Annotated in this window: 108 protein-coding genes and 1 riboswitch (2 of these 109 running past the window's edge); of the genes, 15 read left to right on the top strand and 93 right to left on the bottom strand. The window is 53.1% G+C overall.

What is annotated here, in order from left to right:
* Nucleotides 1–57, bottom strand: partial view of an adenylosuccinate synthase gene (locus KI367_RS06855; protein ID WP_212948562.1) — the 5' end (the start) only. The gene continues 1230 nt to the left of window position 1, outside the view; only the first 57 of its 1287 coding nucleotides appear in the window; it begins with the start codon at nucleotides 55–57; the stop codon falls past the left edge of the window.
* 111 nt (nucleotides 58–168) lie between these two features.
* On the opposite strand from KI367_RS06855, the gene KI367_RS06850 reads away from it, so the two are divergent.
* Nucleotides 169–1047 (top strand): LysR family transcriptional regulator, encoded by an 879-nt coding sequence (locus KI367_RS06850; protein WP_212948561.1) that lies wholly within the window; start codon nucleotides 169–171, stop codon nucleotides 1045–1047.
* Nucleotides 1048–1311: 264 nt separating this feature from the next.
* Here the strand turns inward: KI367_RS06850 and KI367_RS06845 are convergent, their stop codons facing one another.
* The 5 genes from KI367_RS06845 to KI367_RS06825 all read right to left on the bottom strand — a co-directional run bounded on the left by KI367_RS06845 (nucleotide 1312) and on the right by KI367_RS06825 (nucleotide 5201).
* Complete coding sequence (locus tag KI367_RS06845) at nucleotides 1312–2070, bottom strand: amino acid ABC transporter ATP-binding protein (RefSeq protein WP_212948559.1); 759 nt, start codon at nucleotides 2068–2070, stop codon at nucleotides 1312–1314.
* Complete coding sequence (locus tag KI367_RS06840; RefSeq protein WP_212948558.1) at nucleotides 2063–2803, bottom strand: amino acid ABC transporter permease; 741 nt, start codon at nucleotides 2801–2803, stop codon at nucleotides 2063–2065. The genes KI367_RS06845 and KI367_RS06840 overlap by 8 nt, the downstream gene beginning before the upstream one ends.
* A 12-nt stretch (nucleotides 2804–2815) precedes the next feature.
* Nucleotides 2816–3679, bottom strand: coding sequence for a transporter substrate-binding domain-containing protein (locus tag KI367_RS06835; protein ID WP_036714939.1), 864 nt, complete (start codon nucleotides 3677–3679; stop codon nucleotides 2816–2818).
* Entirely contained in the window at nucleotides 3676–4701 is a 1026-nt protein-coding gene (locus KI367_RS06830; RefSeq protein ID WP_036714938.1) for a glutathione S-transferase C-terminal domain-containing protein, read from the bottom strand. Before KI367_RS06830 ends, KI367_RS06835 begins: the two co-directional genes overlap by 4 nt.
* Nucleotides 4702–4778: 77 nt before the next feature.
* Nucleotides 4779–5201 (bottom strand): GNAT family N-acetyltransferase, encoded by a 423-nt coding sequence (locus tag KI367_RS06825; RefSeq protein ID WP_212948556.1) that lies wholly within the window; start codon nucleotides 5199–5201, stop codon nucleotides 4779–4781.
* 332 nt (nucleotides 5202–5533) lie between these two features.
* Between KI367_RS06825 and KI367_RS06820 the strand changes: the two genes are divergently transcribed.
* Entirely contained in the window at nucleotides 5534–6355 is an 822-nt protein-coding gene (locus tag KI367_RS06820; RefSeq protein WP_212948555.1) for a helix-turn-helix domain-containing protein, read from the top strand.
* Between the two features lie 64 nt (nucleotides 6356–6419).
* Here the strand turns inward: KI367_RS06820 and KI367_RS06815 are convergent, their stop codons facing one another.
* The 3 genes from KI367_RS06815 to KI367_RS06805 all read right to left on the bottom strand — a co-directional run bounded on the left by KI367_RS06815 (nucleotide 6420) and on the right by KI367_RS06805 (nucleotide 9069).
* Nucleotides 6420–7310: a Vgb family protein gene (locus tag KI367_RS06815; RefSeq protein WP_212948553.1), complete on the bottom strand. Its 891-nt coding sequence runs from the start codon at nucleotides 7308–7310 to the stop codon at nucleotides 6420–6422.
* A gap of 24 nt (nucleotides 7311–7334) precedes the next feature.
* Nucleotides 7335–7967 (bottom strand): streptogramin A O-acetyltransferase Vat(I), encoded by a 633-nt coding sequence (vat(I), locus tag KI367_RS06810; RefSeq protein ID WP_212948552.1) that lies wholly within the window; start codon nucleotides 7965–7967, stop codon nucleotides 7335–7337.
* A 301-nt stretch (nucleotides 7968–8268) separates the two neighbouring features.
* On the bottom strand, nucleotides 8269–9069 hold the full coding sequence (locus tag KI367_RS06805; RefSeq protein WP_212948550.1) for an alpha/beta fold hydrolase: 801 nt from the start codon (nucleotides 9067–9069) through the stop codon (nucleotides 8269–8271).
* A gap of 304 nt (nucleotides 9070–9373) precedes the next feature.
* Here KI367_RS06805 and KI367_RS06800 point away from each other — a divergent pair, with 304 nt between their 5' ends.
* A complete protein-coding gene (locus KI367_RS06800; protein WP_036714930.1) occupies nucleotides 9374–9916 on the top strand; it encodes a DUF1697 domain-containing protein in 543 nt (180 codons plus the stop codon).
* A gap of 109 nt (nucleotides 9917–10025) precedes the next feature.
* Here KI367_RS06800 and KI367_RS06795 read toward each other — a convergent pair whose 3' ends face one another.
* The 3 genes from KI367_RS06795 to KI367_RS06785 form a co-directional block, all read right to left on the bottom strand.
* Nucleotides 10026–10859 carry a carbohydrate ABC transporter permease gene (locus KI367_RS06795; protein WP_212948548.1) on the bottom strand — a complete coding sequence of 278 codons (834 nt, stop codon included), beginning with the start codon at nucleotides 10857–10859 and terminating at the stop codon, nucleotides 10026–10028.
* 12 nt (nucleotides 10860–10871) lie between these two features.
* The gene (locus KI367_RS06790; protein WP_212948546.1) at nucleotides 10872–11762 is read right to left on the bottom strand and encodes a carbohydrate ABC transporter permease; all 891 of its coding nucleotides are present in this window, start codon (nucleotides 11760–11762) and stop codon (nucleotides 10872–10874) included.
* A 90-nt stretch (nucleotides 11763–11852) separates the two neighbouring features.
* Nucleotides 11853–13214 (bottom strand): ABC transporter substrate-binding protein, encoded by a 1362-nt coding sequence (locus tag KI367_RS06785; RefSeq protein WP_373316212.1) that lies wholly within the window; start codon nucleotides 13212–13214, stop codon nucleotides 11853–11855.
* Between the two features lie 495 nt (nucleotides 13215–13709).
* Here KI367_RS06785 and KI367_RS06780 point away from each other — a divergent pair, with 495 nt between their 5' ends.
* Entirely contained in the window at nucleotides 13710–18527 is a 4818-nt protein-coding gene (locus KI367_RS06780) for a S8 family serine peptidase (protein WP_212948542.1), read from the top strand.
* 57 nt (nucleotides 18528–18584) lie between these two features.
* On the opposite strand, the gene KI367_RS06775 is transcribed toward KI367_RS06780, so the two are convergent.
* The 5 genes from KI367_RS06775 to KI367_RS06755 form a co-directional block, all read right to left on the bottom strand.
* Nucleotides 18585–18935, bottom strand: a complete 351-nt coding sequence (locus KI367_RS06775) for a hypothetical protein (protein WP_212948540.1) — start codon at nucleotides 18933–18935, stop codon at nucleotides 18585–18587.
* Between the two features lie 286 nt (nucleotides 18936–19221).
* Complete coding sequence (locus KI367_RS06770; RefSeq protein ID WP_212948538.1) at nucleotides 19222–20826, bottom strand: amidohydrolase; 1605 nt, start codon at nucleotides 20824–20826, stop codon at nucleotides 19222–19224.
* A 160-nt stretch (nucleotides 20827–20986) separates the two neighbouring features.
* Nucleotides 20987–21877: an aldo/keto reductase gene (locus KI367_RS06765; protein ID WP_212948536.1), complete on the bottom strand. Its 891-nt coding sequence runs from the start codon at nucleotides 21875–21877 to the stop codon at nucleotides 20987–20989.
* A gap of 90 nt (nucleotides 21878–21967) precedes the next feature.
* Complete coding sequence (locus KI367_RS06760) at nucleotides 21968–22741, bottom strand: SDR family NAD(P)-dependent oxidoreductase (RefSeq protein WP_212948535.1); 774 nt, start codon at nucleotides 22739–22741, stop codon at nucleotides 21968–21970.
* 32 nt (nucleotides 22742–22773) lie between these two features.
* Entirely contained in the window at nucleotides 22774–23223 is a 450-nt protein-coding gene (locus tag KI367_RS06755) for a GNAT family N-acetyltransferase (RefSeq protein ID WP_246536730.1), read from the bottom strand.
* Nucleotides 23224–23461: 238 nt separating this feature from the next.
* Between KI367_RS06755 and xerS the strand changes: the two genes are divergently transcribed.
* Nucleotides 23462–24544 (top strand): tyrosine recombinase XerS, encoded by a 1083-nt coding sequence (xerS, locus tag KI367_RS06750; protein ID WP_036712001.1) that lies wholly within the window; start codon nucleotides 23462–23464, stop codon nucleotides 24542–24544.
* Nucleotides 24545–24656: 112 nt separating this feature from the next.
* Here the strand turns inward: xerS and KI367_RS06745 are convergent, their stop codons facing one another.
* The 8 genes from KI367_RS06745 to KI367_RS06710 form a co-directional block, all read right to left on the bottom strand.
* A complete protein-coding gene (locus tag KI367_RS06745) occupies nucleotides 24657–25106 on the bottom strand; it encodes a DUF5946 family protein (RefSeq protein WP_036711999.1) in 450 nt (149 codons plus the stop codon).
* A 119-nt stretch (nucleotides 25107–25225) separates the two neighbouring features.
* Nucleotides 25226–25753, bottom strand: coding sequence for a molybdopterin-guanine dinucleotide biosynthesis protein B (gene mobB, locus KI367_RS06740; RefSeq protein ID WP_036711997.1), 528 nt, complete (start codon nucleotides 25751–25753; stop codon nucleotides 25226–25228).
* Nucleotides 25750–27027, bottom strand: coding sequence for a molybdopterin molybdotransferase MoeA (locus tag KI367_RS06735; protein WP_212948533.1), 1278 nt, complete (start codon nucleotides 27025–27027; stop codon nucleotides 25750–25752). Before KI367_RS06735 ends, mobB begins: the two co-directional genes overlap by 4 nt.
* Nucleotides 27028–27127: 100 nt before the next feature.
* Nucleotides 27128–27892 (bottom strand): DUF4247 domain-containing protein, encoded by a 765-nt coding sequence (locus tag KI367_RS06730; RefSeq protein WP_212948531.1) that lies wholly within the window; start codon nucleotides 27890–27892, stop codon nucleotides 27128–27130.
* A gap of 10 nt (nucleotides 27893–27902) precedes the next feature.
* Nucleotides 27903–28409 (bottom strand): DUF4178 domain-containing protein, encoded by a 507-nt coding sequence (locus KI367_RS06725; protein ID WP_036711992.1) that lies wholly within the window; start codon nucleotides 28407–28409, stop codon nucleotides 27903–27905.
* Nucleotides 28410–28459: 50 nt separating this feature from the next.
* Nucleotides 28460–28864, bottom strand: a complete 405-nt coding sequence (locus KI367_RS06720) for a DUF350 domain-containing protein (protein WP_036711990.1) — start codon at nucleotides 28862–28864, stop codon at nucleotides 28460–28462.
* A 121-nt stretch (nucleotides 28865–28985) separates the two neighbouring features.
* Entirely contained in the window at nucleotides 28986–29654 is a 669-nt protein-coding gene (locus KI367_RS06715; RefSeq protein ID WP_036711989.1) for a PspA/IM30 family protein, read from the bottom strand.
* 104 nt (nucleotides 29655–29758) lie between these two features.
* The gene (locus KI367_RS06710; protein ID WP_212948529.1) at nucleotides 29759–30781 is read right to left on the bottom strand and encodes an NADH:flavin oxidoreductase/NADH oxidase; all 1023 of its coding nucleotides are present in this window, start codon (nucleotides 30779–30781) and stop codon (nucleotides 29759–29761) included.
* A 217-nt stretch (nucleotides 30782–30998) separates the two neighbouring features.
* Between KI367_RS06710 and KI367_RS06705 the strand changes: the two genes are divergently transcribed.
* Nucleotides 30999–31820 (top strand): polysaccharide deacetylase family protein, encoded by an 822-nt coding sequence (locus tag KI367_RS06705; RefSeq protein ID WP_212948528.1) that lies wholly within the window; start codon nucleotides 30999–31001, stop codon nucleotides 31818–31820.
* An 86-nt stretch (nucleotides 31821–31906) separates the two neighbouring features.
* Here KI367_RS06705 and KI367_RS06700 read toward each other — a convergent pair whose 3' ends face one another.
* From KI367_RS06700 to KI367_RS06685, 4 genes are all read right to left on the bottom strand, one after another.
* Entirely contained in the window at nucleotides 31907–32563 is a 657-nt protein-coding gene (locus tag KI367_RS06700) for a 3D domain-containing protein (protein ID WP_212948526.1), read from the bottom strand.
* Between the two features lie 7 nt (nucleotides 32564–32570).
* A riboswitch (cyclic di-AMP (ydaO/yuaA leader) is annotated at nucleotides 32571–32725 on the bottom strand.
* 183 nt (nucleotides 32726–32908) lie between these two features.
* Nucleotides 32909–33631: an amino acid ABC transporter ATP-binding protein gene (locus KI367_RS06695; protein ID WP_212948525.1), complete on the bottom strand. Its 723-nt coding sequence runs from the start codon at nucleotides 33629–33631 to the stop codon at nucleotides 32909–32911.
* On the bottom strand, nucleotides 33618–34277 hold the full coding sequence (locus KI367_RS06690; RefSeq protein WP_036711985.1) for an amino acid ABC transporter permease: 660 nt from the start codon (nucleotides 34275–34277) through the stop codon (nucleotides 33618–33620). The genes KI367_RS06695 and KI367_RS06690 overlap by 14 nt, the downstream gene beginning before the upstream one ends.
* A 160-nt stretch (nucleotides 34278–34437) precedes the next feature.
* Nucleotides 34438–35244: a transporter substrate-binding domain-containing protein gene (locus KI367_RS06685; RefSeq protein WP_212948523.1), complete on the bottom strand. Its 807-nt coding sequence runs from the start codon at nucleotides 35242–35244 to the stop codon at nucleotides 34438–34440.
* A gap of 313 nt (nucleotides 35245–35557) precedes the next feature.
* Here KI367_RS06685 and KI367_RS06680 point away from each other — a divergent pair, with 313 nt between their 5' ends.
* Nucleotides 35558–37309 carry an alpha-glycosidase gene (locus tag KI367_RS06680; RefSeq protein WP_212948522.1) on the top strand — a complete coding sequence of 584 codons (1752 nt, stop codon included), beginning with the start codon at nucleotides 35558–35560 and terminating at the stop codon, nucleotides 37307–37309.
* Nucleotides 37310–37384: 75 nt separating this feature from the next.
* Here the strand turns inward: KI367_RS06680 and glgA are convergent, their stop codons facing one another.
* Both glgA and glgB read right to left on the bottom strand, forming a co-directional pair.
* Nucleotides 37385–38821: a glycogen synthase GlgA gene (gene glgA, locus KI367_RS06675; RefSeq protein ID WP_212948521.1), complete on the bottom strand. Its 1437-nt coding sequence runs from the start codon at nucleotides 38819–38821 to the stop codon at nucleotides 37385–37387.
* A complete protein-coding gene (gene glgB, locus KI367_RS06670) occupies nucleotides 38818–40857 on the bottom strand; it encodes a 1,4-alpha-glucan branching protein GlgB (protein ID WP_212948604.1) in 2040 nt (679 codons plus the stop codon). The genes glgA and glgB overlap by 4 nt, the downstream gene beginning before the upstream one ends.
* A gap of 209 nt (nucleotides 40858–41066) precedes the next feature.
* Between glgB and KI367_RS06665 the strand changes: the two genes are divergently transcribed.
* Nucleotides 41067–42299: a glucose-1-phosphate adenylyltransferase gene (locus tag KI367_RS06665; RefSeq protein ID WP_212948520.1), complete on the top strand. Its 1233-nt coding sequence runs from the start codon at nucleotides 41067–41069 to the stop codon at nucleotides 42297–42299.
* Nucleotides 42300–42408: 109 nt separating this feature from the next.
* On the opposite strand, the gene KI367_RS06660 is transcribed toward KI367_RS06665, so the two are convergent.
* The 5 genes from KI367_RS06660 to KI367_RS06640 are packed head-to-tail and all read right to left on the bottom strand — an operon-like array spanning nucleotide 42409 to nucleotide 47869.
* Nucleotides 42409–43860 carry a HAMP domain-containing sensor histidine kinase gene (locus KI367_RS06660; RefSeq protein WP_212948518.1) on the bottom strand — a complete coding sequence of 484 codons (1452 nt, stop codon included), beginning with the start codon at nucleotides 43858–43860 and terminating at the stop codon, nucleotides 42409–42411.
* Nucleotides 43857–44555, bottom strand: a complete 699-nt coding sequence (locus KI367_RS06655; RefSeq protein WP_036711982.1) for a response regulator transcription factor — start codon at nucleotides 44553–44555, stop codon at nucleotides 43857–43859. Before KI367_RS06655 ends, KI367_RS06660 begins: the two co-directional genes overlap by 4 nt.
* The gene (locus KI367_RS06650) at nucleotides 44548–45894 is read right to left on the bottom strand and encodes an LPS-assembly lipoprotein LptE (protein WP_036711979.1); all 1347 of its coding nucleotides are present in this window, start codon (nucleotides 45892–45894) and stop codon (nucleotides 44548–44550) included. Before KI367_RS06650 ends, KI367_RS06655 begins: the two co-directional genes overlap by 8 nt.
* Nucleotides 45895–45936: 42 nt before the next feature.
* On the bottom strand, nucleotides 45937–46662 hold the full coding sequence (locus KI367_RS06645) for a phosphonate ABC transporter ATP-binding protein (protein WP_036711976.1): 726 nt from the start codon (nucleotides 46660–46662) through the stop codon (nucleotides 45937–45939).
* 55 nt (nucleotides 46663–46717) lie between these two features.
* Nucleotides 46718–47869 (bottom strand): MFS transporter, encoded by a 1152-nt coding sequence (locus KI367_RS06640; RefSeq protein ID WP_212948599.1) that lies wholly within the window; start codon nucleotides 47867–47869, stop codon nucleotides 46718–46720.
* Between the two features lie 168 nt (nucleotides 47870–48037).
* On the opposite strand from KI367_RS06640, the gene KI367_RS06635 reads away from it, so the two are divergent.
* Nucleotides 48038–48955 (top strand): ArsR/SmtB family transcription factor, encoded by a 918-nt coding sequence (locus KI367_RS06635; RefSeq protein ID WP_036711973.1) that lies wholly within the window; start codon nucleotides 48038–48040, stop codon nucleotides 48953–48955.
* Between the two features lie 13 nt (nucleotides 48956–48968).
* Complete coding sequence (locus KI367_RS06630; protein ID WP_036711971.1) at nucleotides 48969–49736, top strand: HAD family hydrolase; 768 nt, start codon at nucleotides 48969–48971, stop codon at nucleotides 49734–49736.
* Nucleotides 49737–49762: 26 nt separating this feature from the next.
* On the opposite strand, the gene KI367_RS06625 is transcribed toward KI367_RS06630, so the two are convergent.
* The 8 genes from KI367_RS06625 to pdhA all read right to left on the bottom strand — a co-directional run bounded on the left by KI367_RS06625 (nucleotide 49763) and on the right by pdhA (nucleotide 60684).
* Nucleotides 49763–52120 (bottom strand): DNA topoisomerase 3, encoded by a 2358-nt coding sequence (locus tag KI367_RS06625; protein ID WP_212948516.1) that lies wholly within the window; start codon nucleotides 52118–52120, stop codon nucleotides 49763–49765.
* A 381-nt stretch (nucleotides 52121–52501) separates the two neighbouring features.
* The gene (locus tag KI367_RS06620; protein WP_212948515.1) at nucleotides 52502–53989 is read right to left on the bottom strand and encodes a glutamate synthase subunit beta; all 1488 of its coding nucleotides are present in this window, start codon (nucleotides 53987–53989) and stop codon (nucleotides 52502–52504) included.
* A 175-nt stretch (nucleotides 53990–54164) separates the two neighbouring features.
* Entirely contained in the window at nucleotides 54165–54650 is a 486-nt protein-coding gene (locus tag KI367_RS06615) for a dihydrofolate reductase (RefSeq protein WP_212948513.1), read from the bottom strand.
* Between the two features lie 42 nt (nucleotides 54651–54692).
* Complete coding sequence (locus tag KI367_RS06610) at nucleotides 54693–55487, bottom strand: thymidylate synthase (protein WP_036712018.1); 795 nt, start codon at nucleotides 55485–55487, stop codon at nucleotides 54693–54695.
* Nucleotides 55488–55804: 317 nt separating this feature from the next.
* Entirely contained in the window at nucleotides 55805–57226 is a 1422-nt protein-coding gene (lpdA, locus tag KI367_RS06605; protein WP_036711967.1) for a dihydrolipoyl dehydrogenase, read from the bottom strand.
* 3 nt (nucleotides 57227–57229) lie between these two features.
* A complete protein-coding gene (locus KI367_RS06600) occupies nucleotides 57230–58543 on the bottom strand; it encodes a dihydrolipoamide acetyltransferase family protein (RefSeq protein ID WP_212948511.1) in 1314 nt (437 codons plus the stop codon).
* 31 nt (nucleotides 58544–58574) lie between these two features.
* On the bottom strand, nucleotides 58575–59555 hold the full coding sequence (locus KI367_RS06595; protein ID WP_212948510.1) for an alpha-ketoacid dehydrogenase subunit beta: 981 nt from the start codon (nucleotides 59553–59555) through the stop codon (nucleotides 58575–58577).
* Between the two features lie 61 nt (nucleotides 59556–59616).
* Nucleotides 59617–60684, bottom strand: coding sequence for a pyruvate dehydrogenase (acetyl-transferring) E1 component subunit alpha (gene pdhA / locus KI367_RS06590; RefSeq protein WP_036711962.1), 1068 nt, complete (start codon nucleotides 60682–60684; stop codon nucleotides 59617–59619).
* Nucleotides 60685–60941: 257 nt separating this feature from the next.
* Here pdhA and KI367_RS06585 point away from each other — a divergent pair, with 257 nt between their 5' ends.
* A complete protein-coding gene (locus tag KI367_RS06585) occupies nucleotides 60942–61673 on the top strand; it encodes an alpha/beta hydrolase (protein ID WP_036711961.1) in 732 nt (243 codons plus the stop codon).
* A gap of 205 nt (nucleotides 61674–61878) precedes the next feature.
* Here the strand turns inward: KI367_RS06585 and KI367_RS06580 are convergent, their stop codons facing one another.
* Together KI367_RS06580 and KI367_RS06575 are read right to left on the bottom strand one after the other, a co-directional pair.
* Complete coding sequence (locus KI367_RS06580; RefSeq protein ID WP_212948508.1) at nucleotides 61879–62343, bottom strand: low molecular weight protein-tyrosine-phosphatase; 465 nt, start codon at nucleotides 62341–62343, stop codon at nucleotides 61879–61881.
* A gap of 21 nt (nucleotides 62344–62364) precedes the next feature.
* Entirely contained in the window at nucleotides 62365–63030 is a 666-nt protein-coding gene (locus tag KI367_RS06575) for a trimeric intracellular cation channel family protein (protein WP_036712015.1), read from the bottom strand.
* Nucleotides 63031–63196: 166 nt separating this feature from the next.
* Here KI367_RS06575 and KI367_RS06570 point away from each other — a divergent pair, with 166 nt between their 5' ends.
* On the top strand, nucleotides 63197–63838 hold the full coding sequence (locus tag KI367_RS06570) for a thiamine diphosphokinase (RefSeq protein ID WP_212948506.1): 642 nt from the start codon (nucleotides 63197–63199) through the stop codon (nucleotides 63836–63838).
* Between the two features lie 302 nt (nucleotides 63839–64140).
* On the top strand, nucleotides 64141–64665 hold the full coding sequence (locus KI367_RS06565) for a C40 family peptidase (RefSeq protein ID WP_212948504.1): 525 nt from the start codon (nucleotides 64141–64143) through the stop codon (nucleotides 64663–64665).
* A 28-nt stretch (nucleotides 64666–64693) separates the two neighbouring features.
* Here KI367_RS06565 and KI367_RS06560 read toward each other — a convergent pair whose 3' ends face one another.
* From KI367_RS06560 to metH, 22 genes are all read right to left on the bottom strand, one after another.
* Nucleotides 64694–65389 carry a response regulator transcription factor gene (locus KI367_RS06560; RefSeq protein WP_212948503.1) on the bottom strand — a complete coding sequence of 232 codons (696 nt, stop codon included), beginning with the start codon at nucleotides 65387–65389 and terminating at the stop codon, nucleotides 64694–64696.
* 117 nt (nucleotides 65390–65506) lie between these two features.
* On the bottom strand, nucleotides 65507–66538 hold the full coding sequence (locus KI367_RS06555; RefSeq protein WP_373316209.1) for a thiazole biosynthesis adenylyltransferase ThiF: 1032 nt from the start codon (nucleotides 66536–66538) through the stop codon (nucleotides 65507–65509).
* 243 nt (nucleotides 66539–66781) lie between these two features.
* On the bottom strand, nucleotides 66782–68335 hold the full coding sequence (locus KI367_RS06550; protein WP_036711951.1) for an ABC-F family ATP-binding cassette domain-containing protein: 1554 nt from the start codon (nucleotides 68333–68335) through the stop codon (nucleotides 66782–66784).
* 122 nt (nucleotides 68336–68457) lie between these two features.
* Nucleotides 68458–69438: a hypothetical protein gene (locus tag KI367_RS06545; RefSeq protein ID WP_212948499.1), complete on the bottom strand. Its 981-nt coding sequence runs from the start codon at nucleotides 69436–69438 to the stop codon at nucleotides 68458–68460.
* Entirely contained in the window at nucleotides 69425–69979 is a 555-nt protein-coding gene (locus KI367_RS06540; protein ID WP_036711945.1) for a hypothetical protein, read from the bottom strand. The genes KI367_RS06545 and KI367_RS06540 overlap by 14 nt, the downstream gene beginning before the upstream one ends.
* On the bottom strand, nucleotides 69976–70383 hold the full coding sequence (locus KI367_RS06535; protein WP_212948498.1) for a hypothetical protein: 408 nt from the start codon (nucleotides 70381–70383) through the stop codon (nucleotides 69976–69978). The genes KI367_RS06540 and KI367_RS06535 overlap by 4 nt, the downstream gene beginning before the upstream one ends.
* A gap of 28 nt (nucleotides 70384–70411) precedes the next feature.
* Complete coding sequence (locus tag KI367_RS06530; RefSeq protein WP_212948496.1) at nucleotides 70412–70891, bottom strand: ABC transporter permease; 480 nt, start codon at nucleotides 70889–70891, stop codon at nucleotides 70412–70414.
* Between the two features lie 14 nt (nucleotides 70892–70905).
* Entirely contained in the window at nucleotides 70906–72981 is a 2076-nt protein-coding gene (locus KI367_RS06525; protein WP_212948494.1) for a hypothetical protein, read from the bottom strand.
* The gene (locus KI367_RS06520) at nucleotides 72971–74881 is read right to left on the bottom strand and encodes a P-loop NTPase family protein (protein ID WP_036711937.1); all 1911 of its coding nucleotides are present in this window, start codon (nucleotides 74879–74881) and stop codon (nucleotides 72971–72973) included. Before KI367_RS06520 ends, KI367_RS06525 begins: the two co-directional genes overlap by 11 nt.
* Nucleotides 74882–75727 carry a hypothetical protein gene (locus KI367_RS06515; RefSeq protein WP_052147102.1) on the bottom strand — a complete coding sequence of 282 codons (846 nt, stop codon included), beginning with the start codon at nucleotides 75725–75727 and terminating at the stop codon, nucleotides 74882–74884.
* A complete protein-coding gene (locus KI367_RS06510) occupies nucleotides 75724–76440 on the bottom strand; it encodes a hypothetical protein (protein WP_036711935.1) in 717 nt (238 codons plus the stop codon). Before KI367_RS06510 ends, KI367_RS06515 begins: the two co-directional genes overlap by 4 nt.
* A gap of 36 nt (nucleotides 76441–76476) precedes the next feature.
* Nucleotides 76477–77622 (bottom strand): SAF domain-containing protein, encoded by a 1146-nt coding sequence (locus KI367_RS06505; protein ID WP_212948492.1) that lies wholly within the window; start codon nucleotides 77620–77622, stop codon nucleotides 76477–76479.
* A 33-nt stretch (nucleotides 77623–77655) separates the two neighbouring features.
* The gene (locus KI367_RS06500; protein ID WP_212948490.1) at nucleotides 77656–79137 is read right to left on the bottom strand and encodes a serine/threonine protein kinase; all 1482 of its coding nucleotides are present in this window, start codon (nucleotides 79135–79137) and stop codon (nucleotides 77656–77658) included.
* Nucleotides 79138–79343: 206 nt separating this feature from the next.
* A complete protein-coding gene (locus KI367_RS06495; RefSeq protein WP_246536703.1) occupies nucleotides 79344–80399 on the bottom strand; it encodes a 23S rRNA (cytidine(2498)-2'-O)-methyltransferase RlmM in 1056 nt (351 codons plus the stop codon).
* A gap of 6 nt (nucleotides 80400–80405) precedes the next feature.
* Nucleotides 80406–81179 (bottom strand): ABC transporter ATP-binding protein, encoded by a 774-nt coding sequence (locus KI367_RS06490; RefSeq protein ID WP_212948488.1) that lies wholly within the window; start codon nucleotides 81177–81179, stop codon nucleotides 80406–80408.
* Complete coding sequence (locus KI367_RS06485; RefSeq protein ID WP_212948487.1) at nucleotides 81176–81496, bottom strand: thioredoxin family protein; 321 nt, start codon at nucleotides 81494–81496, stop codon at nucleotides 81176–81178. Before KI367_RS06485 ends, KI367_RS06490 begins: the two co-directional genes overlap by 4 nt.
* The gene (locus KI367_RS06480; protein WP_212948485.1) at nucleotides 81493–81834 is read right to left on the bottom strand and encodes a cyclic-phosphate processing receiver domain-containing protein; all 342 of its coding nucleotides are present in this window, start codon (nucleotides 81832–81834) and stop codon (nucleotides 81493–81495) included. The genes KI367_RS06485 and KI367_RS06480 overlap by 4 nt, the downstream gene beginning before the upstream one ends.
* A gap of 40 nt (nucleotides 81835–81874) precedes the next feature.
* Complete coding sequence (locus KI367_RS06475) at nucleotides 81875–82735, bottom strand: deoxyribonuclease IV (RefSeq protein ID WP_212948484.1); 861 nt, start codon at nucleotides 82733–82735, stop codon at nucleotides 81875–81877.
* On the bottom strand, nucleotides 82725–83540 hold the full coding sequence (locus KI367_RS06470; RefSeq protein ID WP_036711925.1) for an Fpg/Nei family DNA glycosylase: 816 nt from the start codon (nucleotides 83538–83540) through the stop codon (nucleotides 82725–82727). Before KI367_RS06470 ends, KI367_RS06475 begins: the two co-directional genes overlap by 11 nt.
* Nucleotides 83541–83593: 53 nt before the next feature.
* A complete protein-coding gene (nucF, locus tag KI367_RS06465) occupies nucleotides 83594–84409 on the bottom strand; it encodes a 5' nucleotidase NucF (protein ID WP_036711922.1) in 816 nt (271 codons plus the stop codon).
* A 316-nt stretch (nucleotides 84410–84725) separates the two neighbouring features.
* Nucleotides 84726–85655, bottom strand: coding sequence for a ribonuclease Z (gene rnz / locus KI367_RS06460; protein ID WP_036711921.1), 930 nt, complete (start codon nucleotides 85653–85655; stop codon nucleotides 84726–84728).
* A gap of 161 nt (nucleotides 85656–85816) precedes the next feature.
* Complete coding sequence (metH, locus tag KI367_RS06455) at nucleotides 85817–89260, bottom strand: methionine synthase (RefSeq protein ID WP_212948482.1); 3444 nt, start codon at nucleotides 89258–89260, stop codon at nucleotides 85817–85819.
* A 169-nt stretch (nucleotides 89261–89429) separates the two neighbouring features.
* Between metH and mtnD the strand changes: the two genes are divergently transcribed.
* Nucleotides 89430–89972 carry an acireductone dioxygenase gene (gene mtnD, locus KI367_RS06450; protein WP_036711919.1) on the top strand — a complete coding sequence of 181 codons (543 nt, stop codon included), beginning with the start codon at nucleotides 89430–89432 and terminating at the stop codon, nucleotides 89970–89972.
* A gap of 104 nt (nucleotides 89973–90076) precedes the next feature.
* Here mtnD and KI367_RS06445 read toward each other — a convergent pair whose 3' ends face one another.
* The 5 genes from KI367_RS06445 to yneA all read right to left on the bottom strand — a co-directional run bounded on the left by KI367_RS06445 (nucleotide 90077) and on the right by yneA (nucleotide 92814).
* Nucleotides 90077–90490, bottom strand: a complete 414-nt coding sequence (locus KI367_RS06445; RefSeq protein ID WP_036711916.1) for a FixH family protein — start codon at nucleotides 90488–90490, stop codon at nucleotides 90077–90079.
* Between the two features lie 232 nt (nucleotides 90491–90722).
* Nucleotides 90723–91526, bottom strand: a complete 804-nt coding sequence (locus KI367_RS06440; protein WP_212948480.1) for an HAD family hydrolase — start codon at nucleotides 91524–91526, stop codon at nucleotides 90723–90725.
* Nucleotides 91527–91557: 31 nt separating this feature from the next.
* The gene (locus tag KI367_RS06435; protein WP_036711913.1) at nucleotides 91558–92103 is read right to left on the bottom strand and encodes a hypothetical protein; all 546 of its coding nucleotides are present in this window, start codon (nucleotides 92101–92103) and stop codon (nucleotides 91558–91560) included.
* Between the two features lie 34 nt (nucleotides 92104–92137).
* Nucleotides 92138–92332: a DUF896 domain-containing protein gene (locus KI367_RS06430; protein ID WP_036711911.1), complete on the bottom strand. Its 195-nt coding sequence runs from the start codon at nucleotides 92330–92332 to the stop codon at nucleotides 92138–92140.
* Nucleotides 92333–92433: 101 nt separating this feature from the next.
* Nucleotides 92434–92814, bottom strand: coding sequence for a cell division suppressor protein YneA (yneA, locus tag KI367_RS06425; RefSeq protein WP_036711909.1), 381 nt, complete (start codon nucleotides 92812–92814; stop codon nucleotides 92434–92436).
* Nucleotides 92815–93007: 193 nt separating this feature from the next.
* On the opposite strand from yneA, the gene lexA reads away from it, so the two are divergent.
* Nucleotides 93008–93634, top strand: coding sequence for a transcriptional repressor LexA (lexA, locus tag KI367_RS06420; protein WP_212948478.1), 627 nt, complete (start codon nucleotides 93008–93010; stop codon nucleotides 93632–93634).
* 66 nt (nucleotides 93635–93700) lie between these two features.
* On the opposite strand, the gene KI367_RS06415 is transcribed toward lexA, so the two are convergent.
* The 20 genes from KI367_RS06415 to KI367_RS06320 all read right to left on the bottom strand — a co-directional run.
* Complete coding sequence (locus KI367_RS06415; RefSeq protein WP_246536719.1) at nucleotides 93701–94732, bottom strand: serine hydrolase domain-containing protein; 1032 nt, start codon at nucleotides 94730–94732, stop codon at nucleotides 93701–93703.
* A 208-nt stretch (nucleotides 94733–94940) separates the two neighbouring features.
* Complete coding sequence (locus KI367_RS06410) at nucleotides 94941–96134, bottom strand: response regulator transcription factor (protein WP_212948475.1); 1194 nt, start codon at nucleotides 96132–96134, stop codon at nucleotides 94941–94943.
* Nucleotides 96112–97926, bottom strand: coding sequence for a sensor histidine kinase (locus KI367_RS06405; RefSeq protein WP_246536701.1), 1815 nt, complete (start codon nucleotides 97924–97926; stop codon nucleotides 96112–96114). The genes KI367_RS06410 and KI367_RS06405 overlap by 23 nt, the downstream gene beginning before the upstream one ends.
* Nucleotides 97927–98014: 88 nt before the next feature.
* Nucleotides 98015–98893 carry a carbohydrate ABC transporter permease gene (locus tag KI367_RS06400; RefSeq protein ID WP_212948471.1) on the bottom strand — a complete coding sequence of 293 codons (879 nt, stop codon included), beginning with the start codon at nucleotides 98891–98893 and terminating at the stop codon, nucleotides 98015–98017.
* Between the two features lie 14 nt (nucleotides 98894–98907).
* Nucleotides 98908–99798, bottom strand: a complete 891-nt coding sequence (locus KI367_RS06395) for a carbohydrate ABC transporter permease (protein WP_212948469.1) — start codon at nucleotides 99796–99798, stop codon at nucleotides 98908–98910.
* An 88-nt stretch (nucleotides 99799–99886) separates the two neighbouring features.
* Nucleotides 99887–101230, bottom strand: coding sequence for an extracellular solute-binding protein (locus KI367_RS06390; RefSeq protein WP_212948467.1), 1344 nt, complete (start codon nucleotides 101228–101230; stop codon nucleotides 99887–99889).
* 166 nt (nucleotides 101231–101396) lie between these two features.
* Nucleotides 101397–101570 carry a hypothetical protein gene (locus KI367_RS06385; protein WP_156124535.1) on the bottom strand — a complete coding sequence of 58 codons (174 nt, stop codon included), beginning with the start codon at nucleotides 101568–101570 and terminating at the stop codon, nucleotides 101397–101399.
* A gap of 166 nt (nucleotides 101571–101736) precedes the next feature.
* The gene (locus tag KI367_RS06380; protein ID WP_156124534.1) at nucleotides 101737–101910 is read right to left on the bottom strand and encodes a hypothetical protein; all 174 of its coding nucleotides are present in this window, start codon (nucleotides 101908–101910) and stop codon (nucleotides 101737–101739) included.
* 217 nt (nucleotides 101911–102127) lie between these two features.
* Nucleotides 102128–103513 carry a Na+/H+ antiporter NhaC gene (nhaC, locus tag KI367_RS06375; RefSeq protein WP_212948465.1) on the bottom strand — a complete coding sequence of 462 codons (1386 nt, stop codon included), beginning with the start codon at nucleotides 103511–103513 and terminating at the stop codon, nucleotides 102128–102130.
* A 468-nt stretch (nucleotides 103514–103981) separates the two neighbouring features.
* The gene (locus tag KI367_RS06370; RefSeq protein ID WP_036708264.1) at nucleotides 103982–104098 is read right to left on the bottom strand and encodes a hypothetical protein; all 117 of its coding nucleotides are present in this window, start codon (nucleotides 104096–104098) and stop codon (nucleotides 103982–103984) included.
* A gap of 213 nt (nucleotides 104099–104311) precedes the next feature.
* Nucleotides 104312–106375 (bottom strand): bifunctional diguanylate cyclase/phosphodiesterase, encoded by a 2064-nt coding sequence (locus KI367_RS06365; protein ID WP_306433220.1) that lies wholly within the window; start codon nucleotides 106373–106375, stop codon nucleotides 104312–104314.
* A gap of 265 nt (nucleotides 106376–106640) precedes the next feature.
* Nucleotides 106641–107249, bottom strand: a complete 609-nt coding sequence (locus tag KI367_RS06360) for a DL-endopeptidase inhibitor IseA family protein (RefSeq protein ID WP_212948463.1) — start codon at nucleotides 107247–107249, stop codon at nucleotides 106641–106643.
* Nucleotides 107250–107369: 120 nt separating this feature from the next.
* A complete protein-coding gene (gene glnA / locus KI367_RS06355; RefSeq protein ID WP_212948461.1) occupies nucleotides 107370–108698 on the bottom strand; it encodes a type I glutamate--ammonia ligase in 1329 nt (442 codons plus the stop codon).
* Nucleotides 108699–108728: 30 nt separating this feature from the next.
* Nucleotides 108729–109142, bottom strand: coding sequence for a MerR family transcriptional regulator (locus tag KI367_RS06350; protein ID WP_036708262.1), 414 nt, complete (start codon nucleotides 109140–109142; stop codon nucleotides 108729–108731).
* A gap of 84 nt (nucleotides 109143–109226) precedes the next feature.
* On the bottom strand, nucleotides 109227–110480 hold the full coding sequence (locus KI367_RS06345) for a methionine gamma-lyase family protein (protein WP_212948459.1): 1254 nt from the start codon (nucleotides 110478–110480) through the stop codon (nucleotides 109227–109229).
* A gap of 2 nt (nucleotides 110481–110482) precedes the next feature.
* Nucleotides 110483–111802: a GTPase HflX gene (gene hflX, locus KI367_RS06340; RefSeq protein ID WP_212948457.1), complete on the bottom strand. Its 1320-nt coding sequence runs from the start codon at nucleotides 111800–111802 to the stop codon at nucleotides 110483–110485.
* Between the two features lie 44 nt (nucleotides 111803–111846).
* Nucleotides 111847–112833: an AAA family ATPase gene (locus tag KI367_RS06335; RefSeq protein WP_212948455.1), complete on the bottom strand. Its 987-nt coding sequence runs from the start codon at nucleotides 112831–112833 to the stop codon at nucleotides 111847–111849.
* 79 nt (nucleotides 112834–112912) lie between these two features.
* On the bottom strand, nucleotides 112913–113572 hold the full coding sequence (locus KI367_RS06330) for a YdcF family protein (protein WP_212948454.1): 660 nt from the start codon (nucleotides 113570–113572) through the stop codon (nucleotides 112913–112915).
* Nucleotides 113569–114126: a ribonuclease FAU-1 family protein gene (locus KI367_RS06325; protein ID WP_036708258.1), complete on the bottom strand. Its 558-nt coding sequence runs from the start codon at nucleotides 114124–114126 to the stop codon at nucleotides 113569–113571. The genes KI367_RS06330 and KI367_RS06325 overlap by 4 nt, the downstream gene beginning before the upstream one ends.
* Nucleotides 114127–114356: 230 nt before the next feature.
* On the bottom strand, nucleotides 114357–115343 hold the final stretch of the coding sequence (locus tag KI367_RS06320) for a PBP1A family penicillin-binding protein (protein ID WP_212948452.1). Its footprint extends 1704 nt past the window's final position; 987 of the gene's 2691 nt are visible here — the last part of the coding sequence; the start codon falls outside the window, past its right edge; its stop codon occupies nucleotides 114357–114359.

Genomic DNA, 115343 nt, shown 5'->3' with positions numbered 1-115343 from the left:
CATTTTCCCTTTGCCTTCATCTCCCCAGTTAGCTCCTACAATCGCTGTGACTGGCAATTCCATTTCCTCCCCATCGCTTGTGTTCATGTACATTGATTAGTATAATTTCGATAAATATATAAGTGAAATTGATATTAATAATCCAAGACATAAACAGGAGTAATAGCAATGGACATCAACATGGAGTGGTATCGCGTTTTTTACTGGACGGCCAAGCTGGGGAGCTTCACGAAAGCGGCGGAAGAGCTGCATATTTCGCAGCCCGCGGTCAGCCATACGTTGAAGCAGCTGGAGGGCAGCCTCGGAGGGCCTTTGTTTTTTCGCACGTCCAAAGGAGTCGTTCTCACGGCCGAAGGCGAGGTTTTGTTTCAATACGTTGAACAAGCCATTCACCTGCTTGAAGTCGGCAAGAAAAAAATTGCGGAAATGCAAAATTTATTGCATGGAGAAATCCATATCGGCGCCAGCGATACGTTATGCAAGCATTACCTGCTGCCTTACCTCGAGCAGTTTCATGCGAAGTACCCGGAAATTCGCGTGCATGTTACGAATCGTACGACGCCGGAAACCTTGGCGCTTTTAAAAGAAGGAAAAATCGACTTCGGGATCGTCAATCTCCCCGTGTCGGACCCCAAAGTCGATTTCCGCCAAAGTTTGGTGCTGCAGGATTGTTTGGTGGGCCATCCGCAATACGTTTCCCTAACGCAGGCTCCGTTTCCCCTGGCTTCCATCGGCCAATTTCCATTGCTGCTGCTGGAGCCCGGAGGAAGCACGCGGCATTATCTTGACGAGTACGCAAAATCCAACGGCGTCGAGTTGAGGCCCGAATTTGAATTGGGAAGCCTTGATTTATTGGTCGAGTTTGCTCGAAGCGGCTTCGGTTTGACGTTTATCGCCCGCAATTTCGTTATGAATGAACTGGCAACGGGCAAACTGATCGAAATTCCGCTGGATCCGCCGATCCCGGAACGACGCGTCGGGATTGCAACTTTAAAGGGCGTCCCGCAATCGGCAGCTTCGAAAAGCTTTATTGAGTTTTTACCATAGTTTTCGTGTCCCATGGACCCCTGTCCCCTTGCACATGCTGCCGTTCAAGGGGAGCGCACTCCCTTTGACATCCGCACTGCACATCCGTTTGCTTGTGCTTAATTAAATCCCAAAAAGCATCCCCTTTGGAATGCCTTTCATCAAATTCGCAGGCAGCCGGGAAATTCCCGGCTGCCTTGCTGTGCCCGCTTCGTCCTTGAGTCATCTCTCAACTGGAAGCGGGAAATAGTGTTGTTATGGCGGGCAACGCCCAATCATAAATTTTCATATGGAGAAATCCGGCTCACGGTCCCGGTAATAATTAGCAAGGAACTGCTTGGTCCGGTCGGATTTCGGGTGCGCAAATACTTCTTGGGGCGTACCGTCCTCCACGATGATACCCTTATCAAGAAACAGCACTCTGGTGGCGACCTTGCGGACAAAATCCATTTCATGAGACACCAGCAGCATGGTGTTTCCTTCCACGGCCGTTTGCCTGATTGTATCCAGCACTTCACCGGCCAGTTCGGGATCAAGCGCCGACGTCGGTTCATCAAACAGCAGAAGCTTCGGCTCCATCGCCAGAGCGCGGGCAATAGCCACACGCTGCTGCTGTCCGCCGGACAACTGCTTAGGGTAATGATGGACCCGATCGGATAAGCCCACTCTTGAGAGCTGCCATGCGGCGATTTTTCGCGCTTCATCCTTCGGCATTTTTTTGACGACCACTAAACCCTCCATCACATTCTCCAGAGCTGTCTTTTGCCGAAACAGATTGAACTGCTGAAAAACCATGGCCGTGCTTTTGCGGAGCTCCAGCGTCTCCGATCTGGATCTCTTGGAGATATCGACCATAAGCTCGTCCATGGCAATCGTTCCGGCATCCGCTGGCTCGAGCAGATTGATCGATCGCAGCAAGGTGGATTTGCCGGCGCCCGAAGAGCCGATAACGGCCACCACATCGCCTTGTTGAATCGTTAAGTCGATTCCGTTCAGGACGGTGTGACCCTGGAATGATTTCGTTAAACCGCGAATCTCAATCAAAGATCACATCACCCTTTCTTTTTCTCATACTTCTGAAATCAATGTCCAGCCGCTTCTCCAAATAAGCAATCACACGCTCGATCAGGATGGTCAATCCCCAGTAGATCAAAGCAAGCGAGCAATAGGATTCAAAGAAACGAAGATTGTTCCCGGCCAGGATCCTGGATTGCGCCGTCATCTCCACGACCGAGCACACAAACGCCAGCGATGTGCCCTTCATCAGTCCGATCAATGCGTTGCCTAAGGTCGGCAGCGCCACGACGAACGCTTCCGGAAGAATGATACGTCGTAATACTTGACCGTAGGTCATTCCCAATGACTGCGCCGCTTCGATCTGGCCCTTGTCGACGGATTGCAGGGCGGCCCGGATCACTTCGGAGCTATAAGCCGCTTCGTTCAACGACAAGGCCAGCAGCACGTAGAATATCGAAGGGATGGAGTTCACGTTGTAGCCGGTATCATGGTAGTAGTTATAGTATTTCAGCAGCAGCGGTATTCCGGCGTAAGACATATAAAGCTGAACGAGAATAGGTGTCCCCCGGGTAAAGGAGATGAACACTGTGCTGAGCTGAACCAGCACGGGGATCCTTTTCATCCGGATAATCGCCAGCAGAAGCCCAAGCAGGAGCCCGGCCAGCATGGAAATCGCCGTCAATTCCAAAGTTACGGGTAGATACTTTAACAGTTGGGGAATCAGGGTAAAGACAAGCCCGACATCAAATAGATTAGGCATAAAGAGCGCCCTTTACTGAGTTTCCGGGGCGAAATCGCCCTTCAAATATTTATTGCTTAACTTGGAAATCGTGCCGTCCTCGATTAAAGCCTTGATCCGCTGATTCACGTCTTTGGTCAGCTGTTCACTCTGCTTGCCTTTGCTCAAGATCAGATAGCTGTACGGCACGCCAATCCGGTCGGAATCCTCTTGGGACAGCGGAATGGACTTCAGCTTCAGCCCATATTCATCGATGTACATTTGAAGCATGGCGGAGTCAATCAAGTTGAAATCCGACACACCGCTCTCCACGTTCTGCAAAATGACCGCCATCTCCGCCTCGGAATACTTCAAATTCACTGGAGTTTTTGCCGCCTTTTTGTTGTAATTCTCCAAGGCCACCGTATAGTTGACGCCAGGGCTTACCTCCGTCGTTTTCCCCTCCAGATCGGCGAAGGACTTGATATCGTTCCGGTCCGCCGCCACCGCGATCACAAACTTATTTTTGAAGATCGGATTGGAAAAATTGTATTTTTCCCGTCTCTCCTCATTGCTGGCAAAATTGTTGGCTCCGATTTGATAACGGTCGGAATCCAGTCCCGCAAATATCGAAGAAAATTCCGTTTTCTCGATACTCGCCTCATATTGGGGCAGACCTTCGAAAATTGCCTTCACCACCTGAATATCGTAACCATCGAGTTCATTATTGTCATTGACGTAAGAGAAAGGCTTGGGCGCTCCGCCCGTCGCGATTACGATTTTTGTCTTCCCGCCAGTTGCGGCGCTTCCCTCCGCTACCGCCTCCCCGCTGGAATCACTGTTCCCGCAGGCTGCAAGCCCCACCAGCATCGTCATGGCCGACAAGCTGAGTCCAAGTGTTCTCCATATGCTCTTCAACTAGATATCCCCCTTGCTTTCGTCAAAAATTTTTGAGTCGGGTCCGAGCTCTTTTCTTGCCTGCCATGAGGCTGGGACCATAACTTCTCGAAATCGATCTGATCCCAGAAACGGGTGTTATAATCGAGAAAAATGCCGGTTTTTTTCTTGTCGCTTTTCGCCAGATCCCTTAAATAAGTGTTGTTCTTAAACGCCGGAATCTCATACAGGTCACGAGCATATCCCCAAATATTCTTGAAATCGACAATACGGTTGCGGATCGGACCGAGATTCTTGAAATAGTAAGTGTCAAACCGCGCAAGAGTCACAAACAGCCTGACGTCAGAATCGGTGACATAATCGCCGAACAGAAAACGCTTCGTCTCCAGCCGTTCCTCAATGGCGTCGAACGCGGCGTACAGGTGCTCAAAGGCATCGTTATACGCTTCGATAGACTGGGCAAACATTGCTTTGTAGACACCATTGTTGACGTTATCGAACAGGTAATCGTTATATTTATCGATCTCTTCCCTTAAATGCTCCGGGTACAGCTCCGGCGCTCCTGGTTTATGAAACGCTGCGAATTCATTCTCCAGATAGTTGGTCAGCCATACATAATCGTTATTGACCACTTTTTTGGTCGTCACGTCAACGATAGCCGGCACCGTCGCTCTGCCCGGATAATCCGGATCGGCATTGGCATACAGTTCACTTAGAAATTGCACGCCCAGTACCGGGTCCACATTGTTCTCATCATAGATGAATTCCCATCCCAAATCCTGTTCATGCCTGCCGTGCCCAACCAGATTGATGCTGATCGCCTCTTCCAGTCCCAGCAATTCCCGGACGATCGAAGCACGGTTGGACCAGTGGCAGCCTTTGGCCCAGATCAGGCGGTAGCGGCCCGCCTCGACCGGCAGCTTGCCCTCTCCATCGCCGAAAGGAGTTGCAAAATAATTATTCTGCCGGACAAAAAAGCCTTTCTCATCAATCTCATGCTCGATTTCTTTCGGCCGTACCCGAACATTCGCTTTTGTGGACATGGACCATACCTCCTAAATTTTTAACATATTCCCAATCCAAACTTGTTCACAGCCTCACACGCTTATGAAAAACGGAATTACTCAATGAATCCCATTTCCTGCAGCATGTCTGGGTCCCGGTACAAGGCCATACCGGTCTTCATTCTTCGAAAGCCAAGATGCTTGTAGAACTCCACCTTGTCGGGATGCGTGTATAAAACCACGTTGCAGTGGCTTACATGCTTCAACAGGTCTTCGATAATGAGCCTTCCGAGACCCTGGCCATGGTACTCAGGAGCCACGGCGATATTGTAAATCGCCGCTTGGCCTACTCCGTCGGAGATCGCTCGACCAAACCCGATCAGTATCTCGCCGTCATAGAGGAAAGTAACGGCATAACTGTTCTCGAACGCCCGCTTATGATCCTCCGGCGGAGCACCCGACAATCCGAAGTGGCTCATGATTTGGGCCACTCGCCCCCAATCCCGGCCTTGACAGTTGTTATGAATGCTTAGTTCCATTTGTTATACCCTTCCTTCGCCATGCTCCGGATAAGCGATCAAGAGCTTTATCCAGGCCTTCCCGCCCATAGTTTCTGTCATGTCATCCCCCTCGCCTATATTCCTAGTAATCAAATGTGTTTAGATGTTTTTAAGAATAAGACAATGACAAGGAAAAATATAGTAAAAATCAGAACCCGATAAAATGCTTCATTGCATTGACATCAGGCAAAAAAAGAGATTTAATCGGTTGTATATTAAATTATTAATTGCATTTTTCCTATGTATTTTGTCGGAATAATGACACAAAAAATTGACCATGGCGGCAATTGAAACGAAAGGGGCGAGCCTGCATGAAATCGGCCAGGAAGTTTTCAAATTTATATTGTCCAATCCAGCCCAGCTTCGAGAAAGCTTTGAATACATTTCGGGAATTTAATGCAGAATCTCCCGCCATATTTAACGGAGGAATTAAATTCTCCGAATATAATGTGGGGAACATGAACCGGTTTTGGGTTATTCCCGACGGCTGTCTGCACCTCGTCATTTGTTGTCATAAGGAGCATCCGTCCGCCAACATATGCGGAAGTTTGTTCAAGAGCAGAGAAGGGATTTTTGCGCGTTCGGATTGCGATTATTTCGTTGTTTGCTTTCTTCCCGGTTATGCGGAATTTTTCTTCAAATACCCCATAGACATGTTTAGCGAGTCGGAAGTCCCCGTTCAGGATGTGATGCCCCACGCCGAGGAGCTGCTGAGGAGCATAGCGGAGCAAGCCAGCCTGGAGGATCGGGTCCGCGCGTTCGAGCGTTACTATTTAAATCACTTCAATGAGGCGTTGCAGATTAATCCGCTGATCAACTATTTGACTGAAAAAATCATCTCCTGCCACGGAACACTGAACGTCAATGAATTATCCCGCGAGACAGGCTATTCAACCCGGTACATATTGAAGGCATTCGAAAAGCATGTTGGACTCCCGCCCAAGCTGTTCAGCCGCATCATCCGGTTTCAGCATGTGATTCAATTGCTGGAGAATAACCAGTATGGTCAAACGCTGGATCATATCTATGAATTGGGCTACTTTGACCAAAATCACTTTATAAAAGATTTCAAGAATTTCAGCCTTCTCACACCAAAGAAATATGTCCAGCATATTGCAGACCGTTCATACTAAAGAAATTCAAAGGCAGCCGGGAATGTCCCGGCTGCCTTGCCGTAAGTCCGATGTATTTCCCGGATCATTCGGAAACCATCAGTCGCCCGATCCGGTCGCATTCCTCAGCAAACCAGACGTCCCCGCCGGCGGATACCGCAATGCCATGCGGTTCCGCTTTCGCGGTTGGGATCGCATATTCCGTGATTTTCCCATCGATCGTGATCCTGCCGATTTGATTGCTCGCCCACTCGGTAAACCACAAATCTCCCCGGATTCCCGGCACGATGGCGTGCGGGCGCGCATTCGGCGTCGGGATGTCATATTCCGCGATCGCGCCGCCGGGGGTCATTTTCCCGATTTTATTTCCCATAATCTCCACGAACCAGATCGCTCCGTCGGGTCCGCATGCAATTCCAACCGGTCCGGATTGTGGCGTCGGAATGTCATATTCGGTGATTTCGCCTGCCGTGGTGATCCTGCCGATTTTATTTCCCTGGTTTTCCGAGAACCAAAGCGCTCCGTCCGGCCCTTGGGTGATAAAGGAAGGATATGCTTTGGCATCGGGCAGTTCGTATTCCGTGATCTCCCCCGACGAAGTGATTTTGCCGATTTTGCCTGCATTCATCTCCGTGAACCATACGGCTCCGTCCGGTCCTTCCGCAATTCCGAAAGGCGCCGCGTTGGCGCCTGGAAGCGTGTATTCCTTCAAGGAACCGTTCGCCTGCAATTTCCCGATGCGATTCGCATGATATTCGGTGAACCATATGTCCCCCCGAACATTCGAAATGATCGACATCACGCCCGCTTGCGGGGTCGGGACTTCAAACGATGACATCTCGCCGCCGTCGGTGATTCGCCCGATCCGGTTTCCTTTTTGCTCCGTGAACCATAAGGCACCGTCTTTGCCGCAGGCGATGCCGTACGGGCCCGATTCGGGTTTCGAAACCGCATATTCAACGAAAGTCGTTTTCATAGGTTTACCCTCCTTAAAAGTTCATCATTGCTGCTTCATGGTACGCATCGTCTCTATATCTCCGCTGACGATCGCACCCATGAACTTTTGGATGACGGCGATCTCCAAGTCCCACCATCTCAGGTCAAGCAGCTCTTCTATGATCTCCGGCGAAAAGCGCTTCCGTATTTCCTTAGCCGGATTCCCACCTACGATCGTGTACGGCGCAACATCGTTCGTGACGACGGCTTCCGCGCCGATGACCGCCCCGTCGCCGATCCGCACGCCCGGCATAATCGTTGCCCGCCTGCCGATCCATACATCGTTGCCGACGATCGTATCGCCTTTGATCCGCAGCTGCTCCAACGTCGGCGCGTATTGCTCCCATCCGTGGCCAAAGAGGTTAAACGGATAGGTCGAACCATCCATCCTGTGATTGCCGCCATCCATCATAAACCGCGTTTCCGGGGCAATGGAGCAAAACTTGCCGATGATCAGCTTGGTCCCGATCACTTCGTAATGGTACAGGACTTGGTCCTCAAAGGACTCGCCGTTCGCCGAATCGTAATAAGAATAATCACCTGCGATGATGTTGGGCTTCGTAATCGTATTTTTAATAAACTGCACATTGCGGTATCCGGGAATCGGGTATTTTTCGCTGGGGTTCGGTCCTGTCATTGAACTATCATCCTCCGTCGTAATAGATTAAAACCGCCCGACCCAGGGACAACCAATCATAAAAAAAGCCCCTGTTCCGGACATCCGGACAGGGGCAGGCAGACGCAAGCCGCGGTTCGCTCCCTCGAAGGGAACGTCTCGCTGCACGTCCATATCTATAAAAGCCCGCACTAATCCTATCCGGAAAAATGATCGTCGATCTCGATTTTTCGCTGGAATAGGATTAGTAGATCATTGGCCTTGAGTTCACCCTTTCAATACTGGTTGGATTAACCATATCACACGCTTGAAAAGCAATCAACTACGCTTTGAAAAAATCCGCCAACACGGGGGCAATCGCATCAGGGGATACATCGTGTCCTTGACCTGTCAAAGCCATATATTCGGCATGTTTGACGCGATCCGCAACAGCTTGTGCCGCATCGCGAAACATCGGTTCGCTTTGGTCGCCATGGATCGCCAGCGTGGCAGCGGTTATGGAAGACCATTTACCGGCCGGCAAAGGTTTGCCCGCCATGACTTCCCGGGAGATCATGCCGTCATAGGCCAATGTATGCGCCGTTTCCTCCATCTCCTGCCACATCGGGTCTGCTTTCATCGGAGCCAGGTATTCTTCGGGAATGAGCAGCGCTTGCGTCATAAATACCTCAACGGCTTTTCCCCGGTTCCCCGCGTCGATGGCAGCCTGGATTTGCTCGACATAATCTTCCGGCAGCGGTGGACGGCTGTCATCCAAAATAAGCGGAGGCTCATACAAAGCCAGTTTCCGCACTTTGCCCGCAAGGCGGTCGGCTGCCTCCAACGCCAGGATCGCTCCCGAAGAAATTCCGTAAACGTATGCGGACCCGCCTGCTGAATCAATCAACGCCTCGATATCTTCGATTTCCCGCTGCACCGTATAAGGAAGCGTATCCCCGCTATCTCCGCGCCCCCTCCGATCGTAGTTTATCACGGTAAAATGTTCAGACAGCAGTCCTGCCAGCTGAATCCATTGCGGGTGTGAACGCGTCCCCAGCGCACCTGGGACGATAATCACCGCGTCCCCTCTTCCCGATTGCTCGAATGCGATTTCCGTACCGTCTTTTGAAATGACCTTATTCATCATATCTCTCCTCAGCATGTATTGGAGCTGCTGGCGCCATTCGTTGGAGTTTTGGATGCCGGTTTCTTTAGCTCCTATAACACAAGTATGCCACAAAAGGAATATTCCTGTAAAGGTATATTTTAATTGTCTTCATGATTTCCACCGACATTCCTTCTCCGGGGCAGCGATGCCATGGACGGGATCTCCGCCAAAGCTATTTTTATTGCAACGTTAATAAAGATTCTGTAAAATCCATACATACAGATTGTACCATTCAAACCATTTCATAAACCTATTTTTGACGGGAGATGAATTGCCCAATATGACCATTTATGTCGTTTTGCTCCGGGGCATCAACGTCGGCGGACATAACAAAATCAAGATGGCCGAGCTTCGGGAGGTTCTCGAAAAAGCGGGCTGCCGGCAGGTACGGACTTATATCCAAAGCGGAAACGTCGTGTTGGCCTCCGGTCTGGACGGAACGTCTTTGCGGGAGCTGATCGAAAGGGAAATCAACGCCGCGTTCGGCCTTAACGTTCAAGTGATCATCCGCAGCAAGGAAGAGTTTGAAGCGATGATAAAAAATTGTCCTTATGACGACGCCTCGCTGCAGGAAGGAGAAACGCTCCATGTATCGATGCTTTCAGGCCTTCCCTCGGCTGAAGGCATGGAAAAGCTGGCGGCGGTGGATCGCGGCATCGACGAATATACGATCATCGGCACCGAACTCTACATGTTCGTCCGCAACAAATTCAACGAATCCAAGCTGGCGGACAGTTTGGGCAAGTTGGGCACCCCCGGCACGGTGAGGAATTGGAAGACGATACGAAAGCTGGAGAGCATGGTTCAAGAGCTGCAGCCGTGATAAAAAAAGCGAAGGAATTCAACGGGCGGATCGCCTGGCGTTCCTTCGCTTTTTTTAGGTTTTTCCTGCAGGGCTACCCCGTCAGCCACACCGTTGAAACGAAAACTCCCTATCCCTTCGTTCCCCCCTGCATGCTGAATCCTTTGGACATAAACCGCTGCGAAAGAATGTACAGCACGATGGACGGAATCGCGTAAAGCACCGAAAATGCCGCCAGCCTGCCGTAGTCCACCATCCCGTATTGGCCGAAAAACTGGTATAACTTCAAGGAAGCAGGGAAATTTTCCGGGCTTTGCAGCAAAATGTAAGGGACAAAAAAGTTGCCCCAGCTGCCGGAGAACGTAAAAATCGCCACCGTGCAAATCCCCGGCACCATCAGGGGCGCCACGATTTTCCGGATGCCCGTAAACACCGAAGCGCCGTCCACCCATGCCGCCTCCTCCAAATCTTCGGGAACGGAGTCCATAAAGTTTTTGATCATCCAAATGCCGTAAGGCATGGACGAAGCAACGTAAAAAAGCACGACGCCGACGACGTTGTCGTACAGCTTTAAAGTCAAAAACAACTGATACACGGGGACCATCACCGCGGTGATCGGCAGCGAGGTCATAAACAGAATGGTCAGCATGAACGGTTTTTTGAACTTCAACTGATAGCGGGATAACGGATAGGCCGCCAGCAGCGCCAGAAGAACGACGATCACTGCTTGCCCGAGCGACATCAACAGGCCGATGGCAAACGCCCGCTGGTTTTCGCGGCTCGTCAGCACATCCACGTAGTTCCCCGGGGTTACCTGCTTGGGCATTTTGAGCGATTGCATCGCATTCGGATCGACGGAAGCCACGAGCACCCACAATAGCGGCAGCAGAAAACAAATCCCGATGAGCGACAAGACGACATAAGGAAGGATTCGATAGATAAGTTTGCGCTGTTTGGCGTTCATACGAAATCTCCTTTACTTTTTGAACGAACGGATATAAAACAAGCTGAGCACGATGCCGAGCAGCAGCAGAAGAAGCGAAATGGCCGTGCCGTAACCGAGCTGGTAGTTCACGAAAGCCTGGTTGTACATAAAAATCGGGAGCGTCGTCGTTTTGGTGCCCGGACCGCCGCCCGTCATGGCATAGATGAGACCGAACACGCCCAGCGTTTGCAGCGTGACGAGCATCGCGTTGGTCGTGATCGTTTCCCGGATGTAAGGGATGGTGATGCGCAGCAAGATTTGCAGCTTGGACGCGCCGTCCACGACGGCGGCCTCTTCGATTTCGCTTGGCACGTCATCCAGCGCCGCCTGAAAAACGAGCATGGAAAAAGCGGTACCGTGCCATATGTTCGCAAGGATGACGGTCAGCATCGGAACGGTAAACAGCCAGGTGACCGGAGAGATGCCAAAAAACGAAATGATCGCGTTCAGCGTGCCTTCGTCCCCAAAAAAGCTGTACAAGCATAAGGCGCACACGATCTCGGGCGTGACCCATCCGGCCAATACGACGGTGCCGATGACGCGCCGGAACGTCTTGTTTTTATGCTTCATTAGCAGGGCGATCAGAAAACCGAGCACCTGCTGGCCGATCACGGCCGATCCGATCAAAAAGACAAGCGTGTTCCATATGCTGATCCGGACCGTCGGGTCTTGAAACATCCGGGTATAATTGTCCAAGCCGACAAATTTCAGCTCTTTGGCCGCTTCACCGGTCAATGCCAAATTCGTAAAGGAATAAAAAAACGTCAGCAGGATCGGATAGATAAAAAAAAGCAGCATGATGACGATGGACGGCAGCAGGAAATAGAGCCAAGTCCAATTTCTTCGTTGAAGCTGCGGGGATGATGCCGAAATCCCTCCCATGTTGAAGCCTCTCCTTTCTCGCATGAATGCGAACACCGCATGCCCGCGCTTCGCACCGGATGACGGTTCAGCGCAGGCATGCGGTGCCGGTTATTTTTCTATTGCATGCTCCTGCCCGACGATGCGGGTGACGTCCTGCGCGTACTTGTTGGCGGCATCGGCCGCGGATGTGCCCGTGGCGACCGATTCGACCATCGTTTGGATTTGCGTCGACACTTCGGGATATTTGTCCTGGGCCGGCCGGAATTCGGCGTTTTTCAAATATTCGGTCGCGATTTCGTTAAACGGCATTTGGGTGTACTCCGGATCTTTGGCGACATCGGCGCGCACCGTGATGTTGCCGGACGACATGACAAGCTTTTGCGTGTTTTCCTTATTCAAAGCGAATTTGATAAAATCCCACGCCTCGTCTTTGTTCTTCGCGTTGCTCGGAATGGAGAGCGCCCAGCCGCCCGCCAGCGTGATCGTTCCCGGCGCCTGGCCTTTGCTGGTCGGCATCGGGGCAAAACCGAGCACGTCTTTATACTCGGGCCACGGGGAAGCCCCGCCTTCCAGGTAATTGCCCGTAATCCAGGAACCGTCGAGCGAAATCGCCAGCTTTCCTTTGGGGAGATATTCGCGCGTGGCCGTATTGCCGGCCTGCCCGTTCAACACTTTGGAGAGCGGCGGGCCCAGCTTTTCCTTCGCGATCGTCTCGATAAAAGCAAGCGCATCGTTGATGCCTTGGCTTTTGACGATCCATTTTTTGCTGGCGTCATCGTAGAGGCGTTCGCCCGTTCCGTACAGCAGCATTTCGTAGGTCTGCATCGAGGTGGCTTCCCCCGTTGCCTTGCCAAGGTTCATCCAGATCGGAACGACGTCGCTGCCTGCTTTTTCCTTGATCGTTCTGGCCGCGGCGAGCACCTCATCCCACGATTTCGGCTTCCAGTCTTCGGGAAGGCCTGCCTTCTTGAAAATCTCTTTGTTGTACCAAAGCCCCCTCGAGTCCGTATTGTACGGCACGCCGTATACTTTGCCGTCGCTGGCGGTCACGCCTTTTTTCATGGCTTCGATGAACGAGCCGTTGCTCCAATCCTCCCAACCTTTCAGCCTGTCGTCCAGCGGTTCCAGGAAGCCGGCGCTGGCATCCGAATTCAGCATGAACGTATCTTCGGTCACGATGTCCGGCGCGGTGTCTTTCGATTTGAGCGCCAGCGCGATTTTGGCAAAGTAATCCCCTTCCGAAGCCTGAATCGGCGTCGGCTTGATTTCGACGTTTTTATTCGGATAGGACGCGGACACCTCTTTGATCCATTTGTATAACGTTCCTTTTTCCCCGGTGCCGTCGTCGCGGTAAGTGATCGTAATCGTTTTCTTTTCGGTCGCAGCTTTATCCCCGCCGCCCTGGGATGGCGCGGGATCATTCCCTTGTGCTTGAGGGGCCGAGCTTGAACCCGAGTTTGAGCAGCCCATCGTCACCGCAAGCAGCAAGGCCGACGACATCAGCGCCCATTTTCTTTTTGCGAGCATCTTCATATCCCTCCTTCGTTCGCTTTGAAAGCGATTCCGTAATTCATCTTTATTGCGCTTTGTCCGCAAATATTCAGGCAGGCCGCAAAAGTTCAGAGAAACGATCTCTGGAGAATCCGGCCGATTTTTGCAGGATCGTTTTCGCCCTCCCCCATGTCCTAAAACCTATCCCGAGCGACAAGTAAAGATGAAAAAACGAAACAACGGACGATTCGGAGCTTTCATCCCCGCAGATGAAGTTAGGCAACCGATTTCGACACCTTGAAAACGACGGCGTTCGCCATGCCTGATTCAAAAGGCTGTCCCTCTTCGGTCTCATACCAGAGAAATGTAAAAATTGTAAAATGTAAATGTATTTTACTAGTGTTCAATTATCGCAAGGAGCAAAGGAGGGCCGCATTCGCAGCATTTCATTATCGATTCTAAGGAGGATATGAATTGAGCAGAAAAAAGCCGTCTAAAGTTCGCAGCTATTCCATGCTTGCGCTGAGCACCGTGCTTGCGGTAGGAATCACCTCGCCCAGCGCGGTCTTCGCATCGCCGGATCGGTTAAAGCTTCCGGAACAAACCCGAATCAGTCTCGACTCCCTGCTGAAGCAAGGGCAATCGGCAAAGGACTTGTTAAAGCAGAAAGCGCCGGATCTTCGTGCATTTTCTGCATCGAAGCAGCCTGTTAATTTGGTGGAGGAATCGGACAGCAGCGATCCCATTTCGGTCATCGTTCAGCTGCAGAACGATCCGCTGAAAGTATACGAAGTCAAACCGTCGACCCATGCACGCTCCTCGATCGACAGCTATCAGGCACAACTGAACCAGGAGCACCTGAAGTTCAAATCCGCGGCGCTTGCCAAAACTTCCGCCCAATTCACCAAGGAATATTCGAAAGTATTCAACGGTTACGCCGTCACCCTGCCGGCCAATCAGGTCGACCAGCTGTTGACGCTGCCCGGAGTCAAGGCGGTGTTCCCGAACGAGGAAGTCCATGCGCTCCCGATCGAAGAGAAGCCGGAAATGACTCCTTACATGGACGAAAGCGCGCCGCTCATCGGCGCAAACGAAATGTGGGAGTCAGGATATGACGGCAAGGGGATTAAAGTAGCCGTTATCGATACGGGCATCGATTACAACCATCCCAGCTTGAAGGATGCCTACAAAGGCGGATACGATTTTGTGGACAACGATGCCGATCCGATGGAGACGCTGCCGGATCCCAGCAAACCGGTTAAAAACGGCAAACCTTACGATACCTCCCACGGTACGCACGTATCCGGCACCATTGCCGGCCGCGGAAACCCGGAACATCCCGATACGGGCAGCGGTTGGGTCCGCGGGGTAGCTCCAGCTTCCGACCTGTACGCCTATCGCGTTCTCGGCCCTTACGGCTCGGGCAGCACGGAAAACGTCATCGCGGGGATCGAAAAAGCGGTCAGCGACGGCGTGGACGTCATCAACCTGTCGCTGGGATCCTCCCAGAACAATCCGTATACGCCGGATTCAATCGCCGTGGATAATGCCGCATTAGCCGGCGTCACCGTCGTCGTGGCCAACGGCAACGACGGTCCCGAAGCCGAAACCGTAGGCAGCCCGGCTTCCGCCCAGCTGGCGATTTCGGTCGGCGCTTCGACGCCGCCGCTCAACACGCCTATTTTCATATCGGACAGCTTAGGCACGGTCTTCGCCCAACTGGCGGCCGGTTCGGCCAAACTGGACAATACGGATGAAAAGCTGGAGCTGGTAAACGCGGGACTCGGCAAAGCGGATGATTACAAAAATGTGAATGTCGCCGGAAAAACGGTTCTCGTCTCCCGAGGCGAAATCTCGTTTGCGGAAAAATCCGAAAACGCCGCCAAAAACGGCGCAAAAGCACTCATCATTTATAACAATACGGCCGGGGAAATCAACGCCACGATCGAAGGCGCCAAACAATCCGTGCCAACCTACACCATTTCCCAGGACAGCGGACTGAAGCTGAAAGCGGCCGTCGAAAAGGGAGATAATCAAGTTGCCTTCAATTACAAGAAGGAGCAGGATTTGCTCGCCGACTTAAGCTCAAGAGGCCCTTCCCTGCCGCATTACGGCATCAAACCGGATATCACCGCCCCGGGCGTCGGCATCAAATCTTCCATTCCGGCGTTTGACGGAGACTATGCAAATGCGTATGAGGAATTGCAGGGAACCAGTATGGCAACGCCTCACGTAGCCGGTTCCGCTGCGCTCTTGCTTGAGAAAAGCCGCAAAGACGGCCTCGGCTTGAAGCCGGATCAAATCAAAGCGTGGTTGACGAACAACGCGGTGCTGATGAAAGACCGTCAGGGCAACACCTACGGCGTAAACGAACAAGGCGCCGGCCGCGTCGATTTGAAAAATACCGCCGATGCCCAAGCGATCGTCAAAGTCGAAGAGCCGTTGCCGGTTCCGCTTCAGGACGAAACGCACCACACTTCCTATTCCGGCAGCCTCTCCTTCGGCCTGCTAAAGGCTGGATCGACGGTGACACGGAAGCTAAGCATCGATAATATCGCAGGCAGCAACCAGCATTATGCCGTATACGTCGATTGGGCGAGCAACAGCGGCCTGCAGCTGATCCCCGAGCTGTGCGATATCCATCTGAAGGCCAACGAGTCTTCATATGACCTGCCGGTTACGCTAACCATTCCGGAAGGAACGCCGGAAGGCATCTATCAAGGTCATATCCAGTTCACGCAGATGAAAACCGGACATCAGCTCCATGTGCCTTTCAGCGTATACGTCGGCGAAACCTTCGAACAGCCGGCCATGACGTCCGTAGAAGTGGATCCGATTTATCTCTCTACGGCCGAAGGCGGCAATGGAATGGCTACGGTGTATTACTCGTTGAATGAGAAGGTCGAGGATTACGGCTTCTACGTATTTGGCGCAACCGCGAACGACGATAACTTATCGCTCCTTGGCCTAATTTACAGTGAGGATTTCCCAAATAAACTCGATCCGTTCTACTATTCGTTTGATTGGGATGGGACGATCATCGGTTTGGACGGAAAAGAGACGAAGTTGAACAAGGACGCTAACCCCGACGGGGTTTATGCCTTGGTTCCGGTCGTCATCAAAGCGGGCGAAGAGGAACCGATTCTGTTGGAGGACTCGCTCAAGGCATTCCTTTTGGACAATACGGCGCCTACAGCCGTGCTTCCCGAGAAAGTGACGGTAAATGCCGAGAAACCAAATGAAGGCATATTGCAAGGCAGCATTGAAGACGACTTGTTGCTGCAATATCTCGGTACCGCCCAAGAATACGTCCATGTGAAAGCGGTCGTGGATACGGCCAACAACCAGGAATTTGCGGGCACGATCGATGCTGACGACAACTTTACCGTCAAGTTCCCGTTAACGCAGGGACCGAACAAAATCCAGCTCTTCGTCTACGACGATGCCGGAAACGGTTCGGCCGTGCCGGCCAAAACCTATGAGTACGCATTACAAGACGGCAGTACGGCCGTTGGACTCGCTACGGTCCAAGAAAGCGTGTATACGAACGAACCTTTTGACGTTAACGTTCATTTCGATGGTGCCGAAGACGTTCAACGCATGACCGTCGACGTCACGTACGATGCTAAACTGAAACTGAATCAAGTGACGCCGGGCGCCAAAGACATTCAAGTCGAATCGCAGCAAAACGTCGCCGCAGCCAGCCATCCTGACGGCAAAAAAACCGTGACTTTCGGCTTCGAGCTGGACCAACCGGCGAAAACCGGCACGTTGGCCCATTTCACGTTTACGCCATCCGAACCTGGAATGTTCTCGCTGGATCTCAGCAATGTAAAATTGTGGAGCGCCGAACAGAAAGAAATTGCTGCATCGGCGTTAACCGGGATCCAAGTTAAAGTAACCGACCGGAACGTTGCGGATGATTCTCAGAGTCCTGACCAAAACAATCCGGTGACCGAACCTGACAAGGGATCGGAACAGCCGGGCGGCAACCCGTCCGCTGAACCTTCCATGGACAACCAAACATCCGGCTCCTTGCAGGTCACGAGAGAGAAATTCCAATCGGCTTCATCCGTGGAAACATCCGAAAAACCGGTGCCGAACCGAATGCCTTGCTCAAAACCTAACCCGAATCCAGGCAGCCCGGATCCCGATCCGAATCCAGGCAGCGGGAACGGAGGCGGTGCATGGTCCGGCGGAGGAGCGGCATCACCAACGCCAAGCGCGCCATCCGGCACGAAGCTGGCAGCCGGCGTGTTGACTGAAAAAGGTACCGGCGAGCAAAAAACGGCCGAACTGAACGTCGATGCCTCATATCTGACAGGACAGCTCAACAAATCGGACAGCAAAAACGCGACGGTGGACCTTAGCGACGCGTCGTTCGATTCTTATCATCCGTTCAACCTTAAGATCGGCAGTACGCTAACGGAGCAGCTGCTGAAATCGGGCAAGCCACTCATCATCAAAGGCAAAGGTTTTGAGATCCACGTTCCGGCCGGCACCCTCAAAAGCTTCGTGACGAAAGACGGGCTTGCCGTCTCGTTCAGCTTTAGCGGTACCGCTGCAGGAACGATTCAAGCCCCGGCCGGCGGCAGCGCAGGTTTCGTTTCCGGCGCCCTGACGATCAACGACCCGGCGACGGCGCTGGCTTCCCCGGTGTCCATCACGCTGGCGCTCGATGCCGGGAAGGTGAAAAACCGCGGCAAAGTCGGCATCTTCGCGAAAAACAAGGACGGCGTATGGACCTATGCCGCTTCGGGCAATAACCAAACCGGATTTGTCACGTTCCAAACATCCAAACTTGGCGCGTTCAGCGCGGTCGAAGCCCTCAAAACCTTTAACGACATCGTCCATCATTGGGCCAAAAACGAAATCGAAGTGATCGCTTCCCATTACCTGGCGAACGGCAAGGACGCAACGGATACGTATAAACCGAATGACCCCGTGACGCAAGCGGAATTCCTGTCCCTGCTTGACCGGCTTCTTGGCACAGGCAAAACATGGAGCGATCGCGCGGCCGAGACGGGTTCCAGCCATCCGTTAAGCCGCGAAGAGCTCGCCACATTGCTTGCTCAAGCATTAGGCGCCGGTTCGACCGGGGGAGGCTCTGATCTTGCCTTCAAGGATGGGGACGATATCCGGGATTCCGCCAAAGGAGCCGTTTCCTATGCCGTCGAAAAAGGGTATTTGAAAGGCAATCCGAACGGAACCTTCAATCCGAAAGGCAAATTGACCCGGGCTGAAGCCGGCATCATCTTGTACCGCATTCTTCAAGAGCTGCAATCCAAATAAAACCACGCTAAAAACGGCAGGCAGCGGAGAGGATTCTCTGCAACGCCCGCCGTTTTTTCATTTTACCCGATCCACCTGCAGCAACGTGATCTCTTTGCATTCGTACGTGCCCTGGAGCGCTTCTTCTTTGACGACCCCCAGCTTGACCAGTCCAGCGATTTTGCCGGGATCGGATTTGGAAAGCAGCTTCCACACTTCCAGATCCGGAAGCGCTTCGAACAATTTCTCGTCGTCGTATTCCTTGCGCGTTTGCGAGACCAGTTTGACCCGGTAAGGCCCGGAGATGAAGTCCGCCGTCCCTTGTTCCCTGCAATAGCCGATGATCTCATCGCGAAGCTCTTTAAGCTCCTGCTCGGTTTCTTTTTGCTGCTGTTTCAGCTGAAAATACCTTTTGACGATCTTTTCCATGTCCTGATCACTCTCCCCTTCTACTACATGTGTATGCAGCAAAAGGCACGGATTAGGACGCCTGGCGCGGCTCGCCTATTAAATCTTGCGGTAGATCTGCCCTCCTTTTTAGACCTTTGGGCTGTAGATAGAGACTATGAAAAGCAGGGTGTCATCGAATGGTCAAGGTATGGGCAGATACGATGTTTTTCTATTGTGAATATTTCATATGATGATATTTTACCATATATGGCTAACGGTTGTTGCCACAAGCTAAATCGATCCGGACGAGATTCGGACGTTTCGTTTATTCCGACCCGCCTCGGCCCTCGTACACGACGTTTCCGTTTACTACCGTCATTTGCACGATATCCTGCAGCAGCACATCCGGATCTTCATGAAACGGATCGCGGCGCAAAATCGTGAAATCCGCCGCATATCCTTTTTCGATCATCCCCCGGTCCGATTCATGGCCGCCGGCATACGCGCTCTCACTCGTATACAACGCAATCGCCTCGTACATGTTTAACCGCTCCTTTTCGCCATAAACGGTATCCTGAAACGGTTTGGTGCGGGTGACGGCCGCATGGATGCCTTCGAGCGGAGACACCTTTTCGATGGGCGCGTCGGAACCTCCGGCACATGGGATGCCCTGCTCCAGCAGCGTCCGCCAGGCATACACCAGCCTCTCCCCGGGATCGCCGATCCGTTCCATGACCCAGGGAAAGTCGGACGCGACAAAACTCGGCTGAATGTCCGTGATGACCGGCAGCCGTTTCATCCGCGCCACCAACCCGGGGCGCAATATTTGGCCGTGAATCAGGCGATCCCTTTTCCCGTCCGGGCAAGGGTGCTTCTCCAAATGCGCGAGCACCAATTCCGCCGCCCCATCCCCGATCGCATGCGCGGCAACCGCCATGCCGTGAGCTCTTGCTTTCATGACCAAGCGATCCAGCTCAGGCTCCGCATGAACGGCGACGCCCGAAGTCGACGGGTCATCCGCATACGGCCGGCTGAGCAGCGCGGTTCTGCCGCCCAAAGCCCCGTCGGCAAACAGCTTCATGGCCCCGAACTCGAGCAGCGGCGACCGGATCTGCTCCCCCCTTCCCGCGGCGAGCCATTCGTCCAATGCCAAATGATGAACGAGCAGGTGGGCCCTGAAATGCTTTTGCCGCCCATGAATCACCCTGTCGAATGCGCGCATGGTCCGGCTGCAGCTGCCATAATAACTTAAATCCTCCGTATGGCCGCCCGTCAGCCCCTTGGCCCAGCAATCTTCGATGGCTGCCGCAAGCGCCGCTTCCAAATATTCGTCCGTCGGGCCCGGCACGGCACGGAGGACAAGATCCTGGGCAGACTCCTTCAAAATACCGTTCAGCCGTCCGTGCGCATCCCTTTCCAGCACGCCTCCTGCCGGATCCGGCAGGTCATCGTCGATGCCCGCCGCCTGCAAAGCCGCCGTATTGGCGGCCATCATATGCCTGCACACCCTGCGCAGCAGCACGGGATGCTCGGGAGCCGCGTCGTCCAAAAGTCCCCTCTCCGGCTTTCCGGGGTCATCCCATTCGTTTTCGTTCCAGCCTTCGCCCAGGATCCACATCCCTTTCGGGAGCACCGACGCCTGTTTCTTAACGGCTTCGAGCACTTCGTCTCGGCTGCGGCAGCCTCCCAGCTGGAGTTTAAGGAAGGTCTCGCCGTGACCGATCAAATGCATATGGCTGTCCACGAATCCCGGGAACATCGCCGCGCCTCCCAAATCCCGAACCTCATTGATCTTTCCGCGATATGTTCTTTCCAGCTCGTCCAACCGCCCGGCATCCCGGATCGCTCCGCCTTCGGTGTAGACCGCTTCCACCGTATGGGAATCACGCAACATCGTGTAGATGGTGCCGCCCTTCCACAACGTCCCCATCGTATTCCTCCTTTGCTCTGATCTCTTTTTATTATTGTGAATTTTTCATATGTTGAAATATTAATTAAAGGACCGGACCCCGTGTCCGTATGCCCCGCCTACAAACAAAAAAGCGGCCTGCAAGGGCCGCTTTTTTCGCCTTCGTCAGCCCGCCGGCCGATCAGGTTTTACCCACCCAATCTTCTCCGGCGACCTTCTTCCAGCGGGCACGTATGTGTTCGTATTCCGGGCCGGACAACGTGCTCGTGCGCAGCAGCTCGGCGTTTTCCGCCCATCTTCCCGGCTTTTGCGTGCCGACCACCGCCGTATGCACGCCGGATACGGTCAAAGCGAAACGAAGCGCCGTTGCGACGGCCCGGTCATGATCCGCCAGGAAGTCATATCCGAGCTCTTTCAGCCGTTGCCAGTAGACGTAAGGATATGCTTTTTCGGACAACGTCTCGTAAGTCCAGGCGACATTGGCCACGGGCCTTTTCGCGACCACGCCCATTTGCCTTTCCTCGGCCTCCGGCAGCACCAAATCGATCGCTTCCTGGTCGGCAATGTTGAGCGATATCATCAAGCTGTCGAACAAGCCGGTTTGCACCGCGTAACGGGCATCGGTCCGGTCGCCGCTGTAGCCGATAAACCGCGTTTTCCCCTGCTGCTTCGCCTTTTGCAGCACCTCGATCACCGCGCCTTGGCGCAGTATTTTTTCCGAGCAGCTGTGCAGGTGGATGACGTCCACGTAATCCGTGCGGAGTCGCTTCAGGCTGCGGTCAATGCTTTTTTCCAGCATCGCGGGGTTCCAGTCCTCGTCTTCGAAACCGACCGAATGGCCGCATTTCGTGAACAAATAATAATCGTCCCTGCGGCGGGATAACGCCTTGCCGATCAGTTCCTCGCTGTCGCCGTTGCATTCCGCCGTATCAATGACGTTCAGTCCGGCGTCCAGCGCTTCGTTCAGCAGCTTTTCGACCTTGGCCAAGTCGGTTTCGGACCCGATTTCCGAGCCGCCGAAGCCAAGAATGCTGACTTCCATCCCCGTTTTGCCAAAAATACGCTTTTCCATCTTCCAGCCTCCTTATTCATCATACGTGATGTGAACCAGGTATCCTTCCGGCGAGAGCGTCTTGCTGATCAATCCTGCAGCATCCATTCGTTAAAAACCGTAAATGCTCATGCCTCCATCGACAAGGAGGGTTTGCCCGGTCATGTAGTTGGCCGCGTCCGAAGCCAGGAACACGACGGGTCCGACGACCTCCTCCAACTGCCCCACCCGATTGAGCGGCGTGCGGTCCAGAATGTCCTTCACATATTGTTCGTCGCTTAAAAGCTTTTCGGTCAGCGGCGTCCGGAAATACCATGGGCCGACGGCATTGACCAAAATCCCGTACTTTCCCCATTCCAGCGCCAAAATTTTCGTCATATGGATCAGCGCCGCTTTGGTTGAGCCGTATACCACGCCGGTGCGAAGCGCCGTATGGCCCCCGACGGACGAAATGTTGATGATTTTGCCGCCGCCGTGGTCTTTCATGTAACGTCCCGCCGTCTGCGACGCGATAAACGCGGACTTCAGATTCGTCTGCATGATCGTCTCCCATTCGTCGTCCGTCACTTCCAGCGCCGGCGTGCGGATGTTCATTCCCGCATTGTTCACCAAAATATCGAGTCGTCCGGCTTCGGCGATCAGCTTGTCAAAAGCGCCCTCGATTTCTTCCCGCACCGTAACGTCCGCAGGAATGACATAAGGCTTGGCATTCGTATGTTTGCGGATGAGTTCCGCCGTTTCCTCCAAATCGGCTGCCGTCCGCGACACCAAAGCGACGTCGCATCCCGATTCCGCCAGCCCGACGGCAAGCGCCCTGCCGATGCCGCGTCCCGCGCCCGTCACGAGCGCCGTTTTTCCTTCAAGCTTAAACGATGGCAAATACATGCTGTAAACGCTCCTCTCCATCCTGTCCTGTTTTAATTTATGGCATGAACTTTGTGCGACGTAAAATATTGGCTGACGTTCCCGCTCGACGGATGGATTTTCTCCTCGAATTGCTGACCCGTATATCCGCCGATCACTTTCCGCCAAAATGCCTGGGCGGGCAGGTTTTTTTTCACCTGGGTCACTTTCCACCGTCCCTGGAAGCGGTCGAAGAGCTCGCATGCAGCCCAGCTTCCCAATCCGCAGCGGCGGTATTTTTGCATAACGAAAAATTCGGTCATGTAATAGTCGCCTTCCTCCGGTTCCGTTAAACGGTCCACGAGCGCAAAGCCGGCGGGATGTCCCCCATGCGTCATCAGAAAAGGATATTTCCCCGTCCCCCTTCTCCAATAGTCGTCCAGGCCCGGATAACCGGGAAACACGCCGTCCTGGTTCACTTCCAAATTCGTATATAGGGTGAAATCATATAAATACAGCTGCATCAGGCCGGCAATGACCTGTTTTCGCCGCGCGGGCACGAGATCCAATCTGAAATCCACGAATTCACCTCTTTTTATCATGCAGGTATGTAGATCGTATCATATCCAATATATAACTTTGGCCGCCGCGGAGCAAGGTGAACCATTTTGGCCGATCTTTCAAGCGCCTTGCGAGCCGCCCGAACGGATCCTATGGTAAAATAATCTTGTGAAGACCAACTAGACTCGAGGTGATGCCCGCATGAACGTACAAAAAGAAATCGACCGGATCAAGCTTGACGAAAAAGTACTGGGCATGCCGTGGTTTGTCCAGCAGTTTATCGACTACAAGCTGCCGGATCTGTCCCCCTCCACGCTTCTCGAATATGTGAGGGACTATGAAACGTTTTTTGGCTGGTTGCGTTCCGAAGGGCTTTCGAGCGCATCGGACAACAAAGACGTCACGCTGCAGGAGCTGGAAGTGCTCCGGATGGAGAACGTCACCAGCTACCGGATTTTTCTCGCGACCAAACGGGAAGGGGCCAATTCCCGCATTACCGTGTCCCGGAAGCTTTCCTCCCTCCGATCGTTGTTTCATTATTTAAGCCAAATTGCGGAGGACGAGGAGTTTTATCCCTTGCTGAAACGAAACATCATGGCAAAAATCGAAATCAAACGGATCCACAAACCGAAAGATACCGCCGCCAAGCTGAAAGGCAAAATTCTCGAAGAAGACGAGCTGCTCGAGTTTATCGGCTACATTCTCGAAGGCTATGCCAAGGACGTCGAAAACAATAAACAGGCGCTGTATGCCCATGAGCTGAACAAAGAACGGGATGCCAGCATTACGAGCCTTATTTTGAATTCCGGCCTGCGGGTGTCCGAGGTCGTGAACTTGAACGTGGACGATATCGATTTGAACAACAAAATGCTGTACGTTTACCGCAAGGGCAACAACGACGAAACCTTCAAAACCCCGGTTTATTTCCGGGAGCAAGCCAAAGACGATTTGATGGCCTACCTGAATCTGCGGCAAACCCGCTATAAGGCGCCCAAAAAAGAAAAAGCGCTGTTCCTCGCTCTCGCCAACGGCCAAAACGAAGGCAGACGCATGACGAAACGGGCGATCCAGGCAATGATCATCAAATACGCCAAACGGTTCGGCAAACCTTATTTAACGGTCCATAAGCTCCGCCATTCTTTTGCCACGGACTATTACTTGCAAAACGACATTTACAAAACGAAGGAACAGCTCGGGCACGCTTCGACCGAAACGACCGAAGTATATGCCCATCTGACCGACAAAACGATGTCCGAAGCCATTGAACGGCGCGTGGATGCTTGATCCGTAATCGCTTCTCCAGCAGCAAAAAAAGGGAAGACCTGAGAATAAGGTTTTCCCTTTTTTTCGCAAGGCTAAACACCTCTCGCAAATCGATGTGCCGCGGCCTCTATATCTAGTTTTGGATATCCTTTCTTACCGCGTCCCTCCATTTTAGGATGCCTCGGATTGCATTTTCTTCTCCGCCGCGATAAAGATCCTCGATCGTCATGGACCATGACCTGGAGGTACGCTTTCTTTGCCGGCTAGGCAGGGGATTCGTTATTTTGCCTGCCTTTGAAACCAGTTCCCTGTTTTTCTCGAGAATACGCTCCGTGCTCCAGCGATGATCGTATGCATCCGTGAACAGCTCTGCCAGAAGCTTGTACCCTTCCTCGGTATAGTTAGAGGGATGCTGGATCATATAACATGAAACAAGCCAAAAATGCAAGGCATACATCTCGGGATCACGATGTTCCCAAGCAAGCGGATAATGAAACATCTCAAAGCAGGAAAGTCCGTCGGTTTCCGCCGCCCCGCATTCCATGCACTTGCCGTTTTCCATGACCGTATCGATATCGACCATCTGCCGACCCTCCTCTACAAAAAATCGCTCTATTATAAGCTTACTCTATAACGTTGCGTGAGGGTCAAGAGGCAAGCGACGAACGGAGGCTGATCAAAACAAGCCGACTAACAAAAAGTTTATGGAGATGGCGCTGAATTTGCGATCTGCCGAAGCATCCAGTCCGTGATTCGACGATGATCGTCTTTGCCGAACCGCACAAGATGTTCGCGAGGTTCCCCGGCCGAGAATACCTGCGCCTCCGGCAGCCAACTGACGACGCCCGCTACGTTTTCCAACTCCCAAATCAGCTCCGCATCTTCGGCTCTTCTTACCATGACAAGCTTGGGATAACGCTCCTTCTTGAAGCCTTCCACCAGAATGACCTCATAGCCGCCAAAATCTTCGATGAGCTTCTCCAAAGACGTTTCTTCTTCGCGGATGACCGCCGTTTTCCGCGGGGACACGAGCGCGATCGCCGCTGCCCCGGCGGCCCGGTGGCGGTAGGAATCGGTGCCCGGATGGTCCATTTCGAAATCATGGGCGTCATGTTTGATGACCGCCACGCGGCGGCCCTCCGCCTTCAGCCTTTCGACCAGCGCGCAGACGAGCGTCGTTTTGCCGCTGTTTTTGTAGCCGACGATTTGGCACACAAACGGTTTTTTCACAGCCTGTTTCCTTTCAGCATCAATATGTTCACTTTCGAGCCGGCGGGCGTCGCCTCTTTGGCCGGCGGAACGACGATAAGGCAATCGCTGTCCTTGATCGTCACCATGACGCTCGATTCGTCGACCGCTGCCGGTATGGCGTACAACACGCCGTCCCTGGCTTCAACGCTGCCCCGGACGTAACGCGTAAAAGCGTTCACTTTCGTATAGTCGCGGTCCAGCACCGCCGTCCATTCCGTAAGATAAGGCTGCTCGCTTCCCAGCGCCTGCTGGATGAATGGCCGCACAAACAGCTCGAACCCGACGAAACACGCCCCGGGATTGCCGGATAGGGCAAACAAAAGCTTTCCGTTTTTCACCGCAGCCGTCGTGACGCTTCCGGGACGCATCGCGATTTTGTTATACAGCATGTCCACGCTGCCGCTCCGCACGAAGTCGCCCATGATATCGTAGTCGCCGACGGACACGCCGCCGCTCGTCACGACCGCGTCATATTCCTGCAGCGCCTTTTCCACCTTGGCTTTGGCAAGCGGGAGCTCGTCCATGACGGCTTCCAATATAAACGGCTCGCCGCCGGCCTCGCGCACCTGGGAGGCCAACATATACGTATTGCTGTTGCGGATTTTTCCCGGCTGGAGCGGCTCGTCCACGGTTAAGAGTTCGGAGCCGGTCGAAAAAATGGCGATGCGCGGTTTCCGATAGACGGGCACCCGATGAACGCCAAACGAAGCGAGCACCGAAATTTCGCCGGCCCGGATCCGGCGTCCGGGACGGAGCAGGATCTCCCCTTCCTGCACTTCAAAGCCGATCGGCGTCACGTTTTTCCCGGGTTCGATGCTTCGCTTGAGTCCCATTTGCATCCGTCCCCCATGTTCGCGAAGCTCGGTCATTTCCAGCATCACCACCGCATCCGCGCCTTCCGGCACCTGGGCTCCCGTCATGATGCGGGCGGCGGTGCCTGGCGTGATCGTTTTCCCGGAGACGGAGCCGCAAGGGATCTCGTCGATGACGTCCAGCCAGACCATTCGATCCGAGCCGGCGCTTGCCGTATCCTCCGATCGGACGGCGTACCCGTCCATGCCGGAACGGCGGAAACGCGGAAACGGATGCGGGGCCCGGATTTCCTCCGCCAAATACCGGCCATCGCTTTCTTCCAAAGGAACCGTTTCGATGGGACCGGGTTTCCCGTACGCCGCGAGCAACTGCTGGGCGGCTTTGACTTGCAGCGGTTTGCGGTGGAATTTATCGCGATCGTCTTTCGTTTGCATGTTCATGTCGTAAACACCTTCCTCTTCTCGTTCACCCAATACACTCATGCCTCTATCATGACACAAAAAAACGCACGAATCCATGCTTCGTGCGTTGCTTTTCCCGTCATCTCCGCGACCTTCGCGTTATTTTTCCCGAACCGACCCTCGTTTTAGGCTTGGTGTACGACTTTTTCGGTGAATCAAACAAGCCGCCCGACCCGCTTCCGCGGGATATTTTCCCCCTCGATGGGGTGGTCGAATCCGGTTTGCGGTCAAAGATGCTGCCCCCTGAGCCGACGCTCGAATCCCCTCCGCTCGAACCCCGGCGGAAGATCGAACCCTTTTTCTCCACCGTCAGCGGAGGCGCTACCTTTTTGTCGCTGGAAGTCGGGGCGTGGTACGTCCCTTGTTTCGGCTGGTAAATGTCGCGGCTGGAATACCCCCGGTATCCGCCGCCCCCGCCGAACGAATCGAATAGATGCCCGATGAGCGCTGCCGTCAGATAGCCCTGCAGGAAGCTCGAATCGTAGTTTTTCTGGACGTATTCCTGGGAATCCACTTCGATCAGCGTATCGGTTTCCTTTTTGGGATCCTTTTGCAGATGATAATAATCATGGCCGTAAACGAGAAACATATGCTCGGCGTCCTCTTTGGACATTTGGTCCGGCGTTTTCTCGTCCGATAGTTCCTTTGCCACTTCCGGGACGGTTTTATCCGCTGCGCGGTATACGTACGAGGTCGCATTGCCGCTTCGGTTCACCGATTCCAAAGGATACGTTTCCTTCACGTTCGGAGCGCCGATTCCGCACCCGGTCAAAAGCGACATGACAAGGCTGATGACAAGCAGGATTTTCAAGCTGAGCAGCGACCGCCCGTGTCGTCCTTTCATACGATCACTCCTAATTGGCCCGGATGACCCTTACGTCTCCCGGCAGCACTTTCTCTCCTTCGTAAAGCATGAAACGCCCGTTTTGCCATTCGATCCGCACCAGCCGGTAATCGTCCGATTGGTACTGCCAGACGTGCTGCGCGCCGCTTTGGGTAAACGGCGTTTTGCCGTTGATCATGACATGGCCTTCGTATTCTTCTTCCAGATAAAAAATCTTGTCGTCCAATTCCAGCTCGGTCGGAACCTCGCTCGGATTGTCGAGGCGTCCGTCGAGCGGACTGTACAGCGCATATTGCAGCGTTTCGCGCTCTTCGATGTGCAAATACATGATGGTGTTGCCGTCCTGAAGCGTAAGGACAACGGCGTTGCGTCCGCGGTTATGGACCCTTCCCGTCACTTCGTACGTCACCAGGGACACTTCGCAAATATCCCCCGGCATCAGGGATAGCATGCTTTTTTCCGCTTTCGGCGGCTCGGGTTTGGCAAACAGGTTGCCGATACGTTTAAATACGCTCATAATGTGATAACTCCTTACGTTCCATACTTAGTCTGCGACGAAACTCTAAATTATAGGCAGGCGGTAATAATTAACGCCCCTACCAGGTGGAGCGAGCCCGCAAACAAGCCGTAACCGATCTTTCCCTGCTGCGTGCCGACGTCCAGCTCCAGTTTGGCCCATACCCGGAGAAGCACCCGGACGACGGCCTCCAATACAAGCAAGATCAGGAACGAAATGATGGAAACCATGATGGCATCCAGCAAATTGTTGGATGTGCTAATGGATGCGGACAAAATGTAACCTTGCGCAAGCAGCTTCAGCACAAGTCTTGTCGTCACCGCCATGTTGCCCGCCTTGACTTCCTCAAAGTCCTTGTATCTCGTGAACAGCGAGTCCACAAACATAAGAATAAACAGGAGCAGGGCTCCGGATCCTGTCCAAACGAGGATCGCCATAATCGTGTTAAAATCCATTGACACGTGCCTCCACAGGTCAGCTTTTTTCGTTGTTACAACAGAGCAGCGAAGGGGGACATGGATGGTGCACAATCCCCTTCGCTGCTTTTACAAACTTACGCTTCAATTTCGGACGGTATTACTTGTTTTCGTATTGTTTCATCAGAGCGGCAAGCTCGTCTTCCACGGCTTTGTCTTTGCCGAGCTGTTCGAACTCGTCGTCAAGGGATTTGCCTTTGGAGGACATTTCGTTGCTTGCTTCGGCTTGCGCCTCCATTTGCAGCATTTTTTCTTCCATGCGCTTCATGCCGCTTGTAGCGCTGTCCGTGCTGAAGCCCTGCATTGCTTTGTTGATTTCGGTTTGCGCTTTCGCTGCGTTATAACGGGCTACCAGCGTCTCGCGCTTGTTTTTCATTTCGGTCAGCTGCTTGCGCATTTCGTCCAGCTTGTTTCGAAGGTTGTCGGCAGCGGCTTTGTTTTGGTCGTAGCTTGCTTTGTATTCCGCCATTTTTTGTTCCGCGGCTTTCTTTTCTTCCAGGGCGCGGCGCGCCAGTTCCACGTTTTGAGCTTGTGCGGCCGTATGGGCTTGCTGGGTGCGCTTTTCGACGAGCGCTTGTTGTTCTTCGTAGAGCTGCTTGAATTTTTTCTCGATCGCGATTTGCGCGGCTACCGCTTTCTCCGCATCCTCAAGATCTTCCGTCATATCGCGGATGTATTGGTCGGTCATTTTCACCGGATCTTCCGCTTTATCGATAATAGCGTTAATGTTGGACATCGTCAGGTCGCGTAATCTTTTAAAAATTGCCATCGTGTCGTTTCCTCCTAAAAAGGGTTTAAGTTTGTTCTTTATGATATTCTTTTACGGCGCAAAACCGAAGTCGTTTCAAAAATCGAAAAAAATTTTTTCGCTTCTCAGAAACCGCGAAGGTACTGTTTCGGAATTTTGGCGCTGCCCTCCAGCGCCTGCGAAGCATGCAACGCCCAATAAGGGTCCTTCAGCATGCCGCGGCCGACCGCGACCAAATCCGCCTGCCCGTTCAGCACCACGTTCTGGGCATCCTCGAAACCTTCAAGCCGTCCGACGGCAATGACCGGTACGTTCAGCTTTTCCTTCAGCTGTTCGGCCAGATTCACTTGGTAACCGGGACCGGATTTCGGTCCTCCGTTGGAACCGACCGGACCTTCCCCACCAGACGACACGTGAAAAATATCCACTCCCGCATCCCGGTAACGGCGGCATACTTCGGCAATGTATTCTATGCCGTATCCCCCGTCGACGTACTCCTGCGCAGAAACGCGCATAATGACGGGCATCTCTTCGGGCACCGCCTCCTTGACGGCTTTGACGACCTCTTCGCCAAAAAGGGGCAAATCCTGCCCGTAGGCATCATCGCGCCGGTTCGTCAGCGGCGAATGGAATTGATGGATCAGATACCCGTGCGCGCCGTGGATTTCAACCGTGTCGAAGCCCGCTTCCACGGCCCTTCTCGCAGCTTCCTTATAAGCCTGCACAAGTTCCTTCACTTCTTCGGTGGTCAGCGCCCGCGGGGTGCGGTATTTCTCGTCAAAACGGATCGCGGAAGGCGCTACCGGCGGGCTTGCGTCTTCGGCTTTTCGTCCGGCGTGCCCCAGCTGAATGCCGATCCGCGTGCCGTACGTATGTACTTCGTTTACGATTTTACGGTATGCGGGGATCTGCTCGTCGCTCCAAATTCCCGTATCCCGGTTCGTGATGCGCCCATCCGGATGCACTGCCGTCATCTCGACGATGATCAGTCCTGTTCCGCCGACCGCCCTGGAAACATAATGCACAAAATGCCAGTTGTTAGGAACGCCATCTTCAGCCTGTACCGAATATTGGCACATCGGAGGCATCACGATCCGATTTTTTAATGACAATCCCTTTAATACATAAGGTGTAAATAAATCCGCCATGCTTAAGTCTCCTTTCAGCGAGCTTTAGTCTTGTGGTTATGCCTATATCTTGCTCAACAGGACAAGTTTGCACACATTATTATACACCTTCGGCCCGGAATGTTGGCAATATGCGGCATGGATTTGGCCCATCCATCATAATTCCTTCCAATTCGGGACATAACAGTAGAGACCGTTTCATTTATGAGCACACCGCCGAAAGGAGCCGATGACCGTTATGAGAAACGCCTATCTCGGCAAAGCCTGTTTGGGGCTGCTTCTGATCAGCCTCCTTTGCCCAGACCCCGGCCTTCAAGCGGCAAAGCTGACAGAACCCTCTCCCTCCCATCCCGCCAAGGAAACCGGCGCAACCAGCCGGGCGGAAAAAGGACAGGAGAACCAGACGCTGACCTTGGGTCAGCTGATCAAAAAATATCCGGATACGTTCAAAATCCACGGCCCCCGCGTCAAGCAAATCGCCCTCACGTTCGACGACGTCCCGGATCCCCGGTTTACGCCGCAGGTGCTTCGCATCTTGTCCGAAAACAAAGTGAAAGCGACGTTTTTTGTCGTCGGCAGCCGGGCCAAAAAACACCCCGACCTTGTCGCCCGCATCGTCCGGGAGGGACATGTCATCGGAAATCATTCCTATAACCATCCCCAGTTCCACAAGTTGACCATGTCCGAATACATGGACCAAATCATCCGAACGGAAAACATTTTGTACGGCATGACCGGCTACAAGCCGAAGCTCATCCGGCCGCCTTACGGGGACATTACCGAAAACCAGCTGCGCTGGGCCAAGCGGGAAGGATACAAAATCGTGAACTGGAACGTGGATTCGCTGGATTGGAAAGGCATCGGCAAAAACACCGTCAAAAAAAACATCATGACCGCCGCCGGGCAAGGCTCCATCATTCTGCAGCATGCCGGAGGCGGAAGCACTTCCGATTTGACCGGCACGATCGAAGCCTTGCCGGAAGTCATTCGCGAGCTGAAGCAAAAGGGATACACGTTCGTGACCGTGCCTAAGCTGCTGAAAATCCAGAAAGACAAATGACGCTTCAAACGCAAAACAGCCTCCGCGAATTTATCGCAGAGGCTGTTTTGGCGTTCCGGTATATAGGCAGATGACGGGATGCCATCTTATTTAATGAAATACAGTTCGACGTCCTGGAAACCGAAGTTGCTGACCGACTGAGGGCTTCCCGGCACGAAAATGTCGATGCGGTTGCCTTTGATCGCGCTGCCGGTATCGCTGGCCGTGGCCACGAAAGCTTTTTTCGGAAGGCCCGGGAAGCTGTGCCCCGTTACGAGCACTTTCGTGCCGAGCGGAATGACGGACGGGTCGACCGCGATCGTGCCGAGCTCCAAGGGGTTCCCGAAATAGTCGACGGCTCCCCATTTGCCGTTTTCGCTGGCGGCCGAGGAATATGCCGTCGCTTTCACTTTCAGCGTTTTGTTGTAAGCGAAGGTTTTGCCCCAAGCTTCGACGACTTTTTCGCCGGAATCGACGTTAAGCGATGCGGTAATCGCCACCGGCGCAGGATCGGCATAGGCTTTCATCGTTTCGCCGGTAGGTATGTTCAGCTTCAATCCGGCGTAAATGTTGGTTGCCGGTATGTTCGGATTTGCGTTCATCAATTGGTTCAGGTTCACGCCGTATTGTTTCGATAGCGTATAGTAAGTGTCGCCTTCCTTGGCTACATGGACGGAATCCGCATGGACCGGCACGGCCTGTACCGCCAAGGCGATGCCAAGCGCCGCTGCAAAAATCTTCATTTTCATAAATCTCTTTTTCATAGTTCCTCCTTAAAATCCTTCATGCCTGCGAGGTTAGCTGTCGGGTTCGGATTGAGGAGACAACCCTACGATCGAATACGATTCACCCCAAGTGAACATGGTGATTCACGGTGGAAATGGTCCCCCGCACTTTTCGTTCCAAAGTTTTGGCTCATTCAATATATCACAATTTTGTAACCTGTGCGCATGAAAATGTTACCAAATTGCAACCTTCCACCAAAAAAGTGCCGTTATCAAGGCGTTTTCGCGCTAAAAGACTTCGAAAAAAATGAAGCAAAAGTTACAATCGGCACAAAAAAAGCCCCGGGCAGGAAACGAAGCCCGAAGCTTGAAAATATGGATTTTCTATAGTACCTTGCTCAAAAAGTCTTTGGTTCGCGGATTTTGCGGATTGTTGAACACTTCGGCAGGCGTTCCTTCTTCCATGATTTTACCGCCGTCCATAAAGATTATGCGGTCTCCGACCTCTCTGGCGAAGCCCATCTCGTGCGTCACGATGACCATCGTCATGCCGCCTTCGGCAAGCTTTTTCATGACCTCCAGCACCTCGCCGACCATCTCGGGATCCAGCGCCGACGTCGGTTCGTCGAACAGCATCACGTGAGGCTGCATGGCCAGCGCCCGCGCGATGGCGATCCGCTGCTTCTGGCCTCCGGAAAGCTGGGAAGGATAAGCATCCTTTTTGTCTTCCAGCCCGACGGTTCGCAGCAGGTCCATCGCGATTTTTTCAGCTTCGCCCTGCGGCATCTTTTTCACTTTGATCGGAGCCAGCGTAATGTTCTGCAGCACCGTTTTATGCGGGAAGAGGTTAAACTGCTGGAACACCATGCCCATTTTTTCGCGGGTCAGGTTGATGTTATGCCGTTTTCCGGTGATCGACTCGCCTTCAAACGTGATTTCGCCGCTCGTGGGAGCTTCCAGCAAGTTCAGGCAGCGGAGGAAGGTGCTTTTCCCCGATCCGCTCGGGCCGATGACGACGACGACCTCCCCTTTCGCGATTTCGATGTCGACGCCTTTCAAAATCTCCAGTTTTCCGTACGATTTATGCAGATCTTTAACGGTGATCATCCGTTCTTAACCTCCTTTCGAACAAACCAAGCAGCTTGGAAAGCAAAAACGTCATGATGAAATAAATTACGGCGATGATCAGCAGCGGTTTAAGGTAATCATACGTGATGGTGTTGACGGCCCCGGCTTGATACATCAAATCGCCGACCCCGATAAAGGACACGATCGAAGATTCTTTGATAATGGTAATGAATTCGTTGCCGATCGCCGGCAGCACGCTTTTAACAGCTTGTGGAAGGACGATATGCCTCATCGTCATGGCTTTGCTCATCCCGAGCGAACGGGCGGCTTCGGCCTGCCCTTTGTCGACGCCTTGAATGCCCGCCCGGAAAATTTCCGCCAAATAAGCGGAGCTGTTGATCGTTAACGTAATGGCGCCCGACTCAATGGCTGAAAATTTGATGCCGAACGAGACGAGCCCGTAATGGATGATGAACAGCTGAACGAGCATCGGCGTTCCCCTCAAAAATTCAACCCAGACGGATCCGATGAAGCGAAGAACCCGAATCCGGGACATCCGCAGCAGCGAAACCAGCATGCCGAGTATAAAACCGCAAAAAACGCCGATGACCGCAAGCAGCAACGTGTATTGAACTCCCGTAAAGAAATAGGAGCGATACGTCCAAAAAATATTAAAAATGTCCATGTAACGGTCTGTTCCTCCTTATAATACTGGGACCGGGGCTTATGAAGCAGCACGGAACCCCTCATAGATTCGACATGCCGCCGGCACCCCGGGGCAGAAAAAATAGCGGAAATGGCTTCCGCATATTTTTCCTCCGTGCCTATTTATTATGTCGCCGAATTTATTTTTGCGCGGCGAGGTCGCTTGCCTCGGATACGAATTGATCGATTTTGTTTTCCGATTTCAGGCGGTCCAGCGTTTTGTTGATCTGTTCGAGAAGTTCTTTGTTGCCTTTTTTCACGCCGATGGCATAACCGTCTTCTTCGTATTCCGGCACGGCTTCGGCAATCGTCAGACCTTTGACGTTTTTAATGAAAGCTTCCGCAACCGGCTTTTCCATGATAGATGCGTCGACGCGGCCGGAGTTCAGCTGCATGATGATGTCGTTGATTTTGCCGAGGCCGGTGATTTGGGCTCCAGGAATGGTTTTGGCGATATCTTCCTGGATCGAACCGGTCTGGATGCCAAAGGATACGCCTTTAAGCGAGTCCATCGTTTTGTATTTGTCTTTGTCTGCTTCGCGGACGACGACGGCTTGCTGCGCTTTATAATAGTTGTCGGAGAAATCCACCTGTTTTCTGCGGGTTTCGTCCGGGGTCATCCCGGAAATGACGAAGTCGACGCGGCCCGTGGACAATTCGCCGAGCAGCGCTTTGAAGTCCATGTCCTTCACTTCCAGCGTCGCGCCCATGTCAGAGGCGATTTCTTTGGCGATTTCGATGTCGAAACCGACGATCTGGTCTTTGCCGTCAATCATTTTGTGGAATTCGTAAGGCGGAAAATCGGCGCTTGTTCCAAGAACGATCGTTTTCGCTTCCGTTTTGCCGCCGGTTTGGCCGGCGTCCTGTTCGGACGATTTATTGCCGCAGCCAGCGATCAAACTTCCCGCCAACACCAGGCATACCGTTAAAATACCCCATTTTTTCATGATCTATCTCCCCTTGTTCTTTGTCTTTGTTTGATTGGATTAACGCTAGTATGGACTTGATGGCATGTCGCAATCAGCTTTCAGAAAACATGTTTTATCGTACAACAAACTGCATTTTTATGCAATGTATTTTCACGTAATTTCATCTAATTACAATATATTTCCAGACACTCGGACCTATCCGTTTCATTTCGACTTTAGATTGGTAATTAACCTACATGATACATTGCCTAATCATGCTTCGGAGCATACTACCGTTACGAGCGACCGCATGATTGGCAGCATATAGAGGATTTATTGGAGGTGCAGTGTCATGCTATTGGAGGCTTTATACCACGTGCCCCGCAACAAGTGGGCTTATGCTTACGATCCGCGGACCATTCATTTGAGATTCCGAACGAAGAAAAACGACGTGACTTCGGTCGTCGCAATGACCGGGGACAAATACGACTGGAAGGCCACCTATTTTGAAATTACGATGGACAAGGCGGCCTCCGACGAAATGTTCGATTATTGGGAGGCGGCAGTCAAGCCCAAATACAAACGTTTATCTTACGGGTTCCGCATTTCGGCCGGCTCCGAAACGGTGTACATGGTCGACAGCGGCATTTACCGGAATTGTCCGCCTCCGCCGGGTGGATATTACGAATTCCCGTACATACATGAAATCGATGTGTTCAAAGTGCCGGATTGGGCCAAGGATGCCGTCTTCTATCAAATCATGCCCGAACGGTTCGCGAACGGCGACCCGCGCAACGATCCGCCGGGAACCGAAGCCTGGGGCGGCAATCCGAAAACGGACAACTACTTCGGAGGAGACCTCCAAGGGGTGCTGGACCATCTGGACGATCTGGCGGATCTGGGCATTAACGCCATTTATTTTACGCCGCTGTTCAAGTCGCCGTCCAACCACAAATACGACATCGTCGATTATAAGCAGGTCGACCCGCACTTTGGGGACAATGAGCTGCTCAAGCGGGTGGTCGACGCATGCCACGCCAAAGGCATCCGGGTCATGCTCGACGCCGTGTTCAATCATTGCAGCGAGCAATTCCCGCCGTTCCAGGACGTGATCCGAAACGGGGAAAAATCGAAATATAAGGACTGGTTCCATATCAACAAATTTCCCGTCCGGGTCGAGAACGGAATCGCGACGTACGATACCTTCGGCTTTTTCGGGAACATGCCGAAATTCAACACGGCCAATCCCGAAGTCAAAGCCTATTTGCTCGACGTGGCCGAATATTGGATCAAAGAAATCAACCTGGACGGCTGGCGCCTGGACGTCGCGAACGAAATCGACCATCATTTCTGGCGCGATTTCCGAAACGTGGTCAAAAAAGCGAATCCGGAGGCGTATATCGTCGGAGAAGTATGGAGCGATTCGCTCGCTTGGCTTATGGGCGACCAATTCGATTCGGTGATGAATTACCCGTTTGCCGACAAAGTGCTGGAATTTTTTAACGGCGGCATGGACGGCGCGGCTTTTTCCGATCGCATGAGTTCGCTTCTGATGCGTTATCCCCAGCAGACGAACGAGGTCGTTTTTAACATGCTGTGCAGCCATGACACGCCGCGTTTGTTAACCCGGCTCGGCGGGGACAAACGAAAAATGAAGCTTTCCGTCGTGTTTCTTTTTACGTACATGGGAACGCCCTGCATCTTTTACGGCGATGAAGTCGGCCTTGCCGGCGACGGAGATCCGGACTGCCGCAAATGCATGATTTGGGAAAAGGACAAGCAGGACCGCGACTTATACGATTTCTACAAATTGATGATCGGTCTCCGCAAAACCCATAAGGCGCTGCGCGAAGGCAGATTCCGGTTCCTCAAAGCCGAGCCGGGAAACCCGTGCATCATCTACGAACGCGCCGACGACCAGGATCATTTTACGATCTGGATGAACAATACGGCGCAAAAGCAAACGCTGTCGCATCCGATGGAAGCCACGGATTGGCAGGACGCGTTAAGCGGGGAAAAGGTCTCGCCCGAAAACGGCGTCATGAACGTTGCCCTGGATCCTTACGGGTACCGCATACTATACCGGCGCATCGCCAAAAAGTAATTCGGCGGAACGAAAAAGAAGCGCTCGAAGTCTTGGATCAAGACTTTGAGCGCTCCTTTTTTTTATCCGGCCGGCCTAAGTTCCGATCGTCACGCGATCGTAGATTTCCTGGTAAGCGCGGGCCGATACGTTCCAGCTGTAATCGCCGCTGACGGCGTTTTTGACGATTTGGCTCCAGTGCCGTGGCTGCCGGTAAAACGACACCGCCCGGCGGATCGTGTGCATCATGTCATGGGCGTTGATATGGGCGAAGCTGAAGCCGTTCCCTTCCCCCGTAAATTCGTTGTAGGCCTGCACCGTGTCATTCAGTCCGCCCGTTTCCCGGACGATCGGAATGCTTCCGTACCGCAGCGCGAGCAGTTGGCTGATCCCGCACGGCTCAAAACTCGACGGCATCAGGAACATGTCGCTGGAGGCGTAAAATTTGCGCGACAGCGCCTCGCTGAACGTAATCCGGGCGGACATCTTTTGCGGGTGGCGCCGCTCCGCCTCCTTGAACCAATGCTCATATTTGCCGTCTCCGGTGCCCAGGATCACGAACTGGATGTCATCGAAAGTGAGCATTTCGTCCAGCACCCGGATGACCAGCTCCAGGCCTTTCGGTTCCACCAAACGGGTCACCATGGCGATGAGGGGCGTATCGGCCGAAACGGGCAATTCCAGCTCTTGTTGAAGCCGGATTTTATTTTCTTTTTTCTTGGCGAGGCTTGAACGGTATTGCTTGGCGATATGCGGATCGGTTGCCGGATTATAGCTTTTCGTATCGATCCCGTTCACGATCCCGCTAAGCTTCGGTCCCAATGCGCGCAGAAGCCCATCCAAACCGTAACCGTAATAGGCCGTTTGGATTTCCCGGGCATACGTCGGGCTGACCGTCGTCACATGATCTGAATACACGATGCCGCCTTTCATGTAATTGACTTTTCCGTAATATTCGAGTCCATCCATCGTAAAATACCGGTCATCCAGCTCCAGCAGCTCCCCCAGTACTTCATACGGAAAAATGCCCTGGTAGAGCAGATTGTGGATCGTATAAACCGTCCGGATGCTCTCGTAAAAGGGGTCATGCCTGTAATGGGCATGCAGCAGGACGGGAATAAGCGCCGTATGCCAGTCATGGCAGTGAATGACGTCGGGCCGGAAATCGATCGACTGCAGCAGCTGCAACACCGCCCGGTTCAAAAACGCGAACCTTTCCCCGTCATCCATGTAGCCGTATACGGCGTCGCGGCCGAAGTAATATTCGTTGTCCACGAAATAATAGGCGATGCCGTCGTGATTTAACGTTTCGATGCCGCAATATTGGCTTCGCCAGCCGACCGGAACGTAAATCTCGCCGACATGCTCCATTTGTTCCCTGTATTGTTCCGGGATGCCCCGGTATTTCGGAAGCACGACGCGGACATCCACGCCGTTTGCCGCAAGCGCTTGGGGCAATGCTCCGATCACGTCGGCCAACCCCCCGGTTTTGATGAACGGGACGGCTTCCGCGGCAGCAAATAATACGTTCATGCTTCGTTGTCTCCTTCCTCTGCCATTAAACTTTCGACAAGGATCCGGCTTCCTTTTTGGCCGGTTTGGGGCCGCAGGATCGGCCTAGCGGCCTCAGCGCGGCGGTCTTGCCGCCTTCCCTTGGATGGGATGTTCCTGTTCTTCTTGGCGGCCGGTGCCCGCTTCAGAATGATCAGGCTCAGCGGCGCAAGCGTCAGCTCCAAGCTGTTTGGCTCATCATGCCAAGGGATTCGTTCCGACCGGATCGGGCCGTTGACCGATACGCCCTGCCCCCCGTACGTTTGGTCTTCGCTTTGGAACAACGGAACATAAGTCCCGGGACGAGGCACGCCGATCCGGTAATGCTCGCGCCGTACGGGAAGAAAATTAATGAGGACGATGAGCGTGTCGGCTTGTTTTTTCCCTTTTCTCACAAAGGAAATGACGCTTTGCGAAAAATCGTGCGGACTGATCCACCGATATCCTTCGGGCTCATGATCCAGCTCCCACAGCGCCTTCTCCTGGAGATAGAGCCGGTTCAAGTCGGCCGCGTATTGCTGCAGCTGACGGTGTCTTTCGTACTCCAGCAGCAGCCAATCCAGCTCATGCTGGTCGCGCCATTCGATGAATTGGCCGAATTCGCCGCCCATGAACAGCAGCTTTTTTCCCGGATGCGTCATTTGATACCCGAGCAAAATGCGAAGTCCGGCGAACTGCTGGTCATAACTGCCGGGCATTCGGCCAAGCAGCGATTTTTTGCCGTGCACGACTTCGTCATGGCTCAGCGGTAAAGCGAAATTTTCCGAATAGGCGTAGACAATCGGGAACGTCAGCAGGTTATGCTTCGACGGCCTTTGCTCAAAGGGGGCCTCGACGTAATCAAGCGTATCGTTCATCCAGCCCATATTCCATTTGTAGTTGAACCCGAGCCCGTTTTCGCTGACCGGGGCCGTGACGCCCGGCCAAGCGCTGGACTCTTCGGCCATCATGAGCGTGTGGGGAAAATAGGCGAACACGGTTGCGTTCAGCTGCTGCAAAAAACGGATGGCCTCCAAATTTTCCACGCCGCCGCGTTCGTTTAGCGGAAACTGGCCTTCCTTTTTTTCGAAATCAAGCCGGATCATGCTGGTCACGGCATCCACGCGGAGTCCGTCGATATGGAATACGTCGAGCCAAAACAACGCATTGGAAATCAAAAAAGAACGGACCTCCGGTTTGCCGTAATCGAAGCTGAGCGTCCCCCAGCCGGGTTTTTCGGCCTTTAAAGGATCAGCGTATTCAAACAACGGCGTGCCGTCGAACATGCGCAGCCCGTGGGCATCTTTCGTGAAGTGGGCGGGAACCCAGTCCAAAATGACCCCGATATCGGCCTGATGGCAGGCATCGACGAGATACATAAAATCATGCGGCGAACCAAAGCGGCTCGTCACGGCGTAATACCCCGTGCATTGATATCCCCACGACAAGTCGTAAGGATGTTCGGCCAGCGGCATAAATTCCACGTGCGTATAGTTCATCCGTTTCAAATAAGGGATCAGCAGATCGGCGATTTCCCTGTACGAATACAGCGATCCGTCTTCCTTCCGCCGCCAGGTTCCCAGATGCATTTCGTAAATGTTGACGGGCTTGGCGTACGGCCCTCTTTTTTTCCGCCGCCATGCCGCATCGCCCCATTCATACCCGCCGAGGTCCGTGACGACGGAAGCCGTTGCGGGACGAAGCTCCGCCTGAAAAGCATACGGATCCGCTTTGAGAAAACGTTCGCGATGCGGCCCCTCGATATCGAATTTGTAAAAAGTACCTGTCCCGATCCCCGGAAAAAAACGAGTCCAAATGCCCGAATCGGGTATCTTATGTAATGAATCCTTCGCTCCGTTCCAACCGTTGAAGTCGGAAGCCAGACCGACATGCCGCGCATGCGGAGCCCAGACGGTAAACCGGACGCCTTCCAGACCATCTTCCACAGCAGGATGAGCGCCCAATATTCTGTAACTGTGGTAGGAGGTCCCTTCATGGAATAAGTATATGTCTTTTTCTGTAGGCGCAGCCCCGGGCATCCCATTCGTTTTTGCCAATCAAGATCACCTTCTTTTATTAAAAAGAGTGGACGTGTACCATTACCCCATTGTAGCCAGATTAAACATAAAAATGACTCCTGAAAAATAAATTCGTAATTTTCCAAATTTTTTTCAATACAATTGTTTCAGATGGGCGAGGCCCCGTTTAAGCAGTAATTACCTTGACAAATTTTTGGGAGGGAAACGACATGAAAAAGAAAGAATGCATCGCCATGTTGCTTGCCGGGGGCGAAGGCCGCAGGCTGGCTCCTTTGACATCCAAACAGGCAAAGCCTGCCGTGCCTTTTGGCGGCCGTTACCGTATCATCGACTTTCCTCTCAGCAACTGCGTGAATTCGGGGATTGACACGATCGGTGTTCTCACGCAATATGAGGCGGAATCGCTTCACAACCACATTGGAGAAGGCGAACCTTGGGGCCTGAAACGCAGCGGAGAAGACGGCATCACGCTTCTGCCTGCATGCAGCGCAAGCTCTGCGACATACTCTGCGACATACTTAGGGACGGCAGACGCGGTTTACAAAAACCTGGAATACATTGATCGCCAAAAGCCCGAACATGTCCTCGTCCTTTCGGGTGATCATATTTACCATATGGATTACAAAAAAATGCTCCGGTTCCATAAAGAGCAGCGTTCCGAAGCGACCATATCGGTCATGGAGGTGCCTTGGGAGGAAGCGAGCCGCTTCGGCGTCATGAGCGTGGACGGAAATCACCGCATTTCCGAATTTGCCGAAAAGCCGGCCGTGCCGGAAAGCAATTTGGCTTCGATGGGCATCTATCTCTTTCAATGGGATTACCTCCGCCGCCATTTGATCGAAGATGCCGAGGATGCCCATTCCAGCCATGACTTCGGCAAAGACGTCATCCCGAAAATGCTTGCCGAACAGAACAGATTGTTTGCATACCGTTTTGACGGGTACTGGAAGGATGTCGGAACCGTTCACAGCCTGTGGGAAGCGCACATGGACTTATTGTCGGACGATAACGCATGGAAGCTCCACAACAGCGATTGGCCGATGTACACCCGCCCTTGGGCCGCAAAATCGGCAGGGCATCGCATGCGGGCCGGGGTGACGGCGAACTGCCTCGTGTCCGAAGCTTCCTCCATCGACGGCACGGCCCATCAATCCGTTATTTTTTGCGGCGTCGAAATCGGAAAATATTCGGAAATCAAGGACAGCATCGTGATGCCGAACGTAAGGATCGGACGGAACGTCCACATCGAACGCGCCATTATCGGGGAAGGCGCCGTCATCAAGGACGGCACCATACTCAAAGGCTCTCCGGATCAGGTGCTTGTGGTAGGTCCCCACGAAACGGTGCTGCCCAAACCGACGATTCGTACACAGCCTGCCCGCCTTTTGCAGGAAGTATACGAAAAAACCGGGCGACTGCGTGCGGAAGGCTTATCTTCATAATATTCAAGCAAAGCCCAAAGCTTGTTTATTAATTTTCGCGAAACTGCACACAAGGAGAAAAAGCAAAAAGAGCGAGATCCATGGAATTGGATTTCGCTCTTTGCGGTTTTTATTCGTTCCGGGAACCTTCCGGAAGCTGCATTTGCGTTTCCTGCGCCTGGACCGCAGTCTCCTCCTCAAGCAATCTCGGCAAACGGACGACGATCGTCGTGCCCACGCCCAGCTCGCTTTGGATCAGCAGAATGCCGTGATGCAGCTCGACCAGCTGCTGCGAGATGGCCAGCCCGAGGCCCGTACCGCCATTCAGCGGATCAACCTGGAAAAACCGGTCCTTGACCTTCACCAAATGGTCTTCGCTGATGCCGATCCCCGTATCATGGACTTGAACCACGACGTTGTTGCCTTCGAACGTAACCTGCAAATCGATAAACGAATTTTCGTGCGAAAACTTGATCGCGTTGTCGACCAGGTTCAAAAACACCTGCTTGAGGCGGTTGGCATCCCCTTCAACCAGCGGTTTGTCGACCGAATCGAGCCGGAGCTGGATCGAACGTTTTTCCGCTTTGGTCCACAAATTCAGCATGATCTCCTGCAGCAGCTCCTTCAAATCCACCCGGCCGAACACGACCTTCATTTCGTTTTGCTGCAGCTTGGAGAAATCGAGGATTTCTTCGACAAGGCCGATCAGGCGCTCGGTTTCTTTCGTAATGATTTCCATCCCGATTTTCGTTTCTTCCGGATCGTATCCGCCCGAATTGATCGTTTCGCTCCAGCCTTTGATGCTGGTGAGCGGCGTTCGCAGCTCATGGGAGATCGAGGAGATGAAATCGTCTTTCACCTGGTTGCTGCGCACGATCTCCTGCGCCATGTAGTTCAACGTCGAAGCGAGCTCGCCCAATTCGTATTTATAGTCGCCTTTGATGCGGACGTTGAATTTGCCTTTGGCCATCTGCGCCGAAATCGCGGTAATCGTGTTCAACGGCTTGACGATCGAGTTCGCAAGCCCCAGGCTGAAGGCAAGAACGAGCGCAAGGACCGCGGCGGCCACGCCGGTAGCGAGGAGCGTGACGTTGAGCAGCTTCTCGTTCACTCTTTCCAGCGAAGTGACGTATCGGACGATGTACGCGTCCTGCCCGTTCGTCTGCTCCATCTTCGACACGGCCATGACGTCTTCGCCCGTAATCGGCTGGCGGCCGACCCATCGCCCGATATTGCCCGATTGGGCTTGGGAAATGTCGCTTGTTTTGATCGACACGTCGGGCTGAAACTCCGAGGAGTTGATGAGGACATCTCCTTGTGGATTCAAAATCTGCAGCTCGGTGAATTTCAATTTATAGTTGGAGAGCAGATTGGTCAGATCGGTCCTGCCGTCATCCGACGTCGTGATGAATTTCTGGTATTCCTCCATCAGCGTTATATGCTGCTTAATATGGCTGTATATGCTGTCATAATAATAGCTTCGTATCGCAAGCAAAAAAATGACTTCGGCCAGGAGCAGCGTCGAAAACACCACGATGAAGTAGTGCATCACGATCTGCCGGCGAATGCCTTTTTTGATCATTGTCCCTGACCCTTCCATTTATACCCGTGACCCCAAACGGTCTGGAGGAATTCGGGTTCGGAAGGATTATCCTCGATCTTCTGGCGAAGACGGCGGATGTTGACGTCCACGATTTTAGGATCGCCCATGTAATCCTTGCCCCAAACGTGATCCAACAGCACATCCCGGCTGAGCGGGGTATTTTCTTTTTCCAGGAAAAATTGTACCAATGAAAATTCCGTCGGCGTAAGTTCGATCGTATGTCCGTTTTTCCGAAACTGCTTCGAAATCAAATCCAGCGAAAACGGCCCGGATTGGAAAGTGACCTTCGCGGACGTTTCGCGGTGAATGTTCACCCTGCGCAGCAGCGATTGGATTCTTGCGATCAGTTCCGTCGGGCTGAACGGCTTGCTGACATGGTCGTCCGCCCCTACCGACAGCGCGTACACCTTATCCTGCTCCTGCACTTTGGCCGTCAAGAAAATGATGCCGAGTCGCTGATTGGTTTCGCGGATTCGGCGGCAGACCTCAAACCCGTCGATCCCCGGCACCATGACGTCAAGCAAGGCGATATCGATGTCCGGCGTATTCAGCAAAATATCCAGCGCTTCGTTGCCGTTTGTCGCTTCAAGCACTTCAAATCCGTTGCGTTTCAAGTTGATCACGGTAAACCCGCGGATCGAATCTTCGTCTTCCAAAATTAAAACTTTACTCACTTTGCCTGTCCTTCCTTTCTATTGGCGGTACTTCGTCCTTGGACTTGTTTTTGTTGTTGTTCATGACGTCAAAATCGAAGTTTTTCTTGTATCCGATGACTTTGCCGTTGGTCCGGTACAGGTACTTCCAGTCATCGCTCTGCTTATCCCATTCGCTTTGCGTGAAATATTTGATCTCCGCGATCGTTTTTCCGGTGTCCGTCGCCACGAACCGCAAATATTTGCCCAGCTGCGACTTGGTGTCCACCGTAATTTTGTTATGAAGCTGCGGAGGGAAATATCCGAAATCGAAATCATTTTTGAAATCGTGGAACTTTTCGGCCACGAACTTCAGTCCGCTTTTGCCGTCCCATTGATAATACGCGTAAAAATACGGGACATCATCCTGATTCTTAAAATACGACCAGCCGGCGGGCGGCTCCAGCAGCGGAATTTCGATGATGCCGTCGCCGTTGATGTCCTCGCTGTACACCCGGTACATCCGCAAGGTTTGATCTTCTTTCGGAAGCACCGATTTCAGTTTGCCGTCCTCCATCACGATAATGCTCGTAATCGAGGATTCCCCGACCGGGGAAAGCGAAGCGTCCAGCACGATGCCTTCCACGCTGTTTCCTTCCGAATCGGCATACACCTTGCCTGCGGCAACGTTGTAGTAATTGTAAATGTACGGCTTCATCTCAAGCTTATCCAGTTCGATAAAACTGCCGTCCTTATATTGATATGTCGTTATGAAGTTGCTTTCTCCGCGTTTCAGGTTAACGACCGTCAGGTCGTTCATATGGTCCCGGTTCATGTCGCTGATGACGTAATTGGTGTACGGAAGCTCAAGAATCCGTTCGACGTTTTTGCCGTTGTAGCTGTAAATGATGAGTCCGTTTTGCAGGTCCTCTTCGGTTTCGTTGTCGCTTTTCCCGGAAAAACCGGCGACGATTTCCATGTGGCCGTCATTGGTCATGTCTTTGAAATACAAAGACTCGAGCACTTTGCCTTCGCCGTCGAACGTGGTTTGTTTTGCCCAAGCGTCGCCGGTTTTTTTGAAGATCATGCCGTGAATGCCGATATTTTGCTCCGATGTCTCGTAAAATACGACGGCTTCGTTTACGCCGTCATTATCCAAATCCACGAAATGGATAATATTGGTATCCTCTTCCGCGTTGGCCCGGATCAGAGTGGAGTTTTCCGGACGGTTCGCCTCGATAATCGAGCGCAATGATTCCTTTTCGGCCGAAAGTTCCGGCGTTTTCATCAGCTGCACCGGGTCGGTGATAAACGAGCAGCCGCTAAGCATCATCACCAGCAGCAAAGCTGCGGGAATATAAAGCCAATTGCGTTTTACCAAACATGATCACTCTTTTCTATCCAAAGCCCTGCTTAACAGGCTTTATAGCATATTTCGTTCGCGAACCGTCAGCCGGCGCCCGGAAATATCGAAGGCGATTTCGCCGCCGGATAAAGCGACGATCCGCGTCGCGTAACGTTCGGCGAGTTCGATCGGGATGACGGTGAGCACGGTCGCCCGCTCTTCTTCGCAGAGCTTTTTCAGCGTCTCCATGACGCTCTCCTGCGATTTCGGATCCAGTCCGATGACCGGCTCATCCGCCAGGATCACCTTGGCCCCATGCACCAACGCGCGCGCGATCGCGATGCGCTGGCGTTCGCCGCCGCTCAGCTTTTCGCATTTGTCATGCGCCTTCTCCAGCAGGCCAAGCTGCTCGATGACGTCCATGGCGCCCATGTAATCGTCCGATCTCACCATGCCTGTCGCCATCCGCCACAGCGGCGTTTGGCCGGCCTGCCCGATCAGAACGTTTTTCAAAGCGGTCCGTTTCAGGTTCAATTGCGGATTCTGTTCTAAGTATGCCCATTCCCGCCTGATTTTTCTTTTTCCGGCAAGCGGATCTTTCAAAATGTCGGTGCCGTCGACGACGAAGCTGCCCTGATCCCATTTTTCCTTCAGCGCCAGACAGCGGAGGAGGGTGCTTTTGCCGCTTCCGCTTGCTCCTACGAGCGCAATCATTTCCCCACGCTGAAAATCGAGAGAGACGCCTTTTAAAATGGGAATTTTGTCGACTCCGACGGACTTGGTTAAATGCTGGATTCTGATCATGGACATTTCTCCTCTTGTCTCTCGTTCTCTTTCTTCTATCATAATGCATTCGCATTCAGGAGTACAGCGATACGCCGGATTCGGAATCCGGCCTCTTCCTGAAAGCGAAGCCGAGGAACCCGAAGAGGACAAAACCCAGGCCGAGCGCGAAAAACAGGCCCCCGTTCCAGCCGTACTGCATCAGGGTGCCCCCGATGTTCGGCCCGGCGATGCTGCCGGCGTTGAAATGAAATGACGCGACCACGTTCGCGGCGGGCAGGAGCGCTTTCGGAAGAATGTCGGCCGCATAAGCAAGCCCAAGCGAAAAAAAGGAACCGATCATGCCGCCGGCAAGAAGAAGCAGCGCCAGAATCGCGGCCGTCGACGTTCCCGCAAGCGGCACGAGCATAAACGCCAGGCCGCCAAGGCTGCCGGTGATCATGAGGATCCGTTTACGTCCGAAACGGTCGCTGAGCATGCCCAGCGGGAGCTGAAGGATCAAACCTCCCACCCCGATAAACGGCAGCAAAAAGGCGATCTGCTGCTCGCTTAGCCCGACGCGCAGGCCGTATACCGGAAAGTTGCTGTTGATTCCCGATTCCATGTAACCATAAAGCAAGGCAGGGATCAGCGCGTACCATGCCAAAGCATAGCTGCGGCGGAAACGTTTGACCGGACGGTCCTCCGCATCCAGTTTTTCGGCGCGCAGATCCGGGAGTTTGACAAGCACCAGCACCAGCACCAACAGGACGAGCACGGCAAGCACGATGAACGGCGCGTTGTCGCCGAGCTGAAGCAGCGGAATGCCGAGCGGCCCCAGGCTGAAGCCGAGGCCATAGGACATGCCGTAAATGGAAAGGTTTCTCCCCCGTTTCTCTTCAGGCGTCACCATCAGCACCCAAAGCTGCGCCGTGTAATGGACCGCGCTGTCTCCGATGCCGACCAGCAGCCGGAGAACGAACCAGAATGTGACGTTTGGCACAAGAGGGAACAATAAGACGGAAACCAGCACGAGCATGAGCCCTGCGCTCGCAAGCTTCTTAAAGCCGAGCTTCCCAAGCGTCCGCTCGGCGATGAGCGTCATGGCAAAGGAGCCTACGTACAGGGCTGCCGCATTCAAACCGTTCATGGAGGACGATACCCCCATCCGTTCGAGAAAAATCGCCAAAAGCGGCAAAAGCAGCCCTTGGCTGACCCCTGCCGCAACGATAACGGTAAGCAAAATCATGTAATTTAAAGATGACGAGCTGCGTTTCCTGCTGTTGGATCGTGACACGAATATACTTCCTCCTTCTATACTTCCGGGCAAACTACTTGAACATTATAGTGGACAACCCGCTACTCAACAAGCCATAATGAAGAAGGTGCACTGATTTCATAGGAGGTTGTCAGTTTCATGAACTATGAAGTGAAAGTAGACGTTTCACCCATATATGAGCTGCTGGGCAGTTTCATGGTATATATATCGAAGAAATGGGTCCGCAATCTGGACATCGGGCCGGAATGGATCAGTGAAGTCGCAAGCAAGCTCCCGCCGGACGTGTCGGCCGCCCTGTCGCAAGCGTCGGCTTGGCCTTTCGACGATTACGACGTGCTTTATGCCTGGGCGATCCACCGGAACAACGGCGATTCCGTTCCTTGCTTCCTGGAATGCTTATACGAAACGCCCGACGATGTGCTCCACAAGGCCGCGTCCCCGTACCTTCCGGACCTGACGGTCGAGGAAGCCCGGCGGATCCGCGATCAATATACGCCACTGTTAGAACTATGGTATGAGCATTATTTTAAGAACATCGAACCCGACATTATCCCGCTCATCGAAGAAGATGCCAAAGAGAAACGGATCCTGCTCACCAAAATGGACCCGCTGAGCCTCGTCGAATACGCTTCGGGCGGACTGGTCATCGAAAACGCGCCCGAAGTGCAAACGATTGTGCTCTTCCCGACCGTTCATAATCGGCCGATTAACGCCTATTGCTATTATAAAAAAATGATGCTGATCCAATATCCCGTCGACGTGCCGGAAGAAGACGAGGACGAGCCGCCAACCTGCCTGCTGCGGATGACCCACGCGCTTTCCGATCCGAAACGGCTGCGCTTGCTCCGCTACGTGGCGGAAAAACCGCATTCCCTCAAAGAAATGATCCGGGACCTGGATCAATCCGAGGAACTGCTTAAGCACCATTTGATGATTTTGCGGGTGGCCGGACTTCTCCGGATTCATCTCGGCGTGGAAGAGAAGGAAAAATTCAGCATCCGTCCGGACGGTGCGTCGGAGCTCCAAATGTTCCTGGAATCTTACATGCGTCTATAAGGAGTGAACCGCTTTGAGTCAGACATTCAAACAGCATATTTTGTTCGACCTGGATGACACGCTCATCCATTGCAATAAATATTTCGGCCTTGTGTTGGGCGAATTCTATGAAATGATGCACCACTGGTTCGGAGCCCAGACGCTTACGACCGACGAAATCCGGCAAAAACAAATCGACATCGACGTCGAACAGGTGAACCGCACCGGCTTCAGCAGCGGCAACTTCCCCAAATCCCTGATCGAAACCTACCGGTTTTTCTGCCGCAAATTGGGCCGTCCCATCCGCCTGGATGAAGAACAAGAACTGAACAAGCTCGGGCTAAGCGTGTACGAACGCGAAGTGGAGCCTTATCCCGGCATGGTCGAAACGCTGGAAACGCTGCAGAACGAAGGACATCGGCTTTACCTTTACACCGGAGGGGAGACCGCGATCCAGCAGCGCAAAATCGATCAGATGAAGCTCAGCGACTACTTCGACGACCGGATTTACATCACGCAGCATAAAAACGAAGCGACGCTTGAACATATTTTGCAGGCCGGCGCGTTTGACCGCTCCCGCACCTGGATGATCGGAAATTCGCTGCGAACCGATGTCATGCCTGCGCTTTCCGCCGGACTGAACAGCATTTACATCAAACAGTCCAACGAGTGGGTATACAATATGGTGGAACTGCGTCACAAACCCGACAGTTCCTTTTACACCATCTCCTCGATCGGGGAAGTGCCGGGCATCATCGAGCGCAAACTCGCCGAGGAACGCAAACAACGGGCTCTAAACTAAGAGTCCGTTGTTTTTTTGGGTATGCATTATTCCTCCGCGGAAATTTCGCCCTTTTCCCGATCCAGCAGCACGAAAGCGGCTTGGCGCGGCCCTCCGTCGTCTTCGATCCGAAAACTCCTTGCGGTTTTTCCCTTCAACGCCAACGACGCAATGTCTTCCGGTTCGAGCGAGACGCCGAATTGATCCTTCCAAATGACGAACGTGCAGCCCGTTTTGTAATGGGAGCAGCCATAGCCCCGCCGGCCCATGATTAGCGTGCCTTGGCAGCCGGGTCTTGGGCAAGGGGCGATTCCGGAAACGGTTCTGACCCCCGGCGCAGGTGGTTTCGGTTCCGTATTTTTCGCTGCTTCCGACGCGGATTCGGCTTTTTTGCCTGCCGCTTTTTTGCCTTCAGCTTTTGGGTCTGCGGCTTTTTTCGGAGCCGCTTGGTTTGCGGTTTTGGTTTTGCCGCCGGTTGCGCCGTCCCCGTCATTTCCCGTTGTCTTTTTGCGGCTCCGGGATGGTTTGGTCTCCCCTCCGGGCTTTTCCTCAAAGGATTCTTTCGCGACTCTGGACTGCATTTTCACTTTGCTGATGATCATGGTCGCAAACTTTTTCACGTTGGCCATAAACGCTTCGTCCGAAGCCGAACCCTTGGCGATTTCGTTCAGCCGGCGTTCCCATTGTCCCGTCATTTCCGGCGAAGTCAGCAGGTCCACCCCCGCCCCGCGGATGACCTCGACGGCCATTTTGCCTTTTTGCGTAATGACGATCCGCTTGCCTTTCATCACGATATAACCGACATGCTTCAGCCGTTCGATGATGGCGGCGCGCGTTGCCGGCGTACCGAGCCCCGAGTCCTTCATCGCATCCCGGAGCTCCTCGTCTTCGATCTGTTTGCCTGCGCTTTCCATCGCTTTCAGGAGCGTTCCTTCGGTGTATGGCTTGGGCGGCTGCGTTTCTTTTTCCTTCGCTTTGCTGCGGAGGCAGCGGACGCCTTCTTTGGCATTCAGGTGAAAAGGCGTCGTAACCTCTTCTTCCGCTTGCGATTCGTCCTCGTCATCTTTGTCTTTTTTGGACCGGCTTTTTTTGCCGTCTTTCTTCTGATCGGCATAAATTACCTTCCAGCCCTCTGACAACAGCTGCTTCACCGTCGTCTTAAACGATTCCTTCTCCACTTCCGTCATAACGGTGTGCACCTTGTATTCGGCCGGAGGATAAAAATGGGACAAAAAACGCCGTACGATCAGATCATAAATTTTAGCCTCGTCCGGAGCGAGGTTGCGCGCCGTTTTGTTGGTCGGCAAAATCGCGTGGTGATCCTCCACCTTGGCGGGATTGCACACCGACTTGTTGTTTTTATGTACAATCTTTTTGTCGGCCTGCTCCGCGAATTTCGCATAATCCGTCCCCCGGAGCTGATCCAGGGATTTGTGCATCTGCGGAATGTTTTGCTCGGTTACATAGTTTGAAGTCGTTCTCGGATAACTGATGACCTTATGTTTTTCGTACAGCGCTTGGGCCAGGTCCAGCGTTTTTTTGGCGGAAAAACCGAATTTGGCGTTTGCCTCCCGTTGAAGGAGCGTAAGGTCGTACAGCTTAAACGGATATTCTCTCGTATCTTTCACTTCATAGCTCTGGATGATGCCGTCTTTCCTCTGGACTTTGGCGGCGATCGCTTTTGCTTTTTCTTCGTCCTGAATCCGTTCGCCCTGCCACAAACCTTTGTATTCGGTATCTCCCTGCTTGAATGTCGCCTCCACGTCGTAAAACTTGGCCGAGCTGAACGCGTCGATTTCCTTTTGCCGGTCATAGACCAGCGCAAGCACGGGCGTCTGCACCCTGCCCACCGACAGCAGCACGTTATGTTTCGTCGTAAAGGCGCGCGAGCCGTTCATGCCGATCAGCCAGTCCGCTTCGCTTCTTGCCCGCGCCGCTTTGGACAGGTTGTCGTATTCGCTTCCGTCCTTCAGCTCTTCGAACCCCTTCCGTATCGTTTCGGGCGTAAGGTCCGAAATCCAGAGCCGCTTGACGGGCTGCCGCAGCTTCAAATGCTGCTGGATCAGGCAAAAAATATGCTGCCCTTCCCTTCCTGCATCGCATGCGTTGATCAGCAAATCGCTTCGTTTGGCAAGTTCGGCGATCACCTTGAGCTGGTCCTTCGTTTTCGGATTGGGCTTCAGCTTGAATTGTTCGGGAATGATCGGCAGGTCCTGGATGTTCCATTTTTTATACTTATCATCGTAAGCGTCCGGTTCGGCCAGACCGATCAGATGCCCGATCGCCCAGGTAATGATGTACTTTTCCCCTTCGATGTACGTGCGGGCATTTTTTGCCTTCGGTTCGATTACGGCCGCGATGTTGCGCCCCATGTCGGGTTTTTCTGCAATTACAAGTGTTTTCAAACTACCGTCTCTCCTCATGTGGACGTTCCGTTTCCACGGCAATACCCCCGCAAATGGAAGCACAAGCTTGCGCAAGCAGGCTTCTTTCCGGGGCTCCGGTAACATAGGCTATTATGAATGCAAAAGGCCCAGAAAAGGAAGTTTCCTCGGGCCGCGGATCGTTCATTTCATAGATTCGAATAGTCATAGAATAGCATAAAATCGTCTTTTTTTCAATGAATCCGGCCGGCTCTCCCTTCCAAACGGATGGCTGGGGGCATGTCTTACAGGCCATTCTTTCTATGTCTCTTTAGCTGCTGGTATCATCCGTTTTAACAGAAAAAGACCTCCCTCTTATCAGGGAAGTCTTCTCTGTAATCAAGATATCGATCCGATTTCGATTTATACGAGGACCGTTGCCCCCATCAGGTATTTATCGACCTCACGCGCAGCCTGACGGCCTTCGTTGATCGCCCAAACGACCAAACTTTGACCGCGGCGCATATCGCCTGCGGCGAACACCTTATCGACGTTCGTCTGATATTTGCCATAAGCCGCTTTTACGTTGGATCTTCGGTCCGTTTCCAAACCAAGCTGGTTCACGATCGTTTGCTCCGGTCCGTCGAACCCGATGGCAATCAGCGCCATTTGCGCCGGGAACACTTTTTCCGTGCCGGGAATCGGCTGGTAGATTTTGCGTCCGTTTTCATCCACGATCCGCTCGATTTGCACGGTATGCAGCTCCTTGAGGTTGCCGTTGTCGTCGCCGACGAATTTGGTCGTCATGATGGAAAACTCCCGGGGATCTTTGCCATAAACCGCCTTAGCTTCCTCCTGTGCATAATCGAGCGTATACACGTTCGGGAATTGCGGCCACGGGTTGTTGATCGGATCGCGTTCGAGCGGGGCCATCGGATGCGTACCGAACTGGGTTACGCTGCGGCAGCCATGGCGGAGCGCCGTCGCCACGCAGTCGGAGCCGGTATCGCCGCCGCCGATGACGATGACGTCTTTGCCTTCCGCGGAAATATACTTGCCGTCGGATAACCCGGAATCCAGCAGGCTTTTGATGGTGCCGTTCAAATAGGTCATCGCGTAGTGGACGCCGTTCAGATCGCTGCCTTCGATATTGAATTCACGCGGCTTGGTTGCGCCGCCGCAAAGCACAACGGCATCGTAATCGTCCACCAGCTGCTGCGAAGAAATATCCTTGCCGATTTCGGTATTCGTCACGAAGCGGATGCCTTCGGCAGCCATCAGGTCGACACGGCGCTGCACGACCGCTTTGTCCAGCTTCATGGACGGAATGCCGTACATCAGGAGTCCGCCGATCCGGTCGGCGCGTTCATAGACGGTCACGTGATGGCCGGCCTTGTTCAACTGGGCTGCGGCGGCCAGCCCCGCAGGGCCCGAGCCGACGACGGCCACGCGTTTGCCGGTCCGTTTTTCCGGCGGGGTCGGAACGATCCAGCCTTCTTCGAAACCTTTGTCGATGATCGCCTGCTCGATCGTTTTGATCGTTACCGGCTGGCCGATCAGGCCCACGGTGCAAGAGCCTTCGCACGGAGCCGGGCATATGCGGCCGGTAAATTCCGGAAAGTTGTTGGTTTTCAGCAGACGGTCGAGCGCTTCCTTCCACAATCCGCGGTAAACCAAGTTGTTCCATTCCGGAATCAGGTTGTTTACCGGACATCCCGAAGTGCCTCCGGCCATGTCGATTCCCGTATGGCAGTACGGCGTGCCGCAATCCATGCAGCGCGCGCCTTGCGTACGCAGCTCTTCTTCGGACAAATGCTTGTGGAATTCTTCCCAGTCTTTTATGCGTTCAGCCGGTTCGCGGTCGGCCGGCAGCTGGCGGCTGTATTCCATAAATCCAGTAGGTGTAGACATGACGTGTTTCCCCCATCCGTTCTTTTCCTGTTGATTCTACGCATCTATGAGAACGACGCAATGATATTTCAATTATAGTAGCATCCCATTCTTTGAATATTAAATGGATTATCCGAATAATTATTTGTACTAATTAACATGCTGTTTACATTGCGATGCCAGTTATGCGTCGAGGCTACCGTCGCTCATACGTGCAAAAACGGTAATCATACGGATTTTTTTCGTCACGGATTCCTTGTACTTCCTGAATACATTCCCATTCGTTTTCGTCGAGCTCCGGAAAGAACGTATCCCCTTCGAACGTCTCGTCGATTTCCGTAATGAGCAGGCGGTCGGCGTAGGGCATCAGCAGCTTGTAAATCTCCTCGCCGCCGATGACCATCACTTCTTCCCCTTTGCTCGTTTCGACGGCTTCTTCGACGGTATGGATCACCTGGGCCCCGGGGGCCTCATATCGTGCATCCCGCGTCATCACGATATTGGTCCGACCGGGCAGCGGCTTGGCTCCGAAAGACTCCCACGTTTTCCGCCCCATCAGCACTTTTTTGCCCATCGTTTGCTCTTTGAAAAAGGCCATGTCTCTCGGCAGCCGCCAAGGAAGGGCGTTGTCGCGGCCGATGACCCTGTTTTTTCCCATGGCCAAAATATACGTCATGCTCATGCCATTCACGCTCCTTTTTCCGGGATGATGCCAGTTGATGGCTTATATGGCGACCGGCGCTTTGATGCCCGGATGATGTTTATAATTGACGAATTCGAAATCTTCGAACTTATAATCGAAAATCGACTCCGGCTTGCGTTTGATCACCAGCTGCGGAAGATCGTACGGCTCCCGTTCCAGCTGCGTTTTGACCTGCTCCAAATGGTTCGTATAAATATGCACGTCGCCGCCGGACCAGATGAATTCTCCCGGTTCCAGCCCGCATTGCTGCGCGACCATATGCGTCAGCAATGCATAGCTGGCGATGTTGAACGGCAGGCCGAGGAACGTATCGACGGACCGCATCGTCAGCATGCAGGACAGCTTGCCTCCCGCTACGTAGAACTGGAATACGAAATGGCACGGAGGAAGCTTCATTTGCTCGATTTCCGCTACGTTCCATGCGCTGACGATATGCCGCCGCGAATCCGGATTGTTTTTGATCGAATCGATCACGTTCGCAATCTGGTCGATATGCGTGCCGTCAGGCGACTTCCAGCGGCGCCACTGCGAGCCGTACACCGGCCCCAAATCCCCGTTTTCGTCGGCCCATTCGTCCCAGATCGTTACGCCGTTTTCCTTCAAATAACCGATGTTGGTTTCTCCGCTAAGGAACCACAGCAGTTCGTGCACCACGGACTTAATGTGAATCCGCTTCGTCGTCAATAAAGGAAAACCTTCGGAAAGATCGAATCTCAGCTGTCTGCCGAAAACGGAAATCGTGCCCGTTCCGGTGCGATCTTCCTTCGGCGTGCCGTTTTCCAAAATATCTTTCAACAAGTCCAAGTATTTTTTCATGTTTTTGCTCAACCCTTCCGCTCTGTATGCTGTATGCCTATCCGGATCGGCTTAAGTTTAAGGTGCCCTGAATAGCAACGGGTCCATCTTCTCCAAAGCAAGATCCGCAGTTTGATCAAAATCCTTTTTACTAGTTTACCATCCGCAAAGCCGCACGGAAATAGATAATTTCATCCTCCGATCTCCATAACGTTCGGAAAAACGGTAGAGAAGACGTTCATTTTGGCCGCATCCGGCACAAAATGGCCGCAAAACAAAGAACAAGAGCCTTGCATAAAAGCAGGCTCTTGTTCTTTTAACGCCTTATTAAAAGCGTATTATCTGCGAGGCGCAATGACGTGGATCGGATTGCCAAGCGCAAGCTCAGCCGTTTCCATCACGATTTCGCCCAGCGTTGGGTGAGCGTGGATGGTCAGGGCGATATCTTCAAGCGTAGCACCCATTTCGATGGCGAGACCCAGCTCGGCAATCAGGTTGGAAGCTTCGATGCCGGCGATGTGGCAGCCCAGAACCAACTGCGTTTCTTCGTCGAAAATCAATTTCACGAAGCCGTCGGCATTGTTCAGCGACAACGCGCGTCCGTTGCCCGCAAACGGGAATTTGGCGGCTTTCGCTTTGTAGCCTTTTTCTTTCGCTTCTTTTTCGGTGTAACCTACGCTTGCGCATTCAGGATCAACGAATGCCACCGCAGGAACCACTTTGTAATCGACAACCGAAGGATGTCCGGCGATCGCTTCGGCAGCTACCTTGCCTTCATAAGAAGCCTTATGCGCAAGCGCTGGTCCCGGAACGACGTCGCCGATCGCGAAAATGTTCGGTTTGTTGGTGCGGCCTTGATGGTCGACTTTGATGAGTCCGCGGTCGGTCATTTCGATGCCGATCAGGTCCAGACCCAGATCGCCGTCGGTGTTCGGGCGGCGTCCAACCGTTACGAGCAGGTAATCTGCCGTAACTTCTTTCGTTTCGCCGTTCACGGAATATTTCACCGTCACGTCGTTATCCGTTTGCTCTGCGCTTTCGGCTTTGGCATTCGTGATGATTTCGACGCCGGTTTTGTTCATGCTTTTTACGACCAGCTTCGTCATGTCCGGATCGAATCCGTTCAGGATCGTGTCCATGCCTTCCAGGATCGTAACCTTCGCGCCGAATTTCGAGAACATTTGGCCAAGTTCCGCGCCGATGTAGCCGCCGCCGATGACGACAAGGCTCTTCGGAATTTCAGGCAGGTTGAGCGCTTCTGTCGAAGACAGGATGCGTCCGCCGAACGGGAATGCTTTCAGCTCGATCGGACGGGAACCCGTCGCGATGATGCAATGTTTGAAACGGTAACGAGGAGATTCATGCTCGTTGAAGCAGCGTGCTTCGTTTTCGCTGATGAACATGCACTCGCCATGGAATACTTCGACTTTGTTGCCTTTCAAAAGGCCCGCAACGCCGCCGGTCAGCTTTTTCACGACGCTGTTTTTGAATTCCTGGGTTTTGGAGAAATCCACTTTGACGTTTTCGACGGATACGCCGAACGCGTCCGCATGTTTAGCCGATTCGTATTGGTGAGCCGCAGCGATCAGCGCTTTGGAAGGAATACATCCGCGGTTCAAGCACACGCCGCCCACTTCGGATTTGTCCACGATCAGTACCTTTTGGCCCAGCTGAGCAGCGCGGATGGCGGCTACGTAACCGCCGGGACCCGCACCGATGACTAATGTGTCGATATCGAGAGAAGCGTCTCCTACTACCATGTCTTATACCTCCATTACCAGCAGCTCAGGATTGCTGAGCAGCGATTTGATATAGTTCATAAAGTTTTGAGCCGTTGCGCCGTCGATGATGCGGTGGTCGAAGCTCAAGGACAGAGCCATGACAGGCGCCGCCACGATTTCGCCGTTTTTCACGACAGGTTTTTCGGTAATGCGGCCGGTGCCCAGGATCGCAACTTCAGGGAAGTTGATGATCGGCGTGAAGAACATGCCGCCGGCGGAACCGATGTTGGTGATGGAGATCGTGCTGCCTTTCATTTCGGCCGGAGTCAGTTTGCCTTCACGGCCGCGTGCCGCGAGGTCGCGGATCGCGTCGGCGATCATCCAGATGCTCTTACGGTCGGCATCTTTGATGACCGGTACGATCAGACCGTTGTCCGTATCCGTAGCGATACCGATGTTGTAGTACTTTTTGTACACAATTTCGTTGTTTTCTTCGTCGATCGTCGCGTTCAAGGCAGGGAATTGGCGGGAAGCCGCAACCAGCGCTTTGACGATGAACGGCAGATACGTAATTTTCGTGCCTTTTTTCTCGGCGATCGGCTTCATGCGCGTGCGGAAAGCCACCAGCTCGGTAACATCCACTTCGTCCATGATCGTCACGTGAGGAGCCGTGTAAGCCGATTTGACCATCGCGTTCGCGATCGCTTTGCGGATGCCTTTGAACGGTACGCGTTCTTCTTCGGCGCGAGCATCGACAGCCGGAGCGGCCGCGGACGCTGCAGGTGCGGCTTTTTCTTCTTTGGCCGCAGGAGCTGCTGCTTGGCCTCCGCCGTTTTTGAATGCTTCGACGTCTTCTTTGGTGATTTTCCCGTTGTTGCCCGTGCCGGTCACTTGCGTGATGTCGACGCCTTGTTCGCGCGCATATTTGCGGACGCTTGGCGTAGCCAGCACTTCCTTGTTCGGAGCCGCAGGAGCCGGAGCGTTTTCCCCGCCTTGCTTAGCCGCTTCAGGGCTGTTTTGGGCCGGAGAAGAAGTGGTGTCCGCGCCGCCTTGGGCCGCGTCGGCTTCCATGGAACCATGATCCGCCGCAGGAGCGTCCTGTTCCGGAAGTTCGCCTTCCGCATCGATGATGGCAACGACTTCGCCTACGCGGCACACTTGTCCGTCCTTGGCGAACACTTCCTGCACGGTACCGTTTACCGGGCAAGGAACCTCGACCACCGCTTTGTCGTTTTGCACTTCCATGATGATGTCGTCGTCTGTTACTTTATCGCCGGGCTTGATGTGCATTTTAATAATTTCGCCTTCATGCAAGCCTTCGCCCAATTCCGGGAACCGATATTCAAATTTTGCCACCTTAAGTACCTCCTATCAAAACTTCTTTTTCTTAGAATTCCATGACTTTGTTGACTGCAGCGATAATCCGGGCCGGCGTAGGAAGCCATGTATCTTCGATTTGCGCAAATGGATATACCGTATCCGGAGCCGCTACGCGGAGAACGGGCGCTTCCAGGTGCAAAATGGCTTTTTCGTTGATTTGTGCAATGACTTCTGCGGCCACGCCGGAAGTTTTTTGCGCTTCCTGAACGACGATGGCACGGTTCGTTTTCTTCACCGAAGCAACGATCGTATCGATGTCCAAAGGATTCAGGGTACGCAGGTCGATGATTTCGGCCTTGATGCCTTTCGTTTTTTCAAGCTCTTCGGCAGCTTTCGTTGCCGTATGAACCATCATGCCGTATGCGATGATCGTCACGTCGGAACCTTCGCGAACGACATTCGCCTTGCCGATCTCAACCGTATAGTCCCCTTCAGGAACTTCCGCGCGGAACGCATGGTACAAGTTCAAATGCTCCATGAAAAATACAGGGTCGTTGTCGCGGATGGCCGCGATGAGCAGGCCTTTGGCGTCGTAAGGGTTCGAAGGCACTACCACTTTAATACCCGGAGTTTGCACCGCCAAACCTTCGAGCGAGTCGGTGTGCAGCTCAGCCGCTTTAACGCCGCCGCCGAACGGCGTACGGAACACGATCGGAGCGTTGTAACGGCCGCCGGAACGGTAACGCATGCGCGCAGCCTGCACGAACATTTGGTCCATCGCCTCGAAAATAAAGCCGACGAACTGGATTTCGGCTACCGGACGGAAGCCTTGGATCCCCAAACCGACAGCCAGACCGCCGATCGCGGATTCGGCCAGCGGGGTGTCGAAGATGCGCTCTTCGCCGAATTCTTTTTGCAGTCCTTCCGTTGCCCGGAACACGCCGCCTACATTACCGACGTCTTCACCGAACACAATGACGTTAGGGTCACGTTTCATTTCCACGCGGATTGCGTCGCGGATTGCTTCTTTCATATTCATTTGTGCCATTGCTTCATTTCCTCCTTAACAATACTGTTCACGTTGCTATTCCAGCCTAGCGGATCTTCGATTATTGGAAATCGGCCTTTTGCTCTTCCAAATGTTTCGGCGTCGTTTCGAACATGCTGTCGATGAGGCCGGGAACCGTCATTTTTTCGGTTTGTTCCGCTTTTTTGATTTCTTCGTTCACTTTGGCTTTCGCTTCATCTTTAACGCGAGCCGTATCTTCTTCGGACCACAGTCCTTTTTTCTCCAGGTATTTGCCCAGACGGGTGATTGGATCCTTCGCGTTCCATTCGCCTTCTTCGTCTTTCGTGCGGTATTTGGTCGCATCGTCGGACAAGGAGTGCGGACGGTAACGGTACGTTACGGCTTCGATCAACGTTGCGCCTTCGCCTTTGCGCGCAAGTTCCGCCGCTTCCTGAACAGCGCTGATGACGGCAAATACGTCCATACCGTCGACTTTGACGCCGCGGATGCCTGCCGCCACCGCTTTATGGGCAATGGACAATGCAGCCGTTTGCTTCGAGAAAGGAGTCGTAATGGCATAACCGTTGTTTTGCACAAAGAAAATGACCGGAAGTTTGTAACGTCCAGCGTAGTTGAGGCCTTCGTAGAAGTCGCCTTCGGAAGAACCGCCGTCACCCGTGTAAGTGATGACAACTTGTTTTTGTTTTTTCAGCTTGTAACCCATCGCGATGCCCATCGCGTGCAAAATTTGCGCGCCGATGATGATTTGCGGCATCAATACGTTTACGCCTTCCGGAATCTGACCGCCATGCTGATGTCCGCGGGAGTACAGGAAAGCTTGGTACAGAGGCAATCCATGCCATACGATTTGCGGCATATCGCGGTAACCAGGGCAGATGAAGTCGTCTTTTTCCAGCGCGAATTCGCTGCCGACCATCGTCGCTTCCTGGCCGGATACCGGCGCGTAGAAGCCCAAACGGCCTTGGCGTCCCAGGTTAACGGCGCGGTCGTCCCAAGTGCGGGTAAATACCATGCGGTACATAATTTCTTTAAGTTGATCATCAGTAAGGTTAGGCATTTTATCTTCGTTAATGATTTCACCTTCGGGAGAGAGCACGGAAAGCGCTTCGACTTCCTCGGTATACACTTCATAAGGCACCTTGCTCATTATCTTCACCTCAACAAAAAAATTTGAATATCAGGCTCTGCTGTTATAGAATTATTATACACCTGTTTTACTCGATTCGTCAAAGCAATTGCGGATAAATTTCGAAAATATCGAGTTTTGTATGTATAACAGTGTGCCAATAAAAATATAACAGTTTTCAATCATTTGACAAAAGCGTGGAGATTCCCACATGATGGAAACCGAATGACAACGCTTTTTTCAGGCTGAAAAATCAACCGCGAGAAGGGTGAACACGAATGACGGATTCAAAATATTTGAAAAGAACGATCCATAAGGAAGAAATCGAAAGCCGTTTTTTGAATGAAACACGCCATCTGCGCGTGTACCTCCCGCCCGGCTACAATGAAATTCTGAGCTACCCTGTCGTCTATTGTCAGGACGGCGAAGAATTTTTTAACTTTGGACGCATTGCCACGACAGCCAACCATTTGATTCTGGACGGCCATACGGAGCCGTTCATCATCGTCGGGGTCGATGTGGACACCTCGGTCCGCACCGAAGAGTACGCTCCGTTCGGCAGCCGGTTCGACGCCTATACGCGCTGCTTCGCAGAAGAGATTATTCCCTTCATCGAAGCCAAATATCCCGTGCGGAGGGAGCCTTCGGAACGGGTTCTGGCCGGCGATTCCCTCGGGGGCAGCGTCTCTTTGCACCTGGCGGTCCGGTATCCGGAGCTCTTTCGGCGCATCATCAGCCTGTCGGGCGCTTATTATCCGGCCTCTCAGGATATTTACGAGGCGCAGGACGACTTGTCCTGGCTGGACATCTACATGATCGTCGGATTGCAGGAAACGGCATTCGAAACCGATCACGGCATCCATAACTTCGTGGAGCTGAACCGCCAGACCCGCGAGCTGCTGCTGGATCGTGGTGCAAAAGTGGAGTATGCCGAAAAAGACGGCAAGCATATTTGGGGATTCTGGCAAAAAGAACTGCCGGATGCGCTGACGTACTTTCTTCGCGCGTAACCCTGCACAGTCCTAATAGTAGATCAAAAAGGTGAACCGGGAACATAAGGGCGCCTATGGCTCAATGGTCTTGGTTCACTTTCTTTTTTAACCCTTCCTCTTCTCAATTCCAAAATGATTGCGTTTTCATTGTTTTTCCGAAAAAACGGCAACATGCCGCTTTTTCATAAAACGAAAATTTTTATTCCTGCTCTTCAATCAAAGATTATAGCTTCTCTGCTCGTATCTTTTCCAAAAGCGCCTCGCAACCTGCGTCGATCATTTCGTACACCTGCTCAAAATTCCCCGTGTAATACGGGTCCGGCACTTCCCGAAGCTCGTGGTCCGGCAGCAGATCCATGAACTTGAGCAAAAGCTCCGGTTTGGCTCCCGGAAGCTTTTTTACGTTTTCGAAATTGCTGTCGTCCATGCATACCATGTAATCAAAAGTCTCAAAATCCGGGCTGGCGATGCGGCGGGCTTGGATGCCTTCGTGCCCGATCCCGTGCTGGTCCAGAATACGGCGCGTGTCCTGATGCGGTCTTTTCCCGAGATGCCAGTCCCCCGTCCCGGCGGAATCCACCGTGATCAGGTGTTGAAGCCCGGCCCGCTCGACCTTGTGGCGCATGACCGCTTCGGCCATCGGTGATCGGCAAATGTTGCCCAAACATACGAATAATACGGATACCATGATTGTGAATTGCCTCCTCTGTTATGCCGTCTTCCGGCTGTGTTTGCCCTTGTTTCCCTGTATGGATAGATCGGTCGAAGAAGACATGTGAAGCGAACGCCGCGGCAGCTTCCATTTATAATGTACGGAAAGCATGCGCAGCAGGACGATCACCGCAAACAGAAGCACCGCCTGCCACGTCGAGTGGATCCAGCCCATCCCGATGACCGCGCCGGCGATGGCTGCCCATACGGCGTAGATTTCATCCTTGAGAACAAGCGGCTTCCGCCCGGCCAGCAAATCGCGGATAATGCCGCCGCCGATTCCCGTCATGACGGCCGCAACGATGACGGCTGACAGCGGATGATGCATATTCTGGGCATAAAGCGCCCCTTGAATGGCGAAAGCCGATAAGCCGATGGCATCAAAAAACGCCTCCGTCCGCTTCCAATGCCTGATCCAGCCCAGAGGCAGAAGGAACGCGACGATGACCGACAAAATCGCCAGCTTGATCAGCAGGCCTTGACTCCATAACGTCGTGACGGGAACGCCGATCAGCACGTTCCGGATCACCCCTCCGCCGAAAGCCGTGACAAGCCCCAGCACCAGGATGCCCAAAATGTCGTATTCTTCCTCCATGGCCACAAAAGCCCCCGACATCGCAAAAGCGATCGTGCCGATGATGCTGAATATTTCAAAAGCATGCATGTCCAATTTCTCTCTAACCTCTCCCCTATCCTATGTCTCCATTATTGTAGTCGTGTCCTGCCGAATTGCGCAAGATTGTTTTTCACTTTTTGGATTTTTGCAAAATCCTCATTTATACTGGAAGCACGGTAAGGTAGGAGAAAATCGATTTTAGGGGGAAACGCCGATGAACGACAAACGCGTAGTTATTTTTTCCGGAGGGGATCTGTATCCCCAATACATAGATGAAATTCGACCGTCGGATTATGTCATCGGGGCGGACAAAGGAGCGTTGTTTTTGATACGCCACGGCATCAAACCCGATCTGGCCGTCGGCGACTTCGATTCGATTTCTCCGCAGGAACTGGAGCATGTCCGGGCGGAGTGCGGAAACATCGTCGAATGCGATCCCGTCGATAAAGACTTGACCGATACGGAACTGGCCATTGAAATGGCGGCAAGGGAAGAACCCGGCTTCATCTTGCTGGTCGGCGGAACCGGAACGCGCATGGATCACACGCTGGCGAACGTGCAAATGCTGAACCGGGCGCTTCAGCATCAAATCCAGTGCGCCATCATGGACCGCAACAATTACATTACGTTAACCGGCTCCAAACTCGAGGTAATCGACCGCGGCTACAAATACGTATCGCTGCTTCCGCTGACGCCGGAAGTCACCGGCATTACGCTCGAAGGTTTTCGATATCCGCTCGACAACGCCACGCTCAAGCTGGGAGAATCCCTTGGCATCAGCAACGTCCTTCTCGGAGAGCGCGGACAAATAAGCATTGCCGGCGGTCTTTTGCTCGTCATTCAAAGCAATGACTAGCGGATTGGAAAATCGATGGGTCCGCTGCCATTGAAAGAGTTTAAAATGGTTACAGTCTGCCGGATTTGCAATCAAAAAAAAGACTCGAAAAAACCCTTGCGCATCAAGGGTTTTTCTTATTTTCTGAACCATTTTCACTCTATTTCTTAATTTTTTGTAACTTTTAATCGTTTTTTAATAAAAAAGGAAATTTCTTAGAGTCCCAAGGGTTTGAGACATGGCATCCATAATTTAGGATGTTACAAAACTGTTATACTCGGAATCGAGCCTGAAAGAAAACGAAATTTGGAGGTAAACACAACATGAACCAAAAACATCTATTCCAAAAATTAGTAGCCGTAGGGCTATGTGCATCGATAGGCATTACAGGAATGTTGGCAACGGGAGCATCGGTCACGGAAGCTTCTTCTTCCAAGTCCGTCACGGCTTCTTCTTACTCTTCTTCTAAAGGACAGGCCATCGTTAATTATGGCAAAAAATTCATGGGCACGCCTTATAAATTCGGAGCTTCCACAAGCACAACGCGCGTATTCGACTGCTCCTCGTTCATGAAATATATTTTCGGACATTATGGAATCAAATTGCCGCGTACGTCCGTACAGCAATCCAAAGTCGGCGTTGCGGTTTCCAAATCGAACCTGAAACCTGGCGATCTCGTATTTTTCTCCAGCGGCAGCAGAGCCAACGGCCATAACGTAACGCACGTGGCAGTATATGCAGGCAACGGCAAAATCCTGCACACTTACGGTTCCCCCGGCGTAACGGTCTCCGACCTGAATTCCGGCAACTGGAAAAGAACGTACCTGAAAGCACGTCGGGTATTGTAGCATAAAAGGAAGGCGGTAAGCTGAAAACTTACTCGCCTTCTTTTATTATATAACCGACCCCGCGCACCGACTGAATCATTTTTTTGCGGAACCCTTTGTCCATTTTTGTGCGAAGGTGCCTGATATATACGTCTACCACGTTCGTGCCCATATTAAAATCATAATCCCATACCTCTTTTAAAATATCCTCCCGGGTACATACCTCATTGACATGCCGCGCCAAATAAAGCAACAAATCGAATTCCTTTACGGTAAGCTCGATGTCCTTCTCCGATCTGGAAACCGTCCGGGTGGCGGGGTCGATGATCAAATCCCCGACCGTAACTTTCTTCAGGCTGCGCTCATGTTCGATGCGAAATATTCGCAGCAGATTCCGGATTCGTGCCAGCAGCTCTTCGGCTGAAACCGTCCGGGGCACGACATCGTTCGCTCCCGCCTCCAATCCCGCGATAACCGCTTGCTCGTCGTAAGGATGCTCGAAAACGATGATCGGAAACGGCCGATCCGCCTGCTCCCGGAGCAGGGCTTTCAACAATTTAGGCAGCGAGCTCCCCGCGTATTCGGCCCGGTCCAAAAGCAGCAGGTCGATTTCATGCTCGCCGATCAGGCGCAAAGCCTCATATTCGCCGGAAACGGCCTCGATCTCGAATCCTAGTGACCGGAGCGCCTCAAGGATGCCGCTCTGACCGAAATATTCTCCTACCGCCAACAGCCGCTCATTCATCGTATCACCCGTATTTCCGCTTGTCGTCCGTTTGGAACGCTTTCCATAGGGTTGCCGCGCATCATAAAAACCATTCCCCGCGGAATGGTTTTTATGGATTCCTCCGGTTTGGCGGACCTAGCCAAAATACCGGTGATATATCGTTCTGGCTTCGGCGATGTCTTTCGTGCCGTGAATAAGCGCCCTTCCGTCCGAAAAAACGACGAGACGTTTGTCGCCGGTCGTAAAAGAAACGAGGAACGGGTTGCTTTCCACCTTCCCCTCCCCAAGCGAGGACAAGCGATTTGCCGTTTCCTGCAGGTCAAGGGACTGTTTTTGGCCGGGACGGATTTGTACCGTGTCCCTCCCGCATAACACATCGGTTTTTTCCAGGTTGGACGCGGACAAATATGGATACGTCCGACGGTCGCCGCAGGAAAGGCAGTCCGCCTTCCGCGCATGCTTGACGCCCATGGACATATGTTCATTCCGCCAGAGGTCAAACGTAAGCAGCTTATCGCGAAGCGCTTCCGGATGGCCGCTCAGCAGCTTTAAAGCCTCTGCCGTTTGATGCGCCGTCACCACTTGTACCGCTTGAGGAATGATGCCCGAAGTATCGCAGGTATCTCCTCCGAGCGGCACCGTTCCGAGCAGGCAATTCAAGCAGGGCGTCTGTCCCGGCAATATGGTGTACGTGATGCCGTAGCTCCCGACGCATCCCCCGTATATCCACGGGATCTCATATTTTTGGGAAATATCGTTGATCAACAGCCTGGTGTCGAAGTTGTCGGTTCCATCCATGATCAGATCCACGCCTTGGATAAGCGACTCAAGCTCGTCAAGCTTGACGTCCATGACATGGCTGTCGATCCGAATGGAAGAATTGATCGCCTCCAGCCTTTGTTTGGCGGCTACGGCTTTAGGCAGCCTATGTTCGGCGTCCTGTTCGGAAAATAGCTGCTGCCTTTGCAGATTGCTCCACTCCACGTAATCGCGGTCAGCAATCGTCAAACGCCCGACGCCCGCTCTGGCAAGCGTTTCGGCGATCGACGTGCCAAGCGCGCCCGCACCGATGATCAAAACGTGTCTCTCCCCCAGCTTCCGCTGGCCCTCGGGTCCCAACGGCGCAAAACGCTCTTGTCTGGAATAACGGTCATTACCGGTGCTCACATGTTTCATCTCCTGTACTGGCTCAGTAATAAAATTCGCAAATAAAATTCTCACGCAGGCGTCGTAAAAAAGAGCTTACGCAAGCCTGCTGCTTATTTCTCCAATAAAATGGCAGAACGATCACTCAGGCTTCTTTTTGTCATGGACAGTAAAATGAGTTAGTTGATGCCATCCGTCGCATATATTTTGAAAAAGCCGCGTTCCCTTCGGGAACACGGCAGCTCGTTATCGGAAGAAAGCGAATCAAACCCTTTGATGCGACCATTCTTCCACGTTCCAAATTTTCGTCACCCAATCCTCATAAAAATCCGGCTCGTGGGACACGAGCAAAATCGTGCCTTTATACTCCTGCAGGGCGCGTTTCAGCTCGGCTTTGGCGACGACGTCCAAATGGTTGGTCGGTTCGTCGAACAAAATCCAGTTGGATTCCCGCATCATCAGCTTGCATAACCGGACTTTGGCCTGCTCGCCGCCGCTCAGCATGTTCATCGGGCGGGTAATATGCTCGTTTTTCAGTCCGCAGCGCGCCAAATGCGCACGCACTTCATGCTGGTTCAAGGAAGAAAACTCGTTCCAAACGTCATCGATCGGCGTCAAGTTGCCCGGCCGAACCTCCTGCTCGAAATAAGCGGGTTGGAGAAAATCGCCCAAATACGTTTTGCCGCTGATCGGCGGAATTTTGCCCAGGATCGTTTTGAGCAGCGTCGATTTCCCGACGCCGTTGCAGCCGACGATGGCGATTTTTTCGCCGCGTTCGATCGTCATGCTCATTTTGGGCAGCAGAGGATGGGAATAGCCGATCTCAAAGTCGATGCCTTCAAACACGACCTTGCCGCTGGCGCGGGATTCCTTGAAGTGGAATACCGGCTTTGCCGCTTCCTCGGGTTTGTCGATCCGTTCGATGCGGTTCAGCTGCTTCTCGCGGCTTTTAGCGCGTCCGGAAGTCGAATAACGGGCTTTGTTGCGCTGGATGAAGTCCTCTTGTTTTTTGATGAACTCCTGCTGTTTTTCATACGCATCGATATGCTGGTTCTTCGAGATGTCGGCCATCTCCAGAAACTTCTCGTAGTTGGCCGAATACCTTGTCAGCTTGGCGAATTCCAAATGATAGATTACGTCGACGACCTGGTTCATGAATTCCGTGTCATGGGAAATCAGGATAAAAGCGTACGGATAAGACTTCAAATATTGGGTCAGCCATTCGATATGCTCCACGTCCAAATAGTTCGTCGGTTCGTCCAACAGCAGCACGGTCGGCTTCTCGAGCAAAAGCTTGGCCAATAGAACCTTGGTGCGTTGGCCGCCGCTCAGCGCCGACACGTCCTTGTCCAATCCGATGGCCGACAGTCCGAGACCGTTCGCCATTTCCTCGACTTTGACGTCGATCATGTAGAAATCGCCGATTTCAAGCTGTTCCTGAATTTCTCCCATTTGCTCCAACAGCGTCTCAAGCTCTTCCGGCGTTGCGTCGGCCATTTTATTCGTGATCTCCATCATTTCCTGTTCCAGCTCAAGCAGCGGCAGGAAGGCGTCCTTCAATACGTCGCGGACCGTTTTGCCCGGCGTCAGCTTGGAGTGCTGATCCAGATAGCCGTAACGGACCTTTGGCGTCCATTCCACCTTTCCGCTGTCCTTTAACAGCTGCCCCGTCAAAATATTCATCAGCGTCGATTTGCCGACTCCGTTTGCGCCTACCAGCCCGACGTGCTCGCCTGCCAGGAGGCGAAAGGAAACATTTTTAAACAATGTGCGTTCCCCGAAATTATGGGAAACATTTTCAACGGTCAATAAGCTCATATATACGTTCTGGCTCCTGTCTATGATAAATAGTTCTTGGCTTGCTCATTACCTGACTTACAGGCATTCAAGATACCATTTTATCATAAGAAGGAGTTTTCATGAAAGATGAAAAATGACGGTTACTGCCTGCAGCTTCTTTCAAAATAACCGTTTGCCGCGGCTTCTTTGGCATCCGTGAAGGTTTCTTCGTAGATCAGTCCGCTGCGGCAGCTTCCGCGCTCGAAATATCGAATGCCGGTCGCAGGATCCGTTCCGGCAAACAGATCGGGTCGTTTCACGAGCCTTCCTCCGCCGAGAGCATAATTGTTGATATATCCGCGTCCGACCGGAATGCCCTGGATAAAAGCCATCATGCCGATATCCTGAATCGAATTGTTCCACTCCTCGCCCGTTATCGAAGGCAAAGTGAACAGGTACGATATGCCGTTTTTGGCGGCATATTCGTTATGACGGTTAATGACGTTCGCCAAATCGGTTTGAATCGTTTGGACGATCGCCGCCTTTTTCACCTGCTCAAACGTTTCGGAACGGGCCAGAAGCGGGACGTTGGTCGTCGCCACCATTTCTCTTTGCAGCCCCCTGATCCACTGCCCGGCATCGCGATCATACACTTCCACCTCATTGTCCAAGGTAAATCGAATGAGATTGCCGCTTGCGTCGCCGTAAGCGTAGGGCTTCTTCGGACTCCATGCATGCCTGATCCGCGGCTTGTTATCCTCGCCGATATAGTCTTCGTCCGCATATACGTAATATCCGTCATAGTCGATCACGACCACGGCAGGAATGTAATAGTCCAAGGCGGCTTGTGCCGGCGCATCATCCTCGATCCCCAAATTCGCATACAAGCTTTTATAAAACATCGCCAACGCTTGTTCCTTGTCGGCCCGGAAAAACTTTTCGGATCCGTACCCGGCCTCAAACTCCTGCATTTCGTTTTTGTTCAGCACGCTGGCCCCGTCTTGTACCGCCGTCCGCAGCGCCGCGGCATATTTGGTTTCAAGGAACTGGACGTTCTGCTGATCTTTGACGGAATAACCGCTCATCAGAAATGCCGGAACGAAAATAAGGACAAACACGATTGAAAAATCAGTAATCTTCATTGAGCACCATGCCTCCGTAAGGAAATGCGAGCACTGGAGCGGCCCCGGATACGGATCCGGAAACAAAATCCAACATGATCGTACCTGCCGTACGATTGATGTTTCGGACCGTGACTTTAAAAAAGTCGCCGACGTTCATCCTGTACTTTCTGGCCTCGTGGTCTTTGGGCAGCGTATTGTCCGGATAGATGACAGACAAAATATCCGCCGTATAAAATCCTTCGTATGAAACGTCCACATCGTTCTGGAACGTATCCGGGTTCGCGGCATCGGCATAGACGGGCGTATATTTTTTGTGCAAATGCTCCATTTGGACGTCAAACGCATTGCCCGTAGCTTCGATTTCTTGCAGGAAGTCCTGGTACATGACCGGCGTAAGATAACCTTTGTTCCTGACGGCGTCTACGAACTGCGTGACGGCATTGTAAACGACCAGCCGCGACAAGTCATCCTGCTTCTGATACGCTTCCGCCGCCGGATATACAAACAGGAGCGCAACCGCTAACAATACGGCAACGAATTTCGATACGGCGCTGCTCATAGAACGTCCTCACCGGGCTTTAATTTTGCAAAACGTATTTCCTTCAACAGCCCGTTCCAATCCCTCGCATATTCGGCCCGGTATTTGGCCTCCGGCTGAAAGACGGCCGTTCCGGCCAGTTCGAGCGGATCGCCCGAAGCTACCGGAACGCCATCGACCTTGACGGCGACTCCCGCTCCAACCTGATCCACGGTAACCAAAAATGCCTGCGAACCGCTGAAGATGTCAGGCCGGGCAAGCGTCAACGTAGAATGAACGCTGCGTTTTTGGCCGGAAACGACTGCCGAAACTTCGTCCAAAGCCCCGTCGAATTGCCTGGTCAGTCCCAATGCCAAAAAGCAGGCGCTTAGAAACAGGGCAAGAATGGCGCTTATCCCGATCATATTCTGCACATTATCGTTCACGGTGCCCTTCCCTCCCTTTTGTCACGCATTATTGCTCGAACACAAGCCCGCGGACGACGTTGGATTTGTCTTTGATGATGCTGGCTTTGAACTTCCCGCTCGGATTGACGTATTCGTTGCTGGATTCGTTCATCGTGTTCCGTAAATCCCCTTCCCGGTTGTTAATGTCGATGACCGATCCGTATTTGTCATCCGCCACGTTACCGATGTACAGGCTGTTGCCGTACCATTGGCCGTTTCTGTTTTTCCCTGTTTTGACCAGGATGCCGAATTGATCCTTGTCCCTGAACTTCCGCAAAGCGTTCGTTACCTGCGAGCCGCTGATGCTCGTGCCGTCATAGACCGTAAAGGAAGCCTGCGAAAGCTCGGTCTGGATGTCCGAGAAATTGTTTTGGGCCGTTTTGGTCGCTTCCTGGGCCGAAATGAACAGGATCACGACAATGGTAATAAGTGCAATGGTCAAAAAGATGCCTGCGGCCACCTTCAGCGCGCTGGATGCGTTATTCATTGAATATCATCTCCTTAAATTTTTCGGATTTCTTCATAATAAACATTCATCTGCATAAAGCTCATCGCGATCAACGGTATGACCAGATACATAAAAACAAGGGCATACATCGGCGCAAAACCGAGCATCTTTCCGAGTGCCGCTTTCGTGTCTATGATTTTTTCGTATTCCTGCTTGCGTTGTTCGAAATAGAAGGCCATTTCGTTGTCGAGATCATCGAAGGCCTGTGCGATCGGAATTTTCTCCACGCACAAAAGCAGTTTGTCGACCAATCTTTGGAATTCCGTCAATCGGACCTCCTCCCTCAGCTCGGTCAACGCCATTTCCGCACCGTGATCATAGTGCAGCACGCATCTTTGAATCGGTGTTTTGAAAATGATCGCGAATCGGTTCATCCATTCCAATATTTCCTCAACCGATATCCGTTCCATTTCCCGAAGCATGGAGATGACCGTTTGAAACTGGTACACCTCATGCCGCATGTCCATATAGCGGATCTTTCGCTGAAAATAGAGCAGCCACAGCGGAAATTGGTACCCCGCCCAAGCCGCCAACAGGGACGCAAGCAGCTCCCACCATTTGACATACTCGGCATGATAAGCTTTGATCTTGGCCAAAATCCGGTTCACGTCGGCCACCATCGTATCCTTGCTTCCAATGCCGTTATGCTCTTGCTTGACGCTCCAACGGCTAGCGACGTCGTCGTAGGTGGCGGTAGAAGACATGCCGACCTCCTCCATGATCTCCCGGTCCCGGTCGCTGATCCGCTGCCCTTCCGTTCGCTGTTCGCTCGACAGTTGGCCGAAAAAGGTCGTTCCCTGGACGGGGGCGTACAGGATCTGTTTTTTAGCCGATTGATGCAAAAACAGGATCATGGTCATCGTTACGGCAAAGGTCAGGCAGAAAAAAGCTATTCTGCGAACGTAAAACCATTCATACCGCAGATGGGTGCTGCTCTCCCTAAGCAAACGGACGATCTTGGCATAAGCCGGCGATGCCGGGCGCGGAGCGACAAAAGCGGCGATAGCCCGGACGATGGGAAACGAAGACAGAAACTGCTCCCAGGACTTCTTCCGATCCCCGGTCCGGTATGCGGTTTCGTTGTCCTGCTGCAGGCGCTGCAATAATACAAAGGATAAGATGATCACGGCATAAATGACGATTTTGGTCAGGTACCCCAGCTTGCTCGTATAAAAGGCGTCCATGGCCGGAAAGCTTCCGCGTGCCCAGCGTTCGATCGGTTTGGCAAAAAACACCGGGGCAAGGGCGATGACATTCAACCCCTTCAAAAGATAATCGAGCTTGTCCCGCCGCAGGATCTCCAAATGGATTTCCTTGGTTAATCCCCCGAGGCCTTTTAAATAGATGGAGCCCTGCTCCTTCACCTTGTCTCCAAACTCCATGATCATATAGGAGATGCCTGCAAACGCCTTTAGGAAACGGTTAGGCGCGGATTCGTAATATTTCTCCAGTTCCACCGAAGGTTCTTTGGCATTCAACGCCTCGTAGATCCTCCGAGTGTGGATCGCCGCTTCGTAGCCGGCCGTTTCCGCCGCCTCATACAGCGCTTCGTCGATCATTTCATGCTGCTGGTAACGATGCCGCACCTCCGAAAACAAATCCACCATTTGGACGAGAAGCCGCTTCTCCAAACGGTTCGCGTACATATCGACCAGCAAACTGTTGAGGATCACTGCCGTAAGCAACACCAGCAGCAAAAAACTGACGCTCGGATTCAGCAGCAATAAAATACATGCCGAAAGGCTTAACAAGCCCAAAACCGCCAACGTCACTTGCGCCGTCTCATGCCTTAACCGGAATTCATCGTAAGCATGAATGGCGAGCCGTTTTCTGATCCTTCGGATGTAGGCCGACAGCAACGGAACCCGAACCATCCAAACGTAGGATTGTTGCAGGATGCGGTTCCAATGCCCCCTCCAACCGACGCGTTTGCCTCCCGCTTCCCCATAAAACCCGTCATGCACGTCCTGCCGCTGTCTGCGGCCGATCCATGCCAAAACCGCATACGCTGCGGCAAACAATACGAGAGACGAAAGCAATACGATTAGCAGAATGGATTTAATACTCATAACGTCCGCTCCAATGATGGTTTAGAAAATCAATGAAACTTTCAGCATCGCTTGCGCCCATCTGATCCGCCATTTCCCGCACGTTTCGGTCCGAAACGGGATCGGCCGCAACATACCGGCCATCCCGGTATTCGATGACATTGCGGGAAATATACGACCTCCGATGCTCATTCAGCCGGGCTTCATTTTGGAGCTTGATCAATCGGCTGAGCATTTGTTTGACCGTCGCTGCTTCGCCGTCGTCGTTCCCTGCAGGGTCCGCGGCATCTTCCAGCGGAACGCACTCGGTAATCCGTTCGATATACCTCCGGCCGTCCGCATCCCGTTTCATGTGCACATCAAAGTTAATCACCTGAACCACCTGTTCCTCGGCGATGCGCTCATGATGAAACACCCCGATTTTCAGGAGCGAATTCCGCAGTGAAAACACGAGATCCCGGAATGTCTTGGCATGATGGGTAAACACGGTGAACAAGCTGGCGACTTGGGACATCTGGATCATCCAGGCAGCCACTTCGTCGCTTGCCACTTCGCCCAAAATATTGACCGTGCCGTCGGTTTTTTTCTGCAAGTCCAGACCCTCTTGTCCCGTAATCCGTTCCGTTTCGCGAAAGGAAAGGATGTTTCTCCGGCTGTAAATCTTTCTTAAATGAAGCTCGAATGCCATTTCTTGCACGCGCAACGTATATGTAGGATCGATATGCTCCACCATGGCCATCAGGAGCGTCGTTTTGCCGGAACCCTGCGCTCCGGTAATGGCCGTGATCCGGCTTCCTTTCATGAGGTATGCAAGCAAACCGATCGGCAGCTCGGCATTGTCCCCCGTGATCAATTGCTCCAAGGAAGCGTTCGGAATATCGAATTTGCGCACGAAAAATGCCCACGATTCCGCAAACGGTGGCCGAACGACGACCACCCTGGACCCGTCCTTCATCTCATTCACTTTGTAGCCGTTGGATTCCGAGAGCTGGCCGGGGTGGTTGTACTTATAGATGTTTTGGCAAACCCGTTTAAGTTCAAGCTCGGACCCGAAGGAAAGAAAGGACATGTGCACCGACTTGCCTCTATAAAAAACCCATACGCTTTCCGTGGCAGACATCGGCTTGCGGCATTCGTCCACGTACGGCGGCGGAAAAGGAAAACCCGGCCCGACGTATGCTTCCAGCTGTCCGTCATCCGCCAAAATGCCGCTGACCCCTCCGCTGACTCCGTCGATGCGCTGATCGAGCAAATCGTCCACGACCGAAAATCCTTTGTACTGCTGATAAATCCGCTGCACCACAATGTCCAGTTTTTCTTGGAAAGCAAGGCTCCGATATTCCGCCGTAAATATCCGTTCGATATCTTCCGCCGTGACCGCGAACACCGGTTGTTCCCCATAACCCTCAAGCGTGCGCGGCTCCGCGAGCCCGTAATGTTCGAACAGCGCGGACAACGCCTCGGGACCATACTGCTTTTGATATAAATAAAAAATGATTTCGAATTGGTCCTGCGGCGTCAGCCGTCCGATATCCTCAAATGGAATGGCGTCTTCGATACGGTCTTCGTTAAGTCCGTAGCTTTTGACCAAGAGATCCGCCATAAACTGCTTGACGTATTGTTTTTCGCGGACGTCGCCTGAAATGCAGTCCTTCAGCGCTTTGCGCAGCTCGCTTCGTTTATTGATTCTGCGCCTGTACTCCTCCTCGTGGAGGCCCAGATCGGTCAACTGCCTGTGGGTGAGCTCATGCAGCGTTTCCTTCACGAATTCCGTCATCGCTTCGATCGTGCACTGTTTGCCTTCCGTTTGGCTTGCAGCCGGCGGACGGCGGTAATCGAGCCATTTGACGTAGAGGAGCAGGAGAACGAACAACATGATGAGTGCGATCATCAACATGTTGACGATCATTCCGGAGCCCATTTACGCCCCCCTTTCCACGAGCTTCAATGCCGCGGTCATTTCGAGCTGCGTCAATATGTCTTTGGCCAACGAGCGAATGCTGGCCAGAAACGCGGCGGCCGGCTGTCTGCCGTTCAGGCTGCGGCTCCGCTGAAGGAACGGAAGAACGCCGCGCATATTCCACGCATCCAAAAAGTCCGTCGTGTACGGTATTCCATGGATGCTGCCCTTATAGCCGAATCTGCGCTTGACGTTATTCAATGTGCAGTGGGAGTATTTGTCGTACCTGCCGAGCACCACGATATAGGGTTTCTCGCGAACGATCGGCGGACAGCCGCCGTTCTTGAAAAACGAATCCAACCCTTCGATGCCCTGATTCATGCTGACCACGACCAGGTCCGATGCTTCGAGCAACGCTTGGTCGCCGCTCCCTTCCTTCGGCCATCCGCATCCGGCGTCGACCAATACGAGATCGTAACATTGGTTCGCCACCGAGCATATGGTCTGAAGCAGCTGTTTCCTATACCCCGGCATCGTGCCTTCGGGCTTGGCGTTCCCTTGGACCAGATCCAAACGGTCGGCGAGCAAGGGCAGCGTATAATCCCGCAAATTTTCACGGGTCAGCCTGCGGTTCATGCATAACCTCTCCAAAGCGTCCATCCCGTGGTCCTGAAAAGCAACAAGCGAATGGTCCAAAGCATAGGCGGACATCGGGAAGGCCCCTTCGACCCTCTCCTTGGCCATGCCCCCATGCGCCATCAGCAATTTCAAACGGTAATCCATGGCGATCGTCGCCGCAGCCGCGGCAGCATGCGCCGAATTTCCGCTGCCGCCCTGAAGCGGGCTCCAAAATGCGATCGTACTCATGCTTGACTCCTTTCTGCATTCTTCAATGCGCGCTGTATTTGTTTTCGATCCCAATCCGTGAACGTTTCAAAAATGCCGCACAACCGTTTTTTATAGGTGCGTGTCAGTGCCTTCATATGGATTCGCTTCGCATGTTCGTTTCTGAGTTTCAAGGAATAATCCAGCTCGTTCCAAGGCAGGACGACCGGATCTCCTTTCCAGCGGACCGGCAGACGTTCGAAGTACCCGTCCAAATAGGAAGGGCCGAACCATTCCTCGACGGCCCTGACGATGAGCCTCTTCATTTCCGGCCTCACTCCCGGATCGAAATAACGCAAGACCGCTTCCGACAGCCATTTCCCGCCCTCTTCGAGCGTCCAGACTTCATAATCGGTCACCCAGACGAGTTCGGAAGCGCTCAGCCAATCCTCCTTTGCGCAAAAGTCCGGGAGTTCCAGATCGTAAAGAACATAGTCGTAATGTTCCAAGGCGCCGCCATGGCTTCGGAAGTAGGCTTTCAAACCGGCAGAATCCCCGAATCCGCATGCAACGTCGAAGCCGGCAAATTCCGTGATGCATAACTTCTCGCCCAATCCGCCAATGAAATAGGGATATCTTCTTTTTTCGCTCGCGTCCACCAACAGGACGCTGCTGCCCCCGGACGCAAGCAATTTGCAAATATGCACCAGGGTGTCGCTTTTATCGCATAGGCCGGCAAAAATCCAAGTATTCAAAGATGTCCGTCTCCTTTCTTTCGTCCGCCGGCAGCCTCAAGGTTGATCCGAAGGTGCCGCGCTGCCCTCCCGGCGATCATTCATGCTTTGCTCAAGCAGTTTGTTTTCCTGGACATCCCCCGGCGAAAAACTGTCTTGGTTTGGATCCGGGGCCGTGATCTTGCCGGTTGTTCCCGGAGCGGGATTCCCCGCGTGTTCGTTCGCCGCCGCTGCCGCTGCATCGTTCCATAAGCCGTCGGCGTTCGATGCTCCGGAAACGTCCGATGCTCCGGAAACGTCAGATGCCGTGGAACCGCCTGAAGAGTACATGCCTCCGCTCAAGCCTGAGGGAGCGAATTCGGATTCGGCGAAGCTGCCGTTTGGCCGTTGCTGCACCGCTTTTTCCAAGTCTTGTTCCAGGGAAACGCGTATGGCTTCGGACAGCTTCCGTTCCGCTTTGTTTACGATGTTCGGGTCGCTTGCGATCAGCTTCATCACCTCCTTGTTGACCGGATAAGTCGGAATCGCCCGCTCCTGCATCTCCGGCTCCACGTAAGTCACGGCGTACAGCTTCGCGTCATGCAGGTAAGCATCCACCATCGCGCTGGACAATGCCAATATCTCCTGCTCCGTCAACCGGATCCACATGGCCGGGCTAAGCAGCTTATCGATTTTCTTTTTGGATAAAATGATGTAGTCCTGTCCCGTAGGAAATTGGATGCGTACGTCGACCACGTCGCGCTCGCGCAAATTCGATGGCAATACGACAGCCTGAATCTCCTTGTTCCGAAGATCCGCTTGGATCGGTTGGCCCTCGTAAACCATGGCCTCCGTCAGGGGCGTCCCCTTTTTCAGCTCGATTTTTGCAATCTTGATTTCGTCGCCGCTGCCGCCTTCCAGCAGATTCGCGGGCGCCGTTCCTTTGGGCAGCTTGGCGCGCACAAGGTCTTTCGCCGTGACGGCTTCGCCGGCCGCAACGTCCCGCGCAAGCGTCCAGGCCGGGACCATCTGCTTCTCCTCATTCAACCTCGCTTGTTCCAGCTTGGCGATTTGCCTGCGGTACTCTTCCCTGATCTCGTTTTCCTTGGCATGGTGCCGAATCCCGCTAACGGCGGCGTAAGCCGCAAACACGATGCCCACCGCCGAGGCCCCCGCCAAACCGGCGTAAAGCATATGCCTCGTTCGCTGTCTCAGTTTTGACATGAATTTGATCATCCCCCTCCATTAAACCGCGGATCAGCTGAGACCGAACCGGAATCTCCTTCTCCGCTGGATTCCGGCCGTCGCCCCATGAAAAATGCGGCTCAGCACTTTGTCCGTCTCTTCGCATTGATCGAACGGATCCATCTGCAGCGGCAGCGCAAACACCTGCGTGGAATCCAGCTGCTTGCGAAGCCGGGATACGGCATCCTCCCCGGCCAGCGGCAGGACATACATCCACTTCTGCCGGGGATATCGCGACAAGCCGTGGACCATATCCAGCACGTCCTGCTGGCGCCACTCCGCGCCGGAGGCGACGATGATCGGAAAGTCGGCGCGCAGAAACTCTTCCAGCCGGTCCCGCTCCCTGAATGCTCCGAGATCGATCACAAGGAAATCGTAGCTGCCGGACAATAATGCTATCACGTCGCTTCTGGCCGTCTGCCGCCAATAATCCACGCCTTCCACCTCGAATTTGCGGCTGCCCGGCCCGGCGGAGCTTTCCCCATCGACGATTTGTTGGATCCTTCGGAATGCCGGCGACCTCATGTTCATTTCGACCAGCGCGACCTTGCTGCGGCTTCTCGCCAAAAAATGGCTGATTGCGATCGCCGTATGCGTCGTCCCCGTTCCGCCGCTGGCTCCCATCACCGCAATCACCTGCGTGCTTTTTCGCCCAGCCATGTCCCTGCCCCGCTTCGGGCCCGGCTTCATTTCCTGCCGGACGGCCGCGGCGATCACCGCGCGTACTTCGGCGGCGGAGGCGTAGCGGTTTTCGGGCATGGGCTCGAGCAATTTCCGTATGACGGGAACGAGATGGCGTGGCAAATCCTGGCGTATGCTTTGTGCCGCGTCCTCCGTCCACTCGCTGAAAGCCCCTCCCGTCGTCAAATAAAGCATCAACGCCCCGAAGCCGTACAGATCGGACCGGGCGTCGCTTTGGCCGGAACCATACTGCTCCGGAGCGGCAAAGCCGACCGTACCCAGCTTTACCGTGTCCTGCGCCTGCGCCTGCTTGTAATTGCGGGCGATGCCGAAATCGATCAGCCTCAGCTCCAGCTGCTCCGTCAGCATAATGTTCGACGGCTTCAAATCCCTGAAAATGACGACCGGATCATGCGTGTGCAGGTAGTCCAACACTTCCAGCAGTTGATCCGCCAGCTGCAAAATCGAATCGACCGGAATCCGGCCGCGGTATCCGCGAAAATATTTCTCCAGCGTAATCCCTTGGATATAATCCATGACCAGATAGGTGTAACCGTCCTCGTCCGGCGGAAAAAAATCCACGATTCGGGGCAGCCTGGCATGGCTAAGGGATATCAAAAGCTGCGCTTCTTCCCGTATGCTGCTGTATCGGGCCGGGTCGGAAACGCTCTCCTTGACGGCCCAGAGTTTACCCGGCAGCTTCAAATCCTCGGCCAGATAGACATGGCTCATGCCGCCTTCGCCGATCTTGCGGATGATCTCGTATCTCCCCCCAATCGAATGGCCGGCATGCAGCTTGGAAGGATGAATCATGCGTGTCCCTCTCTTTCAAGACAAAAAAAGGGAAAGCCTCCCCGGCAAAGACGCTTACGATCAGTCGTAAGGCTTTGCTCAGGGATGCTTTCCCTTTAATTATCATATGGTGAATTTGGTACCATTATAGAGCAATGGCAATATCTGTGTAAAGTACTATTTTTATATTCATTATCTTCATGCATCCATCACCTTGTTTTATTCCGTTAATATTTAATCATGTATAAGGTGATTTCGTCCCGATTGTGGAACAGCTGCTTCGCTCGCTGAATCTGCATATTCGCGGCCTCGAAGGACGAAATGACATCGTCGACAAGCGCCATAGGTTTCTTGTGCATGAGCTTGACCGTCACGACGGCCGTGCCTCCTGCCCGTAAGCTTGGAAGCAGCTCCGTAACCAGTTTGACCATTTGTTTCGGGCTCCAGCTCATATCGCATACCAGCAGATCGAATTCGCCTTCCTGAAAATGGACTTCCGAGGCGTTTTTCTTGAAAATACGCAAGCCAGGATGATTTCGCAGCGACTCGTGCATCAAGGCAGGGTCCACCGCCGTGACCTGCAGTCCCCGCTCCAACAGGAACGAGGTCCAGCCGCCGGGAGCGGCCCCGATATCCAGAGCGGTATGAAACGACTTGAAATCGATCCCGAAGCTTTGCTCGGCCTCCAAGAGCTTGAACTTCGCCCGGGATATTTGCCCTTCCTCGCGCTGGAAGCGGACCGCGCCCCCGCTCCAGTCGGACAGGTTGTCGTTCGGTTCGGAAACCCCGACGTACAGCATCTCTCCGGCTGCAAAAACGGATACGACCCAGTCGGCGTCGCGAACGACAAATTCGGCGTTTAACCCCGTTAATTGCTCTTGGAGGCTCTCGCGAATCTCGCCGGCGCTGCCGGATACGGCGCTTTGTTCCGCTTTCCTTACCTGCAGCGAAACCGCGGCCCCATGAAGTTTGTCTTGACGAAGCAAAAATTGAACCATTTGGGGATATGCATTGTCTTGATCCGCTCGCAGTTCAAGGTGCACCGGCTGTATGTGGCGCAAAAAAATAGGCGGGTGGGCAACGATGCTTGCGATGGCCCTCTCCGCATCTTCAAACAAGGTCACAAGAAAAACCTCGCCGGAAACCAGCATGCTGCTTTTCAGCTTGCCGAATCTCCGGCGCAGCTCCTCCTGGGCATAGGGTGCAAACCCGTGGTTGGCCGTGCATATAAACCGGGAAATTCCCGTGTTTTTTTCATCGTTTGTTGTTTGTTTATCATCCAAAACGGATTAACCTCCAGAAACCACTTTAATCCAAGGCCGGCCGCCATCCCATTCGATCCGTGCCGGAATATCGTAGGTTTGTTTTATCATTTTGTCGTTCAGAACTTCTTGTTTCGGGCCGGAGCCCGCGATTTTCCCGTCCCGGATCAAAGCGACGTGGCTGAAAAGCGGCATAATTTCCTCCACATGATGCGTCACGTACACCACGGTGATGTCCCTTTCGCCGAGACGTTCCACCTCCGCCAGCATTTTTTCGCGTTCGTACAAATCCAGCCCGGCGCAAGGCTCGTCCATGATCAGAAGCTTCGGCTCGCTCATCAAACTTCTCGCAAGCATCACCTTTTTCCGTTCCCCTTGCGACAAGGTGCCGAGCGGATGGTAGGACAACTTGCCCAAATTCATTTCTTCCAGCAGCTTCAGCGCCTTATCTTTCACGTCTTCTGGTATTTCCTGATAGAAACGCAAAAACGCGTAAGCGCCCGTGGCCACGACCTCCCACACCGGATCGCTCAAATTGAGCTTTTCCAGCAAGCTCGGACTGATATATCCGATCTCTTTGCGGACCTCGCGCACGTCGCATTCCCCGTATACGTTGCCGAGCACCTCGATCCGGCCGCTGCTTGGAAAAAGGTAACCCGTCAGCATTTCCAAAATGGTCGTTTTGCCGGAGCCGTTGCGCCCCAAAATAACCCAGTTTTCCCCTTTTCGAATGTTCAGGGAGACGTGGTCCAAAATCTGATTCTCTTCCCTCCGCAAAGACACATCCCGCATCGTAATCATGAAAGCACTCCCCTTATTTGAGCTAACAAGTCTCCGACCGATCCCATGGAATAGATGATTTCCGGCTTTCCGCTCCGCTCCTTGTCCGCCAAAAGCAGGGCCGGTACGCTGCGGATTTTGTACTGCTCGACGACCGTCGGCGTCATATTGACGTCGGCTTCGGCCAATAGGCCCTCCGGCAGCAAATGTTCGGCCACTTCCAGCATCCGCCGCGCCACTTTGCATGTCCCGCAAAATGGGGTGTGCAGAAACACGGCCAACGGTTCGCCTTTGCGCCACAGCTCCTCTAGAAGCTGCTTTTCGTCCAGCGGCCTCATTCCTGCCCCCCCTTGGCGACCCGTTCCAGCACGTCCGGAGGCATGGGCCCGTTATGGAGCTTCACATAATCCGGCACCGATTGGTAGAGCAGCTCGTACATTTCCCTCTTCCCCCGCATGCTCGACGTATGCAAAAAAATCTCTTGCGGGAACAGCCGGCCTGCGATCATGCCGTGCACGACCTCTTTTCCGGACGGCTCGCCGGGTCCGAGGTCGTAGTCCAGCGACAATATGCCAACCTCGCATTCCTGCAGCAAAAGAAGGCATTCCTGCGCATTTTTCGCCAGAACAAAACCCTCGGGACATCGCCGGCAATCATCCAAAAATACATGCAGCACGGCTTCCCCTCCTTTCTCCCGTCCTTGCAAGCAACGCTTTTTATCTTTTTCCTTCCAAAAGGCGGTAGAGCAGTTCCATTTCGTCCCCGTGCGTTCCATCCGGTCCGGGATCCGTCTCCAATACGATCGGCAACCCCTCGAATTCCGGATTCGAAATCAGCTCCGCCAAGCGATCCGCGCCGATGCGGCCCTCCCCGATCCGGGCATGGCGGTCTTTTCCCGAGCCGGATGGGTATTTCGAATCGTTCATGTGGACGGCGGCGAGGTTTTGCCAGTATCCAAGCTCCCTTCCCCGTTCCATCCATCTGTCCGTTTCCTCCGGAATCCACGTTCCCGATGCAAACGCATGGCAGGTATCCAAACAAAACGCGATTTTCTCCGGCTCTTCGGCCAAGCTCCTCACGTAAACCAGCTCTTCCAGCGTAATTCCCATCGCCCCGGGCTGTCCCGCCTGGTTTTCAAGCAAAATTTTGGTCTTGCCCTGCCATCCGCCAAGCGTTTCATTTAAACATTGTATTATATTTTTGTAGCCCTGTAACGGGTCGATGCTTTTCAAATGGCCGAAATGGACGACGATCCCGACGGAGCCGCAGGCTTCGGCAATGATCAGATCGTTTTGCAGCGAAGCGACCGTAGCTTCATATAGCTCGCGGCCCCGGGTCTCGCCGATGGCGATGTTGACCGGGTACGGCGTATGGGCGATGCTCGGCATTCCCTTTTCCCGGCAAAAACGAAAGCAATCCGTCGCAGCGGATGCATCAAGTTCCTTGATGGAAAGACTGCGCGGATTTTTCGGAAAATATTGAAACGATTTGGCCCCCATGTCCCAGGCCCGCCTGGCGGCTCTCCCAAAACCGCCGCGGGTGCTGACATGGCAGCCGATCATTCGATTAGCGGTCATGCTGGCAGGACGGGCAGAAAAAGGCTTTTCTCCCCGTCAATTCGATTCGGTTCACGACCCCGCCGCAGCGCACGCAGCTTTCCCCTTCGCGGTCGTACACTTTGCACATCTCGTCATAACCTCCGGTCAACGTATCGCCGGCCATGAAGGGCGACTCCATGTAACCCCCATGTTCCAGCGCTTCGGGCAACACTTTGACGGCGGCGTCATACAAACGTCCGATCGACTCCTCGGATAAATCCTGCAGTTTGGCCGAAGGCAACAGCCCCGCCTCAAACGCGATTTCATCCGCATAGCAGTTGCCGATGCCCGCAATGGCATGCTGATTGACGAGCAGGCTTTTCAACGAGCCGCGCCGGCCTTTGATCAGTTCCGTAAAACGCTCCTTGTTCATCCGGCGGTCCAACAGCTCCGGCCCCAGCGGTTTGAGCGTTTCTTCGGTTTCCTTCGCGGACAGCAAGTGAAGATATCCGAGGCGAAGCCCGATAAAATAAAGCGTATTCGCCCCGAAAGAAATCTCCACTTGGGTATTCCGGTCCGGGCGGTCTTCCTCCGTCCCGTAATACAGCATGCCGCCCAGCATCAGATGCAGCAGCAAACGCCGCCCGTTGTTCATATGGAACACAAGGAATTTGCCCCTTCGTTCCACGAAAATGACGCGCAGTCCCGTTACCTCTCCGATAAATTGTTCGGCCGGGACGTTCAGCGATTTTTCCCGATGGATTACCACTCGGGTAATCGGCAGGTTGACAATATGTTCCGAAAGCAGTCTTCGGTAATTCTCCATCTCCGGCAGTTCCGGCATTCGTTCATCGATCCTTTCGTTTGCAGCATAGATGACATGATTATTTCAAAAATTCAGTAAACTTCCGTTTCATCCGGACAAATCCGTTGCATTAATTCATAAAGGTCTTTGCAAACCACATCCGGACGGACGCCGGCTCCCTCGATCAGAGCCTCCATGTTTTCCTCCGTCGTCAGTCCCGTCAAAACCAAAATCGTTTCGCATCCGGCAGCCGCCCCGGCGGCAATGTCGGTACGCAAATTATCGCCCACCACCGTCGCATCCGCAGGAGAGATCCCGAGCCTGTCCGTTGCAAAGCTCATCAGATGCCCCGCCGGTTTGCCGATGACGATCGGCTCCGTTCCGGATGCGGCCTGTATCGACGCGGATAGCGAACCTGCTCCGGGCACCAGGCCATGGTCCGACGGGAGCAGCAGATCGGGGTTGGTCAGGACGTACTTTGCCCCGCCGCGAATCCACTGCACGGCTTTGGCCAAACTTTCGTATGTAAAAAAACGGTCGATTCCTTGCACCACATATTGCGGATTCTCGTCTACGATATGTAATCCGGCATCGGACAACGCCTGGCGGAGTCCTTCTTCTCCTAGCATAGCCACGGAAGCTCCCGGAGATTCTCCGGCGATGTATTCGGCCGCGGCAAGCGACGAAGTGCACACTTCTTCCGGCTTTGCTTCGATTCCCATCTCATTCAAATGCTTCGCTACGCCTTCCGCCGTACGGGACGAGTTGTTCGTCACGAACATATAAGGGATTCGGCGTTGTTTTAACGACCGGATGAGTTCATCCGCGCCGGGAATCCGATGGTTGCCGTGGTAAAGCGTTCCGTCAAGATCTATCAACAGACCTTTGGTCTTTTTGTTTTGGGGCATGTCAGCTTCCTCTTTTCTTGTGTAAACCTGGGTAATCGAAGATGGCATTTCTTCGCTTCGACAGTTCTATTTTAAAAAAATTGGAGGAATGCCGCAACTTATCAGGACCGCAGCCTCCCACGCCGCGACGCATTAGACATTTTTTCTATGAGGTTCGCCAAAGAACGGCTCATGGGCCGCCTCTTCGATGGCTGGTGCTGGTGCCTTATGTCATTTCCTGCGCTTTCCCGGAAAATAATCCATTTCCCCGGGCAATTCCAAAAAGAAAAGAGCTCCGTACGGAGCCTTTCTGGAAACCGGAAATCGCGTCCTTGCTTCATTCATGCCTGTGCACGGGGAACAACATCAGCTCTTCGGCAAGCAGCGTTTTGGGAAATACCGACTGCGCTTCTTCGAGCAGCGGCTTTAAATGTTCCATGTCCTTATACCGCGAGCTGAAGTGGGTCAAAATCAGTTCTTTGGCCCCGGCGGCGGCCGCAGCCTCGGCTGCCTGAACGGACGTGCTGTGATGGTAATTGTGCGCCGATTCCTTCAGATCGTCCATGAACGTCGCTTCGTGCACGAGCAAATCCGCATCGCGGGCGAGCTTCAAAACGTTTCCGCAAGGACGGGTATCGCCCAAAATCGTGACGACCCGCCCTTTTTTCGGAGCTCCCAGCACTTCTCCGGGATGCAGCGTCGTTCCATTTCCCAGGTCGATGCTCTCCCCTCTTTTCAACCGCCCGTATGCCGGTCCGGGTTTTAACCCGTATTCGGCAAGCCGCTGCAAATCGAGGCTCCCCGGTTTGTCTTTTTCCGCGATGCGGTATCCGTAACTGTCGATCCGGTGATCGAGCAGCAGCGATTCGACGACGATGTCCTCGTCTTCGTAGACCGTTCCCCCGGTATGTTCAACGACCTCAAGCTCATATTCGATCCGGGATTGGCTGAGCGTCAGGCTGACGTCGATATACTGTTTGATGCCCGGCGGGCCGTACACGTGCAGTTTCGTCGTGCCGCCTTGATAAGCCCGGCTGGACAGCAATCCCGGAAGGCCGAAAATATGGTCACCATGCAAATGCGTGATGAAAATTTTCTCCAATTTGCTGAGCTTTAACGAAGATCGCAGGATCTGATGCTGCGTCGCCTCCCCGCAATCGAACAGCCAAAACGAGCGGCGCTCCTCGAACATGCGCAAAGCCATCGACGTTACGTTCCGCTGCAGCGAGGGCACTCCCGCATTGGTCCCCAAAAATTCAAGTTCCATAACAAGCAACCTTCTTTCTGTAATGTCAGCAAAAAAGCGGCCGCCCTTGACAAGCAAACGGCCGCTTCAGCGAAACAAGCTTGCAAAGCTTGGCATGGCGGCAAAAAAACCTCCCGAAAAGGAGGATTTTTTCGCTCGCATCATCCGTTAGGATGAGTACATCATTTTGCCTTGTCGACATTAAAGTAACGCGCTTCCGGATGCGCAAACACCATCGCCGATACCGACGCCTCCGGCTCCATCATGAACCCTTCCGTCAGATGTACGCCGATATCTTCCGGCTTCATCAGCTTGAACAGCGGCCCCTGATCCTCGAGATCCGGGCAGGCGGGATAACCGAACGAAACGCGGATGCCTTGGTAACGCGCCCCGTGGCGCTGCTTCATCGTCATATCCGCCGGGTCCGGGAATCCCCAAGAGTCGCGCATGATGTGGTGCACGCGTTCGGCAAGCGCTTCGGCCGTTTCGAGCGCCACCGACTGCAGGACATGGGAGCGCAGATAGTCTCCTTTGTCCTTCCATTCGGACGACAGCTTCGATATGCCTTGGCCGGCCGTGACCACCAAAAATCCGACGTAGTCCATCTGCCCGCTGTCTTGGGATTTCAGGAAATCCGCAAGGCAAAGGAACGGCGGCACGTTTTGGCGCGGAAAAGTGAACGTATGCAGCACTTTGGACATGTCTTCGGGATCATAAATGACGATATCGTTGCCCCGGGATTGCGCAGGGAAAAAGCGGTACATCGCATGCGCCTGAATGATCCCCTCGGAGGCCGCTTCTTCCAGCAGGCTGTCGACGGTCGCTTTCAATTCCACGGCCTTTTCGTTGCCTTCGGCCAAAAGCTGTTCCACCTGGCCGCGCAGTCCCAAATGATGTCCCAAAAGCATCTGCATGTTCATGTACGGCACGATATGGGTAATCGGATAATTCCGGATGATATGACGCTCCAAATCCGGCGGGATAAACACCGGAACCTCGGTCGATACGCTGGACTTTGCCGCCCGCGTAATCTCCGGCAAAACCTGCGGCTTCTCCGTTTCGGCCTTGAGCGCTTCCAGCTCGGCCTCCATTTCCGCCCGCATCGCTTCGCGCTGTACCGGATCCATCAGCTTGTTGGCCAGATCGAGCCCGTCCATCGCGTCCTTGGCATACACGACAAGCCCGTTGTATTCCGGACGGATCCGCGTTTTCGTGAATTTCCGCGTCAACGCGGCACCGCCGACCATAATCGGAACGTCTACGCCCGCATTTCTCAAGTCTTGCGCGGTAACGACCATTTGCTGCGCCGACTTGACCAGCAGGCCGGACAAACCGATCAAATCGGCCTTTTCCCTGCGGTAAGCCTCGATAATGGTTTCCGGTGCTACTTTTATGCCCAGATTGACGATCTCGTAACCGTTATTGGAAAGGATGATTTCCACCAGGTTTTTCCCGATGTCATGCACGTCGCCTTTGACGGTGGCGAGAAGCATTTTGCCTTTGACCGAGGTTTCGTTTTTTTCCATGAATTGTTCCAGGTACGACACGGACGCTTTCATGACTTCCGCGCTTTGCAGCACTTCCGCGACGATCAGTTCATTGTTGTTGAACAGCCTTCCGACTTCCGCCATGCCGTCCATCAAAGGTCCGTTGATGATTTCCAGCGCCCCGTATTTTTGCAATGCCGCATCCAGATCCGGGATCAGCCCTTCCTTGGAGCCTTCCACCACGTAAGAAGCAAGCCTCTCTTCCAACGTCAGGTTGGACAGTTTTTCTTTTTTCTCGACCTTTTTGTTCCGGAATGCGGCGACAAACGCGGCAAGCGTCTCGTCGTTCGTGTCGTAAATCAACGCCTCCGCCAGCTTGCGTTCCTCCTCCGGAATCGAAGCGTAGCGCTCCAGCTTTTCGGTATTGACGATCGCGTAATCAAGTCCCGCCTTCGTGCACTCGTACAGGAATACCGAATTCAGCACCTCGCGCCCCGCTTCGGGCAGGCCGAAGGATACGTTGCTGATGCCGAGGATGGTATGGCATTCCGGCATGGCTTGTTTGATCAAACGGATGCCTTCGATCGTTTCCCTGGCGGACCCGATATATTGCTCGTCCCCCGTGCCGACCGGGAAAACAAGCGTATCGAAAATGATGTCCTCCGGGGCAAGCTTGTATTTATTCACGAGAAGATCATAGGATCTTTGGGCGACTTTAAGCTTGTCGTCGCGATGTATCGCTTGTCCGCTTTCGTCAATGGTGCCGACGACGACGGCCGCGCCGTATTTATGGATCAGCGGCGTCACCTTTTCGAATTTTTCTTCACCATCTTCAAGGTTAATGGAGTTAATGATCGATTTGCCCTGCGAATATTTCAAGGCAAGGTCGATGACCTCGGCATCGGTCGTATCGATCATCAGCGGCACTTTGACCTTCTTGACGACCAGCTCCAGGAAATGTTTCATGTCGATCGCTTCGTCGCGGTCCGGGTCCTGCACGCATACGTCGATGACATGCGCCCCGTTTTTCACTTGCGCACGGGCGATTTCCGACGCTTCTTCGAACTTGCCCTCGACGATCAGCCGCTTGAATTTGCGCGAGCCGAGCACGTTGGTTCTTTCCCCTACCATATAAGGGCGGTTATCCTGTTCGATGTAGACCGGTTCGATGCCGGAAATCGCGGGGGCATGGGTCCCCGCAAGCGGCCGCGGCTCGTATTTGCCCATCGCTTCGGACATGGCGCGGATATGCTCCGGCGTCGTGCCGCAGCATCCGCCGGCGATGTTTAACCATCCGTTTTTCGCGAAGTCTTCCATTTTGCGCGCCAAGGAATCCGGGGATTCATGATAGTTCCCGTTTTCGTCCGGCAGCCCGGCGTTCGGGTAGCAGCTGATCGCCGTTTTGGCCATGGAGGACAAAGAGCGGATATGATCCCGCATAAATTCCGGGCCCGTGGCACAGTTAAGCCCGACGGATATCGGATTCAAATGTTCAAGCGAAATATAAAAGGCTTCGATGTTCTGCCCCGCCAGCGTCGTGCCCATCGGTTCGATCGTGCCTGAAATCATCACCGGCAGCGTCGTGCCGCTGCTTTCAAACGCTTGGCGGATGCCGATGCTTCCGGCTTTCACGTTCAGCGTATCCTGGCTCGTTTCAAGAAGCAGCGCGTCAACGCGGCCCTCGATTAAAGCCAGCGCCTGCTCTTTGTAGCTGGCGACCAGCTCGTCGAACGTCACGCCGCCCGTAACCGACAATGTTTTAGTCGTCGGTCCCATGGCTCCGACCACGTATCTGGGCTTGTCCGGCGTGCTGAATTTATCCGCCGCCCGGCGGGCGATTTCCGCGGCCTTTAGATTGATTTCGCTTGCTTTCTCCGGTATATCGTATTCCGCCAGCACAACGGACGTTGCGCCGAAGGTATTGGTTTCGATTAAATCGGCCCCTGCTTCCAGATATTTTTCATGGATCTCTTCGATGACGTCCGGACGCGTCAGCACGAGCATCTCGTTACAGCCTTCGAGTTCTTCTCCTCCAAAATCCTGGGGACCGAGCTGGACCTGCTGGATCATCGTGCCCATGGCACCGTCGAGTATTAATATTCGGTCTTTCATGATTTCCTGCAAGCTAGGTCTGTTCATGTATTTTCCCCCTCGCGAAACGTTAAATCTTAGTTTAGCAGAATACCTATCTTTAGAAAAGTGCCAAAACGGCGGTCCGGCGACGGCTGGAACGGAAGAAACGCATCGACAAAAAATGGCGGCTTCGTTATAATATAAATTAAACCAAGTGGAAAAGAGGGGAAAGGCAATGGCTGAAATCGTAATTCGTAATACGAATGAAAGAATCACGGGTGACGATAATGTTCGTGAATTCTTAAACAAACAAAACGTATTGTTCGAGAAATGGGACGCTTCCAAGCTGCCCGCCGAGCTTCGTAATAATTTTCAATTAACCGACGAGCAAAAAAACGAAATTTTGAAGGTGTACGACGAAGAAATCCGCGATTTGGCGGCACGCCGCGGCTACCAAATCTGGGACGTGATCACGCTGTCGGACGCGACGCCGAACCTGGAGGATCTGCTCAACAAATTCGAAGAGGTACATACCCATACGGAGGATGAAATCCGCGCCATCGTCGGCGGCAAAGGGATCTTCGTCATCAAAGGCAGCGACGATATCGGATATTTTAACGTGGAACTCGAAGCCGGCGACGTCATTTCCGTTCCTGAAAACACCAACCATTTCTTTACGCTGATGGATAACCGCCAAATCATCGCCGTACGTCTCTTCATCGAAAAAAACGGCTGGGTCGCTTACCCCGTCGAAGATCCGAGTTTCCAAAAAGCCTAAACGGAGATTGGAAGTCAGGCCTTCCTCCCGTTCATGACATACATGCAACGAACCCCGCTCCTTGTTGTCCAAGGGACGGGGTTCGTTTTTACATTCTTATTCCGTTACTCGCTCACGGTCAAACTTTTGGTCGGCATCGTATGCTGCGGTCCGTAGGTTACATGAGAGGTGATTTTATAGGTTCCCGCGCCGTCGAACGTTTTTTCGAGCACGTATTTTCCGTCCCCCGCGTTTTCGGCAGGCACTTTCTCGTGCACGCTGCTGTCGCCGTCTTTTATGATTTCGATTTCGACTTCATCCGCTTTATCCACTTTTTGATCCTTCTGCGTAACCAACACTTCAATCGAAACCTTTTCCCCGACTTTTGCCTGCTCCGGATTCAAAGTTAAATCGACCTTTAACGGTTCCATCATGCCTTCATCCATGTTCATGCCGTCATGTCCGCCGCTGCCGCCGCAGCCTGCCAAAGCAAAAACGACAAGCAAGATGATGCCTATGAAAACATATTTCTTTTTCAAATTCCTGCCACTCCCTTACGTCAATCTGCAGATATGTAGGCTTTTTGACCGCACTTCATTTATTATACATGCTTTTCAGGCTTCCAAAACGGCGGGTTGATCACAAATTGATGACAATATTAGCAATGCGCTGGGGCGATCCCGCAATAAGATCATGAAAAAAGCCTGCGCATGCGGCAAAACCGCAAACGGCAGACTTTTAATTAACAAATCGCATATCATGCTTGGCCGGTTAAACTTGCTGCTTCATAGACTCCAAAATACCGTGCAGCTCGGACAAATGCTTGATTTCATAATGCGGCTGGATGTTCGAATGATACGGCTTGCCGTTGCGGTTGATCCAAACCGTCGTTAACCCGGCGGCCAGTCCGCCTTTAATGTCCGTCGAAAGTTTGTCGCCTACCATGACGGCTTCATCCGGGGTTACGCCCAGGCGGGAGAGCGCATGCTCAAAAATGGTGGGATCCGGCTTGCCTTTGCCGAAATTGCCCGAAATGACGACTTGATCGAAATAAGGGACCAGCTCCGGTACGCCATCCAGTTTTTCCTGCTGCAATCCCGGGCAGCCGTTCGTCAGCAACAGAAGCTTATAGTTCCCTTTCAGCTCTTGCAGCACTTGGAACGTTTCTTCATAGACATGGGGGCGGGAGCGTCTTTCCATCCCGAATTGTCGGGCAAGTTCTTCGGCCAGCTGCGCGTCTTCCACACCCAGCTCGGCGAGGCCGCGGCGCCAAGATTCCTTCCGGTATTCAGGGACGATTTCGGCCATCCGTTGAAACTCGGGCTGCTTCCCTACGGTAAATTCCCCCCATAATGCTTCAAACGGGTTAATGCCGATCATGGCGGTAAAAGCATACGTGTCGTATGACTCGTACAATGCCCGCGCCTCTTTGCGGACAGCCGCTTCAAGCGCCTCCGCGTCGACGCCGGTTTTGGCGGCGGCCGTTTCGCAGGTCGCTTGGAAGGATTCCTTCACGCTGCGCTCATCCCACAACAACGTATCGTCCAAATCAAAAAAAACGGCGGTAACTCCCATCTTCCCATCCCTCTCCCAACGTTAATCTGTTCTATTGTTTTTCAAACGGAATATTAAAAGAGGCGGCAAAACGCTCGAGACGTTCGGCCATGGCTTCGGTATCGTAGCGGTTGATCAAACGGGTAAACACCCAATTGCCGCCCTTTATTTCCTTGCCCTTTTTCCCCTTCGTTCCTTTCATTTCGATCACGATCGAACCGGATCCGGCTTTGATTTTGGCGATTTGGTCCGCCGTCAAACGCCGGTCGCGATTGAACTTGATCGTGGAAAGCGTGTTTTTGTCCACTTTAAGAAACGGACGGCGCAAAAAAATCATGATCGCCAGCAATACGTACAATCCGACCACGATCCAATTCAAGGAGGTGTTCATCGCCGCCTGCTGGCTCGACATGCCGAGCAAAAGGTAAATGACGGCAAGCGCTACCAGCGTGATGGGAAGAACGAAATTCCGCCCTTTGAAGACGTCGGCCGTGGCGGAACCGTTCGAGGAATACAGCGAAGGTTTCCCCTGTTTTTTACGCTGCTTGTTTAATTGAGCCGAGTTTTTCTGAACCATTCTTTCCCAAGATCGGGACATCGTGTTTCCCCCTTAACCATGATGTTCTGTATTTTTATTTGCGCTTTCCGTCATTGCGGTCTTCTACCCATTCGATCGAATCCAACTGGGCCCTGAAGTTCCGACGGACGTTTTGAAGATATCTCTCGCGCAATTTCGCACGTTCTTCGGTTTCTTCCTTGGTCAGGCCAGTCTCCTTGTCTTTGCGCGCAAGCTCGTTAATGCGCTGAACTAAGCTGTCGATATCCATACATGACTCCTCCAATAATCAATTCATACCTAACTTTGCCATGAGAAAAAGAGCTTGTCAAGGCGTGAACCTTACCAAGCTCTTAGGCGTAAAAACGAAGTCTAATATATAGGAAGAGAAAGGACATCTCCGGCTTGAATGCCGCTGGATTTCAGATGGTTCGTCTTCTTAATGATCTGAATGTATGCGCGGGTATCCATGTCCTTCGGTTTATGATCCCGGGCGATTTGCCATAGCGTGTCCCCTTGGGATACAACGATTTGTTCCATTTGCACCTCGTCTTGAGGGGAACCGGCAAATACGCGTACCATGCCCGTACACCCTGCCGTCATAATTATGACGATCAGCAGAAGCTTCACCATCAGGCGCCGTGTGAACATGGCCTGGAAAGCGTGAAGCTGTTCTTTTAGTTTCCCGCCGTTGCGGTCTCCCCCGGAAATTTCATGATTATATATGCTTTGATATGTACTGTATTTTAACATGTTAACCGTTCCTCCAAACATTTGTTCTTGTATGAGAACAATATAACACGAACACATGTTTTGTTCAATAGTTTTTTCGAACAATTGTTCTCCATGAAGGAAAAATCATGTTCCCGTTTTAGAACTTGTGTTTGTACGAACGGCAGTTCTATGTTATACTTTTACCAAACGTTACTAATGGGGTTGATGGGGAATGTCGAAGATATCTAGCCGGCAGCAAGCGATATTGGAATTTATAAGAAACGAAGTCCGGGCCAAAGGTTATCCTCCTTCCGTCCGCGAGATCGGCGAAGCCGTCGGACTGGCTTCCAGCTCGACGGTGCACGGCCATCTGGACAGACTGGAGAAAAAGGGATTGATCCGCAGGGACCCAACGAAACCTCGCGCCATTGAAATTTTGGGCCAGGAAGAATCCGAAAGCAGCAACCTGTTCACGCAAACGATCGCGCGGGTTCCCGTGGTAGGTAAGGTTACGGCCGGCGTACCGATTACCGCCACGGAAAATATCGAGGATTATTTCCCTCTGCCCCAGCATTTTGTCGGGGACGAGAAAGTCTTTATGCTATCGGTCGTAGGGGACAGCATGATCGAGGCGGGCATTCACAACGGCGACTACGTCATCGTCCGCCAGCAGCAGACCGCTGATAACGGAGATATCGTCGTTGCCATGACGGACGAGGACGAAGCTACCGTTAAAACGTTCTATAAAGAAAAGGATCATATCCGTCTTCAGCCGGAGAATCCGTCTTACGAGCCGCTGCGCTTGAATCACGTGACCATTCTCGGCAAGGTCGTCGGTTTGTTCCGCGACATTCATTGATCCGTTTTGGCCTCGCCAATGGACAAGCCCTTGTTCTTCCAGGAGAACAAGGGCTTTCTATTTGGGTTAGCCGAATTTCTCCTGCTGCCACATCGTTGTGATATATCCGAGGAGGCTCTCCGCTTGATGCACCCCCGGATCCATGTTCATCATGCATACCGCCCCTATGCCTTTCTCGGGATAAACGGTCATCATGCATTGGAAACCGCTGCCCCACCCGAGCGAGCTGATCTCCAGCTTCCCGCCCTGGCATTCCATGAATACGCCCAGCCCGGCCCACTTAAAACCGTTCTGCGGTGCAAACATTTCCTTTGCGGTCTTTGGGGAAATCCCCAACATCCCCTTCCCTTGCAGCGATGCCATCAACTCGGCGGCCAACATCGCGAGGTCCGTCGGCGTCGTCCAAAGCCCGGCAGCCGCAGCGTACGGATAAATCGGATAGGGACTGGCCAACCGGTCGCCATGTCGGTTATGTCCGGCGGCCGATCCCGCCCGAATGTCGGATTCGTCCATGACGAAACGGCTGTTTTTCATCCCCAGCGGTTCAAATATCTTTTTCTGCATCAGCTTTTCGAACGGCTCCCCCGCCGCATCTTCGATCAGCAGCTGCATGACGCAAAATCCCGTATCCGAATAGATGAACCGGCTTCCCGGTTCGGCGACCAGTAAAGCAGGCCCCTGCCTATAAACCGTTAATCCTGTTAACAATTCCGCCATGGACGGAGCTTTGCGGTCCTTAGCCAACGTCGGAAAGCTTCCATCGGGATCCGAAAAGCCGGCTTGGTGGCCAAGAAGCTTGCGCAGCGTGACGCGGCCGGAACGGAATTGCGGATGCTCCGGAATCTTCCATGATATCAGGCGCCGGTTCGCTTCTTCATCCAATTGAAGGACGCATTCCTCTACCAGAACAAGCGCTAAAACGCTTGCCGCAAATTTGCTGATGGAACATGCGTTAAACATCGTATCCATCCGGACCGGTTCCGTCTCCCCCGCCGCAAGCTTTCCCCAGGTCTCCCGATGGCTGATCAAACCATCCTCAATGAATGCGATGCTTAACCCGGGAATTCCCTCCCTATCCATCCGTTCGCTGACGCTCATTGGATCCACTGTTTTCCTTCCCCCGTCCCCAAGCAAAGTAACAATACATCAATTATAGAACATTTGTTCCCTTTTGGCAATAAGCAACCTAGCGAGCATCTCCTAACACCGCTCAAATCCGGACTTTCCTAGGCAAGAAACGAAAAAAAACGTGCCAGTCGAACTGGCACGGCCCAAGGCGGATATAGAGTCGCATCCTTCTTCCCTTCTACGGACAAGCTCGGTTCAGCCCGTCCTTCTCCCATCCCCGCTGCCGGTATTCCGTCGGCGTCATGTTCGTCCGCTTGCGGAAAACCTGCGTGAAATGTTTGACGTCCTGGTAACCGACCTTTTCGGCGATGTCGATCAGCTTCAGCTGCGTATGCTTCAGCAGTTCCATCGCTTTTTCCATCCGCAGCGATATGACGTATTCCTTGAACCCGCTTCCGGTTTTTTGCTTGAACACTTGGCTGAAGTATGCCGGGTTCAAAAAGACGACGGAGGCGACCTTTTCCAGCGTCACGTCGGTATTGTAGTTCGCCCGGATATACTGGAGGGCTACTTCGACCGCCCGGTTTCCGCCCGGGGCGTAATATTCGAATTCGAGCGTTCCGGACTTCCTCCCCATCCCCCGGATCGCTGCCGGGATGCTGTTAAAGTCGCGGATCTCTTCGGACAGCCCGACTTGGAACGGCACCTTGACGTATTTTTTCAGATGCAGCCGCAGCTCGTCGCTCAAGCGCTTTGCCCCGTCCGGCGAATCCGGCGTCACAAGGCCCAGCAGGCTTTTGCCGTCGAGGCTGGTGACGAACCCTTTTCCGTGGCGTTCGATCAGCTCGGTCAGCACGTTTTCGACGATAAAATGCTCGAGATGTACAGTGTCGTCGCTTTCCATTTTGACCAGCACCAAATAAAAGCGGGGGTACCGCTCCACGAACGGGGCGATGTCCAAGTTCCCGATGTCGAGTCCCGTCGCCCAGCGCTGGAATACCGCTTCACGCAAAAACTTCAGGTTGCTCCGAAGCAGCCGGGTTTCCTGCTCCAGCTCGGCGTCCCGCTCCACTTCCTCTCCGAGCCGCCCGATCATCGAAATCAGCGCCTCCTTGCCGATCGGCTTCAGCATATAATCCTTGGCCCCGAGCCTAACCGCTTCTTTGGCGTAAGCAAATTCGGAATAAGCGGAGATGATCACCCATTTCACGTGCGGATAATTGCTCCGGGACACCTGCATCAATTCGAGCCCGGTCATGCCTGGCATCAAAATATCCGTCAGCACCACGTCGATCTGGCCGCCCCGGAGTATTTGCGCCGCTTCGTCCGGATTCTCCGCCAATTGCACGCGGTGGCCGGGAAACGCTTTGCGGATCGTCCGCTTGATCCCCTCCCGGATCACGCTCTCATCATCCACCACCAATATGTTCATCTTCGTCCTCCCCTTCGGCCGGAATCGGTATGGCAACGGTCACCGTCGTTCCTTGCAGCGGCTTGCTTTCGATGCTCAAACCGTATGGTCCGCCGAACATCATCACCAGGCGGTCGTGTACGTTCCGCAGCCCGATACCGCGTCTTCTTCCGGGCGAATCCGCGTCCGGCGGCCGCTGATGTTTGGCGTGCATCGTCTCTTTTACGCGTTCCAGCGTTCCGGCATCCATGCCCATTCCGTTGTCCTCGATTTTGATCAGCAGCTTGTTCCCTTCCTTTTCCGTGCGCACGTTCAGCACGCCCATGCCTTCCTTCGGCTCCAAACCGTATTTGACCGCGTTTTCGATGATCGGCTGAATCGTCATTTTCGGAAGCGGCGCGTCCAGCCAGGCAGCGTTTGCGTCAATGTTCGTTTGCAGCCTTCCGCCGAGCCGCGTTTCGATGATCGTCAAGTAATGGCCGATTTGCTCTAATTCGCGCCCCAGCGTGGTTCGCGCCGCTTCTTCCCAATTGCTGCTGTACCTGAACATTTGCGAAAGCGACAGAACCACCCTGCTCAGCCGTTCGTTTTCCTGCTCGTCCAGCATCCAATAAATCATGTCGAGCGTGTTGTAGAGGAAATGCGGATTCACCTGCGCCTGCAGCGCTTGCAGCTGCGCGTTTTTTTCGCTGACGGTCGAAATTTTGATCGTTTCGATCAGCTCGTCCATCCGGTGTACCATCCGGTTGAACGACGAGACCAGGCTGTTGATTTCGTCGAAGGAATCCACGTTGACCGAACCGCTGAAATTCCCCATCTCGACCTTTTTCATCTCCCGGATCAAAAGCTTGAGCGGAGACGCGATATTGCGGGAGACGATCGAAGCCAGCACCGTCGATAAAATGATCAGCGCCAGCACGACAACCACCAAAACTTTCGTCGTCCGATAAACTTCCGCCTGGATGTCCCGTTTCGGCGTCAGGCCGTAAATCGTCCACCCGGCCATCGTCGTGTTGGCGGCGACGATCAGCTCCTTGGACGTGCCGTCGACGAAGATATTATCTTCCGGCGACGGCTGCGGCAGCCGGTCCAGTTCCGGACGTTTGGCCCCTTTTCGTTCGGAGGAGGCGATGATTTTTTTCGCTTCGTCCAAAATGTAAACCTGCGTTCCGGGACTGATGCTCACGTTAGACAGCGCTTCCATCATCGGAGACGGGTTCGTTTCGATCATCAATATTCCGATCTCTTTATGGTTATCCAAATCGTACAGCTTGCGCCCGAACACGAACGCCTGCTTTTCCGCCTGCAGCGTGTTGATCGGCGAACCGGGGTATAACCCGAGCCAGACCATGTTGCCCGAGGATGCTTCGAGCTTTTTATACCATTCGGTTTGGGCGTAGTTGTTGTCGATGACCCCGGCAAACTGCCTTTCGTAGCTGTACACCTTGCCGTCGGGCGATAATATGTGGATGCCCAGCACATCGTCCCGCGAATAGTAGGCCGCCCCGATAATGTTCGTGATGGTGCGTTCGTTGATGATTTCCGCCGCCGGATCGTCCGGCTTTTCCTGCAGCAGGCGGGTAAGCTCGTAGTTGCTGTTCAGCGATTTGGACAAGCTGTTATAGCCCTGCAGCATCAAGTTGAACAGCCCCGCGGTCTGGGAGATGTTTTTTTCGGCGATGTCGCCCACCTTGGCGTGAATGATCGATAACGTTCGATTGTAATACAGCATGCTCATCAATATCAGGATTCCCGTCATGCATCCCATAAAAAGCAGGAACAAGCGGCTGCGTATGGATCGGAAGCGTCTCACGTACCTCGGCTTCCCCCTTTCAAAGCATCGGGCTTTTCGTGTCCATTTTAGCATATGCGCCGCTTGTTCCGCCCGATTTTTTGGCCCATTAGCCCTTGACGGCGCCTGCCACCATGCCTTCGGTGATTTTATCGGATAACAAGAAATAGATCAGGATGACCGGCAGCGCGCCGAGCACGAGAAAAGCCCCGATCGCGCCGTAATTGACCGAATATTGGCTGACGAAGCTGTTCACGCCGAACGGCAGCGTTTTGAGCTTTTCCGACGAAATGAACGTAGCCGCCAAAATGTATTCATTCCAAATGTTGATGAACGTCAAAATGCAAACCGTCATGACGGGCGGAACGGACACCGGCAATATGATGCTGCGGAAAATGCGCCAGATGCTGGCCCCGTCGATCACGGCCGACTCTTCGATTTCATGCGGAATGGTTTTCATGAACCCGCTCAAAATAAACACCGCGATCGGCATCGAAAACGCGACATAAGGCAGGATCAGCGACAAATGCGTGTTCAGCACGTGCATGTTTTTGAAAATGATCATGAGCGGCAGCAGCGTGGCCTGCATCGGGATCATCATCCCGATCAGGAACAGCAGCATGACCCCTTGCCCGTATCGCCAGCGGAATCGGCTGATCGCATACGCGCACAGGGAGCTCAGCAAAATGACCGCGGCCATCGTCACCGACGTAACGAATAAGCTGTTCAGCAAATAACGGAAATAATTCCCCTCGAGCGCCGCGCTATAGTTGCTCCATTGCGGAGCGTGCGGCAGGGCGAAAAAGCTGCCCGACAAAATTTCTTCGTTCGTTTTCAGCGAATACAGCACAAGCCATAGCAGCGGATATACCTGCGTGACCACCAATATGGACAAAAACAGGATGACGATCGTTTTCGCAACGGAAAACCGTCCGCGGCGGGCAGCGGCCGCCGGCTTGTTCAACGTAACGGCAGAGCTCGTATTCATGGCGTTTTCCTCCTTTACGAAAAGCGTTTCTCCAGCTTGTTGAATATCAGATTGATCAGGAAGGTGGCCGCAAGGCAAAGCACGACCAAACATGCCGCAATCGAGCTGCCGTACCCGTATTTCATGGACAGGAAGGACATGTTGTACATATGGGTCGAAATGACGTCGGTTGCGTGCGCGGGTCCGCCGCCCGTCATCACCATCACCATGTCAAAAGCCTGCAGCGAACCGATAAACGCCAGCACGATCGAGATTTTGAAGATCGGAATGATGTTCGGAAACGTGATGTAGCGGTCGGCGGCAAACCCATCGGCGCCATCGATCCGCGCCGCCTCATAGATTTCTTCGGGAACGTTTAATATCCCCGTATACTGGATCAGCGTGTGGTAACCCAAGTACTGCCAGAGCGCCACGAAATACAGCGAATACATCGCAACCGACGGATCGGTAAGCCATTCATGCGTCCATGATCCTAGGCCCACCGCTTCCAGCACCTGGTTCAGCATGCCCCCCATCGACGCGGGATTGTAAATCGTTTTCCACAGCTGACCGACGACGACGACCGACAGAATGACGGGCAAAAAGTAACTCGACACGAGAAAATTCGGTCTGCGGATATACCGTTTGAGCAAAATGGCCACAAGCAGCGCAATCGGGATTTCCGCCATCGAAAACACGGCAAACAGCAGCGTTCTCCGCACGGACGGCCAAAATACCGGATCATGGAAAAACAGGTTTTTGAAATTTTCGAACCCGATGAACCTGGACTCACCGATGCCGTTCCATTCCAGCAGACCGCTGTACATGGAGACGAGGATCGGCACGAATACGATTCCTGCGTATAAGATCAAGCAAGGCAGCACAAACGCGGCGATCGTCCAGCGGGAGACTTTGAGCACGTTCATGGGAACCCCTCCTTTTTCTGTCTGGTCTAGTGAAGCAGAAGGGAACGGCATGCCGCCTTTCGCACGCGTTCCCTCCATTACGTCAAGCTTATTTGTTGTTGGCTTCGAATGCCGATTGATGTTCCTTCGCGACTTCGGCCGAATCCTTTTTCTGCACGAACAGGTTTTGGATGCTGGCAAGATGAGCTTGCGCCGTTCCCGGGTTCATCGTGTTGTCGAACGCCAGATCCCCGCCCTTCACGTCTTTGAACAGATTCAGCACCTCCATCGCCATGTCGGAGTATCCGGCCGCCTTGAAATCGCCGTCCACTTTTTGTCCGATTCCCACTGCGCCTTTGGCTTCGAACGCTTCTTTCGGGAAGTTCAGCATAAACCAGTTCAGGAACGCCTTCGTTTCATCCAGATGTTTGCTGTCCGCGGAGATCGCAAACGCGCTGCCCGGCGCCAGCATGAACTCGTCCGGATTGCCTTTGCCGTTGATCGTCGGGAACTTGAATACGCCGACTTTTCCGTTGACGGAAGACGTTTCGATGCCTCCAGTCGCCCACGTGCCCATAAAGTACATGGCCGCTTTGCCGGTCTTGAACAGGTTTTCGCCTGCGTTGTAGTCGAAAGACGTGACGCCTTCCTGGAAGGCTCCGGCCTGGATGAGGTTTTGGAACGCGTCGACCGCTTCCTTGAATGCCGGATCTTCGAACGTTTTCTTTTTATCGAGCACGTCTTTCAGGAAGCCCGGGCCGTTGTTGGTCCGAAGCAGCATGTTCATGAACAGGAACGATCCCGTCCAGGTGTCTTTTTCGCCGATCGCCATCGGTTGGATGCCCTTGGATTTCAGCGTTTTGACGACATCGACCATTTCTTCGAACGTCGTCGGTACCTGGACGCCGCCTTTTTCGAAAAGCTCCTTGTTGTAGTACACCACGCCGATGTTGTTGCCGTCCGGCACGGCATAGGTATGGCCGTCAAAGCTGTACCAATCGAGAAGCCCGTCCTGGAACGTGCCCCGCAATCCGTTTTGGTCCAGCATGTCGTCCAGCGGCGCGAGCAGCTTCGCTTCCACGAACGGCTGCATTTGCGCGGCCGGGTTGACCACGGTAATGTCCGGCACCTCTTTGGACGCCGCTTGCGTTTTCAGCTTCAGCTTTTGCTGATCGGTGTTCAGGGAGTCGAGCTCGATTTTGATGTTCGGATGCTCCGATTCGTATTGCTTCACCAGCTTGTTCATCAATTTGTTTTTCGGATCGGTCGGATCCGGATAAATGTTTTGGAATGTGATCGTGACGTTTTTCTCTTTCACCGTGCCGGCCTTGTCGCCGCCGGTTCCCGCTCCCGACGAAGCGCTTCCTTCATCGGCTTTGCCGCCGCATGCCGTTAAACTGAAAGCCAACGCGCCTGCCATCGCCAAGCTTAGCCATTTCGACATTTTTGCCATCGCTTATTCCCCTTTTTGTTTGGTATGAACCCATTATGCAGGGAAACGGCAAAGATCGGGAGGTGAGAAATTCAGGTTTTAGGTTTGTTTTCTATAGATATCGCTCCAAAAATAGAAAATCCCCCCAAGCCGGGAGGACTCGCTCAGTGTTATATGCAGCCGCAGGTTAGACCGACACGAATTGCAGAACGCCAAGCAAAATCAATAAAATAAATACGCCGTAAATGATGTACAACACGATCCGCAGTCCTTTCGACCCCTTCCGCGTTTCGCGGAGCTGATCCTCAAGTTCGGCTACCCGTTCTTCCAACGCCAGCAAACGTTCGTCTTGACCGTTCATGTCCGATGCTCCTTCCCCATATCTAAGATCTCGAATATGTTTCTACCAGATTACATAATATGGGTGATTTTGTAAATCGAAACGACATGGATGATGAGGCCGATCCGCATCCGCCAACAAAATAAAAAGCACGCATCAGATCCACCTGTGCGCGCTTCCCTGTTGGTTATTTTTCTTCGAGTTCGTCCGGGACGTCGTATTTATTGATATGCGAGGTCATGGCCGCGACGGCATCGTCGACATTCGTTGTGGCAGGCTCGCGTCCGACGACGTCGTCGGTTTGGTCGTGAAAATTCAAACGGTCCGCTTCGGCCTCTTTATATTTATTGCTTTTCAGCATAAGCGCTCCCCTCCCTTCTGCATCCTGTGATATGGATCGACCTCCCCAGTAAGGGCAGGATTCGTTTTTTACTATGCGCTAAGGTTCCTCTCCTTATGTGCGCGGACCGACAATGATGCCTAGAGCCCCCCGGTTTCCGCCACGGGTGCCGCAATTGCAAAGCAAAAAGGCCTTGCCCCTAATCCATTAGGCGGCAAGGCCGAGCGTAGACGTCATATTAAGCAGACCATGTGTTTGGGCCAAGCGCGTTCTTTTGCAGCTTCGGTATAAGCGCATATCCGAACGTAATGAGGGGGCTTATCCACAGCAAGACGGCGTACGGAACGTATTCTGGCACCGGAACCCCGAGCGCAGCCGCAAAAAAAGCGCCGCTGACGCCCCAGGGAACAAGCGGATTCACGAGCGTGCCGCAATCTTCGAGGGTTCGGGACAGCGTTTTTGCGGGCAGTTTTCTGCGGTTATATTCGTCCTTGAACATTTGACCCGGCAAAAGAATGGACAAATATTGCTCGCCCGTCATGGCGTTTACCGCGATCGAGGACGCGCCCGTCATCAAAACGATGCTGCTGCCGCGTTTTAAAGGCTGAACGACCTTTTTGAAAAAAGCTTCGATGACGCCGCAATGCTGCAGCAATCCGCCCAGCGACAGCGCGATCAGGATCAGCGAGACGGACCACATCATCGACTGCAAACCTCCCCGGTTTACGATCGATGCGACCGTTTCGTTGGCGCTGGCCGTTTGATAGCCGCTTTGCATGACCTGAAACCATACGTCGATTGCCGTCTCGCGTTGAACGACAGCCGTCACCAGCAGACCGGTCGCGATGCCGACGATCAGCGTAGGGAGAATCGGCATCCGTTTGATCGAGCAGGCAATGACGGCAATCGGCGACAGCAACGTAAGCCAATGAATGCGAAACCCATCCTGCAGCGCAAACTTGATTTGCTCGATGGACGATAAATCGACCGTGCCGGCGCTTGGCGCGAACAAGAAAAATATCGTCGTGACGATGAGCGCCGGCACCGTCGTGTAGAGCATGTTGCGGATGTGCGTAAAGATGGGAATGCCGGCCACGGCCGGGGCAAAAATCGTCGTATCGGATAGCGGCGACATTTTATCCCCGAAGCAAGCCCCGCAGATGACCGCTCCCGCGGCCAACGCCGGGGAAACTCCCGTCGTCGCGGCAATCCCCATAAAGGCGACGCCGACGGTGCTGACGGTCGTAAACGAGCTTCCGGTAAACATCGACACGACGATGGTGACGTATAACGCGCTCACCGCAAATAAATGCGGTTTGATATAATCCATGCCGTAATATAAGATCGTCGGCACCGTCCCGCTCATCATCCATACGGCGATCAAAATGCCGATCAGCGAAAGGATGAGAATCGGCATAATGGCCGTTTGAATGCCTTGAAGGATGGAAGCTTCAAGCTTCTTCCAAGGAATGCCGAACAGTCGCAGCAAAGCTGCGGTCCCGACCGTTGCGGCGAGCAGCGGAAGATGCGGCTCCGCTTTGAGCAGAAAAATCGAGATGAACAATAGCGCAAGAATAAATGCAATAATCAAAATGCTTTTCGAAAAAGTGAGCTGTCGGTCCATGAAGATGATACTCCTTGTACATAATTGTCGCAGACAGGGAAATTGCATGACGTCTCCGTCCGCTTTGTTTGATCCGTAAACAAGTCCTTCTTTGCTTTTATGCTTTTTGGCTTTTTTGCATTGAAGCACAGGGGAACAATATATACCAAAACCACGGCCGAGTCAATGTTATGAACATGCATTGCAGGATTTTTCAGCCAAAAAAATCAGAAAGAAGCGTAACAAAATACGGTTTCATTGCGTTTTAAACGATGTATGGCATTTTGAAGGAGAGGTACGCTGCATGAACGGGTCTTGGAAAAACCGGATGATCGTCATGGGGATTGGCCTGATCTGCTGCATCCCGCTGGGATTATTATACTTATGGTATAAGTTCGTCAGCATGCCGCTGATGCCTTGACCCCCTTCATTAAGGGAACGCGAAAAAGCTCCTGCCGGCATGCCGGCAAGAGCTTTGAAAATACGAAATTAGTAAATGAAAGCTTTGGTGATGATAACGAGCAAAATAAAGAGAACCAGAATCGCACCGATGCTGCCATACCCGCCATGGCCGTAACCGCCTACGCCTCCAACGACTTCACTCATGTGTTCACCCTCCTTTTCAGAAGCATACTTTATCTTATGATTATGCTTTTGGAAGGGAAGGGCAAATAGGAAACTCCTTGCGAAAATAGATATGAGTTTACTCTCCTGGGATACTGCCGGTGTATGCAAAAATACGGAGGGATAAGCGCGGCTTTAAGATCAAATCCTATGAATGATCGGCTGGCAGCGCCATATTTATGACCGATCGTTTTCTTAAAGCCTACTGTCTTCCGTGAGGCGTTCGTCCATATTCCGGGCGATCCAATTGTCCATTTCGCTCACGTCCATCGGCTTTCCATAATAGTATCCCTGCATCACATTGCATCCGGAGGACCGAAGAAAGTCGATTTGTTCCACGGTTTCCACTCCCTCGGCGACAAGGTCCAGCTGCAGGTTGAGAGCCATCTCGATGATCGCGCCCACGATGGCCCTTTTGGCGGGCGAATCGCTTTCCCTGATAAAAAGCTGATCGATTTTGATCGTGTCAATCGGAATTTGATCCAACGTCCCGAGCGACGAATACCCCGACCCGAAGTCGTCCATCGAAATTCGAACGCCGAGGCTGCGAAGCTCGCTGAGCTGCCTGATCATGTCCTTCACATCGTACAGCATCATGGATTCGGTAATTTCAAGCTCGATAACATGCGGAGATAAATTCGCGGACTCCAGTAATGTACGGGTCATTTCAATCAACTGCCGGCTTTCGAATAAACGAACGGATACGTTGATCGATACGGGGAGCAGCGGCACGCCTTTTTCCATCCATTGTTGAAGCAGCTTGCCCACTTCGGAGAACACCCATCGGGTCATGGGAATGATCAATCCCGTTTCCTCGGCAATCGGAATAAATTCGCTGGGGGAAACATCGCCGAATTTCGGATGCGGCCAGCGCATCAGCGATTCGAAACCGACGGCTTTTTCCGTTAACGCATTCCACTTCGGCTGATAAACGATATAAAATTCCTTACGTTCCAAGGCGCCCCGCATGTCTTTTTCCAATTCGAGACGGCGAAGCAGCATTTGATCCATTTCATCGTCAAACACGCAAAACCGGTTTTTTCCCGCCTTTTTGGCATTGTACATTGCCGTATCGGATGCCTTGAGGAGCGACTCGCGGTCCGTTCCGTGCTTCGGCGCCAGACTGATCCCAACGCTGGCCGTGATGTAAAGCTCATTCCCTTTGAGGTCAAACGGCTTGGTGATCGCCTCCAAAATGTCTCCGGCAAGCTGTTCAGCCTGATCTTGGCTGCATCGTTCAGCCGCAATCAAAAACTCATCCCCGCCAAGGCGGAATACTTTCCGGCCTTCGCCCGTTAACCCGCTTAACCTTCTTCCGACCTCTTGTACAAGCATATCGCCGATATCATGACCCAGCGTATCGTTACTCGTTTTGAAGCGGTCCAAATCGATAAAAATCACCGCCGTTTCGCGCGAGCCGTCGACGCCGTCTTTAAGAAAACGATTGAGATCATGCCGGTTGGGAAGTCCGGTTAGCGGGTCGCTATAAGCCATTTTCTCCAAAACATGCCGATCGAAAAACATCGCTCCCCACGAAACCATAAGCATAAAAAAGGTTGCCAAGGTGACGCCGGACAATAAAACGAGGTTGACTTCCCCGTTATCGGTCGCAATCAGGGCACTGGCATCCCCGCACCAAAAATCGGCAGCCCCCATCCCGGTAAAATGCATCCCGCATATGGCGATTCCCATGAGCAAGGCGGAAGCCCATTTCCACCAGCTCACCGAGACGTTATCCCGAAATTTAATGAAAAGGAACAAGGCCACATACGATGCCGCCAAGGCGATTGCCGCTGAAAGCAGCCAGTAGCCCCTGTCGTACGCCACCGTCGCGGGAAGCCGCATGGCAGCCATCCCCGTGTAATGCATGGCCACGATCCCGCTGCCCATAATAAAACCGCTCACGCCAAATTTGCGCCAATCGATCCGCTTGGACAACAAGATTTGAAAAGCGATGAACGAAGCAACGATGCTGCATAACATGGAAAGCAGCGTAACCGATAAATCATAATGGATATGTACATTGAGGTGGAACGCGAGCATGCCGACAAAATGCATGGCCCATACACCGCACCCCATGACGCATGAACCTGCGATCAACCACCATTTTTGCGTCGATCCCTGGGACCCGGATATTTTCGACGCAAGGTTCAGCGCCGAATAGGACGCAAAAACGGCAATGATCAATGAAAGGATGACGACCCAGTGGTTATACGTTTCCTGTAGCAGAAAGATGGAAAGCTCACTCCTTGTTGTCAACAAGCTCTTCGAGTCGTATGACACCGTTTTGTCTACATTCTTCTACATTTTATCACAATCTTTGACGGCCTGAATATGGATTTCAGATCCAGTCCTATTCACCCTCCCGCTTCTCCTATATGGAAACCGCAAAAAAAATGCCCCTTTGGCGTACGATCCGTTAAACCCCGAGGTTCTCCGGACGTTCGTTCCAAAGCGAGCATTTTTTAATCAGACTGCTGGCCGGACTTATTGATTTATGGTGTCATATCGAACCGGTAGAACATTAAAAAACGGCATGCGGAGCAGTCCCCACCCGCCAGTGGTCCCCGACCTTTTCGAATTTTACCGTTATATATTCGGGCCCCTGCAGGTGTTCCGGGTAAGGGACGCACAACTTGTACACCCGTTGCGTCGGCGTCATGGACAGCATTTTGGCGGTCGCCTTGCCAAATTCAAGTATATTCCCCGTATCGGCATTCAGTTGTGCCAGACGTCCGCCATGGCTGATGAAATATTTGTCGACAAAGTAAGCCGCCGCTTTTTCCGTGTAGGCTTGCTTCAGGTAATCCATCAGTTTTGCGCGGGTTCCGATGTCATCGGACAAATAGCGGTATTGTTGGCCGTTGATTTCGAAAACATCGGTCGAACCCTTGCCGCCGCCCATGGCGTAAAAATATCTTTTTTCGGCCTCAACGATCAGTGGCGGCACGCTTGTGCTGTTGAGCTTGGTGATGGCTGTCGGATCGGTAACAACCACCTTTTCCGCCTTTTGTGCTTGCCCTTGCGTTTGTTGGTTTCCTGCTCCCGCTGCAGCGGCACCCGTGGACATCGACATGCTTAAGCCCAGGACTGCCGCAGTCAGCGTAAAAGTTAATCTTTTATTTCGTTTCATATGTATCGCCTCCACCATCTATACGAAGCAAGCGGACAATATGTTTCAGCTTTGCGCCGACGGATCTTTTTTCATCAAAATTAAAACCCCTCACGCCGGACGGCGCAAGGGATTTTGGAATTAATAAAGCGTCATGTATTGATCGCGTTCCCATTGATGAACTTGCGTGCGGTACATATCCCATTCGATTTCTTTCAGCTCATAGAAGTGGGACATGGCATGATCGCCCAGCGCTTCGACGATGACTTCGTCGCGAACGAGTTCGTTCAGCGCTTCTTTCAAGTCAGCCGGCAGGCTTGGGATGCCTTCTTCGATGCGCTCTTCTTCGGACATCACATAGATATTGCGGTCGATCGGCGCAGGAAGCGGCATTTCTTTGCTGATGCCGTCCAAACCGGCGCGAAGCATGACGGCAAGCGCCAGATAAGGATTCGCCGCAGGGTCCGGGTTGCGGACTTCGACGCGCGTGCTGAGACCGCGGGAAGCCGGGATCCGGATCATCGGGCTGCGGTTGCTGCCGGACCATGCTACGTAACATGGAGCTTCGTAACCCGGAACCAGACGTTTGTAGGAGTTTACGGTCGGGTTGGTGATCGCCGCAAACGCGCGCGCGTGCTTCAGGATGCCGGCCATGTAGTAACGGGCTTCCTTGCTCAGGCCCAGCTCGTCGGACTCGTCGTAAAACGCGTTGACGTCGCCTTTGAAGAGCGATTGGTGGCAGTGCATGCCTGAGCCGTTCACGCCAAACAGCGGTTTAGGCATAAACGTCGCATGCAAGCCGTGCTGGCGGGCGATCGTTTTTACGACCAGCTTAAACGTTTGGATCTGATCCGCTGCCTTAATGGCATTTTCATATTTAAAGTCGATTTCATGCTGTCCCGGGGCCACTTCGTGGTGGGAAGCTTCGATTTCAAAGCCCATTTCCTCGAGCGTAAGCACGATTTCGCGGCGGCAGTTTTCGCCCAAGTCAGTCGGAGCCAGGTCGAAATAACCGCCTTGGTCGTTCAGCTCCATCGTCGGGTTGCCTTTCTCATCGGTTTTGAACAGGAAAAATTCAGGTTCAGGACCGACGTTCATAGAGGTATAGCCCATTTTTTCGGCTTCCTTCAGGTTGCGCTTCAAAATGCCGCGCGGATCTCCGGCAAACGGCGTGCCGTCCGGCATGTAAACGTCGCAGATCAGACGCGCGACGCGATCTTCGGTAACCCAAGGGAAAATCACCCATGTGTCCAGGTCCGGGTACAGGTACATGTCGGATTCCTCGATACGAACATAACCTTCGATGGAAGAACCGTCGAACATCATTTTATTGTCAAGGGCTTTTTTCAATTGGCTGACGGGAATTTCCACGTTTTTGACCGTACCGAGCAAGTCGGTGAATTGAAGGCGGATGAAACGGACGTTTTCTTCCTCGGCGATGCGAAGAATATCTTCTTTTGTGTAGCTCACAAGATCCTCTCCCTTTCCTATTATGACTCGTTATTTTTTATTAAAAAACCGGGACAACTCGCCTTGGATCAAAGATACCTGGCCCGGTCTCTTACCCGAAACAAGCTGCTGCTTGAGCAACCGGTGCAGCTGCGATTCCGTCATCTCTTTCCGCTTTACTTCCGTGTCCGCGGTAATGACGGTCGCTTCCTCCGATTCCTTGGACACCGGGTTCATCACTTGCTTGATGCCGGCAATATTGACGCCTTTTTCGATCAAGGATTTGATTTCAAGCAATCTTTCCACGTCATTAAAGGAGAACAGCCTTTGATTGCCCGAGGTGCGCGCAGGAACTATCAGGTTATGCTGTTCATAGTACCGGATTTGTCGGGCGGACAAATCGGTCAATTTCATCACAATCCCAATCGGGAACAATGCCATGTTTCTGCGAATCTCATCACCCATGACTCATCTCAACCTTCCAGTTAACTTTTCTCACTCATATTGTACCTTTCCTGATCTGTCGCGTCAATGACATGTCAGAAAAACTCACAATAATTTTTGGTCTATCATCCGTTGCAAGGCCAACATGACCCCAAACTTGACATGGGAATAGGTCAAGCCGCCCTGCATATACCCGATGTAAGGTTCTCGAATCGGCGCGTCCGCGGACAATTCCAAGCTCCCCCCCTGAATGAACGTCCCTGCGGCCATAATCACCGGATGATCGTAACCCGGCATGTCCCAAGGTTCGGGAACGACATGGCTGTCCACCGCGGCTGCCCGTTGGATGCCCTGCACGAATGCGATCAGGTGTCCGGCTTCTTTAAACGAGATGGCTTGGATCAAATCCGTTCGCGCTTCGTTCCATGCCGGCTTGGTGACGAATCCCGCCTGCTCGAACATGGCCGCCGCAAAAATACTTCCTTTTAATGCTTGTCCCACAAGGGTAGGCGCGAGAAACAGCCCCTGGTAAATGCCGCGCGTCGTCCCGAGCATGGCCCCGACTTCGCTGCCGATGCCCGGTGCGGTCAGCCTGTATGCGCACAGGTCCACCAGATGCTGCCGGCCGCAAATATACCCGCCGGTTTCCGCAATGCCGCCGCCCGGGTTTTTGATCAGCGAGCCGGCGATCAGGTCGGCGCCTGCCTCCGTCGGCTCCATCGTTTCCGTAAATTCCCCGTAGCAGTTGTCGACGAACACGATGACGTCCGGCTTGATCTCCTTCACTTTTTTCACCATGTCGCCGATTTCGCCGACGGTAAACGATGAGCGCCAATCATAACCCCGCGAGCGCTGGATGCCGATTACCTTCGTCGATTCATGGATGCCTGCGCGCACCGCATCCCAGTCGATGCCTCCGTCCGCCGTCAAGGCGGCCTCCCGGTACGTGATGCCAAAATCCCTCAGCGACCCCGTCCCGTCGCCTTTTTGGCCGATCACCTTATGCAGCGTATCGTACGGGCGCCCCGTAATGTAAAACAGCTCATCGCCGGGTCTCAATACCCCGAAAAGAGCTGTGGAAATCGTATGCGTGCCTGAAGCAAAATGCGGGCGCACCAGGGCGGCTTCGGCCCCGAATACGTCCGCATATACCAGATCCAGCACTTCTCTTCCCCGGTCGTTATAAGCATACCCCGTCGAGCCTGCAAAATGAAAATCGCTGACTTGATGCTTCTGGAACGCTTCGATGACCTTCCATTGATTGTGGTCGATCACGCGATCCAGCTGCCGAAACCTCTCCGTTATCCGCTCTTCCGCGGCTTCCTTCCATTGTTCCAATTGTTCTGCGAATTGTACCATGTCTATCGAATTTCCCCTCTGCTTTTTCCCGTTTCATCCCTGATCAGATAAGGTTCGACCATATGCCCCCATTTATCGTAATCGGGTTTGTGAACCTGTACCTTATAAATCATATCATGTTCTTCGGATTTTTGCTCCACAACGTCCCCGATCCGGTACAGCAAAGCCATGGCGTTGCCATCCTCGGAAGGCACCCGGAACGACAGGATTCCCCCGGACAAACGTTCCTGGATCGCCTGTTTCACGGCAAGCAAATCGCCTTCGTCCAACGCGCTGATCTTCAAATGCCCGGGACCGGTAGGCAGCATCTCCAGCTGCTCTTGCGTGCAAACATCCTTTTTGTTGAACAAAACCAGCTGCGGTTTGTCGGCAGCCCCCAAATCTTCCAAAATCGAATCGACGACCTTCATCTGCTCTTCCCGCATCGGAGACGAAGCATCGACGACATGCAAAATGAGATCGGCTTCGTTAGCTTCCTCCAACGTCGCCCGGAATGCCGCCACAAGGTCATGGGGGAGATTTTGGATGAACCCGACCGTATCCGTCAAAATGACTTCGCTTCCCCCCGGAAGCTCCAGCGTGCGCGAGGTCGGATCGAGCGTCGCAAACAGCTGGTTTTCGATGTATACATCGGCGCTGGTCAACTGTTTAAGCAGGGTTGATTTTCCCGCATTCGTATAGCCGACGAGCGCGACCTGGATGGCGCCGCTTTTTTGCCTCCGGCCCCGGTGCAGCTTGCGGTGTTTGATGACCGCCTCAAGCTGCCTTTTCAAGTCGCCGATGCGGCTGCGAATATGGCGTCTGTCCGTTTCGAGCTTGCTTTCCCCCGGGCCTCTCGTCCCGATGCCCCCGCCGAGCCGCGACAAATTTTTGCCGTGGCCGGACAGGCGCGGAAGCAGGTAGGATAGCTGTGCCAGCTCCACCTGAATGATGCCTTCGCGCGTTTTGGCGCGCTGCGCAAAAATATCCAAAATAAGCTGCGTGCGGTCGATGATTTTGACGTCCAGGCTCTGCTCCAAATTGCGGACCTGCGCGCCCGAAAGATCATGATCGAAAATCGCGGTGTTTGCTTGCACGGCAAGAATCGCCTGGCGCAGTTCCTCCACCTTGCCTTTTCCGATCAGCCAGCGGGCATCCGGCACGTCGCGGTTTTGGGGAATCACGTCCAGCACCTCGACGCCGGCCGTTTCGGCCAAGCTGACAAGTTCCTGCAGCGAATGCTCCGGGTTGATGCCCGATCGTTTGACCTCGTCCGTGACGAGGCTGACCAGCACCGCCCGGTCGCGTATGGTCATATTCGTGTCATATGTGGTATGTGCCAATGAATAAGAGCCCCTTTTTCCGCAGCCTTACAGCATTCCCAGCCTTACGTCGAACCTTTCGTCTCCAGCTTGAAATCCTCGGTCCTGAGCGTCATGAGTTCAAGCTTCCCGGGATTCGTATTCGCGTATACGTTCAGCAGCCTGACGGCCTGATTGCGTATCGCTTTTTCGATCGTGTTGCGTACGTATCTGGCGTTGCTGAAGGCATGCTCGGTTTCGTTTTTTTCCTGAATCAAGTGCTGCCTAAGCTTCATGATCGCCTGCGGCATCAAAATATAATCCCGTTCCTTGGACATCAGTTCGGAAATTTGAATCAGCTGATCCACCGAATAATCCGGAAACTCTACCTGGATGGGAAAACGTGAAGGCAGTCCCGGATTCGTCTGCAGAAAATAATCGATCTCCTCCGAATACCCCGCCAAAATCAGCACGAATTGGTTTTTATGGTCTTCCATCGCCTTGACGAGCGTATCGATTGCTTCTTTGCCAAAATCCTTTTCCCCGCCGCGGGCGAGGCTGTACGCCTCATCGATAAATAGAATGCCGCCGAGCGCTTTTTTAACCAAATCCCTTGTTTTCTGGGCGGTGTGTCCGATGTATTCCCCGACGAGATCCGCTCGTTCCACTTCGATCAAGTGCCCTTTGCTGAGCACCCCCATCTTCTGGAACAGCTTTGCGATGATCCGCGCCACCGTCGTTTTCCCCGTTCCCGGGTTTCCTTTGAAAACCATATGATATACTTGCCCTCCGCTCACAAGGCCCGCTTCTTGGCGCATATGCGAGATTTGCAACAGGGCGTAAATTTCAAACACGAACTCCTTAATATTTTCGAGGCCTACCAACTTATCCAGTTCTTTCTGAATTTCCTGGTACAAGGTGTGCTGTACAACGTTTTTTTGCGCCGGCACCGGTTCCTTTTCCGGGACGGCGCTGCTGAGTACAGGAGGCTCCTGGCTGCGTAAAATCACATTGATTTGTCTGGATGGCCTGCCTTCCGGCCGGCCGTTCGCGGCCGCAACACGCCCGTTCATGCATCCATCACCTCATATTCTTCCGCAAGATGGTTTCTCTATTCAATGTATTCTACTTCGGTGGCGGTTATTAGCAGTTTCAGCCCTTTTTCCAGCCGAGCCACAGCAGGAGCTCATCGACCTTCCATTTGGTATAGGCGAGTACCTCGCGCGGCTTATGGTATTTCATTTGCAGCGTTTTGGACTCCGTGAGGCCAAGCTTGGGATCCTCGTAATCCAAAAAATCCGCAATATCCTTGGAGCGCATTCCGTGATATTGGTGCGTGACGATTACCGCACTCTTGAATCCCCGTTCTTTCATGATTTGTTTGCTGTACAGCAGGTTTTCGTAAGTGCTGCGCGCCTTATTTTCCAAAATGACGGCCGATTCGGGAACGCCATGCTGAACGAGATAATTCCTCATCCCTTCCGCTTCCGTATATTGATTGCCGGGTTTGTCCAATCCGCCGCTGACGATCATATAGCTGAATTTCTTCTCATTGTACAGCTTCAGGGCTTCGTCGAGCCTTTCCTTCAGCCCCGGGCTGGGGGCATCCCCCCACATGGAGGCGCCCAAAACGATGCCGACGTCGCGCGGCCCGTTCAGGACCGAGCTTGCCGCGCGGTCCATTTTCCAATACACGTAACCGGACCACAAAAGCCCGGCGATGATCATCGCCGCAACGATGGCAAGCGCCAGTTTCAAAGGGGAGCGCCTTTTTTTCGTCAGGACGACAGTTCCTTGTTCATAACCGTTCATGTTTTCCTCCTGAAATCTCCATTCTCGAACAGCCGCTTGCGATGGTCCAACGACATCAGGAAATACGGAAACGTATGGGCATTGATCGCATGCAATACCTCCCTGGCCGTTGTCGTCGCCAGCATGTAATCTTCCTTCGTGATGACGCCGCGGGCGAGCGCTTCCTCCAGCTCATCCTCGTCCAGCAGAAATACCTCTCCGTTTCTCAGGACGACGATGTCCAAATACAGATCATCAAACCAAGGGACGCCCTGCTCGGTCACGCCCTGCGTTTTGCAGGTGTCAATGTACCACTGTATGATTTCCTGGCGTTCATCGAACATGGCCGTCACGATATAATGGCTGTTTTTCGGAAAATATTGCAGCCAAGAATAACCTTTATCGGCAATCCGGTACGTATGGGTTCCATAATGCTTCCACAGCGGCTCTTTTAAATTGTAAATGGTGTAGAGCGTTATGTAGCCGGTAAATTTCTCGCTTTCCACATAACGGCAGGCAAAACGCCGGCGGGAAATCCGGCGCCAGTTCGCGCGATCTCCAAATTTTCGTTTCATGGAAATTTCCCTCTCCAATATGTTAGCTTCAGCTTATCACATTTAGGAAACACACTCAAAATATATACCATTAATATAGCGCAACCGCAGGCTAAAGTAGAAGAAAAAACTGCGGATGCCTCTCCTTTGACAAGGCGATTGACCGTTTCCTCACGGTTTGGCGCCGCCCGGAGTCCTCTCCGGCAAAAAGAAAAAGAGCCCCCCAAACGATGGGAGGCTCTTGATCCGCCTTACGGGTTATTGCTTTCGTTTTGAATCGGAACTGTACCGGTATTATCCGGGGTTTGGAAACTTTCGATGCTACCCTGGTCGGTTGTGCTGCCGTCGCCGCCGTCCGGCGGTACGGTTACGCCGCCCGAGTCACCGTTTCCGAAGCCGGACCCGTCATTGCCGCTTTGCTGACCGTTTCCGTTACCGTTGCCGTTTCCATTACCGTTACCGTTTGAATGATCGTTGCTGCCGCTATTGTTGCCGTTGTTGCCATGATTCCCGTTACCGTTAGTGCCGCTGCTGTTATTGCCGTTGCCTTGGTCCTGGCCGCTGCCTTGATCAACGTTCCCTTGACCGTTATCGAAGCCGCCGTCCTGGTTAGGGTCCTGTCCGTTCGTTCCGTCGCCGTTTTGCCCGTTATCTCCCGTGTTTTCATCCGGAGGCGGCAGTTGATCGTCCGGCTGCGGCTCGATCGTGACTTTCACCGTGTTAGAGGGATCGGACTGCTGGCCGGTTTCCGGAGAAACGGCGACGACGTAATATTCATAGGTTTCGCCGGCGACCGTTCCGATATCATCGATGTTTGTCGTCGGAATGCCGTCCTGCAGCACCGAGAAGTCCGCTTCGGACGACGCTTTGCGGTAGAGGCGGTAAACGGCTTTATCGCTGTTCTCACCGTTCCAAGATAAGGATACGGTTTGCGTGTCCGGACTGTAGCTTGCGATCAACCCGCTGACATGCAGGGTCAACTCTTGTGCAGGCGGTTCCGGTTCTTTGACCTTCAGATCTTCAGGCACTTTAAACTGTTTCTCAGGGAAGTTTTCAAGCGCCTGCTTCATCACTTTGCCCCAGAACGCCGCGGCAAGCGGACTGCTGTTATGGAGCAAATGGTCTTTGTCCGGTTTGTCGTAACCCATCCATACGGCGGCCGTCAGTTCCGGCGTGTAGCCGACGAACCAGACGTCGCGGTTGGACTTGTAACCTTTGATCCCGCTTTGGGTCGTCCC

The organism is Paenibacillus cookii (genome assembly GCF_018333375.1).
Classification (GTDB): Bacteria; Bacillota; Bacilli; order Paenibacillales; family Paenibacillaceae; genus Paenibacillus_AQ; species Paenibacillus_AQ cookii.
Note: the sequence above shows the minus strand (reverse complement) of the source record. Positions and strands in the feature narration are given on the sequence as shown.

What these genes read in the sequence shown, in the direction of transcription:
- glgB (WP_212948604.1), bottom strand. Translation starts at nt 40,857, where the DNA reads ATGCCCGGGGCTGCGCCTACAGAAAAAGACATATACTTATTCCATGAA.
- KI367_RS06370 (WP_036708264.1), bottom strand. Translation starts at nt 104,098, where the DNA reads ATGAGTGAAGTCGTTGGAGGCGTAGGCGGTTACGGCCATGGCGGGTAT.
- KI367_RS06735 (WP_212948533.1), bottom strand. Translation starts at nt 27,027, where the DNA reads ATGAACATGCAAACGAAAGACGATCGCGATAAATTCCACCGCAAACCG.
- KI367_RS06470 (WP_036711925.1), bottom strand. Translation starts at nt 83,540, where the DNA reads ATGCCGGAACTGCCGGAGATGGAGAATTACCGAAGACTGCTTTCGGAA.
- KI367_RS06335 (WP_212948455.1), bottom strand. Translation starts at nt 112,833, where the DNA reads ATGAACGGGCGTGTTGCGGCCGCGAACGGCCGGCCGGAAGGCAGGCCA.
- KI367_RS06615 (WP_212948513.1), bottom strand. Translation starts at nt 54,650, where the DNA reads ATGAGCATGACGTATATTTTGGCCATGGGAAAAAACAGGGTCATCGGC.
- KI367_RS06775 (WP_212948540.1), bottom strand. Translation starts at nt 18,935, where the DNA reads ATGGAAAAGATCGTCAAAAGGTATTTTCAGCTGAAACAGCAGCAAAAA.
- KI367_RS06520 (WP_036711937.1), bottom strand. Translation starts at nt 74,881, where the DNA reads ATGGGCTCCGGAATGATCGTCAACATGTTGATGATCGCACTCATCATG.
- KI367_RS06395 (WP_212948469.1), bottom strand. Translation starts at nt 99,798, where the DNA reads ATGAACGTGCTCAAAGTCTCCCGCTGGACGATCGCCGCGTTTGTGCTG.
- KI367_RS06715 (WP_036711989.1), bottom strand. Translation starts at nt 29,654, where the DNA reads ATGGCAATTTTTAAAAGATTACGCGACCTGACGATGTCCAACATTAAC.
- KI367_RS06620 (WP_212948515.1), bottom strand. Translation starts at nt 53,989, where the DNA reads ATGTCTACACCTACTGGATTTATGGAATACAGCCGCCAGCTGCCGGCC.
- KI367_RS06440 (WP_212948480.1), bottom strand. Translation starts at nt 91,526, where the DNA reads ATGGGAGTTACCGCCGTTTTTTTTGATTTGGACGATACGTTGTTGTGG.
- KI367_RS06360 (WP_212948463.1), bottom strand. Translation starts at nt 107,249, where the DNA reads ATGAAACGAAATAAAAGATTAACTTTTACGCTGACTGCGGCAGTCCTG.
- KI367_RS06380 (WP_156124534.1), bottom strand. Translation starts at nt 101,910, where the DNA reads ATGCTGAAAAGCAATAAATATAAAGAGGCCGAAGCGGACCGTTTGAAT.
- KI367_RS06430 (WP_036711911.1), bottom strand. Translation starts at nt 92,332, where the DNA reads ATGGATATCGACAGCTTAGTTCAGCGCATTAACGAGCTTGCGCGCAAA.
- pdhA (WP_036711962.1), bottom strand. Translation starts at nt 60,684, where the DNA reads ATGAGCAAGGTGCCTTATGAAGTGTATACCGAGGAAGTCGAAGCGCTT.
- KI367_RS06515 (WP_052147102.1), bottom strand. Translation starts at nt 75,727, where the DNA reads ATGAGTACGATCGCATTTTGGAGCCCGCTTCAGGGCGGCAGCGGAAAT.
- KI367_RS06765 (WP_212948536.1), bottom strand. Translation starts at nt 21,877, where the DNA reads ATGGAAAAGCGTATTTTTGGCAAAACGGGGATGGAAGTCAGCATTCTT.
- KI367_RS06730 (WP_212948531.1), bottom strand. Translation starts at nt 27,892, where the DNA reads ATGAAAGGACGACACGGGCGGTCGCTGCTCAGCTTGAAAATCCTGCTT.
- KI367_RS06545 (WP_212948499.1), bottom strand. Translation starts at nt 69,438, where the DNA reads ATGAAGATTACTGATTTTTCAATCGTGTTTGTCCTTATTTTCGTTCCG.
- KI367_RS06840 (WP_212948558.1), bottom strand. Translation starts at nt 2,803, where the DNA reads ATGCCTAATCTATTTGATGTCGGGCTTGTCTTTACCCTGATTCCCCAA.
- KI367_RS06595 (WP_212948510.1), bottom strand. Translation starts at nt 59,555, where the DNA reads ATGGCACAAATGAATATGAAAGAAGCAATCCGCGACGCAATCCGCGTG.
- KI367_RS06400 (WP_212948471.1), bottom strand. Translation starts at nt 98,893, where the DNA reads ATGAATACGAGCTCTGCCGTTACGTTGAACAAGCCGGCGGCCGCTGCC.
- KI367_RS06485 (WP_212948487.1), bottom strand. Translation starts at nt 81,496, where the DNA reads ATGAGGCCGCTGGACGAAAAGCAGCTTCTAGAGGAGCTGTGGCGCAAA.
- KI367_RS06585 (WP_036711961.1), top strand. Translation starts at nt 60,942, where the DNA reads ATGACGGATTCAAAATATTTGAAAAGAACGATCCATAAGGAAGAAATC.
- KI367_RS06350 (WP_036708262.1), bottom strand. Translation starts at nt 109,142, where the DNA reads ATGGGTGATGAGATTCGCAGAAACATGGCATTGTTCCCGATTGGGATT.
- KI367_RS06805 (WP_212948550.1), bottom strand. Translation starts at nt 9,069, where the DNA reads ATGAATAAGGTCATTTCAAAAGACGGTACGGAAATCGCATTCGAGCAA.
- KI367_RS06570 (WP_212948506.1), top strand. Translation starts at nt 63,197, where the DNA reads ATGAACGACAAACGCGTAGTTATTTTTTCCGGAGGGGATCTGTATCCC.
- KI367_RS06660 (WP_212948518.1), bottom strand. Translation starts at nt 43,860, where the DNA reads ATGATCAAAAAAGGCATTCGCCGGCAGATCGTGATGCACTACTTCATC.
- KI367_RS06710 (WP_212948529.1), bottom strand. Translation starts at nt 30,781, where the DNA reads ATGGCGGATTTATTTACACCTTATGTATTAAAGGGATTGTCATTAAAA.
- KI367_RS06725 (WP_036711992.1), bottom strand. Translation starts at nt 28,409, where the DNA reads ATGAGCGTATTTAAACGTATCGGCAACCTGTTTGCCAAACCCGAGCCG.
- xerS (WP_036712001.1), top strand. Translation starts at nt 23,462, where the DNA reads ATGAACGTACAAAAAGAAATCGACCGGATCAAGCTTGACGAAAAAGTA.
- metH (WP_212948482.1), bottom strand. Translation starts at nt 89,260, where the DNA reads ATGAACAGACCTAGCTTGCAGGAAATCATGAAAGACCGAATATTAATA.
- KI367_RS06640 (WP_212948599.1), bottom strand. Translation starts at nt 47,869, where the DNA reads ATGATTTTGCTTACCGTTATCGTTGCGGCAGGGGTCAGCCAAGGGCTG.
- KI367_RS06540 (WP_036711945.1), bottom strand. Translation starts at nt 69,979, where the DNA reads ATGAGCAGCGCCGTATCGAAATTCGTTGCCGTATTGTTAGCGGTTGCG.
- KI367_RS06790 (WP_212948546.1), bottom strand. Translation starts at nt 11,762, where the DNA reads ATGGGAGGGATTTCGGCATCATCCCCGCAGCTTCAACGAAGAAATTGG.
- KI367_RS06690 (WP_036711985.1), bottom strand. Translation starts at nt 34,277, where the DNA reads ATGGACATTTTTAATATTTTTTGGACGTATCGCTCCTATTTCTTTACG.
- KI367_RS06795 (WP_212948548.1), bottom strand. Translation starts at nt 10,859, where the DNA reads ATGAACGCCAAACAGCGCAAACTTATCTATCGAATCCTTCCTTATGTC.
- KI367_RS06385 (WP_156124535.1), bottom strand. Translation starts at nt 101,570, where the DNA reads ATGAACGGTCAAGACGAACGTTTGCTGGCGTTGGAAGAACGGGTAGCC.
- KI367_RS06435 (WP_036711913.1), bottom strand. Translation starts at nt 92,103, where the DNA reads ATGTCCCGATCTTGGGAAAGAATGGTTCAGAAAAACTCGGCTCAATTA.
- KI367_RS06680 (WP_212948522.1), top strand. Translation starts at nt 35,558, where the DNA reads ATGCTATTGGAGGCTTTATACCACGTGCCCCGCAACAAGTGGGCTTAT.
- KI367_RS06665 (WP_212948520.1), top strand. Translation starts at nt 41,067, where the DNA reads ATGAAAAAGAAAGAATGCATCGCCATGTTGCTTGCCGGGGGCGAAGGC.
- KI367_RS06645 (WP_036711976.1), bottom strand. Translation starts at nt 46,662, where the DNA reads ATGATCAGAATCCAGCATTTAACCAAGTCCGTCGGAGTCGACAAAATT.
- KI367_RS06610 (WP_036712018.1), bottom strand. Translation starts at nt 55,487, where the DNA reads ATGAAAAAATACTTGGACTTGTTGAAAGATATTTTGGAAAACGGCACG.
- KI367_RS06550 (WP_036711951.1), bottom strand. Translation starts at nt 68,335, where the DNA reads ATGAGCTTATTGACCGTTGAAAATGTTTCCCATAATTTCGGGGAACGC.
- yneA (WP_036711909.1), bottom strand. Translation starts at nt 92,814, where the DNA reads ATGTTAAAATACAGTACATATCAAAGCATATATAATCATGAAATTTCC.
- rnz (WP_036711921.1), bottom strand. Translation starts at nt 85,655, where the DNA reads ATGGAACTTGAATTTTTGGGGACCAATGCGGGAGTGCCCTCGCTGCAG.
- KI367_RS06800 (WP_036714930.1), top strand. Translation starts at nt 9,374, where the DNA reads ATGACCATTTATGTCGTTTTGCTCCGGGGCATCAACGTCGGCGGACAT.
- KI367_RS06390 (WP_212948467.1), bottom strand. Translation starts at nt 101,230, where the DNA reads ATGGCAAAAATGTCGAAATGGCTAAGCTTGGCGATGGCAGGCGCGTTG.
- lexA (WP_212948478.1), top strand. Translation starts at nt 93,008, where the DNA reads ATGTCGAAGATATCTAGCCGGCAGCAAGCGATATTGGAATTTATAAGA.
- KI367_RS06500 (WP_212948490.1), bottom strand. Translation starts at nt 79,137, where the DNA reads ATGATTCATCCTTCCAAGCTGCATGCCGGCCATTCGATTGGGGGGAGA.
- KI367_RS06410 (WP_212948475.1), bottom strand. Translation starts at nt 96,134, where the DNA reads ATGAACATATTGGTGGTGGATGATGAGAGCGTGATCCGGGAGGGGATC.
- KI367_RS06700 (WP_212948526.1), bottom strand. Translation starts at nt 32,563, where the DNA reads ATGAAAAAGAGATTTATGAAAATGAAGATTTTTGCAGCGGCGCTTGGC.
- KI367_RS06565 (WP_212948504.1), top strand. Translation starts at nt 64,141, where the DNA reads ATGAACCAAAAACATCTATTCCAAAAATTAGTAGCCGTAGGGCTATGT.
- mtnD (WP_036711919.1), top strand. Translation starts at nt 89,430, where the DNA reads ATGGCTGAAATCGTAATTCGTAATACGAATGAAAGAATCACGGGTGAC.
- KI367_RS06850 (WP_212948561.1), top strand. Translation starts at nt 169, where the DNA reads ATGGACATCAACATGGAGTGGTATCGCGTTTTTTACTGGACGGCCAAG.
- KI367_RS06635 (WP_036711973.1), top strand. Translation starts at nt 48,038, where the DNA reads ATGAACTATGAAGTGAAAGTAGACGTTTCACCCATATATGAGCTGCTG.
- KI367_RS06560 (WP_212948503.1), bottom strand. Translation starts at nt 65,389, where the DNA reads ATGAATGAGCGGCTGTTGGCGGTAGGAGAATATTTCGGTCAGAGCGGC.
- KI367_RS06825 (WP_212948556.1), bottom strand. Translation starts at nt 5,201, where the DNA reads ATGGAACTAAGCATTCATAACAACTGTCAAGGCCGGGATTGGGGGCGA.
- KI367_RS06525 (WP_212948494.1), bottom strand. Translation starts at nt 72,981, where the DNA reads ATGAGTATTAAATCCATTCTGCTAATCGTATTGCTTTCGTCTCTCGTA.
- KI367_RS06475 (WP_212948484.1), bottom strand. Translation starts at nt 82,735, where the DNA reads ATGACCGCTAATCGAATGATCGGCTGCCATGTCAGCACCCGCGGCGGT.
- KI367_RS06755 (WP_246536730.1), bottom strand. Translation starts at nt 23,223, where the DNA reads ATGCAGCTGTATTTATATGATTTCACCCTATATACGAATTTGGAAGTG.
- KI367_RS06325 (WP_036708258.1), bottom strand. Translation starts at nt 114,126, where the DNA reads ATGAAACGAAAATTTGGAGATCGCGCGAACTGGCGCCGGATTTCCCGC.
- glgA (WP_212948521.1), bottom strand. Translation starts at nt 38,821, where the DNA reads ATGAACGTATTATTTGCTGCCGCGGAAGCCGTCCCGTTCATCAAAACC.
- KI367_RS06330 (WP_212948454.1), bottom strand. Translation starts at nt 113,572, where the DNA reads ATGAACGGTTATGAACAAGGAACTGTCGTCCTGACGAAAAAAAGGCGC.
- KI367_RS06345 (WP_212948459.1), bottom strand. Translation starts at nt 110,480, where the DNA reads ATGGTACAATTCGCAGAACAATTGGAACAATGGAAGGAAGCCGCGGAA.
- KI367_RS06580 (WP_212948508.1), bottom strand. Translation starts at nt 62,343, where the DNA reads ATGGTATCCGTATTATTCGTATGTTTGGGCAACATTTGCCGATCACCG.
- KI367_RS06685 (WP_212948523.1), bottom strand. Translation starts at nt 35,244, where the DNA reads ATGAAAAAATGGGGTATTTTAACGGTATGCCTGGTGTTGGCGGGAAGT.
- KI367_RS06760 (WP_212948535.1), bottom strand. Translation starts at nt 22,741, where the DNA reads ATGTATTTGCCATCGTTTAAGCTTGAAGGAAAAACGGCGCTCGTGACG.
- KI367_RS06720 (WP_036711990.1), bottom strand. Translation starts at nt 28,864, where the DNA reads ATGGATTTTAACACGATTATGGCGATCCTCGTTTGGACAGGATCCGGA.
- KI367_RS06695 (WP_212948525.1), bottom strand. Translation starts at nt 33,631, where the DNA reads ATGATCACCGTTAAAGATCTGCATAAATCGTACGGAAAACTGGAGATT.
- KI367_RS06505 (WP_212948492.1), bottom strand. Translation starts at nt 77,622, where the DNA reads ATGTCAAAACTGAGACAGCGAACGAGGCATATGCTTTACGCCGGTTTG.
- KI367_RS06530 (WP_212948496.1), bottom strand. Translation starts at nt 70,891, where the DNA reads ATGAATAACGCATCCAGCGCGCTGAAGGTGGCCGCAGGCATCTTTTTG.
- KI367_RS06415 (WP_246536719.1), bottom strand. Translation starts at nt 94,732, where the DNA reads ATGAGCGTCAGCGAACGGATGGATAGGGAGGGAATTCCCGGGTTAAGC.
- KI367_RS06490 (WP_212948488.1), bottom strand. Translation starts at nt 81,179, where the DNA reads ATGATTACGATGCGGGATGTGTCTTTGCGGAGGGAAGAGAATCAGATT.
- nucF (WP_036711922.1), bottom strand. Translation starts at nt 84,409, where the DNA reads ATGCCCCAAAACAAAAAGACCAAAGGTCTGTTGATAGATCTTGACGGA.
- KI367_RS06830 (WP_036714938.1), bottom strand. Translation starts at nt 4,701, where the DNA reads ATGTCCACAAAAGCGAATGTTCGGGTACGGCCGAAAGAAATCGAGCAT.
- KI367_RS06705 (WP_212948528.1), top strand. Translation starts at nt 30,999, where the DNA reads ATGAGAAACGCCTATCTCGGCAAAGCCTGTTTGGGGCTGCTTCTGATC.
- lpdA (WP_036711967.1), bottom strand. Translation starts at nt 57,226, where the DNA reads ATGGTAGTAGGAGACGCTTCTCTCGATATCGACACATTAGTCATCGGT.
- KI367_RS06785 (WP_373316212.1), bottom strand. Translation starts at nt 13,214, where the DNA reads ATGGGCTGCTCAAACTCGGGTTCAAGCTCGGCCCCTCAAGCACAAGGG.
- nhaC (WP_212948465.1), bottom strand. Translation starts at nt 103,513, where the DNA reads ATGGACCGACAGCTCACTTTTTCGAAAAGCATTTTGATTATTGCATTT.
- KI367_RS06575 (WP_036712015.1), bottom strand. Translation starts at nt 63,030, where the DNA reads ATGCATGCTTTTGAAATATTCAGCATCATCGGCACGATCGCTTTTGCG.
- KI367_RS06745 (WP_036711999.1), bottom strand. Translation starts at nt 25,106, where the DNA reads ATGGTCGATATCGATACGGTCATGGAAAACGGCAAGTGCATGGAATGC.
- KI367_RS06815 (WP_212948553.1), bottom strand. Translation starts at nt 7,310, where the DNA reads ATGAAAACGACTTTCGTTGAATATGCGGTTTCGAAACCCGAATCGGGC.
- KI367_RS06770 (WP_212948538.1), bottom strand. Translation starts at nt 20,826, where the DNA reads ATGGGGACGTTGTGGAAGGGCGGCACCATCTACACGATGTTGCGTGAT.
- KI367_RS06820 (WP_212948555.1), top strand. Translation starts at nt 5,534, where the DNA reads ATGAAATCGGCCAGGAAGTTTTCAAATTTATATTGTCCAATCCAGCCC.